This is a genomic window from Sphingobacterium sp. WOUb80 (assembly GCF_050058145.1).
In the GTDB taxonomy this organism is placed as follows: domain Bacteria; phylum Bacteroidota; class Bacteroidia; order Sphingobacteriales; family Sphingobacteriaceae; genus Sphingobacterium.
In genome coordinates this window covers 2,018,505-2,133,847 of record NZ_CP165617.1, presented here as the reverse complement: position 1 = coordinate 2,133,847, position 115,343 = coordinate 2,018,505, and the positions used below count along the sequence as shown (strand labels likewise).

The window sequence follows — 115,343 nt, the reverse complement described above, 5'->3', positions numbered from 1 at the left end:
GTTTTTATTGCAAGACGATATTGCTGTAGGTCGGTCTTTACTTCTTTCCGGCAGGGAGCGCCATAATTAACCCTAATTTATACTATGAAATTGTATCAAGGCGCTTTTCGGACTTTTAACCGTATTTGTCCATTTGGCATAGGTCGCATTTGATCTGTGCAATGACAAGCCTTTTGAACGCGAAAAAATCGCGAAGGGGGAAGCTATGCCTTTATCTGAGCGGCACCTCAAGGTTTGTCATACTTGATAAAACTAAATTATGAACCAAAAATCAAACAACCTGCTGCCCTTTGAGCTAGCATGTTATGAAATATACGACAATGGATACGATCCATTAAATACCATTCGGGAGTTCTGGTCCCAACATACAATAAATGACTGTCAAGAAAACCTTTGGGTACTCTTTGAAAACTATAGAAAGGGTGAGGGGCAACAAGATATTATTGACGTAAAGCAGATGCATGCCTTTTTGATGAAGCTGTGCCGGGTGCTGATCGCTTATTTCCTGGTGCACTTTCGCAAGATCGAAATCGATGCAGTGCCATTTGCCTTTACGCAATCTGCGGAAGTCATTACGGCCGATCTGGAAGCCAAACAAAGGATCCACAGTTTCTTTAATAGAATTGCAGAATAATACTCAATCCATAAGCAGATGATAAAAAGATCAAAATCATTAACTGCCTTATTGGATAAGGTAGTCAATATTCCAGTTATACAGATTACATTTCTTGTAATCGTGTTCTTACTAGTTTCTATGTTTAGTTTATCGGCTCAGACGCCCCGCAAGGACAGCGGGGCCGGTGGGCTCACCAAAATTGATCGGCTATATGTAGGCGATACAATACCTGATGAACTATGGAACGCAATGCTGCCTGTAGCAAATCATCCCGAGGGCAAAGATCATATTCAACTCAAAGAGTATAGAGGCAAAAAGCTTATCTTGATAGATTGCTGGGCCACTACCTGTAAAAGCTGCCTAGAGGGTTTACCAAAGATTCAAAAATTACAACATACCTATTCCGACGTTGCATTTTTACTCGCTACATTAGAGCAGGGTAGAGCTGCCAAGTATCTGAAAGACAATGGGTATACACTCACATCCTTTATCAAAACCAGGGCGACGCTATTTCAATACTTTCCCTATACTTGGATTCCTTATTACATCTGGGTCAGTGAGGGTAAGGTAGTCGCCACGACGCAGGCAACCGAAGTGACCGATGAGAATATTGCCAAACTGCTAAATGAAGGAATTGCGCCCACAAGGATAAGGCAAGATCGTGTGTCTTTCGACTTAAAGGACAATTTTTTGAATGATCCTTTGATCTTTCGTACGCCCCAGTTGCAACGTTCCTTTACGATAACAGGCTACCTACAGGATGTCCTTGCGCAGACAAATTATCAGATCGGTAAGGACGGTAGACCGAGTTTCTTTGGAACAACCAATGCGGGGCCGATAGATATCTATAAATCGGCCATTGCCATCGCCCGGCCTGATTTGCGTAAGGGAAATTGGTTTCTATTAGAGACAAAATGGCGCGATAAGCTCTTAAAAGTAAGTACAGATCAATACTTCGCCGACAGCACAGCGCATCTGTATGCCATACAGTTTTATTCTGCTGCTGCGGATAAAAATGAACTGGCTAAAGATTTACTTCTGGAACTCAATACCTTCTTCGGGCAAAAATATGGTATGGAAGGACGTATTGAACAGCGTAGCCGTAAAGCTTATGTGATTCGAAAAGATGCATCGCCTCAGAACTTGAAAATTCCTAAGAAGTTAATAAATGAACTCCCCATGTATCAATTGGTCGATAGGCTTGATAATCAGAGTGAGCAGACTGCGGTGGGAATACCATGGATCAACAAAACCGACGAATTTAAAAAAACAATAAAAATCCCCGAGGATTGGCCAAATGATCTAACCAGTATCAACGCATTCTTGGTACCGCAAGGGTATAGAGCGACATTGGAAACCTTGTCTATGGATGTATTCGTACTAAGTGATATTGCGAAAGGAGGTCGCCATGAATAGATGGATCGCATTTATCCTTATTATGGTAAGCTATATCAGTTCGTTCGCACAGGGATCGAATGGTTTACACATTCAATTGCTGAGCAAAGCTGATCAAAAACCTATTGCTGGTGCATCTGTAAATTCCATATCGGAGTCTACCATTGTGACAAAGACAGATCGAGATGGAAAAAGCCATATCAATAAGATTACTTACCCCATATCGCTCCGCTTTAGCCACCTCAGCTACGCGCCTAAAACTGTGCAGTTTGACAGACCTGGCGAATATACGGTAGAATTGGAGTCAAACGTACAGGAACTGGAAGAGGCCGTGGTACAGACGGGTTATCAAGCAATTCCAAAAGAACGGGCCACTGGATCATTTTCATTCCTGACAAACAAAGAGCTCAACCGTAGACCTTCGGAAGGATTGGTAGACCGGCTGGAAGGCACCGTCAGTGGCTTAACCATCGATTCGCGATTATCGGGTCGAAATGCACTGATGCTGCGCGGATATGCAACGATCAAGTCCGACAATACGCCTTTAATCATTTTGGATGGTGCTCCATTTGAAGGTGACATTACGGCACTTGATCCGAATGTACTGGAATCCATTACCTTTTTAAAAGATGCAGCAGCGTCTTCTATATGGGGTGCCCGTGCGGGTAATGGCGTATTGGTCATTACGTCCAAATCGGCAAAACTGAACGAGGGCACCAAGGTGAACCTTAGCCTGAACAATACATGGGAAGCCGCTCCGGAGCGCTATTATTCTAAATTTTTGCTCAATAACAACGATTTTATCGGCTTTGAGCAGTACCTCTATGACAATGGCTATTATAACGCACAAAAAGCAAATGCGGGTTACCGGAAGTTTACGCCAGTAGTTGAATTGCTGCTCAAACGGGATAAAGGGCTGCTGAGCGCAGAGGAAGTGGCAAATCAGATCGCAGGACTGGCACAGCAGGATGTCCGAAAGGATCTCGATCGTTATTACTTCGGCACAGGGTATAAACAGCAGTACAATGTTCAGATCAGCAATGGGAATGCAAAGGCGGCAAATTTACTTTCCCTGACTTGGAATAAAGCCAATACTTCGGCTCACAGACAGAAAGACAGCAGAATACTGCTGCAGTTCAATTCGACATTCAAACCTGCGGAATGGCTGGATTTCAATCCGACCTTATCCTGGAATCTGGGCAACCAAAACAACCGACTACTGAATTATGCGGATTACATTTATCCTTATGCCCAGCTTGCAGATGAAAACGGAAATTATCTGCCTGTTATACACGATTACAACGGGATATTTTTGGATGCACAAAAGCAAACGGGGCGATTAAATTGGGACTATAGTCCATTGGACGAAATGGACAAAAGACAGTTTTCCAACGAGCATAATGAGTTTATAGCCGGATTTAATTCCAATATACGGCTAGGATACGGGCTCACAGCACAGCTCTTGTATAACTATCAGAACATAAACGACCTGCAGACCTTCAATTATGACCGCGATAGCTATTATGCGCGCAATATGGTCAATAGCTTTGCCTATGAAAATAATGGTCAGCTGCTATTTCCAATTCTGGAAGGTGCTATACTGGATAAGTCCAGAAACAAAACTCAAGCGCATCTGGGAAGGGCGCAACTAAATTATTCGGCGACCATCGGACTGTCAAACATCAATCTCCTACTGGGAGCGGAAGTTAAACAGACAACTCTGGTAGGGGATAAGTCTACGGTGTATGGATTTGATCCCGAAACATTGACGTATCAGGATATGGACTTCAGTACACGCTTTACACGCTTTCCGACAAGTTCAAAATCCAATATTCCCTCAGGAATTGGCTTTACGGATCGTATCGATCGTTTTGTATCGTATTACTTCAACGGTAGCTATCTATACAGGCAACGATATCTGCTTTCCTTTAGTGCACGTAAGGATGCATCCAATCTTTTTGGTGTCAATACCAACCAACGTGCTGTTCCGCTCTGGTCTTCGGGGCTGGCATGGACGGCTTCAGAGGAGCGCTTTTGGCCAAAGGATTTTATCGTCGACTACCTCAAACTACGGACGACTTTTGGTTATAGCGGAAATGTAAATAAGTCGCTTACACGGTACAGTACGGCTAGATACAGTACATCCTTACTGACGGGTTTGCCTGCTGCACAGATCCAAACCCCACCCAATGAGGATCTACGTTGGGAAAAAGTAAGCACAGTCAATATAAGTTTGGATCTGGCGACTAAAAACCGAGCTGTCAGTGTTTCCTTTGATTATTATCAGAAGAAAGGCCGTGATCTGATCGGGGAGTCTGCCCTTGACCCGACGACTGGCTTCTTTGTCGGTCAGCGCTTTTCCTTTACAGGCAATACGGCCTCACTCAATACCGAAGGGATCGATCTCCGAATAGATGGCCGAAAGAACTTTGCTGCAGTCGAGTGGATGCCAAGCCTACTCTTCAATCGGAACCGAAATAAGGTCATCAAATTTAGTGGTACGGCACCGAGTAGCTTATTGAGCTCATCATTTGCTGTTCCTGTGGAGGGCAAGCCCATGAGTCCATTATATTCAGTCCCCTGGGCGGGTTTAGATCCGGTAGATGGAAGCCCACGTTTTTGGTATAAAGGCGAGATCAGCAAAGATTATACAGCCATCCGGTCCAAGATGACATTTGACGACCTGCAATATCACGGCTCAGCGCTTCCTTTGTATACGGGATCCCTTATAAATCGCCTGAAATACAAATCTTTTGATCTTTCTTTTTCAATGCTTTATGCATTTGGTGGTTACCTCCGTAGACCAACGATTAATTATTCAACATTGGCGACAAATTGGTTTGGCCACGAGGATTATACCAAGCGCTGGATCAAACCTGGCGACGAGCTCGAGACAGATGTTCCAGCTATTCCAAAGGTTGCTGATCTGGACAAATGGAGCATTTTAAACAGCTACTCAAGTGTACTTGTCGAAAAAGCCGATTATATCTTTTTGAAAGATGTACGATTGGGTATTGACCTTCGTACATTGAATAACACATGGCTAAACCGGTCATTTAAAAATGCTTCTTTCTTTGTGTTGGTCAATAATGTCGGGCAGCTTTGGGTGGCCAACAGCGCCAAGATCGATCCGATGACAAATGAGAGTTATTTGGGAAGACCCCGATTGTGGTCTATAGGTATTAACGTAGGATTGTAACTTACAATGAAAAGAATTATAGTACTATTGTTGGTCATCACGCTGGGCGGATGCACCAAAGATTTTCTATCGGTCAAATCGGACAAGAAACTTGTTATACCGAGCACATTGAAGGATTTTAGGGCTTTGATGGACCGAACAGAAACAATGAACGAAGCGCTGCCTCATCTCGCTCATCTTTCTGCCGACGATTATTACTTGAGCAAAGAGGTTTACGACGGTCTTACAAGTTTGATCGAGCGTAATACTTATATCTGGAATAAAGATATCTATGAAGGCTCGCTAGACATTGTGTGGAGCAATTCTTACCAACAGATCTTCTACGCCAATAACGTGCTGGATGGTCTGGAAGTATTAGCTAGCAAGCAGGATGAAGCGTATTATCTAAAAGGAACAGCCTTATACTTTAGAGCTTTTGGTTATTTTAATCTTTCGCAGATTTACTGCGATACGTATACGGTAGGTGCCGAAAATAAGGGGCTTGGGCTACCTTTACGCCTTAAAAGTGACATCAATGAAAAGGCGGGGCGAAGCACGGTTGAACAGACCTATGCACAGATGGAAAAAGACCTAAAGGATGCTATTGAGCTGCTGCCAACAACGGTATCGGTCAAAACCAGACCGAGCAAATATGCCGCACAAGCACTTTTGGCGAGATTATATCTCATCATGGGGAGATATGGAGAATGTTTAGCGTTATGCCAGTCTGTATCGCCAGCTTTTAAATTGATCGACTACACGAAAGTAAATACTTCCATCGCTTATCCGATGGTACAATTTAATGATGAAGTGATTTTTCACAGCATTATGTCTTATGTCTCCCATAAAGATTCAAAAGCCTTGGTCGATACCAACCTTATGCGGGCCTATGCAGACGATGATTTAAGATTGAAGACTTTTTTTGCTTCTAGGGGAGAGAATGCAGCTTTTATCGGTAATTATTCTGGCTCCTTATCCTTGTTTAATGGACTGGCTATTGATGAGGTCTATCTTATGGCGATGGAATGCTTGACGCGATTAAATAAACTCGATGAAGCGAAATCTATGTATCAGACATTTATGGCATCAAGGCTTCGTGATCATCGAATTGTGGTATTAAAAGAAAGTATCACACAAGCTGAGCTGTTAAATATTGTCTTACTTGAAAGGAGGAAAAGCTTGCTCTATCGTGGACTTCGCTTCTCAGATATACGTAGACTGAACCGAAACGAAAAGGCGGAAATAACGATGACGAGAGTGCTTGGAGATAAAATTATACAGATCAAACCTAACTCACCCAATTATATTTTGCCCATCCCAGATAATGTGATTGATCTGTCGGGCATTGCTCAAAATCTCCGCGAGTAGCTTGATCAATAGTTAGAACTTTGCTTTAAATCAAAAGGGTGGCTGTCTCGAATTGAAACAGCCACCCTTTCTTTTTAATAAGCAGTGAATTTACAAGGTTTTGGTACGATAGTCAGTATAACTTGACTCGTGACCCGAAATTACAACACGTTGTCCCAATGAGTTAAATTCAGTATCCTCATCTTTATATCTACGAGCACAATCTGGATTCTCAAGTTTTGGACAATTCGGATCAGGCTGTTCAATTTCCTGTCCCGGCTGACCTCCGGTCATTTCAAACCAGTATTCTTCGCTTGCAGTTTGCTTTTTAATTGTGTTTGCAGACATTAACGATACTGTTGTCAATCCTGCTGCTATGCCTAATCCGAGAATAGGCAATACATTTGTTTTGATGATTTTAAAGATGTTCATAATCTTCGATTTAAAATGTGATATTAAAATTTGTTATTCTGTTTATGTCTTTTGGCAGACGCGCCCTTCTTGCTGACAACCTAGCATCAGCGTTTCCGATGTGTAAGCTGTCATTTTCCCTTATTTTGCCCATGGAAAAGGCTGTCTATATGCTTTGCAAATGATCTATAGCTCAATCGTGGAATAGTATTGGCTATTTTTGTACGATATGGAATACTATATTTATCATGTACAACAGGTCTTAGTCGAATCCAACGTTCTATGATAGAGGACCAAACGCAGATCAATGTGAGGTAAATATTTAATATAAAATGTGATTTCCAGCTAATCTGAACAATCAGTCCACAACTACAAGGTAGCTCGTCGCTCCATACATAAAGCAAAGCTAGCCCCACATAGCTGGTGAAAGCCAGCATCATTAGCGATGATAGCACCAAGCCAATTAATCGCGTCGATTTAATCCCGATCAATACTGCTGCCATGATCTCACTTGTCGGTATCAAATAAGCCAATACGATGGCAAGTGGCCTTGGCAGTGGCTGGCGGAGCATTGCATCCATATTGCCACTGAAATCAGAAAATTTATTGTATGCCACAAAGATCCAAAGGCCCATCATAAATGAGCCATAAAACGTCACAGCAATATCCCGCCAATGCGTCAAGCAAAAATGGACCACGATCTGTGGAAGTCTCAAAATAAATTGAATCATCCATTTTAAAAAGATCGTGATCCTTCGTACGGAATAGTTATAGGGAGCAATATTTCTTGGTGTATTTTGCATTTCCTTACTTACATTGTAAATCAAAGTTCGCCAGTAAAAAGCAGCCGGACTTGGCCGAATCTGGAGTCGGGTATATACAGGTTTATAGATCGTCTTGGGTATACCGCTTAAAAAACTCCTTCGCGGTCATTCCGGTTTTCTTTTTAAAAAAGCGGGCAAAGCTGCTGGGTGATGTGTAGCCGAGTTCATAGGCGATCGCACCGGTATGCATACCGTCCAAGACATATTTCTTGGCGAGATCCAGCATAAATTCTACCTTCAGCTCCTGGGGACTCTGTCCATAATAAAGTTGGATAAGCTGATGCAGATAGTCCATACTGATCCCGAGCTGCCAGGCAATATCTTCCAGTTTAAAATCCTGCCCATGCTCGGTTACTGCCTGCTTAATGGCTGCATGGGCTTCTTTGGCTTTTAACTGGGATTCCGACATCTTTTCATATTCTTCAAAGATCTTTTCCTTCGAGAGCTGGATCAGTTTCTTGATACCCCAGAGGATATTGACCTCACTGTCGAGGTCACCTTGCTTGATTTTTGACGCAATGGTTTTCATCAATGAAATAGTCCTGGTGCCGGCACGGAAATCGATGCTGCACCACGAATTCGGATCTTGTTTTCGATAGGCATGGATCAAGGGGTGAAGAAACTGGAAGGGACGCTCATTGCCATCGCGGAAAATGCTGCCGCGGAAATAAAAGTTAACGAGGGTATACCTTCCGGCAGGAACAAGGATTTCATAATCACTTCTGGTTAAGTAGAAGTAGCGGCCACGATTGCAAGAAATGCTGTAACTGATCCGCTTCTGGACATCCCTGATCTGAATAGCACGATCTTCTGTGAAGAGATAAAAGATATGCAGGTCTGAACGTGTGACTTGTATAGGAATGACAATATCGGCAGGTAGATGCAGATCCAATATATTGATGTAGCCGAGCATGCCATCAAATTGCTGCAGGCAGGCTTGCCCATGTTGGTTTTCGTAATGTTGATAGTCCGCATTGGACATGCTTATTCTTGGCTTGAGCGTATCAGTTCTCGGACTGATCGGCTGGTCAAATACCTGTGCGATATCGATCTGTAGTGCTGTTTTCATAATGGTGTATAGGTCAATAAAATCCCCCCGGTCAGGATTTCGGTATGATCGGGGGAAATGGTTTTTGGATAACGGGGGATCGCTCAGGTGCTAGGTCATTCTGTAGAATATCCCAATAAACAGGGGAGTGAACGCCAGCCGCGCCGCAGTATCCTGCCATTCATCGAGGCCGTGAACCATGAGCTCCTTAAATTCTGGATCATCATCATCACCCTTGTCATCTTTTTGAAATTGAAGTATGTTGCCCTGCATGAGATAATTGCTTATCGCAGTGCCAAGTTGTTTCCGAAACCCATGGGGAAATTCGTAGAGCTGTATTACCTGATGGGGATCGAGGTTAAAATTGTGTTCCATCCAGACTGCAAAATCGTCTTTAAGAAGTTGCATCTCTAGTGCTCGCTCCGCTATTGGCAGAGTGAGAATCATGGCTACTTTTTGAGCCACGCCTGCATTGTCAAATTTCTCTTTCATTTAAATTGTATTTTTGCAAATATTTATTTAAATAGATCAAATTAGCAACCGTCCTGTCCTAACCTCCGGGATTTTGGAGGAAAGTATTCTTTTGAGCGAATGAATTTTGCTTAATATTTGATTTTATTTAGTAAATTGGATCTGTAAACCACTAGAAACCTAAGCCATTTAAGAGAGCTTGACATAGCATATGAAAGTATTAAAACTAACGGTGGAGAGTTTACTCATCTCCATGCTTTTTAATTTAATCGGAAATCACGGTATTTATCTGAATCGATTTTGGACACAGACCTATTGGATGTGGACAGTGGCATTTGCAATTGCGATTGGTGTTGCGGTCGTGTTCACGCAGATGTTTCTTAAAGGCTTTTGGACCTATTGGCAGAAGCGGTACCCTGATCTGATACTCATGAGCAAGGGGAGGGTCATGACCAAGAGTATACCCAAAGGTCAGCTCTGCTGTGCAATTCTTGTTACAACTATATCGATTCTATCGATTTATCTCTTCATTATCTATTGTTTCGCTAATATGCGCAGCGAAGATACGTACAGCTTGTTAAGAAGCTATCTGCTGCATTATATGCCTTTTATTGGTCTAGGCTTTATAGCCTATGTGATCTATGTTTTTCGTAACGGCAAATTATGGTGGCTAACAACTGAAAATGTGATGGCTTTGTTAGGGAAAGAGGTCATGTCGCAGGAAAACACAACAGATAGAGCGGGAACTATAGCACCTCCAAGTGCATTGGATAGGATTATCGTAATCGGATCACTCTATGATGTGCTGTATAACGATTCGCCATTCAATTTAAATACCTTGCAGATGGATGCTGTACGTATGTTTGATGTTCCCTTTTATTTTTCCAAAAAAAGAAAAAAAGAAGTCGTCCTGATCAATGGTATCCGGCTAGAGGCCCATCATTTTGTGCAGGAGCTAGAAAGGTTGGGGCTTGATAAATGGTATTTTCGCATCAATAAAACCTGTAGGGTAAATATGATGCTCGTCCGTCAACCGATATTGCCAAATGCCACTTTTCTGGAGTTCCGAAAGGAAGTGTTTGACAGCCTCAAGTTGAATATGACGGAATTGGAGATCAGCAACCTGCTGCAGATAACCGAATGGATGCGCAAAGAAAAAAAGCTAAAGGATTTTTTGGATAACGTCAATAACCTAGCGCATGAGGGATGGGATAACCTTATTCGGCTCAATTGAATCATCCCATTTTATAAACTTAGATAGACCGAGCGCAGTAGACAACAGGTCTGCTGCTGAGCTGGATTTCGGCGGTTAGTCGAGCTAACCTTACCCGTTTATGTTTTTTGTAAAAGGATCTCCTGATCAACAGGAGATCACGCCTCGTTTTGTGTCCAATGCGACAGCTATTCACCTAAAAATCCACTATTCTTTTCAATTAAAACCAAGCGTCGAATATACACCCTTAGAGGCCAAGCTGGACCGTATCCTCGACCTGCTGCAGGAACAGCAGTATATGGAGCTCCACAAGCTGACCGGTACGATGACCATCCACGAAGTCGCCTATTTTTTGAGCAAAAGTGTGCGTACCATCGAGCGCCGTATCGCCAAAGGCCTGCTCAAGGCCACCTACAAAGAGGGCAATGCGGATCTCTTTCTCAAAAAAGATGTGGTGCAGCTGTATGTGACTGAATATAAAAAATGGCCGCGGCAAATGCCTTAAATCCCTATACTGTTCGTACCTGCTTCGTATTGCCTTCGGGGCTGCATGTAAAGGCAGCCACTGTTAATCCGTTGCTGAACAGTATTTCCCTGTTCGGAGACTGGTGAAGGTCTGTTCAGCATCTGTACAAGATCTATTGCTGATCCGAAGCAGGTACGGAGCTGGTCCGAAGCAAAGGCACGAGACTGCTGCTCGAGTGCGTAGTTTTTGAAGTATAAGACGAGTGCTTACCTGGAATATGCCGGACTGCACTACTGATTTTGTGTCTGCTTTTGTCCGGTCTCCGACAGCCCGCCGACAAAAGCCGGGCTGCCGACGACGAGTCTCCGCCAACCTGTTTTACGCTATTGACAAGGGGCTGTGTGATGTGGTATGTTTGTCGAAGTAAAGCGCTACATACCGGTATAAATGAAAGCTTTATGGGTTTTAACTTTTAAATAAAGAACAACATGGCAACAATCAACAATGGTGTAATCGGAAGAGCAAGTGGTAAAGTGGGCGCAGTGATAGCTTCGTCCTGGAAATCTATCAACTACCTCAAAGGATTGCCCAAAAAGCGGACGAAAGGGATGTCCGAAGAACAGCTGATCCAACAGGACCGTTTTCTGAAAATCTCCAAATTTCTGATGCCGATCACGCCGATCCTGCAGGTTGGGTTTGGGCTCTCCAGAACCGAAAAGATGACGCCCACAAATGTGGCACTGCAGCTCAACATCGCACAGGCGGTAAGTGGTACTTATCCAAACTTTAGCTTGGATTACAGCAAGATCGAAATCAGTACGGGCTCTTACCTCAACGGCGGCGGCATGGAGGCTGCTGTGGATAATGGAATTCTTTCTATCTACTGGGATACCATCCTCAACAGCCTGTACAAGACCAAGGCCGATGATCAGGTTATTATCTTGGTCTATTCGCCTGAAAAGGATGAATTTATGACGGCACCTACACCGCCCACCCGTGCCGCCGGTACGATAGACATCCAGATCCCGGCCCACCTGCTCGGTGGCAAGGGGCATGTCTGGATCTTCTTTACAGACCGCAAGGCCGAAAAGGTATCCAAAAGTACGTATTTGGGCGAATTTGACCTGGCTTAGCCGCTGAAGGATTAATTGAACGGGAGGAGCATGTGGCTCCTCCTGATTTTTGAAAACAAAACGATAAGACATGCTGGTGATTTCTGAGTTTAAAAAGCAGGTTACAGATCCGACACGTAGGGAGGCTGCGCAGGAACGCTTTCGACTGGCACGCCGGTTTTTGAATCCGCTGTACCCGCTCATCCGCAAAGGTTTCGCGCATAGCAAGTGCACGGTGCAGGCGGCTTTTGGCCGCGCCATGTCGCATACGCTGACGAACGTGATACAGGGGGAATATCCGGATTTTGAGGTAGTGCCCGCCCTCGCAAAAATCAGCAATGGCATGCTGTCTCCGCTCGCGGTGAATACCTGTGTACGCGGGTCCAATACGATACAGCTAAGCTGGGATGTAACCGAATCCAACATCAAAGATTATAACCAATGGGATGACCAGGTCATTCTCTGTGCTTACGATATTATTGGCGAGCAGGCAGCGATCAATGAACAACAGGTGCTGCGGAAGGATCTCCAGATGACTATCGATCTGCCATCCATCCTGCATGATCGGCCAGTGCACCTGTACCTTTTCCTACATGATCGTGATGAAAACCTGTATTCCAGAAGTCAGTACCTCGGTCTTTTCTAATGAATCGCTAGCGTATGAAATCAACGATAAAAGTACTTCGCACAAAACAGGGCAAGCATAGCACGTTGTCCGAGATCTACCTGAACAATCAGTTTGTCTGCTACGGCCTGGAGAATATTCCGCGCCCCGTGAAAATAAGGGGTGAGACCGCCATACCTACCGGGCATTACCCGCTGGGTTTTAACCGCGATGGGGCAATGAATGGCCGTTATTATGACGACTATCCAGCGATGCACCGGGGTATGCTTGAAATAGTTGATGTTCAGAATTTTAGCTATGTCTACTTCCATAAAGGAAACAGTTACAAAGAGACTGCTGGCTGCATCCTGGTAGGCGCGCAATATGTGCTGGAAGATGGCGATTATCGCCTGCTAGCCTCGGGCGTCGCCTACAAAAAGTTCTACCCGCTTGTGGTCGAACTGATGGCCCAGGGGCTCGTCGAAGTACAAGTCGAGTGAACGAGTTTGCTGTCCTAAAATTGATCATCCATAAAAAAGTAATCATGAAAAAGATCTTCAATAAAATAGGACAGGTGCTGCAGCTTTTGCTGGCGGCACCTGTCAAACTACCGGGCAAGGTGGGCAATGTAATAAAATACCTGGCCTTGGGACTTGGCATCGTCGAAACGGTATTGGATGAGGCTAAGCCGCGGCCGGAGGTAGATGATAAGGATCCTTCGGCCGGCGCCACGGAGAACAGTCCTGTTAGAAATGCAACCGAAAATACCGTAGAAAGGAGCGAGATGGATGAAAGTGAATGATTTCCGCGTTTCGGCCATCGGTGGTACCATCTGTTCGATTTGGGCGAGTATTTCGCTGGGGGATGTGCTGCAGACCGCCCTGACGGCGGCATTGGGTACTCTGGTCAGTTTCGCGACAAGTAGGCTACTGGCGAAACTAGGTAAACGGAAAAGATAAATTTGAATAAAACGGCGCGCAGTATCGTGCGCCGTTTTACACGATATGCGTCAACTGATTGGAGTCATTCCTGTTGGTAGACCATGTTTTTATGGAGACAATGTTCTTCCCAAGACATTGTTATAAGCCGACTATGGCCGTTCTGGGGAATAATACGTTTTGATGTCGGCAGATAAAAATGGTTTTTATTTCCACTTTTAAGGGTATCGCGAAGATCGGGGATCTTTTTGAGGCTGCGCTGCAAGGCGGAAAAAAATGCTTTTGCGGATTTGTCCGCTTGCTTCATGATCTGACGCAAGTGGATAATTTCCCTTGTCCGCTCAGTTTCATAGCCCCCACTTCCTGCAATGGTATATTCGGCTACAGGCGAATCATAGAAGATACCTGAATCTACGACAATTTCCTGATCTGAAAAAGGATAGGTGGACAGGTAAAATCCATGATAATCTGCTGATGTAAAGCTTTCCAAAAACGCCGACTGATTTTCCTTGCTATATTTTACATAATTGCGCTTGCTTGAATGGCGGTTGATCTTCTCAACATAAGCATGCGCTTGATGTTTTTCCATCGTTGCCTCGCAATACTGAAAAAACAGCTCCGCAGGTATAGCAATCCAAAAGTATTGACTCATTTTCTTTCTTGTGTTTATGTAATTACCATCCTGTCCATTAGCTAAGTAAATATACTAAAAGAAATGTTGATAGGATTGAGCTTTTTTGCAAAGTATAATTGAGCTTTTTTACCAAGTTGAATAAAAAGGCTACAGCTAAATTTGTATTATAAATAGAAACAAAATGAAAACAGTCAATAAGATTTACAGCAACGGGGAATTTGTAAGCCCGCATGGTACGGAAATTTATAATCTCATCAATCCGGCTAATAACCAAAAGATCGGTGAACTCACTTTAGCGGATGCAATAGACACTAAAAACGCCATTGCTGCAGCTAAGGTTGCTTTCCGGACCTTTTCAAAATCCACCGTTTCGGAACGTATCGGTTATTTAACAAAACTGAAAACGGCAATTGAGAAGAGAAAACAGGATTTTATAGATTCGATGATCGAAGAGTATGGCGGAACGCATCAATTTGTCACCATGAGCAACGCGCATACCGGAGCCTGGTTTGACAGTATGATCGAAGTGCTCAACAGTTTTGAATTTGAACGAACAATTAACGCGGCATTGGTGCGATTGCAGCCTGTCGGTGTTGTGGCTATTATTACACCTTGGAATGCCAGTAACAGTTCAGTAGCCAGTAAAGTGGCTACCGCAATCGCCGCAGGATGTACCGTAGTAGTCAAACCCAGTGAAATGAGTGCTCTGCAGACGCAAGTGCTGATGGAAGCTTTTCACGATGCGGGTTTACCAAATGGTGTTATCAATGTGGTAACCGGTCTCGGAAATGTAGTGGGCACGGAATTAACCGAGAATCCCGGAATTGCCAAAATTTCATTTACAGGTTCTACAGCCGTAGGAAAATCCATCGCTAAACAAGCGGTAGATACCATGAAACGCATCACGCTCGAACTGGGCGGAAAATCGCCCAATATTATACTGGATGATGCAGACCTCGAGAAAGCAATTCCGATGGCCGTATACGGCGCTTATATGAACAGCGGTCAGGCCTGTATAGCGCCGACAAGGCTCCTGGTGCCACAGGATAAGCTCGATCAGGTAAATGTCCTAGCAAAGGCCACTGCGGAAAGTATGGTTGTCGGTCTGCCACAAAATGCAGATACCAACATCGGACCGATGGTGAGCGTGAAGCAGTTTGATCGCGTACAGCAGTATATTAAAATGGGTATAGAGGAAGGGGCAACCTTGTTGACCGGTGGATTGGGAAAACCTGAAGGTCTGGAAGAGGGCAATTTTGTGAAAGCCACCATTTTTACAAATGTCAGCAATGCGATGACCATTGCGCGGGAAGAAATTTTTGGTCCCGTTCTGAGTATAATACCTTATCCAACTGAAGCGGAAGCCATAGAAATAGCCAATGATACGCCTTATGGACTAGCAGCATACATCTCATCGGCGGATAGCGAAAGGGCAAAACGTGTGGCCGCAGAAATCGATGCCGGACGGATCTGTATCAATGGATTCAGTCACGACCCCATGGTTCCGTTTGGCGGATTCAAGCAGTCGGGCATCGGACGGGAATATGGCGTATATGGTTTGCAACCTTACCTTGAAATCAAAGCCGTACTAAGCTAATTTTTTATACATTTGACAAAGCGTTGTCGTACGAACGGCGCTTTGTCTTGATTGATAGTCTTATGATAGAAAATTCGGATATTGTCTATTCCTGTTACCACCAGGTGAGCAGAAAAGGGGAAAATTTTGTGGCTCAGCATACGATTTCTTATCAGCTATCGGGAAGTTTTATGTTGTCCGACAATAAAGACAAGCATATTGCGCATCCGGGCGATTTTCATCTCATCAGAAAGAACCAGCTGGTGAAATTTGCAAAAATTCCACCACCAAACGGCGCCTGCGAAAGTCTGAATATCTATTTGAGTGACGAAACGCTAAAGAATTTTGCGCATGAGTATCAGCTGAGATCCGAACACTCAACCGTAACGGAAGCGCTGGTTAAAATTGATGTCAATGCGGTTCTCGAAAATTTTATCGCGTCGCTGAAGGCCCTTCTCCAAAGCAATTTGAATAATAAATCACTCACCGATCTGAAAATTAAGGAACTTTTGTTGATCCTCCTTCAGACGAAACCGGAGCTCAAAAATATCCTGTTTGATTTTTCTGAACCGCATAAAATAGACCTGGAAGCCTTTATGAACCAAAACTACAGGTATAACGTCAATTTAGAGCGTTTTGCTCGGCTCACAGGGAGAAGCCTAGCCACGTTTAAGCGCGATTTTGAAAAGGTTTTTCAAACCTCGCCGTACCAATGGATACTGAAAAAAAGGCTGGACGAAGCACATTATCTCCTAAAAGAAGAGAAGCGCGCTGCTTCGGACATCTTTGTTGATCTGGGCTTTGAAGATCTGTCGCATTTTTCCCATGTTTTTAAAAAACAGTTTGGCTACAGCCCCAAAAATCTAGCTAAAATTTAAAGGGCTAAGCGGCGTTCTGAACTTCTTTCTTTATTGATATACCCCTTAAATTGGCTCCGTCGCTTGGTTTAATTTTGAAATACTCGATTAAGGATAGCAGTGATAAGCCAGCAATTAACTGTAGTGCCAAGCTAAAATCCCGCATGTGGTAAACGCTGTCCCGATAATAGCTGCTTGCCAGGTGCAGGGTTACCGCTCCCAGGGCGAATTTTGTCACATGATACATGGAATTTAGCGGGAATCCCATAAATCCACCAATGGATGTGGTCGAAATAAATAAACCACTTTTCTGTGCTCTAAAATGGGGAATAAAGGGTTGTGTGACCCGCAATACCCCCAATAGATTGGTGTTGATTTGGCACGATTATTTGTTGTAATTCGTTATAAAAAAGTATGAAATGGGAAGCTCATTGGTGCCCCATTCATATACTTTTTAGGGTATTCGTATTGGCGTAATTGCTGTATTTTAAAAATTTTAGAAGGTCTATATTTATGCAAGGCACAATTGACGGGATAAGCGGGGAACCACATCGTTCACAGGTGTTCCGTTTAACTTACAAAGGACAGGATTATCAGCTGGTGTTGCTGAAAAAGTCTTTATCAAAGCTCGATACGGAATTACCAATTTTGCTTGATGGAATTGAGCAAAAACTAGTAAAAAAAGGCGAATGCTGGTTTTTTGAAAACAGGCATTCGGATCAGCACTTTGCGACAGAGATTTGGCGCAACCTATCCCTTCGATATCGCCTGTAAGGCTAAAATTTAATCAAACCTGAATCTACCCTCGATTTGGTTAGAAAGTTCCTCGATTCGACTACAATTGAACAGCTGTAGATGTTGAAATTTGTCTTGTTATAATTAAAATAAATAGACATGAAGACAAATGAAACAAAAGTTGCTCTTGTTACTGGTGCCAATACAGGTGTAGGCTTTCAGATTGCCAAAGCCCTTGCTGAAAATGGATATGAAGTTTTTGTCGGATCACGCAATTTACAGAAAGGGGAAGATGCCGCCAGGCAGATAGGCGGTCAAACGCAGGCTATTCAGCTCGATATCACCGACAATAATTCAATCCGCAATGCGGTACGTAAAATTGAAGATGCGTTTGGGTACTTGACATTGTTGGTCAATAATGCCGCCATTTCAAACGCAGGGATTCCCGGCCGTACCATGTGGGAAATTCTGGGTGCCCAGAAGGCAAGCAGCACATCCATAGCAGAGATGCGCCAGGTTTGGGAAACCAATGTCTTTGGCACCCTTGCCATCACACAGGCATTGTTGCCCTTGCTGCGCAATGCTAAAGCATCCAGGATCGTCACAGTCTCCAGTTCACTGGGTTCACTGACCCTGAATGCTGATCCCGAAAATGCCTTCCGGAGCGGATTTGACGCTGTTTACGGGGCCTCCAAGACAGCTTTGAATGGTGTTTTTCTATCGCTGGCAAATGAACTGGAAGGTACCCATGTTAAGGTAAATCTGGTAAGTCCGGGCTTTACGGCTACAGCGCTGAATAATTTTGAAGGTACAGATACGGTAGAAGAGGGGTCACGTGAGCCAATACGCGTTGCGCTGGCCGAAGATATACCCAATGGGAGTTTTACGGGACCGGCTACCTATCGTACAGCACAGGGCAGTCAAGTTCCCTGGTAGTATCACGCACAGGAAGACCTGTAACTTCATCGGTTACAGGTTTTTTTATAAATTTAATGTATGAAAAAGAAAGAGGATAAGTTAAGGCGTTTTATATCTATAGCAGAGAGCCATGAAGCTTTTGGACTGCCAAAACCGCAGCATCCGCTGATCAGTCTGGTTCATTTCAATCAGGAGAATCCGTTCAATAAGGATATGGCTCCGATATACGATGTGCTCAGTTTCTACAAAATAACGTTTATAACAAAGAACAGCGGAAAACTCAAGTACGGCCGGGGCTACTATGACTTTAATGATGGCAGCATGCTTTTCTTTGCACCCAACCAGCTGGTCGGCAGCACCGAGTATAATCGGGATACCTATGCTTACCTGCTGCTGATTCATCCTGACTTTTTCCTGGGTTCCCCCTTAGCGCAAAAAATGAAGAAGTACGGCTATTTTTCCTATTCGGTCAACGAAGCATTGCATTTATCGGATCAGGAAAGAGAGACGATGATCGCGATCCTGACGATCATGAAAAATGAACTGGACAACCGGATAGACGAATTTAGCCAAGAAGTCATTCTTTCCCAGATTGAGTTAATGCTGAGCTATGTCAACCGGTTTTACAAACGGCAGTTCATTACCCGAAAAAATGTAAACAATGATATTTTGCAGCGGGCAGAAGCGCTGCTCGATGAGTACCTGGACAATCATCATCCAGCTGTTCATGGTGTACCTACGGTGCATTTTCTGTCCGAACAGCTGCATCTTTCGGCGGGTTATCTAAGTGATATGCTGCGCACGCTTATTGGTCAGAATACCCAACAGTATATTCACCATAAACTCATTGAAAAAGCAAAGGATAAATTAGCGTCGACACAGCTCACTGTCAACGAAATCGCTTACGAACTGGGTTTTGAGCATGCGCAAAGTTTCAGCAAACTGTTCAAGAAGAAAACCACCCAGACACCGCTTGAATTTAGGGCGATGTTCAATTGAAAACAGGCGATCGAAAGGCCATAAGACAGCCTTTCAGCGTATTATTTGAAGAAATCGTCCCGTATCAGTTTATATGTTTACGGAAATTATATTTTACACAATATAAATTCTGCCTACCTTTATTAGTATAAAAGCAACAGGTTCTGTTCTGGAAGATCGACAGGGGCCAAACATTTTATCCGGATAAAGTGTTTAAAATTGCGCAAAGCACTAACATATGACAACAGAAATCCAAAACAAAATAAAAGCGGTATTCGAAAAACAAAAGGAATTTTTCGGTACGCAGGCAACCAAGGATATTGCATTCCGTAAAGAACAATTGCAAAATTTCCGCAAAGTGTATGCAAGTTATACCGATGCGATCTGTGAAGCGGTGTATATCGATCTTGGAAAAAGTAGGGCAGAGGCGGAATATGTCGAAGTTCAGATTGTGCTCAGTGAACTGGATGATATGATCGAAAATATGGAAGAATGGGTAAAACCGACCTTCGTCGAATCCAAACCGCATCCTTCTGGAGCCGAAGTCATCAGTAAATACATTTATGAGCCTTATGGGGTAAATTACATCATCGGTCCCTTCAATTATCCGGTGCAGCTGACCTTCAGTCCGCTGATCGGTGCGCTGATGGCGGGAAACACCGCGATCATCAAACCTTCTGAAAATACACCGCATGTGGCACAGGTCATTGAAGATATTATTACCGAAGCCTTTGACGAAAAATATGTAGCTGTTTTTCAGGGCGCTATTGAAGAAAATACCTATCTATTGAGCCTTGCTTTCGATTACATTTTCTTTACGGGAAGCCCGAATGTGGGGAAAATTGTCATGAAGGCCGCTGCGGAGCAGCTGATTCCGCTCACCTTGGAACTGGGTGGTAAATCCCCGACGATTGTGCACCAAGATGCCGACCTGGAGAAAGCCGTTCAGCGCGTTGCTGCCGGCAAATGGATCAATTGTGGTCAGACCTGTGTGGCTCCAGATTATGTCTATGTACATGAGTCTGTAAAAACGGAATTTATCGGTCAGTTTAAATCGTACCTTAAAGCGACTTACAACGACGAATCTTTAGGGAAGATCGGCAAGATCGTAAGTCAGCATCAGATCAAGAATCTAGCTGGATACCTGGATGTGGCTCCCGAAAAAGTGATTTATGGAGGCAGATATGATCTGGAAACACGGCATTTTGAAGCAACCCTGATGGACGATGTCAACTGGAATGACGCGGTCATGCAGCAGGAAATTTTTGGTCCGATCCTGCCTATTTTGACCTACAGCACCATCGATGAGGTACTGAAGGAGATCAATAGCAGACCCAAACCATTGGCACTTTATGTATTTTCTGAAAACCAGCAGTTTGCCGACAATGTGATCGCGAGGACCACCAGCGGCGATGCGGAGATTAACAGTACATTGATCCACGTTGGCTCACATTATCTTCCGTTTGGTGGCGTAGGAACTTCGGGAATGGGAAAATACCATGGTAAATTCAGCCTTGAAAATTTTAGCCATCAGCGCTCGATCCTACAGGTGAAATAACGAGTATTCACGAAAGCTCCCCAATTGGGACTGCCGCAATGTTCCGGTCCCGGTTTGCTGCCCTTTAAATCTGTGGGTGATGACAGCCAACTGTTTGATTTTTGTAATCTATTGTTTCTATTTCGTTACTGTCACGGTTGATTGAAGTGCTAATTTTGTCTTATAAATAAATCAAATATGAAGACAGATAAAGTATGGTTTATAACAGGGGCATCCAAAGGAATGGGGCTAGCACTGGTCAAAAAACTCATCGAAAAGGACTATAGCGTAGCGGCGACTATGAATTAATCTTCAGCGGATTGTAAATACCATGCACTAAATATCGAACAATAGGCGAATAGAACGGACAAAATTGTAATTTACATCCGGATGAGATCTCCATATTTAGATCTTAACAGTTTTGAAATAACGGCTTAAAAACAATCATGATGAAAAAATATTCTTGTATACTACTGCTTTTTGTTGCTGCAGTGGGTAGCCTGCGTGCCCAGACGGTGACAGCCAAATTGGTTCCGCTCCGTTTGGCGGCAAGCTTCGAACGCGTAAAAGAGTCCCTTCCGAATATGGCCGGCCAGTTTGTGGACAGCAAAATGAAAATCACGGCCCTGGAAAGCACAGATTCCACGGCCAGCTTTGAAATCGAGGAACAGGGAATAAGTATTGAAACAGTTGTGGACAACGAAAAAGAGTATAATAAACTGGTCGCGGCAGCAGCAAAAGATGTTTCAAAGCCAAGTATTCATCTGCTGTATACCTATACGTTAAAGAACAAAAAATTGAAGGTGCCGCCGCCGAGAAAAATCTTTTTCGCTCCGGAGTATGGGGTACTCTGGACCTTGATCGTAAAAAAAGTAGCTGAAAAGGAAACCGAAATTGTCCTGCACTACAAATCGCTATCGCCGGCATTCGCCGAGAAAATCGAAAGCGAATTTGAAAGCGATACTTATTACAGCCACAAAATCGTAAAAATCGATGTCAATGATAAGCGTATGCATCACCTGATCAACGAGGTTTTGATCAATCAGATGCATGTCGACAGGGACTATCCGGCGCCATCATATCCCGCGCGAAATTAATCCTTCGCCGTCGATTTGCTCGCGAGCAGGTCAAATGGGAGAATATGCCACGCCTGCTAAAGATTGTTTAAGCTCATCCTTCTTCTAAATTCAAGGGGTGAGAGTTCCGTTTTCTTTTTGAATAGCCGATTGAGTGACTGCGGCTGTTCAAAACCGAGCTGGTAGGCAATCTCCGCAACGGAAAGTTCGGACCTGGACAGCAGATCCTTTGCCTTTTCAATGAGTTTATGCTGGATATGGTTCTGTGCGCTCTCTCCGGTCTGCGAACGTAATAAATCGCTTAAATAGTTTTTCGACATGTTGAGCCGCTCGGCAAAATAGCCCACCTGGGGTAAACCGCTACGCCCGGTTTCATCGTTGAGGTACTCATCCAGCAGCTGTTCGAAGCGACTGACCAGGGGTACATTGTGCACTTTACGGGTAATAAACTGCCGGTTGTAAAACCGCTGCGAATAGACCAGCAGCAGGTCGATAAAACTGACAATGGCATCCTGGCTATAGCTGTCAATCGGACTGTCATATTCGCTCAAAATCCCTTTTCCGATATTTCGGATCTGCTCTTTTTCCCGGTCGGACAGAAAAAGTGCTTCGTTGACTTCATAGTCGAAAAAACTATAGCTGCCGATTTTGTTGGCCAGATCGTAGGTGCGGATAAAGTCGGGATGAAAAACAAGGGAATATCCGACTTCGGCAGAGGCAGTCGTGGGGTCAACGCTGATGGTCTGCCCCGGTTTAAAGAAGGTCATCAGGCCTTCCCTAAAATCGTATTGATGGGGTCCATACCGCAATACGCATTGCGCATCTTCTTTGACAGAAATGCAGTATAGGTTGAGCTGAAAGGTGGTCTCGACCGATGGATGCGTAGGTTTGTTCTGTGAGAAATCGGTGATGCTAAAAAGCGGATGCCGGGGTTTGGGCAGCTGCAGCGCTTCATGATAGTCGGTGATGCTATTGACCCTGATCAGTACTGATTCTTTCTTTGACATGCTTATATTGCCTGTTAATTGATAAACGAATTTAAGTAAAATGCCATGCGCTTTCTGCAACCATGGCATTTATATTTTTTTAGGACTGCAAGGGCATGCTGACATCTCGCGATCCAGTATCCAGGCCAACGGGCAGAATCGCTTCAATGCGTTGCAGTTCTTGGTCGGTCAGGAGGATGTCGGTTGCGGCGATATTCTGCTCCACATAGCGCACTCTTTTTGTGCCCGGTATCGGCACGATTCCCTTCTGGATGAGCCAGGCCAGAGCCAGCTGGGACGAGGTGACGCCTTTTTCTCTGCCGATTTGTTCGAGCTCGCGGACCAGATCGAGGTTTTTATAAAACTGCTCACCCTGAAACCGGGGGATCAGTCTGCGGAAATCATCTTCGGGGATATCGTCCGGCGATTTGATCTCACCGGTAATAAATCCGCGGCCCAGAGGGGAGTAGGCCACGAGGCCGATACCCAGCTCTTGAGTCAGATCGTATACACCATTGGTCTCCACTTCGCGTCCGAATAGGGAGATTTCATTCTGTACAGCGCTGATCGGGAAGGTTGCATGTGCTTTTTGGATCTGTTCGGCACTGACTTCTGAAATGCCTAGATACCTGACCTTGCCCGCTGTAACCAGTTCGCCCATGGCACCGACAGTTTCCTCAATCGGTACATTCGGATCGGGGCGGTGCATATAATAGAGGTCAATTACATCGGTATCGAGGTTTTTTAGCGAACGCTCGACAGACTTCCGGATATAATCCGGACGGCCGTTGATGCGCCAGGTCACCTGTTCGTTATCATCAATCTCAAAGCCGAATTTGCTGGCCAGGATAAATTGATCGCGTTGGCCGCGTATAGCTTTGGAAATCAATCTTTCGTTTGCAAATGGACCATAAAGATCGGCTGTATCCAAAAAGTTGCCGCCCAGTTCCAGTGACCGAAGGATGGTAGCGATGGATTCCTGCTCGTCGGCCTTGCCGTAGATATCGCCTGTGGATGCAAAACTGCTCATCCCCATGCAGCCTAAGCCGATCATCGGAATTTCGAGTCCCTGCTTGCCTAATTTTCTTGTTTTCATCTGCTTCTCATTTTTGTTACCCAAATTTACAGCGTAGGACCGGCCGCAGGCTTATCCCAATTACAGAATGTTGTAACTGAATTACAGATCTTAACAGGTTGTTTCCGTTTAATACCAGATGACCGGAGGCAGTTTATTCCAATTGCCACGAAATAGCAATTCGGTTAAGCGACTCTGAATTTTTCTTTATAAGCATCTTCGAGGTACTGTCCCAAGGTTCTTGTCCTTTCTGTATCAATGGTACTGATGTACCGATGAAACATCTGCTCGGTACTGTGACCTGTGGCTTCCATCAATAGCGGTGTGGGGATTTTACCGTAAAAATTTGAGGCAAAGCTTCTTCTTCCGATGTGGCTTGTAATCGCTTCCCATTTTTGGACAAACATTTCTATAGCGCGGAAGCCCTTTCTTTTGCGGACTTTGACCAGGCTATTGATACCGGCAAGTTCCGCCACTTCTTTGATCTGCAGATTATACTTCTGTGCGGTAAGCTTCTGCGGAAATACATTTAAATTTCCGGATAGGATGGTGAGTGGAACCGGATGCAGGGGCAGCAGGATTTCCTTTTGCGTTTTCTGCTGGACGAATGAGATACAGGGTTTTCCCTTGATTATTTCCAGGTTCTTGATATCGAAATTCATGAAATCAGAAATACGCTGTCCGGTGTAGCAGCTGATGATCAGCCAGTCGCGCGCTGCTTTTAGGCTTGGGGGAACATCCATTTCCTTGAGTTTGACCAGTTCATCCTCATTGAGGGTGACAAAAAGATTGACTTTCTTTTCCTTGGGAAGTTCAAGTTCATAGACGTAGGTTCTCATGCCTCGTTTTTCCAGAAAATTGAGTACCGTCCTGACAAAATGTATTGTCCGGCCGATCGTACTTTTATTATATTCTTCTATTCCGCCAAATTCGAGAAACTCTTTGACAAAGGCTGCATTGACTTCATGTAGCAGAAGGTGTTTTTGGCGATGTCCTTCAAAACGCTCGAGCAGATGGAGAAATACCCGGTACCGTTTGGAAGTCGGTTCGGAAATAAGGTGGGCACGGCTCCGGATATAGGCCTCTACATAGTCTAAAAGGCAATTGCTGGGGCGGCAGTTCTTTGTGCCATCACAATTTTCTCTGATGATCTTACGGAGTCTGGCATGCGAAATTTTGATTTTTTTTGCGGTGATAGTGCGCAGATATTCAGCGATGCTGATTTTGAGCTTATCGAGCTTGATGTTTAAATTTTTATTTTTTTTGAGGTAGATATTATGGGGACGTTGTTTTTCAAAATCCCATAATTCGGCAGCAATTTTAAGGGGAGTATTGATTACATGTTCCGTCTGAAAATCATCAAGGATCGTAAGGGATATTGTTGAAAAAGGAGAGGAGTATAGCAGCGTAAATTTAAAGTTTATCATTGGACGTAATTCTAGTTTTCTGAAAATAAATATATAAGTTTTTCAGAGAAGTCCAATTCAGACTACAGTCCCGATATTCAAATGTAACTATTTTACTTCACAAAAAATAATCTAATAAATATTATTAAAAACTACACCTTAATAGCCAGTCTTTTCATGATAAATTCTGTCTGAGCAGATAATTTGATTTTTTTATTCTTTATAAATCAGTCGATTGTAAAAAAGTAATGGTCTGAATTGGACTACAGTTCATCGTAACTAACGCATATTTTTCAAACTTAAACGCAGTCGAAAATGAACGATCAATTAAAGGATAAACAGAATTATATACCACCTGCAATCCATGTGACCATAGTGGAAATGGAAGATGCTTTCGGGGCTAAACAGGTGGCCTGTCGGGAGGGGACTGAACAGGACTATCTGGCTTTGGATATTTTGCAGAAGGGAGAAGATGCAAACTGAGATTGGACGGAAAATAAAAATAGCATTTGTGGACGATTGTCTGTTGCAGCGAACGCTTATGAAAATAGCGGTCGTCAACCATGAAGCATTTGATCTATGTTTCAATTGCAGCAATGGACTGGCGCTGCTGAAAGAACTTGAACGTACCGCTGATCTACCCGACGTATGCCTTGCAGATCTTCACATGCCTTTTATGAATGGGCATGAGGCGGCGCTTCATATCAGCGATAAATATCCATCGATCAAATTATTTGGTTATACGACGACAGATAATATCCTGGAACTCGAACGGTTTAAGGCCAACGGTGCACTTTTTATTTTCGATAAAACCAATCCGCGAATGACATTGGAAGAGATTAAATTTTGGTTTAATGACGACATCTGATCTTCATTAAGCAGGTGATAGATACACAGTATAGCGCATTGATGAACAGTAAGGCGATAGAATTTGAAATTATACAGTTAAAGGAATGGCAGCAGCAGCGCTTTCCCGGCTGGTATAGCGGTCAGGATCTTTTCCATATTCTGGTACCCTTTGATGCTATCGAGATCTGCCTGGAGCATGATTCTTTTAGCATCGAAGGCAACACGCTGATTTTTATTGGTCCGGCAAAAGATTTTACAGTAAGGCAATCCGCTACGACCGACGGATATTTGATCAGGTTTACTTCGCGGTTTTACGAAAGGTCTGCCCCAGATCGGACATTGATAAATTCGGGACTTTTTTTTGACAGTGAAAGATTTATAAGGGTCGTTAAAAACAGAATAAAACAGGAAGAGATGAGGATGCAGATCATGGAAAATATCCGGGGGTATCCGTCAGGGAATGCAGCTGTAGCTTCACTGCTTGTACATCACTTTATCGAATCACTCCTTTTACAGGGGATATGGGACATAGATTTTGATCAGGAACTGACCAGCGGTAAAGACAGTACGTTTCAGGGCATGGCTAACCATTTTTCTATACTGGTACACAAACATTGTAAGAAAAACTGCAACGTAAAATTCTATGCAGACAAATTGAATATCACACCAAGGAAGCTAACCATGCTATGTACTGAAGTCTGGAACAAAACGGCTAAAAATGCAATTATCGATATCGTTGTGAAAGAGTCACTGCGTTATATTGAACATACGGATCTTTCGATTTCCCAGATCTCCTATGAGATGGGGTTTTCAGAGGAATCCAATTTTCGTCATTTTATCAAAAAACATTCCGGCTCCAATCCGATTCAGTACCGCGAAAAAATGCGCAGAGCCATACAGTGATAAACACATGAAATACCTTTTTTGGGGGGAAAAGCAAGCAAAAAAAACTGGAACGAATCCCTTCGCTCTAGAGTCCATTAGTATTATCTTGAATAACAACTCGCAAAAAAGTTGTTATCCAAAAGTAAGGAGTTAAGCAGTGTGAAAGTAGGTGAAAAAAGGCAATAAACGTGTAAAAAACAACAGCTACATTTTTGAAAAACAGTTGGCTAAAAGAGCCAAGATTGGAAACGTAAAGAAACTTGGGTACTTAAAAAATTTGATTATGGAAAAATTTCAGGAACAGCGACAGGAAGATGATGCAGACAGTGGGCGTAAAATCAGTGAAGCTACCTTACAAGATGCGGAGATAAGACGGTTGCGGGAGAAACTCAAATCGCTCCTGGTCGGATTCGCTGCGCATAAGCTGGTCGGAGGTGAGCTTCGGCCATGTTTTACGGATCAAAAGATTCAGGAAGAATATGATCACACGGTTCTGCTGATCGAAGAGAGGCATGAGGAGATAAAAAGGTTGTTTGGGCGGTAAAAACAGGAAGAAAGAATAGAAAGCATAGGTCAGGTTTTCGCTTTGGGGGCTGTTGCCGCTGCGCGAACAGCTCCGCCCGGTGTTGGTCCAGGGAGCCGACGTGACGTTGTCCAATAGACTGACCGGTCTGCTGAACTGTGTCCTGCGGGCCGATGAGGTCAACAGACGGGGCGAAAGGCAGATCATCGACAGTAAGCTCGGGCTGACTTTTTTATTTTCTTTTAATTTCCGAAAATAGTCGATCAACATCTTTTTTAGCGAATAGGCCAGTTCCCTCCGCCATTGTTGTCGCTGAGCCACATGCAATTCCCATCTGAAGGACATGTTCGAGATCGCCTTGTTGCGCTAAGACAGACACCATGCCGGCGACCATACTGTCACCAGCTCCCACAGTACTACGTACTTTTACGACTGGGGAAGGTAGCTGGATTTTTTCTGTTTTTGAATACAATATAGCGCCCTGTGCACCTAGCGAGACCACGATTAGCGTAGCTTTCCCCTCCGAAATTAGCTGCTGGGCGGCTATATCCAGATCGGAATGCTCCAATTCCTCTTTTCCCACAAGAGCTGCGAGCTCGCCGGCATTCGGCTTGATTAAATAGACACCTTCCTCCAATGCAAGGCGAAGTGCATCCCCAGAGGTGTCAATAATTATTTTACTGCCCTTCGTTTTGTACGTATTGATCAGTGATCGTGTAAACTCAGGCGGCATACCAGCCGGCATACTACCGCTGATAACGACAAAATCCGGAACAGAGGTGAGTTCCTCAATTGAAGTCCTAATTCCCTCCAGTTCGTTGGATTCAACTTGTTCGCCTGGAAACCCGAATCGATATTGCTGATTGGTTGAGCTGTCAACCACGATAAAGTTTTCGCGGGTCTCGCCATTCACCCGAATAGGATCAATAGCAATATCTTCCAGTTTCAATAAGCTTTCGAGTAAACTGCCTGTCTTTCCCCCGGATGTAAAAAGGGCAGTTGAATCCAGACCAAGTCTTTTCAGGGCACGAGATACGTTAATTCCTCCGCCACCAGGCTGGTATATAGGCTTTTCACAGCGTAATTTCTTTTCAGGAACGATATGTTGTACGCTCGTACTCTTGTCTACGGATGGATTCAGGGTTATTGTTAAAATAGATTTTGCCATTTGTTTACGCTATATGTGGTATTTCTTCTGCCAGAATTTCATTTACGGCCTTATCATAGTATACACAGCTCATCTTGTCAAGAAAAACAGTCCATTTTTCGATACCACATGTTGCACACATCGCTATAAAAGTCGGATAATCTGTTTTGCCCTGCTGATGCTCTTTTAAACCTTTTTTGAACTGTTCTGCATCAACAGGTTCACCGATGGCCAATGGCTCATGACTAGCTGGAGAGCTGGCTTTGTAGTCATTAGGTCCATAATAATCGCTGTGGCCATCCGCAACAAAAACGTCGTAAGATGTTACGCCCAATTTTTTGATGTCCTGAATATAGGCTGGAAAGTCCGCACCTGATTTTACTTTGCTATGTGCAGTTTTAATTTGTGCTACTGTAAACATTTTACCTTGATTTATACGGGTTAGACCCTTTATTAAATTACAAACTCTCCCGTCAAAGGGTTAAGTAAATATACTAAAGAATCTCTTTGGCTCCCTTATAATCTAACAGAAATACTACCGCTAGAAGCTATGCTGTTCACTAAAATAGAATCACTGCATCTGCATAAGCTTTTAAAATCTTTTTGAATTCTTCGGGTTACTGGCCAAGCTGGGTAAACGGAAAAGATGAGTTGAACAAAAAGGCGCACGAAACCGTGCGCCTTATTTCGGTATTATTGTCCTGCTCCGATGACGACGGGCCACAAAGGATTCTGGACGAGTAGCCGTTCTCGTAACAACAAAATTTAAACAATCGATTGCATAACTATTGTTCTTTTACTTCAGGATTTAATCTCTTATATTCCCCAATCCTATTTTCAATATTCATGGATAACATCGAACACCTAAATAAGGAACATGCCTTTAAAATTGTATTTGATCAATTCAAAAACGCTGTATTTGGTTATGCTTTTCGCTTTTTTAGGTCCAGAGAACTCTCCGAGGAGCTGGTACAGGATGTTTTTATGAAACTGTGGGTTAATTGGGATTCGCTGGATGCCACTAAAAATATCAAACCTTATCTATTTACCATTGCAAAAAATACCATTTACAATAAACTAAAATCTTTCGTCGTAGAACAGACTTATTTAAACGATGTTTTTTATAACTATTCTATGGAAAGCAATGCGGTCGAGGAACTTGTTCAATACAGAGAATTGAAAGGTATCTACGATATGGCAGTGGAAAAATTACCCGCGCAGCGACAACGGATATTTAAGCTGAGCCGGGAGGAAAATATGAGCCATGATGAAATTGCCCAGGAGCTGAATATTTCCAGGAATACCGTAAAAGATCAAATGGTCAAATCCCTTAAGTTTATTCGTCAATATCTTGAAACGAATGCCGAGTTAACGAGCTTGTTGATGGTATTTTATCATTATATGCAAAAAAAATAAAATATCGGATCGTCCTTCCACAGGACTTAGTTGTATTAGCTCTATATAACGGAGTTTAATATGATGACCAACCAAGAAGTAACCGAACTTTATATAAAATTTATTAATGGGCAATGTACCCAAGATGAAATCGACTTATTGTTGTCTATTCTCAAGGATGGGCAATATAAAGACGCTTTTCCTGATTATGACCTAATAGAACCCTTTATTTCTTCGGAAGACCGTTTGACAGCAGACGCTTCGAATCGAATTTTTGCTGCTGTTACAGCGAAAGAGACGCCACATCAAGCAGTGATCTATTCGCGGTTTGTACGTAAAAAATGGTGGGCAGCGGCAGCTTCCCTAATCATCTTATGCGGAAGCTATTATCTCTATACGACTCATCAAACAACGAATAGTGTTAAAACAGTCTATAACGCATCGGAAGAAAAGAAAGTCTATCAACTGTCCGACGGAACACAGGTTACGCTAGATAAAGGCGCTGAACTGGAAGTTTCACATCAGTTTGGAAAAAGTCCGGTCAGGGAAGTCTGGATCAAAGGCGACGGATATTTCAATGTTGCACATAATGAAAAAATGCCTTTTATCGTACATACCCCGACAGGAATGGATGTTAAAGTATTGGGCACAGAATTCAATGTGAGCGCCTGGGATGACAAAGCTTTTGTTGTGCTCAACAAAGGGAGTGTTGAAGTAAATGCTGAAAATCAGTACGTACGTTTAATCCCTGGGGAAAAAGCCCTTTTTAGGACTGCGGAACATCAGATTGAAAAGGTTGCGGTCGATACGGTCTTTTATAACGCTTGGAAAAACAATCTATTTGCATTCAGTAATGAAACGTTGAAAGAAGTTGCCCGAAAAATAGGTAGAAATTATTCTTGCGCAATTGAAATCTCCGACAATCAATTATCCTCTCTTACATTCACCGGATATATACCCAAGAATGATCTGGAGTTAGCCCTCCAAACCCTAAGAAAATCCCTGAATTGCACCGTGGATTTTATTGACGGCAGATATATAATTAAACCAAACCAATTAACTAATTATTATGAGTAAAGTCCTGAATGGATTTGCCAGACCTGCATTGGTCTTTGCAGCACTGGCAATGTCTTCTTCCACCCTGGTGTGGGGAAGTCCGTGGCGCGAGGGTATCGCGATGCAACGTCTTGAATCTTCCAAATCTGTGATCCAGCTGCTCAGCAGGATTGAGAAAAAATTTAATGTTAAATTTAGCTATAGCCCAGACCTGATTCGGGATATTTCAACAAGCAGGATCGACACACCAAAGTCAAAAGAGGAGATTATCCAATTTTTGCAGCAGCAGATGCCTGATTATTCAATTACTAAATTGACAAACCAACTGTATTCCATTGCACCGAAGGAAAATAGTTCCTGGAACGGGAATCCTGTTGCAGGAACGACGGGTATAATTGGACAGCAACAAAATGTTAGGGGATATGTAAGAGATGACAAGGGTGTAGCGATTAGTGGCGCAAATGTTTCGGTGGTCGGTAAGTCATCCAATACAAAGACGGCTGAGGACGGCAGTTTTGTCCTGGAAAAAGTCTCGGTTGGAGACCGGCTGATGTTTACTTCGGTGGGATATGACCGAAAAGAAATCATGCTGGAAAACCTCGGTGAGCTTAACATGGTGCTTTCTTCTTCCAATGTTGGTCTGGATGAAGTGGTGGTGGTTGGTTATGGCAATCAAAAGAAGAGAAATGTCACGGGGTCTATTTCCAGTGTTTCTGGAAAGGACCTGAACACTTTTCCAACTTCAAATATTACCAATGCGCTGGCAGGTCGTGTAAATGGTGTGTTTGCGAGTCAACGAAGTGGGGGACCTGGTTCGGGTTCAGATATTGTCATCCGTGGCAAAAGTACGACCAATGGTACGGCTCCATTGTACGTTATCGATGGTATTCCAAGAACACTCAATGACTTCCAGGCGCTGAGCACAGAGGAGATCGAAACGATTTCCATCCTGAAAGATGCGACTTCGGCCGCAGTTTATGGGGCAAGGGCAGCAAATGGTGTTGTACTGGTCACCACCAAACGCGGAAGTATACAGGCTCCGGTAATCACCTATTCATCATTTGTGGGTAAAGATACCTATACAAAGGTTCCCAAAAGAATGACTGCCTATGAGCATGCCATTTATAGAAATAGGGTTGCTACATTTAAAAACCTACCACTCACGGATCCAAGTTACTATACGGACGATGAAATCCAATATTTTAAAGATAACAAAACCAATTATGACTGGTTTGAAGGTGCATGGCATGATCCGGTTTACACGAAACATGATCTCAGTGTCAATGGCGGAAGTGAAAATATCCGTTATTTTTCTTCCATTGGCTATTATTACCAGGATGGAGCTTTCAATAACCTGAATTATAACCGCTATAATCTTCGGTCCAACGTAGATGCTAAAATTTCGGAACGTCTGAGCGTCTCCCTCAATCTGGACGCCTCGCTTCAGGGGAGATCCCGGCCTTACTGGCCTTATGACGGCGGTGATGATGACCGGATGTATGATCTTTACCGCGGCCTACTCAATAAACCTTCTATGATGCCCTGGAAGATCGGTGACAACTATGTTCGTGCTTATCAGCAATGGAACCCTATTGCGCTGATAGACAATGCAGGGTTCAGTAAATGGAACCGGAATACGTTTAATGGGCTTTTACGGATGGACTATAAGATACCGGGTATTGAAGGGCTGAAAGCAAATGCGACCATGAATTACCGGAAGTATTATGATTACAATAAAACAATACGAAAAAAATATGATGTTGCTGAGTTTGAGATGACCGGTGGACATAGTCATATCATGACCGAAAATGTGATCAAAACGTTACAGCTGGGAGACTGGGAAAATAGCGCTTTTGCCTCCTTTAACCAGAATAATTCCTACACATTGAATTTATCCCTTAATTACGACCGTGTATTTGGGAAACATGCGGTGACTGGGTTATTTTTATACGAACAGAGTGAGGGAAATACAGCATATCTGTATGGTTATCGCAACAAAATGCTCTCCACTTCCATTGAACAGCTTTTTATCGGAGATGCTGCTGCGGAAAACAAAGATGCGACAGGAAGTGAAACCGAGACAGGAAGATTGGGCTATGTAGGGCGTTTCACTTATGGTTTCGATAACAGGTATTTAGTCGAAGCAAATTTTAGGTATGATGCTTCATTAAAATTTGCGCCTGAGGGACGCTGGGGTTTTTTCCCTTCTGTGGCGGTCGGTTGGGTGATGTCTGAAGAACCTTTTATAAAAGACAGGTGGAGTTTTGTTGACAATCTGAAGCTTCGCGTTTCTCATGGACTTCTCGGAAACGATGGTGGGGACAATGTTGCCGAATATGGTTATCTAAATCGTTATTCGGTTACTTCCGGGGCTGTTTTTGGTTCCGCTACATCGGGTATAACACCCGGAGCGCTGCCCAATTATGATATCACGTGGGAGAAAACCCGAATTTCTAATGCCGGTGTGGACTTTAGTTTTCTAAAAGGTGGACTGAGCGGCTCCTTGGAGTATTTCCAAAAGCATACCTACGATATCCTCGGATCAAGAATAGCTTCCACTCCCAATACTTTTGGGGCGACATTGCCGCGTGAGAACTATGGTGTTGTGGACAACTACGGTATAGAATTTTCATTGCGTCATGATAGACAGCTAAATAAGGATTTTAGCTATTTTATTGGTGGGAATTTCAGTTTTGCGCGTAATAAAGTCAAAGAATGGGATGTTGCTGCCGGTGCTTTCGATTATCAGCAACGGGTTGGCAGACCGATCGATTTCCTTACAGGATATCAGGCAGATGGGATAGCCCGGACCACTGACGACTTGAGCGGCTTGCCTAAGTATACAGGTTTTGCCTATAGTCTAGGTGATGTTATTTTAAAAGACCAAAATGGTGACGGTGATATTACCAGTGCTGACATGGTGGTCTTAAGCAAGAAAAGTATGAATCCCGAAATTATCTATGGCTTTACGTTGGGTGGTAAATGGAAAGGTATTGATTTTAACGCATTTTTCCAGGGTGTTGCCAATCGTGAAATCATGTTCCCCAACCGGGGAGATCTATGGGATGAGCAGGCTGTGCTCAGTATGTTCAATGATACATGGTCCCCGGAAACACCTAATGCCAGATATCCACGGGTGGCGGGTATTGCAGCGAGTAGCATCGGAGCCAGCAGAGCAGCGTCTTCGTTTTGGTTGATGAACGGGAATTATATGCGTCTGAAAAATCTTGAAATCGGTTACACCTTAAGTGATGCTTTTGCAAAACGTCTTGGAATAGGGGGATTGAGAGTGTATGTTTCTGGAACCAATCTTCTGACATTTGACAGTGTCAAGGTCGCAGACCCGGAAGCGATTACAGGTAATTATGGTGTTTATCAATATCCGATTATGAAAAGTATTACCGGAGGTCTATCATTCAAATTTTAATCCAACCCATCAATTAATCTTTTTGAGCAATGAAAAAAAATACCGCAATATATAGCCTTTTAGCTATTGGATTGATAACTTTTAGTTCATGTAGCAAGGTACTTGATAAAAATGATCTATCAGCGATCAGTGAACCTGTGGTCTGGTCGGATCCAAAATTGGCAACCGCATTTGTAAATAATATCTACATGACGGTTCCCGGCTGGGATGTTACCCTTGCAGATGCTTCGGATGAGGCCTCCAGGTCGAATAGCTGGATAGATGGAACAACCACCATCGATAATGGTGGACCGGGATACTGGCCTTATGCTGCTATCCGGAACATGAATGTCTTTCTAAAGGAAATTGATGGAACGCAGAGCACAATCGCAGAGGATACCCGTAAGGTGTTACGGGGGCAGGTGAGGTTTATCAGAGCATACACTTATTTCGAAATGGTCAAGCGTTATGGTGGCGTGCCCTTAATTGTCAGTCCGCAGGAACGTACAGAGGATTTATTGGTAGAAAGGAACAGTACCAAAGACTGTTTTGATTTTATTGTCAATGAACTGAATCAGGCAGCAGATGAACTTCCTGCCAAATATACGGCTGCTGAAGACCTGGGACGGATCACAAAAGGCGCTGCTTTGGCGATGAAAGGACGTGTGCTCCTTTTTCGGGCAAGCCCGCAATTCAATCCGAACAACACAACATCGATTTGGGAAACAGCTTACACCGCGAATAAGGAGGCTTTGGCATTTCTAGATGGAAATGGCTATGGTTTAGTTGATAAATATAGCAATGCCAGTTTATTTCTGGCGGAGATGAACAAGGAGGTCGTATTTGCAATTCGATACCTGCAGCCAGGTCGCACGCAAAGTAGGGACGCCGCCGTTCGCCCCATCGATTTTACGGCAAATGCCACCGGAGGCTGTCATCCGATCCAGAAGCTGGTGGATGCATTTCCGCTCAAAAGTGGAAAAAAAGTACAGTGGAACAGCTCCGTTTTCAATGGTGATGCCACGCTGAGTTGGCAAAATCGGGATGATCGTTTTTATACTACTGTTGTCTATAATGGTGCCAGCTATTTAAGTACCACCATGGCGCTTTATGATAATGCACAGAACGGCTATGCCTACGGAAAACAAAACGGATCCCTTACAGGCTATTATTCACGCAAGGCTATTGATGAATCTCTTGATATAACAAACTCACAGATTTCAGGCACTGATTTTATTGAAATGCGTTATGCCGAAGTACTCATGAATATGGCTGAGGCTGCTCTGGAGACTGGTCGGTCGGCGGAGGCTTTTGATGTTCTTAAAATGATTCGTAAACGGGCAGGTATCACGGAGACTACTTTGGGTGATCCGGAACTGGCAGGTAAAGTCTACGGATTGGATCCGGCAATGGGCCAGGCAGAAATGCGTCAAGCAATAAGAGATGAACGTTATATCGAATTTGCATTTGAACAGAAACGCCTTTGGGATCTTAGACGATGGAAATTAATGGATCAGATCATGGTCGGTCAGCAAAAACGCTTCGCGCTGGTATTGCACCAACAGGCAGGATCTCCGGGGGGATATACTTATACCTTGACTGAACGTGATTTTTCTCCGATGATTTATAACCAGAATATGTACTTCTTACCATTATCTACCGCGACTATTCAAGGCAATGCCAAACTGAAACAGACCAAGGGCTGGGGCGATGGTACTTTTGATCCTTTGGCTGGAATGTAATATTTAAATGATGATAAAAATTTTTCAATACTGTAGCTTGATTTTGCTTTACATGGGGGCACTCGCATCAGTGGGTGCTCAACCCAAGGACCTTAAAGCAATAGAAGCCCTTGTGCGCCGTGTGGTGCCAAATCATGCAGAACAATTTAAGCTATCCATTCAGCCAGGCGGCAGCGGCAGGGATCATTTTGAAATCGCCGGATCGAATGATGGCCTGATCCAGCTTAGCGGTAACAATCAGATCGCCATTGCTTCGGCCTTAAATTGGTACCTAAAATATTTTTGCCATGTGCAAATGGGCTGGAACGGAAGTCAGATGCATCTACCAGCAAAGCTTCCCATACCAGACCGTACCGTAACGAAAGAGGTTGAGCCCCAGTGGCGGGTATATATGAACTATTGTACGTTCAATTATTCTGCATCCTGGTGGAATTGGGAACGGTGGGAAAAAGAGATCGATTTTATGGCCATGAACGGCATCAATATGCCGCTTTCGGTAGTCGGCCTGGAAGGTGTATGGTACAATGCGTTGCTACGTGTAGGCTATTCGGATCATGAAGCCAGAGCGTTTTTGGTGGGGCCGGCTTATTCGGCCTGGCAATGGATGACGAATATTGAGTCAGCAAATGGACCATTGCCGAAAAGTTGGATAGATAACCATATTATTCTTGGAAAAAAGATCATGCAGCGCGAACTGGAATTAGGGATGCAACCTATTCAACAGGGATTTTCAGGTTTTGTGCCGCGTAGTTTTGTCGAACGTTATCCCAAGGCAAAAATCGCTTATGGTAAGGATTGGTGCAGCTTCAAAGCAACGGCACAATTGGATCCATTGGATCCGCTGTTTGATGAATTCGGGAAGATATTTTTGGAAGAACAGGATAAGTTATTTGGTAGTCATGGATATTATGCCGCAGATCCTTTTCACGAGGGTACACCGCCAAGTGAAGATCGGGCTTATCTGCATGCGGTTGGACAGGCCATACAAAAGCTTGTTTCGACTTATGATACCAAAGGTCACACGGTTATGCAGGCCTGGTCATTGCGAAGGGATATTGTGGAAGCAATACCAAAAGATAGATTGCTCATTCTCGATTTGAATGGAAGCAAATATAAAGACAAAGCATTGGATGGCTTTTGGGGTTATAATTTTGTTGTTGGAAATTTACATAATTTCGGCGGTCGTATTAATTTGCATGGCGATGCCCGCCTGCTTGCCTCCAATCAATTTGGGCAAGCAAGTTCAAAATATCCAAATGCTATTGGTTCCGGACTTTTTATGGAAGCCATCGGACAGAATCCACTTTTTTACGATCTCGCATTTGAGATGCCTTTTCATCGGGAGGCAATTGATGCAGATGATTGGGTCAAGAGTTATCTGTTCAGAAGGTACAATACCCAAAATACCAACATTTCAGCAGTCGGAGCGATGTTGCTGGCAGGACCTTATAGGCCCGGTACCAATGGCGTGGAGAATAGTTCAATTATTGCAGCCAGACCCGCTTTAAATGTGAAAAAGTCAGGCCCAAATGCAGGTTTTAAAATTCCTTATGCAGCTGACACACTTGCTATGGCCTGGAAACTTTTGCTTGATGCTTCATACGAATTGCAAGGTTCGGACGGCTATCGCTTTGATGTGATGGATATCGGACGGCAAGTCTTGTCCAATTTGGGACAAGAAATGCATAAACATGCCGCTGAGGCCTTTATTAAGGGTGATAAGAAAGGTTTTAAATTGCATAGCCAACGGTTTCTTACCTTACTTAAGGACGTTGATAAGCTTTTGGGAACACGGAGCGACTTTAACTTTAATACCTGGATAAAAGACGCACAGTCACAGGCAACCAATGCGGAGGAAAAGAAGCTTTATACGTTTAATGCTTCCCAGCTTGTAACCTGGTGGGGCGGCGATAAAGAACCTTCCATCTTTGACTATGCTTGGCGTGAATGGAATGGCCTGATTGGCGATTATTATTACGAACGTTGGAGCAGGTTTTATGCGATGCTTGAGCGGAAGCTAAATACCGGTGAATCCTATTCCGAAGAAGGCCTGAAGCAGGTGTATGGACGAGAGTCTTTACGTGCGAATACCTTCTATACAGATCTTGCAAATTGGGAGGAAAACTGGATTAAATCACCGAAAAGCCCCAAAAAAGTGAATGTAGGTCGAGAAATTAAGGTAGCAAAGCATATCTTAGCACAATATGAACCTTTATTGAAGGAATACTACTAAGCCGAATACAAATTTATGTCTATACAGAACCAATACTTTTCAAACTTTATCATACACATGAAATTTAAGTTATTTTTAGCCGCATTCGCATGGATGGTGTCTAATCCTGTTTTAGCACAGTACAAAGCGCCTGGACAGCAAGACTGGATAATGAATGGCACTGGTCAGCATTTGTCTCGTATTGACATCAAAGACCAGGACATTATATTGCAAAATGGTCTCGTACGCCGTTCTTTTAGAATAAAACCCAATTCATATTGTTATGATTTTACCAATTTGGTTACTGGTCAGCAACTTGTGCGCGCAGTGCAGCCCGAGGCTCAGTTGCAGCTTAACGGAAAGTGGTATAATGTTGGTGGAGCATATGGACAAAAAGAGCGTGCATACCTGAGACCTGAATGGATGGCCGGATTCACGGCAAGTGCTGAGGATTTTCACTATTCGAAATATGAAGTCCGCGAATTGGACCCGCTGTTGCCCTGGAATGGCGATAAATGGTGGGCTACACATAAAGCGCCCGGCAAAGGAAAGGAATTGATCTTTACCTATGTTGCTCCGGAAATAGCATCATTGGGCGGCATAGCGGTAAAAGTTCATTATGCGATTTACGATGGATTGCCCCTGATCAGTAAGTGGTTGACCGTTCAGAATAATAGCGGGGAGACCGTTCAGATCAATCAGGTCATCCATGAAAAATTGGCGCTAGTTGAGGAAGAAAGTGCAGTAGTAGGATCTATTGAAGATATGCAAAAACAACATGGTATCTATGTCGAAAGTAATTTTGCCTTCAATAATGCGATGCGTTATCATTTAAGCGATCAATCTTTACACTGGAAGGCCGATTCTACATACACTTCGCAGGTTAATTATAATTATACGACACCTGCGATTCTGGAAGTCTATCCAAATGTCGGGGTGGGGATCAGATTGCAACCGGGCGGTAATTTTAATTCCATTCGATCTTGGGAGCTGTTGATGGATAGCTATGACCGGGAACGCAGGGGGCTAGCTATACGAAAGATGTATCGTACCATTGCACCATGGACGACAGCAAACCCCATATTTATGCACCTTGTCAGCAAAACAGATGAGCAAGTTTACACGGCTATCGATCAATGTGCCGCTACGGGATATGAAGCACTTATTCTGAGTTTTGGGAGCCATGTAAATATGGAGGACACTACGGCGTCAAATCTTGCCGGATTAAAAAAATTAGCTGATTATGCTCATCGAAAGAATGTCAAAATTGGAGCTTACTCTTTGTTCAGCTCACGAAAAATCAGTGAGACCGATGATATTATTAATCCTGCAACTGGAAAAACAGGTGGTACGATTTTCAATAATGCACCCTGTTTTGGCTCGAATTGGGGAATTGGCTATGCGAAACGAATAAAGACCTTTTTCGAAAAAACGGGGTTTGATATCTGGGAAAACGATGGGCCTTTTCCCGGTGATCAATGTGCTTCGACAAGTCATCCAGGGCACCATGGGCTCGAAGATAGCCAATGGGTCCAATTTAATATGCAAAAGGAACTATACCATTGGTTAAATGCACGTGGTGTATACATCAATTCCCCCGATTGGTATTTCTTGGATGGCGCCAATAAGACTGGATTGGGATATCGGGAAGTGAATTTCTCACTTCCACGTGAGAACCAGCGTATACTCAACCGACAAAATATCTTCGATGCACTCTGGGAGCAAAATCCAGCAATGGGATGGGGCTTTGTACCGTTGACAGCTTATCAGGGTGGTGGAAAAGATGCGGTTTTGGAACCCTTACATGAACACATCGAAGATTATAAGCAATTGATGATGCAGTATTATGGAGCGGGTATTCAGGCCTGCTACCGCGGTCCCCGCCTTTATGATACCGAAGAGACCAAGCAGACTGTTATTGATGTGATCCAGTGGTATAAAAAATATCGTGGGATACTGAATGCAGACCTGATACATTTGCGCCGTGCAGATGGAAGGGACTGGGACGGCTTTCTACATGTCAACGCTCCGGAAAGCGGTATCAAGGGATTGGCAATGCTGTTTAATCCTTTAAAAACGCCGATAACCAGAACGATAGAAATTCCACTGTATTATACCGGAATTACCAAACAGGCTAAAATAACATTTGGGGATAAAACAGTAAAGACTGTGACCTTAGATCGATTCTTTAAATCGAAATTGACCGTTACGATACCTGCAGAAAGTTATGTCTGGTTTACTGTCGAATAGTCTGTTGAACTGAAATAAAATAACTGTATGAAAACGAGTGTAGTATATGTATTCATGGTGTGGGTTGCGTTGGGATTAGCTTCTCCACTGATGGCGCAAGACTGGCTGATTGATGGCAGTCCATTTAAGACGGTGGTCAAAACGGAGAAAAATAAGCTCGTTCTTGAAAATGGTTTGTTGCGACGTGTTTTTCTAATTGGAGATGGTCTGGCGACGGTTGCATTGGATAACCTGATGACGGGGGAGAGCGAGCTGCGGGCAGTTCGCCCCGAAGCCTCGCTCACCATTTCAGGTAAAGAGTACACGATCGGTGGAATGCAGGGACAGCCGGTGAATAATTACCTGGAGGAGCGTTTTCTGACTAAAATGTCTTTTGACAAAAGTTCCTTTAGGCTTAAAGATTATCGCATCGAAGAGACACAGGCGAGATTCCCGTGGAAGCCTAATAATGCATGGATTTCCAATAAAGAACCTTGGCCCGCACCGGGAAAAAGGCTTGTTTTTACCTTTTCATCGGTAACAGAGGCCGATCCGGCAATCCAGCATCTGGAGGTAAAAATCTTCATCGAACTCTATGACGGAGCGCCCATTATTTCTAAATGGATGGAGGTCATCAATCGGGGTAATCAGGAAGTGAAAATTGATGCGTTTAAATCGGAGCTATTAGCTTTGGTCGAAACTGCCCCGAAAGTACATTATGGGGAGCCACACGAAATCCGGATGATGGCACTTGAACCCGGTCATTTTACAAAAGATTTTCGGAAGGCACCCGTACAGACAGATGCCCCTAGAGATTATATCGATCGTTTTACCCAGCTGTTTGTGGTGACAGATTATGCCATGGGTGGCGATATGGAAGCCATGAAAGATAATCCGGCGGTACGCTGGGTATTTGACCATCCTGAATACGAATGGACGGGAATACGCTACTATGGGCAGTATAAGCCCGCCCGCCTTGAGGTATCGCCATTAATCGGCCCTGGTTATAGACTCACAGCTGGTCAAAAATTTGAGTCATGCCGTGCATTTGAGCTCTTGCGGGATGCGACCGATCAAGAACGTAGAGGACTGGCCGAACGAAAGTTTTGGCGGATGATGGCTCCCTGGACCCAGGAAAATCCCATATTTATGCACGTGCGTAGTTCTGAGCCGTCTGCTGTAAAACAAGCGATCGATCAGGCAGCCAAGGTTGGTTTTGAAATGGTGATTATGACCTTTGGAAGCGGTTTTAAGATTGAAGACAAGAGCATTGCATACCTAGATACGATGAGGCAGCTCAGTGCATATGCGAAGGAAAAAGGGATAGCCATTGGAGGTTATTCGCTATTGGCGAGCCGCGGGGCAAAAGCGGATGTGGCCGCCATTAGTCAGAAAACAGGTAAACCTGCGAAAACGCGTGAAGAAGGTAGCCGTTTTGGTCTCTCCCCATGCCTGGCGACGGATTGGGGGAAAGATTATTTTGCGACCTTACAGCATTTCTTTGACTATACCGGAATGAATGTTTTTGAAAATGACGGTTCTTATCCAGGAGATCCCTGTGCTTCAACTACGCATTCAGGCCATCATGATTACGATGACTCCCAATGGAAGCAATGGGAAATTATCCGTGATTATTACCAATGGTGCCGTGCTCAGGGAATCTATCTGAATGTTCCAGACTGGTATTTCCTGTCGGGATCCAATAAAACCCCTATGGGCTATGTGGAAACGAACTGGTCTTTACCGCGTGCGCAACAGGAAATTATTGAACGTCAAAATATTTACGACGGTACCTGGCAGAAGACACCGAGTATGGGATTTATGTTCGTTCCGCTGACACAATATCATGGTGGTGGTGAGGCAGCGACAATTGAACCATTGCACGAGCATTTGGATCACTACGAGACCAGGTTACGTAATTTATTTGGTGCGGGAGTTCAGGCCTGTTACCGCGGGCCAAGACTGTATGATACCGATGATACGGAAAAGCTTGTACATAAATGGGTAGATTTTTATAAGACCTATAGGGCTATTTTAGACGCAGATATCATCCATCTCAGGAGACCAGATGGGAGAGACTGGGACGGATTTCTACACGTTTCACCGAAACTGAAAAATAAAGGGTTTTTATCACTTTATAATCCCTTGGCAGTGCCGATCAGTAGAGAAATTAAAGTTCCTCTTTATTATACTGGACTTACGGATCAGGTTTTGGTCGTAGAGGGGGGTAAATCTGGTAAAAAGTATAAGCTGGAAAGGGATTATACGATTAAGTTGAAGGTGACAATTCCTGCAAACGGCTATATGTGGTATTTATTCCAGTAGCATATTGACCTACAGTAGCTTACTTGATGTATTTGCTATAGGACGATATGGAAACGTTTTCAGATAGCCGGGAGGTACCCCAATCTTAAAATTATGGGGTAGAAGAAAACGATACTTTTGCACAAATAAATAAGGCGCACCAGAAAGTGCGCCTTATGTCGTTATTATTGTCCTGCTCCGATGACGACGGGCCACAAAGGATTCTGGACGAGTAGCCGTCCCTTACTTTTGTTGATCTCGTCCTGTGGTACAGGATACCAGTAATATTCCTTTACCCAGCGGCGGTTTTCCAATGTTGTGCGTTTGAAAAATGAATCTTGGTCGCCCAAAGGTTTTACTGTTGTGGTATTTTGGCCGTAGGTTTGTTGTACATTATCAAAACCATTCATATTCATTCCGCTCATGCGGGTCATGTCGCCGTCCACGCCACCTTTGTCAGGTTGGTTTGCACTTGAAGGGTCACAGATCATCCAGCGGCGCATATCAAACCAACGTTGACCTTCACCTAATAATTCGACATGTCGTTCTTGAACAATGGCTTTAAATTGGGCAGCTTTATTGCCGATAATACCTGTTTTAGTACCGCCGGCATCCATCTCTGCATAACCGGGTATACCTGCGCGCTGCCTCACCTTGTCTATGTACTCGATAATTTTAGGGTCATTTGGGTTAATTTCATTGAGTACTTCGGCATAATATAGGTAGAAATCAGCTAAGCGAAACAAAATCGATGGTCTTGCCCATGCTGTATAGACTGTAAAAGGAGTCCCAGGTGCACCGGCTACGTTAATAGAACTGATTCCTTGGGCAATACGTCTATTTTTAAATTTGTAAAGTAAATAACCTGCCCGTGGCCAATTTTCACCACCTGCAATACCTGATGGTTTCCCGCGACCATACCACTGATAATAGATGCCATTTGGATTGTTATGTTCGTTGGTATGTATATGCCAGCTTTTTCCATTATAACCTACAGCAGCATAAAATCGCGGTTCACGATTCGCATACATATTAAAAATATTTTGGTCTGCATGATTATTGACATGCGTCGGATTATTGACCGTCGTGAATCCATTTTCTTTATAGTCCGATCCAGCATCATAGATCGTCTTTCCATTGCTCATAAAAAATGCATCCACAGATTCCTGAGAAATACCAATATTGGCAAAATTAGTCGGACTGGCATAAAGATCAACGGGGTTGGAGCGACGCTCCTGGTTATTAGGGTTGCTGTAGTCGTTGTAGCCTGTAGCCCAAATTATTTCGTCATTGTATTTCTGAAATACTTGGTAAACGGATTCATGAGGATTTATTTCCTGTACACCGGGGCTGGCAGGGTCGGCTGGATAATATTCCACATGTAACTTGTGTCCAAGACCATGTGCATAATCCAGAAACTCTTCCAAACGCTGCTTTGCCGTTTGTATCTTTTGAGGATTATAATCGGGAAACAACCGCGTACCGTCGGTATTGACAATCCCTAGACTTTCGGCAAATCCACCATTAAAAAGCTTGGAAGAGGCGTATACCCAAAGTTTAGCGCGTAGTGCACGCGCACCGACAAGGGTTGGACGAACCATGCTGCCGGTATCATATAGGTTTGCGCCGGTATTGCTCTTGATTGTCGCCGGGAGATTTGCCGAATTAATTACTTCACCCAACAAACCGTCAATGTAATTGATAACATCATCCATAGGCGCACGGGCGTAGTCAAGATTTTGATCCTCTGGATCGGCCAGTTCGGTTATCAGTGGTACGGGACCATAAAGCTCCAATAATGTAAAATAGGAATAAGCGATCAGAAAGCGAGCTTCGTCCTTCATTCGATCTACTTCAGCTTGTGGCAATGCATTGTTACCGGAACCCTCGATTGCATGGGCACGCTGTATAAAGATCAATGCTTGGCGGATTTGCATGTATTGTGTGGCCCAGCGATGATAACCGGCATTACCAGCCGTATAGCCGGATACCATTAGATTACGGGCAAAGTTGGCAACAATCTCACCTGAGATGGCCGACCAGGGATTGCTCATTTTGTCAGCGGAGGATGCATTTTTCGAATACTCGATGATACAGTTAAAAATATTGCCATGCCAACGTTTTGTGTAGGCTGCATTTTCGAATACTTGATCGATTGTTAAGTTGTCCGCAAGTTCGGAAGAAACATCCAGGTATTTTTTACAGGATACGGATAGGGTAGTTGTCGCTATCGCTAGACAAATAAGAGCCTTATTAAATATTTTCATAACAGTAGACAAATTAAAAAGTAACGTTTAAACCGAAAGTCCAAGTCGAGCTGAGCGGATAACGTGAACCTGAACGCTCAGTCACTTCAGGATCCCAAAATTTTACATGATCCCAGGTGTGTAGATTCTCGCCTTGTACATAGAATCGGACCGTATTTAAATGCAGTTTTTTTACAAAATCTGATTTCACGGTGTATCCTATTTCTATGTTTTTAAGGCGTAGATATGCTCCATCACGGTACCACCAGGTGCTATTCCGCATATTGTTACCGTTATTGGCGGTACTCAATCGTGGGAATAAGACATTTTGGTTGTATGGATCAGAAAATGTCCATCTGTCCATGGCCTCTTCTCGTAATGCGGCATCACTGATGGAACGAGCAAACGGGTAGAAGTTTTCAACCTTGCCAAGCAGATTTGTAGAAAAATTGCCGGCTCCCTGAAAAAATACACCCACATTCAATCCATGCCATTCAGCATTAAGCCCAAAACCATAGACGATGCCCGGGGTGATGTTTGAGGAAAAAATACTGTTGTAGGTTTGATCATAGTTGTCTATCAGACCGTCACCATTCAAATCTTTGTAACGGATATCGCCGGGAGCCACAGCAAAGCCTGGGTTAGCGAGGCCCGATTTAAGTTGATAAGTTTGTGCACCATTGGCAGGATTTACCGTAATATCGAAGTCATCCGGGGTATATAAGCCGTCTGCAATATAGATATAAGGTTTTCCTATACTTTGACCGGTATATGCCTGATAGGCATAGGATGGCGGGATTTCATCATATTCGGTCACCTTATTGACCGTATAGGTATAGTTTAGGCGTGCACTCAAAGTGACTTCATTGATCTTTTGTGTACCGGTAATGTTCATGTCCAAACCACGATTGTTTGTCCGCCCAAAATTCTGCATGGGAGCAACCTGCAAACCTGCGGATGTAGGCAGCGTCCGGCGGCGCATGAGGATATCAAAACGTTGATTGTAGAAAAAATCAATCGTCGCATCTATCCGGTTTTTAAATAAGCCGATATCAATTCCAGCGTTAAATTTGTTTTCCTCTTCCCATTTTAATGCCGGAGTAGCGTAATCGCTTTCCACGACGCCTGAGCCTGGACTTCCCGAACCTTGGCCGTCGCCAGCTCCCGAACCGCCTGTCCAAGAAAAATTATAACCTGGAGCACCTTCATTCAGTTTTTCACGATAAGGGAAACGGGAAAGATCATTGGCTAAAACGTCATTTCCGGTCTTCCCGTAAGACGCGCGAAATTTTAATTTACTGACAATCTGTTCCAGCGGTTCCCAAAATTTTTCATGGCTGACCCACCAAGCGCCCCCAATAGAAGGGAACAGTCCCCAGCGATTGCCCATGGCGAAGTTTTCACTTCCCGTCATTCCCATACTGGCTTCTAGTAGATAACGGCCATCATAGCCATAGGTTGCCCGAGCTACAATAGATTGCTTGCGATACGGCAACATTTCTAGACCATTACCTCGGTTTTGATATTGTTTTTCCTTTTGATTATAGAGGACTAACCCGGAAACGTCGTGCTTACCAAAATTGTGTTTGTAATCTAAGGCTGTTTCCAGGTAGATATTCCGTTCACCCGAACTACCGGCGGCCGCAGGATTGGACAATGCCGCTCCACCGCGGATCTGCCTAAAGATGAGATTTCCTTCGGCATCTCTGGCATTTGCGTAGTAGGACTTAGCTTCCTTGGTGCGGTTGGTACGCCCCTGTGATAGGTTGTCAAAACCAACAGCTCCACGCCATGACAAACCTTGCGTAATGACATCCAAAGCCTGTGTTAGGTTGATTTTAGATTGTAACGTCACTTCTTGATTGCGGCTATACCCCATATTGTTCAACAAATTGTATGGGTTGGCTCGCTCTGCAGTTCCAACAGAACCGGCTGAGTAAACAGGGTGTTCAGCAAAAGTTCCGTCGGAATACACCATCGGGAACATATAACGTGGTGCTAAAGTAATGATACTCCACAGATTATCTGCTGTCTGAATCGGTGCGTTCTGTTTGACAAAGAAGCCGGCAAGATCGACGGACATTTTTGTGGTCGAGGTCAGATCCATATCGATATTGGACCGCAGATTGAAGCGTTCATATTTCAGATTGGCATTGTAATTTTCAACCGTTTGCGAATTATACAGACCATTTTCAGTGTAGTACGCTCCGGAAGTAAAAAAGCGAACGCGATCACCGCCACCACGAAAATTGATTGTATAACGGGATACATCGGTGTTTGGTTTTAAAAGATCCAACCAATTCGTATTTGGATACAAATCTGGGTCTGCACCAGTGAGGTATTTCTCCAGTGTAATATCATCATAGGTCGGTAGCCATCCCGTTTGGGGATTGCCTTTCTCATTCCAGGTAGCTTCGTTGTATAAACTTAGCGTTCGGTATGAATCCAATGAACTTGGCAAGCGCAGCGGTTTACGAATCGCATGCTGCAAATCGGTCGAAATAACGGTTTTTTGCGGCATACCACGTTTTGTTGTAATCAAGACCACACCATTTGCCCCTTCGGCTCCATATACTGCTGTAGCGGAGGCATCCTTAAGTACAGAAAATGTCTCGATGTCTTCTACAGGGATATTACTCATATCGGATTTACTGCGGGGTACCCCATCAATAATGATCAAGGGGCTGGTACCACCAGCGAAAGAGCTCACGCCACGGATCCAAAAGTTGGAATCATCATATCCAGGCTCTCCCGAAGGTTGAATGGCTACAATTCCGGGAACTTGTCCTGCAATTGAATTGGACAGAGAGCGTCCAGTGACAGCAAGATCCTTGGCCGTGATGGTGCTGATAGATGCTACTAAACTCTCTTTTTTCTGTTTACCATAGCCGACCACCACAACTTCATCTAAATTGGACGCACTTTCAGTTAGACGGATATTTACAGTAGTTTCATCGGGTTTTAACACATGTTCTTCCGTGACATAGCCTACGTAGGTAAATACTAACGTATTTCCGGGTGAGGCTTGTAATGTATATTGTCCAGATCCATTGGTATTTGTTTTGGTGACCTGATCTTTGATGGAAACCGTTACACCTGAAACAGGGTTTCCTTTGCTATCGGTGATTAGGCCCGATACTTTTGCCTGCTGGGCAAATAAACCAAAAGGTGCGCATAGCAGGGAAAGAGATAGTAGATTCCGGTGCATAAAACGGCTACTATCTGTGAATATTGTTTTTTCGCTTATCTTCATAATTTTGTGATCTACATTATTCTAAAGTGATGGTTACTGCGGCTGGAGATACCTTCGTGTCTAAGGTGAAGACATATGTCCGGTTGGCTCCCAGTGAGCGGTTACTCCCGGTCGAGATTATGGGTGCTCCTTTGCTCAGATTGCCACTAGAAGTTTTTAACTCAAAACGTGCCGAACCACCTGCAGATGTGGGCTGTCCAGGACTTCCATACAATGTCTGTACTAAATTGAGTGCAAAGTAATTGTCTAATGACCGGCTGTTTTGATAGAAGGCAATACCAGCTGTACTTCCAGAGACATTGCTCAAGAATAAGGTTTGATTGGCTATCAATTTGATTTGATAAATACCGTTGCCGAGTGGGGCCATGGCCACATTTTTTTCGGGGTTCCATAGGGAGGGATTTGCTGCCATAGATGGAATACCGAAACGTTCTTTGAGTGCGGAGCCATCTGAATCACCGATACCACCATTGACCCACACGCCACCTGTTTTACTGACTGGATCAAAATTGGCCAGCGCGTTGCCCTCCATCGGTTCGATCTTAAAGTATTTCAACGCTTGATCGGCTGTTATGCGATACTTACCATCAATAGCCCGGAATTTATACGTGCCGTCTCCATTGCTTGAAAGAAAACTTGGATTGATCCACCAGTTGGCAATATCGACTATGCCATCCAATCCAATTGGTTGATTTTGTTTAAATTCTGCTTCGATGACAGCGATGTTATTCGCAAAATTCGGAAATTCAATACCGCCAAAGGAGGGTTTGAGGAAGGGAGCAGCTTCGAAACTACGGGTGTCGAAGGAAACAGTAAATGTACTGCCTGGCGCCCGGACGATTTGAAATGGGATAGAATCCTTGTTGGTGGCATATGCGCTAATACTTGCACCTCCAAATAAAAAGCTATTTCCATTTTTTCCGTAGGCGGGAGCCTCAATCAAGGCGTTGAGTTTTGTATTGGGAAAGGCCTCCGTAACGGCATATTCGTAGGGTTCTCCGACTACGGGCTCCATCTTGTAGTCGCCATAAGCTGTCTTGAGGGTCAAATAGGGGAATTTAGGGCGTGTTACCTGGATGGGAACAATGACAGTCGTGTAGTTAAAATTTTTGTTTTTAACCATAAGCTGTATTTCAGCTGGACCATCAGCGATATCTTTGATAAAGGGTACCAGCAGTTTATTCGAATAGATACCCGCTTTATTGGCCGGAACAATACTTTCGGCAATCTGCTGGTCGTTTTGAAAGAAAGTCGCCTTGATGGTATTTATCGGATATTCACCATTAATTGTAATATCCACAGGTATACTGTCGCCCATATAAGCAACTTCGGCCGTTTGGTATGAAGTAATACTTGGAGTGTCAATTTGGACTTCCTCTTTACAGGCGTAAATTCCTGAAGATACTCCTAGTAGCAGGAAAAGTTTTGTTTTTCTTCTCATGACATGCGTTAATCAATTGGTTGTTTTTATTTGTTTTTTTAATAGGTCTGTTGGCAAGTTGGTACAACAAACTTTGCCAGAATGCGATGGTTCTTTAAATCATATTAGATGCTGTAAATTGAGTTTAAAATTGGCTATGTAAATTTCCTCCAGTGCGGTATTGCCGACCGTGGATATTTTGCAACGGTTATGATACAAATCTAATGGACTGTATTATGATATTTTCGTCTATAAAGGAAAAGTGAGATTTCTCCAAAGAAAGGTATGTTGTAATGTTTTGCTTTTTAGGTTTTTACCTGTTTTCTGTCTCAGACAAAAAGTGGTTGTCGATGAGGTTTATGCGCCTAAAAATTTAGAAAACCGCCTGATTCGATGAAGATATTTCTCTCCTTGTTAAGCGGATTGAGAGTCATTGGTATTTACTTTTTTTTAAATAAAGTTTTCTATAAGTTGTTTATGTTGAGTTTTTTATGGTCTTATGTTTGGTTCTTTTTTCTCATTTTTTTTTGATCTAGTATGTTGAAGTAGACCGAAACTATAAATTTGTTCTTCATGGATTGACTGAGACTACGTCAATCGACAATTTCAATTTTAAACCTCGATAAAATAAAAAATGAAACAACGCAATTGCCGTTTACTGTTCGTATTGATTTCGTCCTCAATTTGTTGCTTTGCACAGGCCGCACCCAGACTCTCCAAAGGCCAAGTTGAGATTTATGTGACAACACAGGATAAAAAACAGGATTTAAGAAAAATACAGATAAATAAAACTGTCAGAGAGGCTGTCTCGAGCACAATTACGTTAGATCCTCAAATCCGCTTTCAAAAAATGGAAGGCTTCGGTGCTGCTGTGACAGGATCCACTTGTTATAACTTAATGCGGATGCAAAAGAAAGATCGCGCACGTTTTTTACGCGAAACTTTCGATCCCATTAAGGGCTTTGGTCATAGTTATATCCGTATTTCGATTGGATGTTCAGATTTTTCATTAAGCGAATATACCTGTTGTGACGAAGAAGGCTTAGTGCATTTTGCTTTACAGGATGAAGAATTGAATTATGTCTTACCTGTGTTGAAAGAAATTATAGCCATCAATCCGGAAATTAAAATTCTGGGATCACCTTGGACAAGCCCACGGTGGATGAAAGTGAATAATCTTGTCGATATGTTGCCCTTTAATTCTTGGACGAGTGGCCATTTAAATCCACGTTATTATACCGCGTATGCACAATATTTCGTCAAATGGATAAGGGCCTTTGAGGAAAATGGTGTAAAAATATATGCTATAACACCTCAAAATGAGCCTTTAAACCGGAAAAATTCGGCATCACTATTTATGGGCTGGAAAGAACAGCGGGATTTTGTGAAGAGCTTAGGTGCTGAAATTTTATCTGCTGGCCTTACGACAAAAATTTATGCGTTTGATCATAACTACAATTATGATAATATGAAAGAACAGCAAGAATATCCCTTACATATCTACGCCGACAGCCTCGCTTCAAGTTATGTTGCTGGAGCAGCTTACCATAACTATGGTGGTAAACGTGACGAATTGCTTCGTATACATGCTGCTCGACCAGACAAAGATCTATTGTTTACAGAAACTTCCATTGGTACCTGGAATAAAGGCCACGATTTTGGCATTCGTCTTTTCGAAGATATGGAGGAAGTGGGTTTGGGAACCGTAAATAATTGGTGCAGCGGGGTAATGGTCTGGAATTTAATGTTAGATTCGGATCGTGGTCCTTGGCGGGAAGGTGGATGTAAAACCTGTTACGGAGCCGTGGATATTGATACTAAAAATTATCGGTCAATCACTAGGAATTCACACTATTATGTCATCAGCCATCTAGCTGCGGTTGTAAAACCGGGCGCTGTACGGATTGCGACGAAGTCTACCGGCGGCGATGATCTGATACAGGCTGGATTTCAAAATCCAGATGGCTCAATGGCCCTGGTGTTGTTGAATAAATCAGCTATACAACAATCCATTACGATTGCTGATAAGCAAGCACAATTTTCTTATACCATTCCCCCTAAATCCGTTGTTTCGTATCGATGGAATTAGTAGTTGTCATAAAAAACGGATCAGTATGAAAATAAAAATATATATGACGCTCGTGTCTCTAGTTGTCATGACGATGGGAGCATCTGCACAATGGTTGTGGAATATAAAAAGAATGACTTTAATCAGGGATAGCTTGCACGCATCTAGTTATCAACCTGCTTATAACAACCTGTTGGAACAAGCAGCGGAGGTAATGGGGCATAATAGTTATTCCGTTATACTAAAGGAAGCTATTGCGCCGAGCGGTGATAAGCACGATTATGTAAGTTTAAGCCGTTACTGGTGGCCCAATCCAACAACGGCAAATCACTTACCTTATGTAAACAGGGATGGACAGTCCAATCCCGAACTCAGTAAGTACGACCGTGATGTATTGGGCAGTATGTGCGCTGACGTGAATACACTTTGTCTTGCCTTTTTCTATAGCAAAGAAGAGAAATATGCAGAAAGAGCTGTACAGCTTTTGAGGACATGGTTTCTGAACGCTGAAACACGAATGAATCCCAATCTGAACTATGCGCAGTTTATTCCGGGCAGAGATGATTCTAAAGGGCGCCCCGAAGGACTGATTGATAGCTATTCTTTTGTGGAAATGCTAAGTAGCCTGCGTCTGTTAAAAGATTCTCCGAGCTATACGGCAGATGATGAGGTACGCCTGAAACAATGGTTTAGCGATTTCGCTAGTTGGATGCACCAGAGCAAACAAGGATATCAAGAAAGGACCGCGAAAAATAATCATGCAACAGCATACGATGCGCAATTAATAACCTACCTCTTATTTTCAGGTGACGAGCAGGCAGCTCGAAAAATAATTGCAGATTTTCCTCAGAAAAGAATTTTTGCACAGATTGAGCCCGACGGCAGGCAGCCAAATGAATTATGGCGCACCTTATCCTATCATTATTCGCAATACAATCTGACGCATATGTTGGATGTATGTGCCACAGCGCAAACATTGAATATTAATTTGCTTGGTGAAAAGTCTGCAGATGGTCGTTCAATTTTAAAAGGCATAGATTACTTGACCGGCTTTTTGGGTAAAAGTGTGAAAAGCTGGCCTTACAAGCAGATCAGTGGCTGGGAAGCGAAGCAGCAGGATATATGTCGAGATCTGATCCGAGTTTTAGTTCTCGATCCCAGCCAAAAAAGCTATCTGTCGTTGTATAAACGTTATGCTCAGGAAGATAAGACCGAGCGGTGGCGACTCCTTTATGGGGTAGAAGAGTTGATGAAATACTAAATAATCCTAAATAAAAAATGAACAAATTGAAAAACAAAGTATTGCTCGGTCTCCTGTTCGGGGTACTTCTTATGGGATGTAAAGAGGGGAATGGTGGAAGCGGATTTGTACCAGAAACGGCCATTAGGAAACCTACTCCTCCAACAGTGATAAAAGATGGCCCTTTTGCGCATCCTGGTGTGTTAAACAGCGCCGCGGCGTTGGATCTTATCGCACAGCAGGTGGATCGTAACGATCCCACGCGGACGGCTGCATTTAAAAAAGTTACGGATTTTATTGCTTCAAAAAGCTATCCGAATTCGTTTTATGCTATAGTCGCTGTAGGGTCTAATGGGCACACCAGTCCGTCAAAAAGCCAGATACGCTCGGATTCCGAACTAGCCTATGCCTATGCACTCAAGTTCGCTAAAACGGCGGATCTAGCCGATGCAAATAAATGCATAGGTATTTTGAATGGTTGGGCTTCAACATTTAAAAAATACGAGATTATTGATGCAACAGATAATGTCAATCAGCCTGCCCTGGAGACTTCTTGGACAACGCCTACTTTTGTGGCAGCAGCAGAAATTATCCGCTATTATAAACCGAAAGGTGTTTCGGCCAATTGGTCGGCGACAGATATTAAACAATTTAGTGATTATCTCAGTTTAGTGAAAACCTATATCGACAAAATACCAAATTATAAAAACAATTGGAATGTTTCTGCAGGTTATGCGCTTATGACCATTGGGATATTCCAAAATAATACGAGTGTCTACGCGAATGGAATAGCAACATTGAAAACCGTTATGCCTTTGGTTATAAGCACCGATGGTACGATGCCTGAGCTATGCGACCGACAAGATTGTGTCCACTATCAATATTCCCTCACAGGCCTGACTTATGCAGCGGAAATAGCTTCTATGCAAGAAGATAATTCACTCTATTCGGCCTTACAAAACAGGATATCTGCAGGATACGATTTTACTCGGAAAGCCTATAACCGCACAACAAGCTGTGTCGTATGTAGCGCAAGCAGCCCAATGTTTCCGGGTATTGAAGTCGCGTTAAAACACTATGGCACTGGAAATATGCAATCACTGCGGGATCAGCAGGCTCCTTTCGGTATTCCTAATGACAATACTTTTCTTGGATTTACGAGCTACACACATTTTAAAATATAAGTACGGCAAAACACTTGTTTTTTGTTAAAATTGTTATATTTAGTTCCTCAAACCTGCCTGTGTATGACACATGGTCTTGTGATGTAAGTAACCAATTTTTATGAAAACAAACCTATTGATCGTTATATTTTGGATAGTGAACGCTGTTGCTTGTTATGGACAAAGTGAGGTGGACTCTTTATTGCATCTTCTAGACGGGAGGATTAGGGACAATGCACTGTTTTTGCGCCAGAAAGAGCAAAGGATACAAGGGTTAAAAATTCAACGTAATGCGCTAATACGGACCTCTGATAAAGGCTACAATTTTAATTTTGCACTTTTTAATGAGTATAAAAACTATGTATCTGATTCTGCTATACATTATCTCAATATAAACCGAAGAATTGCAGAAGAATTAAAGGACAAAAACAAATGGAATGAATCTACAATTGCGTTAGGAAACCTTTTTGTCGGGCTGGGTATGTACATGGAAGCTTCGGAGCTATTGAAAGCTGTTAAGGCAAATGAATTGAATGATGATCTTAGTGTACCTTATGCAATTGCTTACAGAGAACTTTACCTTGGAATGGGAAAGTACACGCAACATACAGAGGCGAGAAGTACTTATTGGGCGCAAGCTAATCGTTTTAATGATACCGTGCGCGATCTTACACCAGAGGCGTCGGAAGAGCATTTGCGCATTGTAGAGAAAAAGTTTAGACTGAAAAAGCAATACCTCGATGCACTGAAGATCAATGATCGCCGCCTGCAGCTTACATCACCTGACAAACCTGGTTATGCGCTGGTCACATTCCATCGTTCATTGATCTATAGGGAATTGGGGGACATCGCAAATGAAAAGAAATATCTGGCGCTGTCGACCCTGTCGGATATACAGCTTGCGATCAGAGATAATGCATCTATATCCGTTTTAGCCAATTTGTTAATGCAGGAGGGGGATATCAATAGGGCCTATCAGTATATCTGTTTCTCCCTAGAAAATATCAAGGCCTATAATACCAGGATCCGGAGCTCGGAAATCCTCAATATTCAGACGATCATCGACAGTGAATATCAACGTAAAAATGAGCAGAAAAGCGAGCAGCTAAAGGGACTGCTTCTACTGGTTTCTGTTTTGTCGGTATTGCTGATCATCTCTGTGCTTTATGTATATAAGCAACTGAAGAAAGGACGGGCATCAGCGCGCAAATTAGCTGCTGCAAATGCAGATCTCGCTACTTTTAATAGCAAACTGCATGATATGAATACGGAGTTGGCCAGTCGCAACTTAGAAGTAGCAGAGGCCAATCATATTAAGGAAGAGTATATTGCTTATTTTTTGAATGAATGTTCCATTTATATATCAAAGTTGGATAATTATCGAAAAATGGTCAATAAAAAAATGCAGGAGCGGCAATATGAAGAACTTGCCCGGATAACGCGGGATAACTCATTGACGGATGAGGAACTGAAAGAATTGTTTGCAAATTTTGATAAGATGTTTATCAATCTCTTTCCGGATTTTGTGGATCAGGTGAATGCGCTGTTGTCCGATGAAGAACAGATTGTTCTCAAAAGGGGGGAAGTGCTGAATACGGAATTGCGCATTTTTGCACTGATTCGTCTGGGAATTGTAGACAGTTTGAAGATTGCCAACTTTTTTGGCTATTCCATCAATACGATCTATAATTATCGAACGAAAATGAAAAATAGATCCCGTGTAGCCCGGGAAGATTTCGAAGTTAAAGTAAAGAAAATAGGTGCCTTTATGTGAAGTGCAGTCTATATCTTTAGGTGAAATGTAGTCTATAATCGATTAAAAATGAACTATAAACAGATTTTATACCTCGTGCTGTTTCTGCTGCTGGCAAAGACTTCGCAGGGCCAGTTTATAACGACTGAACCTACTGGTTGGGACCGTTTTCCGCCGGAGGTCCAAAAGCCCGGATTTGGTCTCCACAAGAGTTTGCGTGTGCAGATGGACGATTCCGCTGAGCTCGAGGATGTTTTACTTTTTACGGCTGACAATGGTCATTATCCCTATTTTGATATTTTCAAGTGTTACTACGTGATCATCGGTTATTACTCGAAAGAAATTAAACACGTCAGCGACATAACGGTTTCTGATCAGCGGGAGCTGCTGCTGGAGGATAGGAATAACGATGGAAAATATGAATTATACCGGCGTTATATGAAGGATGGGCAGTTTTCTGTGGACAAAAATGGAAATAATTTAAAAACGAAATGGCAATTTGATCGCGTAGAATGGAAATAATAATGAAATACTTCAGTCGAATAGCGATGCTCTTGACCCTGTTGTCATTGGCTTGCACCTCACTATGGGCACAGCAGAAACACAAAGCCCTTATTGTAACGGGACAGGATGGCGCCCATTGGTGGAAAGGGAGCACAGATGCAATAGAAAAGATACTCGAGCAGAGCGGCCTTTTTGAGGTCGATGTTGCGGTAAGTCCGCCCTTCGGTCAGGATATTGCTACCTTTCGGCCTGCCTTTGGCAACTATAATCTCGTGATTGCCAATTATGGGGGCACCACCTGGAGTAAAGCGGCGCAAAAGGATTTTGAAGAATATATGGCCAATGGAGGTGCTTTAGTCGTTATTCATTCGGCAATCGTCCCCATGGCGGATTGGCCAGAATATAATAAGATGACCGCATTGGGCGCCTGGGATGGAAGGGATGAGTCCGTGGGTCCCTATGTTTACTTTAAGAATGACCGGATCGTATACGATTATAGCCCCGGACCGGCAGGGCACCATGGCTTGCAGCATCCATTTGATGTGACGCACAAGGCCGTGGAGCATCCTATTTTGAAAGGACTGCCAACGGTTTGGAGTCATTTTAAAGATGAACTTTACACCTACCTCCGCGGGCCGGCACAGCATATGGAAATTTTGGCAACAACCGTTGATGATACACGTCCGCAGGGAATCGGACGCGAAGAACCGATCATGTGGACGGTTAATTATGGAAAGGGCAGGGTGTTTGTGACCGTGATGGGACATGTCGGCAATGATCCTGAACTGCGTTATTCCATGGAATGTACCGGTTTTCAGGTCATTTTACTGCGGGGCTGCGAATGGGCCGTGACCGGAAAGGTAACACAAGCTGTTCCAAAAGATTTTCCAAGCAAGGGCGTTCAAACGTTTAGAAAAGAATTTAAGGCACCCTTTCATGCGAAATAGGCTAATGAATACGATTTTATCATCATCGATCGGTTTGCTGTTTGTGCTGTGCTCGGGCAAGGCGATGGGGCAGACAGCAAAACTTACCGCAGATGGGAAACTGAATGATGCGATCTGGAATACGGGTATCTTACATCGTCCATTGCCCTTAGATACAACAGGATCACTGGAAAATCTTGGCTGGAAAAAAAAGGTCTTACTACGGCATCAGCCCAAAGGAATCACTGATTTCGTCAACTGGAGGCAGGAGGGCGTGGGTAAAATTTCTTTGACGAGGAAGCCGGGTGAACCCAGCTCCGGCCAGGTAAAACTACAGGTGCCTACGGTCCGCAAAGACTGGGCCCCGGGAGCGCCCACAGATGGCGATTATGCAAACTATGGCGGTGCCTCGGCCGTATTTGAGGTTGGCGGAGAAAATTGGGAAAAATACAACCGCATTATTTTCCGAATCTATCCCGATTGTGAGGGTGGTCGCAACCTGCATTTAAATTTGCATTATTACAATGATGGTAAACAGAAGATTCCAGATGAATATTTTAGGGAAGGCACGCATGAAATAAATTTGGTCAATAGAACCTGGAATACCTGTTTTTTAGAAATCGGCGATTTGCCTCGGGATCGTATTACGCGTATTGCTTTCGGCGTTCCAGGCTTTGGTAAAGACCGTGTTACCGGCGACTCCTTAAATTTTTATATCGATGGCATCGAACTGCAGCAGGTGGAAAACCCCGAACGGATGCTGGGCTGGGAACCTGCAGCGGGACGCATTATTTATTCATCCACAGGATACGATCGTTTAGGCGAAAAAACAGCTCTTTTAAAGCGTAGTGAGCAGGGGAATGCTTCGTTTCAGATTGTTCGGGTTTCCGACAATCAAGTGGTGTATGCGGGAAAAAAGAAAAAGGTTCATACGTCTATCGGCGAATTTGATGTGCTGGACTTTAGTGATCTCACAACGGCCGGGCAGTATAAAATTAGGGTGACGGATCTTGAGAGCTTGCCTTTTACCGTCGGTGATAACATCTGGCAGAATTCGGTATGGCGGGTACTTAATTTTATCTTTTGTGAACGTTGTGGACACCCGGTGTCGGAAAAGCATGGCTCCTGTCATGCCGATATCGGAGCCAGTTTTGAGGGACTTAGACTCGCCTATAATGGCGGCTGGCATGATGCAGGTGATCTTTCACAACAGAGCCTGCAGACAGGGGATGTCGTATTCTCGCTATTGGAAATGGCCAATAAGGTGAAAAATGATAATCAGGCACTTTATTTACGGCTTATGGAAGAGGCCGAATGGGGCATAGATTTTATATTGAAAACCCGCTTAGGGAAGGGGTATAGGGCGAGTAGTGCCGGCATTGTCATCTGGACAGATGGTCTGATCGGAAATAAGGATGACATGAAGGCGCGTGTACATGACAGTCCTTTTGATAATTTCTTGTTTGCGGCCTACGAGGCCTATGCGGCCATGAGTATAACCCAGGATCCGGCTTTAAGTGAGAAACTTAAAAAAACGGCCATGGAGGATTTTGATTTTGCAGTGGCCAAATGGCGGGAGAAAGGTTATGATCATTTTCCGATATTTTGGGAGCATAGCTATGCGACATCCGAAAGTCAATTTATGGCGACAGCATCCTGGGCGGCGAGTCAACTGTATAAATTGACAGGGCAGGATAGATATGCACAGCATGCAGCCGATTTCATGGACGAGGTATTGTTGGCACAGCGCAAAGAACCTCTAGGAGATGCCGATGGTCTCAAAGGATTTTTCTATCGGGATAAAACGCAAAAGGTGGTCGTTCACGCGAATCATCAATCGCGGGAGCAGGTGTATGCTCAGGCATTGGTCACGCTAGCAGAAGGACAACCTCATCATCCTAATCAATCGCGCTGGCAGCAAGCATTGCATGCCTATGGCGATTATCTACTCCAGATGATGAAGTATACCGCTCCTTATGGCATGGTGCCCGCGGGCGTTTATCGTATCGATGAGGATCAAGACTCGCTCAGCTTTCAGCGACAGCATCTTTTTGCCGGTAAAAAAGCAAAAGAGGATTATGTAGACCAGCTTAAGCAAGGTGTTAAATTGGACGAAGCGTATTATTTAAAACGTTTTCCAGTCTGGTTTTCCTTTCGGGGCAATGCGGCAATTCATTTGAGCCAGGGTAAGGCAGCAGCCCTATTGGGCAAATATTTAAAAAATGATAAGCTGTTGCAGATCGGCAGAGAACAGCTCTATTGGACGGTCGGTAAGAACCCTTTTGGCCAATCATTGATTTACGGCGAAGGAGCCAATTTTGCGCAACAATACTGTCCGCTTCCGGGGGAGATGGTTGGTGAGATGCCTGTCGGTATACAAACCCGATACAACGAAGACGTTCCCTATTGGCCGCAGGCCAATAATGCAACCTACAAAGAAGTCTGGATGACCACCGCTGGAAAATGGCTTTCGCTAACAGCGGAATATCAACCAGAAGAGCTAAATAGATGATATTATGATAAAACAAGATCTAAACCGAAGGATTTCGACCTTCCTATACCGAAATATTGTCGCGCTGTGGCTATTGGCAATCGGAACAATCCCCTGTTTAAATGCACAGACTAAACAGGTATTTGATGTATTGGTGCTTACTGAAAGGGGCGGACAACATGCGTCTTTTACTGACGCAGGATTAGCATGGCTGAAGGAGACCGGTGAAAAAGAAGGCTTTCGTCTGACAGAAATCAATACTACTGAAAAGATGACAAAAGAATATCTGGTCAAGTTTAAGGTCATTATACAGCTGGACTATCCGCCTTATATGTGGACGAAGGAGGCAGAAAATGCATTTATAGATTATATAACGCATGGCAAAGGTGGATGGGTAGGATTTCATCATGCCGGACTGCTGGGGGAATTTGACGGTTACAAGATGTGGGATTGGTTTTCCAATTTTATGGGCGGTATACGATTCAAAAACTATATCGCTAAAACGGCATCCGCTACGGTCTATGTAGAAGATTCAACACATCCCGTTATGAAAGGCGTAAATCAGCATTTCCTAATACCAAATGATGAGTTTTACACCTTTGACAAAAGCCCGCGTCCGAATGTTAAGGTATTGGCTCATGTCGATGAGCGTAGTTATCAGCCCGTTTCTGATATCAAAATGGGCGATCATCCGGTTATTTGGAGCAATACAGCTGTGAAAGCGAGAAATGTATATTTTCTGATCGGTCACAGTGGATCGCTATTTGCCTCCAACGATTTTAAAACGATGTTCACCAATGCTATTTTGTGGGCTGCAGATGGTAAGTAGTAGAGTTAGATGTCCCGTACGAGTACCACCGTAGTTTGGCCGCAGCCCGAAAAGTGTATCCCAAATATAGGTATAGGGGCTTAAGCGGCCTTCTGAAGTTCTTTTTGTGACGGCAGGCCCCTTAAATTTCTTCCGTCGCTCGGATTAATTTTGAAATATTCGATCAAGGATAGCAAGGACAAGGCAGCAATTAACTGTAGCGCCAGACTAAAATCCCGCATCTGATAAACGGTATCCTGATAGTAACTGCTTGCCAGGTGAAGTGTCACCGCGCCTAGGGCGATCCCCATACCAAGCGCCATTTGTTGTGCCGTATTATACAGCGTATTCGCATTGCTCATCTGCTCATTGGGTATGTCTGCATAGGCCAGGGTGTTAAGGCTTGTAAATTGAAGCGACCGTGTAAGTCCGGAGAAAAAGAACACAATTGCTATAAGCCAGATCGGTGTCTGCAAGGAAAGCAGGGAAAGGCCGGCCGTAAAAAATGTTAAGATAATACCATTCCCGATTAAGACTTTACGGAAGTCAAATCTTCGTGTTATCCATATGGCTACAGGCTTCATGCTCATACTGCCCAGCATGTTAGCCATATAGAGGAGGCCTGCATGAAATGGGCTCAGTCCAAAACCCAGCTGTAACATAAGTGGCAGGATAAATGGAGCAACATTGATCACCATACGGGTAATCGATCCGGAATATACTGTAACCCGGAACGTCTTTATTTTGAGGATACTATAATCGATCAATGGATACCTGATACGTCGGGAGTGCCACACCGCAATAGCCATCAGCGCAAAGCTTGCCACGATGGTAACAAGTGGTTTGGTATAATCTCCTTTGGCTGCGCCGATCATTTCTGTCCCCAGCATAATGCCCGCGAGACCTATACCGCTGATAAAAAAACCGACAATATCAAGTGGACGGATATTTTCAGATTCCATTGCTGGAATAAATTTATTCACTGCCCACAGCGCAAATACGCCAAACGGTATATTGATAAAGAAAATCCAGTGCCAGCTAAAATAGGTTGTAAAAAATCCCCCCAGCACAGGTCCGATAATAGGACCTAACAATCCAGCCCAGGCAATATAACCGATCGCATCTACCAGATCTTTCTTTGCAGTATGTTTTAGCACAATGAGACGGCCGACCGGCACCATAAGTGCTCCGGCTGTGCCCTGGCAGATACGCGCTATCACGAAGGCTGTTAAGTTGGTACTCAGCCCACAGGCGATCGACGAAAGTATAAATCCGATAATTGCCGTATTGAAAACTTTTTTTGCACCGTAGCGGTCGGCAATCCAGCCGCTGATTGGAATAAATACAGCTAGCATGACGGTGTACGAAGTAATGCCCGCACTGAGGTGTACCACATTGCTCTCAAAATCATGTGCCATTTTGGGTAAGGCCGTGGATATCGCTGTGGTGTCGAGCATCTCCATAAACAGGGTGCCACCAACAATGAGCGATATGAGGCGTGATTCTTTCTTCATTTTGCTCTTCTTCAATCCCGAACGGGATACATTTGCGACAAAAGTAAACCTATCTAAAAAAAGAAAAGTCATTTAAAGGCAATTAAATGACCAACATGCCCGCGTATCTGTCTTCCGAAAAGCCCAAGAAAAGAACTTATAATATTGACGATATTTAGACTACTGAGCGGGAAGCCACACCTTAAATGTGGTTCCGCCTGCTGAATTGTTCTCCACAGCGATATGTCCATGATGCAGTTCTACAATTTCACGGCAGAGATAAAGGCCTATGCCAAATCCAGAGATTGTTCCGACCCTATCTTTTCCTGCCCTGTAAAATCGTTCGAATATCTGATCTCGGTCTTCCGCAGCAATTCCCATCCCTTGGTCGCTGACGAAAATTTCTATATCCTGATTTGCCGTGGCCAAATAGCCAAATGTAATTTGGGTTCCTAATGGGGAATATTTAGCTGCATTTTCTACCAGGTTTTGGATTACCTGTGCAATCTTATTCAGGTCAGCATTAATGGAGCAGCCATTACACGTTCCTGATCCTGTTCTACGATGGAAGAAATAGCGGCAGACAAATCCAATTGATCTTCATCGGCCAAACCGAACCATAACTTTAATAGCGCATTTCCGGAGAAAAGGTTCACCTCAGGCTCATAATAGAATGTCGCAAGCTCTCTGGCACGAATAGCCTGCCTGCTAAATGACCTAAAAGAGCGCGCTGAAAAGAGGATAATAAAGGCGCACGAGAGCGTGCGCCTTACAGTTTATGAGTGCAGTTGTAACAAGCTGCTTTGGCGAAAGCGCTTAACTTCTGATTTCCCTCCGCATGAAAATGTAATAAGACCAGGCAAAACAGATCATCATGGCTGCGCTGAGTCCACTGACCTGTGGCCAGACCATCAGAAAACTTTCCCGAAAGGAGAGTGGCGAAGGGATGGCACCGACCATCTGTTCCATGGAAATAGGACCAAGGCTGCGTACAGAGGGCATCAATAGGGTAGTCGTGGCATCGGTATAGAGCTGGCTCGGTGATAACCGGAGCAGATTTAAGATCAGCTCATTATAGCCGATGTATTCCTGCTCTGAAATATAATTGGGATTGGGCAAAAAGGGGCGTATTGCTAGATTGACCAGGATAGGAAAGAATACCGTAAAAAACAACCAGACGCCGATGGCGGTAAGTGCTGAGGTGGCCGGCTGGCGAAAGCGGATCGACAACAGGATAGAAAGGCTCAGCCAGAAGGCAACATAGAGCACACTGATCAAGGTAAAACCGAAGATACGCAGCAACTCCTGGGGTTCTATCCGAACACCGGTACCCAGGAGACCGCCGCCTATCATCAGCATGACCAGCGCAACAAATAATGTACCTACCACGGCCAGTGGCGCCAGAAATTTGGCGAACAGCAGATTGTCGCGGTAAATTGGTTGCGCCAGCAAACGGGTGAGTGTTCCGTTGTTATATTCTGCATTGACGGCGTCAAAACCCAGGGCTATGCCCAATAGTGGCGCCAGAAAGTTCAGAAAAACATGAAATGGCGGAATGGAATTGTCCGTTATGGTCAGTAGCTTAAGATAGAGAAAAGACTGATCGGGATCGCGCATATTGCTGACAGCGTCTTTGAGTCCCATGGATGAAACATAGAGGGATGCGCCGAAGGTTAGTACGATAAGCAGGATCAGTATAATAAAACGCCAGCTGCGGATATGTGCCGCAATTTCTTTGCGGACCAAAACCTGCATCGGAAAGGATGGCCGTTTATTGGTATCTTTTGAAGAAACCCTTAGATTTTTCATAGGCATTATCTATAGTTATGCTGTTCTCAAAATAGGTATTATAAATATCGTCGAGCTGGTAGTCGTTGCGGCTCACGGAAACAATATCCGCGCCATTGTTTACCAGCATGCGTACTGCCATTGCAGTCGTATCGTTGTCTGTCTTTAATTCGATCGTAAGTCCGTTCACGGTAAGATCACGGAGTCCGGGCAGGGGCTTTAATGCTTCTTCAAACCGTTTGGTATCGCCCTGGGCATGGTCAAGGGTAATAACGGTACTGATGCCTTTCTGCTGCTGCAGGTTATGGGCAAGGCTTTCGAGCGATCCTTCGACCAGTAACTTTCCGCCGACAAAAATACCGACCCGATCGCATACACGCTGCACCTGGTGGAGGTGGTGTGAAGAAAGCAGTACAGTAAGGTTATGTTCCTTGCTGAGCTGCTTGATGAGTTCGAGGAATTCGTCAACACCCTTGGGATCAATGCCCAGCGTAGGTTCGTCGAGGATAGCAACCTCAGGAGCCTTGATCAGCACTTCGGCCAAGCCTAAACGTTGTTTCATACCACGGGAAAATGCGCCGGTTTTTTTATGCATTTCCTTCTCGAGCCCCACGACATATAACATGTCTTTTGCGGATGCTTGCGCATCGGATTCCGAAAGGCCATTTAATCTGGCAATGAAGCATAGATTTTCCAGCGCTGTCATATCCGGGTAGAAACCTACATTGTCGGGCAGGTAGCCAACTTTTCGTTTCACTGCGATCGGATTGCGCGTGGCATTGTAGCCACAGACATAGGCAGTGCCGGCCGTGGGTTCGGTCAAGCCTAGCATCATCAGGATGCTGGTTGTCTTTCCGGCTCCATTGGGGCCGAGCAGGCCAAAGATCTCTCCGGGATAAATATGCAGGTCCAACTGGTCTACGGCGGTTACTTTGCCATAGCTTTTTGTCAGGCCTGTCAATTGAATGATAGGGTCCTTCATGATGATCATCTTTTTGTAAAGCCCCTATCTGCGGCCGTATTTGCGGATGAGAAAATACACCAAACCAATGGCCAATACGATGACAAGCATGCCGATCCAACCAGAAAGCAAAGATGTCTTCACGATCATACGGAATGAAATGTCGGCGTTGCTATTGGATGACTTAATCTCAAATTTGGAAGCATAGTCACCGGCAATAGTTTTGTCGGGAACTTTTAGGTTGACTTTGACGTCAATAGATTTACCTGCTTCGAGCTGTTTGATGTTCGACGGATCGAAGCTTGCCTCCCATCGGCTGGGTAATTGGGACGTCAGTTCCAAGGCATTGAGTGGCAGGGTGCCCGTGTTTTTGACTTTAAGCAGAATTTCCTTGGTACTACCTGATACGACTTCGTCGCTCAGCCGTCCGCTGGGGGTGGTCAACTCAAGGGCATAGGAGCCTTTGACTACAGCTTCGAGCTCAAGTTTTAAGGTATCGGTTGGGGATATAGCCCGTATTGGAATTTTATATTTATCCGGCTTGGCCGTGATCGGACAGCTGATTTCAATGCCGATTTCCTGGGCTTTATTGGGCTGCATCTGCAGGGAAGTCACCTGCGAGCCTTCTACGCGGTAGCTAATCTGCCATCCATCAGGCAGCTGGGCATTCAGGTTGTAATTAACCAATTGAGCGAATCCGTTGGTCAAGGTCGTTGTATAACGAAAGGGTTCGTTGCTAGGTGCTTCAATATTGATCAACCTCGCTTCGAAACCGGATTTGATGGGCTTCAAGGATTGCCCCGATAGATAGAAACTGTTAGCCAGCACAATAAGTGCGATAAGAAATGGCCTGAAAGAAAAACGTCGGTCTGTTTTTGTAATTAGTAATTCTGTTAACATGATCCAATAACTAAAATTTATATTTAAATAGAATATTAGCTTTTAAAAAATGTCGGTTTGGGCAGCAGGTGCCTTTTTGAAAAACCGTGCCCAAATTAAAAATCAATTTGATAAAAATCAAGGCTTAGAGAAAAATGATTGTAAAAAAAATGTGTTTAAATGGTCTATAGGCAGATAGCTTGTGTTGTATGCTGAAGTGCACTTCCCTCAGTCAAAGTTTACTGAGCGGAAGGTCTTCTTGATGATAATCTTGGTATTCTCGGCCAATTCATCCAGTGTACAGTGGATGGATCGTAATTGTGTCCTCTGAATTGCAGCGTCGCTTAGAAGAAGATTGATGCGAAGACGTCTGCTGTCTGAGGCTTCAAGTTCACCGCGCAGTTCATCAAACAGTTCATGAATAATCTTTTCGCAGCTTTTTTGGTCAAAACTGGCGATAGTGATGTATTGTCCGTGGCTGTACATCTGTAATTCAATATAGTAATTCGAGGTTTTCATAATCTTAGCGTTAAAGACTGAAAAAATAGATTAGCCTCCACGGGAGGCTAACCATTAAATTTGCTATTTGGATCTTTAGGATATTTCGATCATCCGCGGTTCTTTCTGTTTGGCTTCTTCTTTTTTGGGTATGGTCAATCGGAGCATACCATTTTCGTAGCGCGCCTGAATATTGTCCTGATCGACAACCTCTTTCTGAAGTTCAAAACTACGCTGGAAAGATTGGTAGCTAAACTCCCGACGTGTATAGTTGTCTCTATGTTCCTCGTTTTCTTCTTGCTTAACCGAAGATATGGTCAAGAGATTGCCGTCTAATGTCACCTTGAAATCGTCTTTGGCCATGCCCGGGGCAGCGACCTCCACTTCGAAGCTGTCTGCGTTTTCCTTGATGTTGACCGCAGGAACGGTGGTACTTGTTGATGAGTAATTTTTGTTGTCCCAGTTTAAAAGCTCACGGTTAAAATTATCAAACATGGGCGAAAAAAGTGAAAAATTGTTCCAGTTTCTTTTTGCAAGTTTCATAGTAACCTCCTTTTAATGAAGTATAACAATAATTTAAATCTATCAGCCGGCCGACTGTATTAAGGCCTGTACAAAAAAAATACCGAGCTCAAAAAACTGAAATTTTTGCAGCAAAACTGTCAAATTTTACCTGATAAATTGACAGAAATTTCATTATCGCTTCTTCTCTAGATGGATCCTACAAGTTTGAGCCTGTACCGACAAACCGCTAATTGAAATTTTTTCAAACGATGTTCAGCTCAATCTTGTCCTTATAATAATCCATTTGATGGATAACTTAGTTAGAAAAGACCGGGCTTTTCAGAGGTTTCTGGTCTTTTCTTTTTGCTGGAAGCTATGGACTTTGATGGCCCATAAAAGCCATAGGGAAGAGACAAAGGAAATGAAGCGGCCTTCCATCCAATAGATTGATTATTTTGACATGGCCTCCAGCACCTATAAATGCGACCTAAATGCAGTCCAGAAGCTCCGAAACTCGTTGTATTTACATTACTGAATTTTACAGACTGGGACATTTGGATTTTTACTCGGGAAATTAAAGGTCATTTTGCCATCCTTGATTTCCTAAACTATTTTAGGCTGCCCGCTGTTCTCAGAATAATTGAACATACATGTTATAAGCAAGATTGAAAACAAAAAGAAAATCATATGAATGGATTCAATAAAGATATGCTGAGCGGACTGATCGGTGCGCTTGTACTCAATGTAGTTCATGGCATCGCCAAAAGGTTTGATAATGAAGCGCCTGAAGTCGATAAGGTAGGCGCGGAGGCAATGCAAAAAACAGTGCGTTTTGCCGGATTTAAACCGCTAAAAGGCAACGGGTTGGTGGCAGCAACTTTTGGCGCAGACGTAGCTTCCAATGCCATGTTATATACCCTCATCGGCTACGGCGGTCAGAAAAATCTGCTGCTCAAAGGAGCAGTGCTCGGAACAGTGGTAGGCCTGGCGACATTGACCATCCCTGAGCAGGCAGGTCTGGACGCTACGCCTATAAAAAAGACCGACCGCACCAAGTTGATGACCGTGGCCTGGTATGTGATCGGAGGTTTAGCCGCAGGGATGGCCATGAAAGCATTTGGGAAGCGCAGGTTTCTTTAAATGTAACACACAATTCGCACTAAAATTTAATGTATACTGTTTTGTCAGTTAAACGATTGTCTGAACGCTAAAGGTGAAACATTGGTTTTTTTCTTAAACAGTTTGTTGAACGATTGTGGATGTTCAAAACCGAGTTTATAGGCAATTTCAGCCACGGAAAGGCTTGTTGCCGTGAGTTGTTCCTTGGCTTCTTCAATTAACTTATCATGAATGTGCTGTTGCGTGTTTTTACCGGTAACTGAACGTAGCAAATCGCTTAAATAGCGCGCTGATACATGGAGGTTTTCAGCTAAATACTCTACGGTTGGAAGCCCTTGTTTTAATGTTTCTTCGTTGCCGAAATACGCATCCAGCAATTTTTCCAATTGGGTGAGGAGCGTATGGTTAACAGCTTTGCGGGTAATGAATTGACGCTCATAGAAACGATTGCTGTATTGCAATAGCATTTCAATTTGCGACAAAATAATACCTTGGGTATGTTTGTCGATATGCTGATATTCTCTTTCGATTTTAAGAAAAATTTCTATAATGTCTTTTTCTTCGCGTTCGGAGAGATGTAATGCTTCGTTAAGAGCATAGGAAAAGAAATTGTAGTTTTTTATCTCGGTGGCGAGTGGGTGTGTATACAAAAAATCAGGGTGAAATAGGAGCATGTAACCTTTTCCGCATTCGGTATTCATCTTTCTGATTTCAGCAATCGTCAACGATTGAATCTGCTTGGGCGCAATGAAATTCATTGTTCCTTTGTCGAAATCATAATACTGTTGTCCGTACTTTAATGTTGCAGTAACGTCTTTTTTAAGCGAAATACTATAGAAATTCACGCAGAACTGCGCCCAGATGTCGCTTTCATCGGGCTTTATTCCAGCTACATCTATGACACTGACGAGCGGATGTAAAGGGGCCGGCAAGGACAATTGCCGATGAAATTCGGATATGGAGTTGATCGTATGCATCCTGTTTTTGTTGTACAAATTTACAAAAAACAACTGCCTCGCAAGGCAGTTGCTGAATTAAAAGATTAGGCCTCAAATTGTTTTGCGATTTCTTGCCTGAATGCTTCTTTTCCGATTTCCAATCGTCTTTCATAGAGTGCATGCGCATCTTCACCTGCCAGATAACGTACTTGATCTTTATTGTCCGTGGCAGCTTCATACACCACATGCGCAATTTGCTCGGCCGTAGATGCATTTTGCATCATCAGACCCATTTGTTCGAAAAGTTTGTCTTCTATGTCCTGATAGTCGGAAGATTGGTTGATATCCAAAGAGCGACCTGCGAAATCTGTAGCTATTCCTCCCGGAGCAACTGTTTTGATGGCTATTCCAAATTTTTTCAATTCAAAGGACATACTTTCGCTCCAGCCCTCCAAGGCGAATTTTGTCGCATGATACATGGAATTTAGCGGGAATCCCATAAATCCACCAATGGATGTAGTCGAAATAAATAAACCACTTTTCTGTGCTCTAAAATGGGGAATAAAGGCTTGTGTGACCCGCAATACCCCCAACAGATTGGTATTGATTTGGCGAAGTATTTTTTCGTGGCTCAACGTTTCAAACGCCCCCATTAGCCCATAACCTGCATTATTGAAAACGACATCAATTTTGCTTAAAGAGATGGCTTTTGCTACAGTGTCTTTAATTTGAGCAGGATCGGTTACATCCAGTTTTAATAGCGTGATGTTATCGATTCCGGTAAGTTCGGTTTCGTTTTCGGGATTTCGCATGGTTGCGATCACATTCCAACCCACTTGTTGGAATAGTTTGGCAGTTGCTTTTCCCAAACCGGAAGAAGCTCCTGTAATGAAAATTGTCTTTTGCATGGTATTTTTGTTTGATTCCATACCACAAATGTCTACAGAAGACATCGGGTACCTGTTGCCAAATTGAGCTTGGTTGTAGCCAAAATGACGAAATCAAAATGGAGGGAAAAATTCATCGACAGTGGAGCGGAAAATTCATCAATTTTGGCACGATTATTTGTTGATATTCGTTATAAAAATAATGCAATGTTACGCTGATCTTTGCTCGATTTTATACTTTTGGCGTATTCGTATTGGCGTAATTGCTGTATTTTAAAAATTTTAGAAGATCTATATTTATGCAAGGCACAATTGACGGGATAAGCGGGGAACCACATCGTTCACAGGTGTTCCGTTTAACTTACAAAGGACAGGATTATCAGCTGGTGTTGTTAAAAAAATCTTTATCAAAGCTCGATACCGAGCTGCCAATTCTGATAGATGGAATTGATCAAAAATTAGTAAAACGAGGAAACAGTTGGTTTTTTGAAAATATGGATTCGGATCATCACTTTGCAACAGAAATTTGGCGCAACTTTTCACTTCGGTATAGACTTTAACGGAAAAATTACATCATCGGGCCTTTCAGCGCCTTTTTGCCGGGAGGCCATGAAAGCGATCGCAAAGATAAATGAATCGTGTACACTGAAATTTTCGATATTTGTACATGGCTTTATTTATCACACTGGATAACGTTTATCAGTTGTATCCTATTGATCCCTCAAAAAAGACCGATGGCATCGTTGTATTCCATCAATTGGCCGGAGCAAGTAATGGATATACCGAACATAGCCGTTTATTTGACGGATTGCTACTTGGTTTCATGCTAAAAGGATCGATGAAAATGCAGATCCATTTTCTGGAGTACCAAATAAATGCCGGTGATATAGCGGTTTTACCACCGCAGCTATTAATGGATACAAAGTACCTGAGTGACGACGCCGAAATCGTAACCATTGCGATCTCCCTCGATTTTATGTCGGCATTTCCAATGCTGCGTGAATTTGTCATGAACGATCAGCTGCGCTGGCAACCTGTCGTTAGGCTACAAGAGGACGAAAGTGGCTTACAAAATGAACTGATAACTTTGATAAAGGGATTTTACCATAAAAAGCCTAGCCCGAATAAAGCTGAAATGCTTCGACATTTGGTCATGGTAATGATCAATATGATCGCCGAATTATATACAGAGCTACCTAGTTCCAAGAGTTTGTCAAAAAGCCGTACACACGAAATTATCGATGACTTCTATCAGTTGGTTTTAAAACATGCCAAGGAACAAAGAAACGTTAATTTTTATGCAGAGAAACTTCATTTAACACCCCAGTATCTTTCCACCTTCCTGAAAGAAAAAACGGGTAGATCGGTATCGCAATGGATTGATCATCTGTTGATATTGGAAGCCAAGACCCTGCTTAAATCGACCAATCTGTCCATCAAGGAAATCAGCCATGAATTAAATTTTGGAGAGACTAGCATCTTCTGTCGGTATTTTAAAAGAATAAGCGGGGTATCTCCAACATCCTATCGGAATCAACAGACCATAACCAAGCTTCCATAGGTAATCGACCAATTACCTTAAAAATTGCACGTAAAACCCATGAAGCTGTCAATGCCTACTTTTGTGGTGCTGTCTATTTTTGTGGCATGAAAAATACAGCGAAAAAAGCAGCAGTTGGTTTTATATTTATCACCTTGCTAATTGATATTACAGGCTGGGGAATTATACTTCCCGTTGTACCTAAACTTGTCGCGGAACTTATCCATGGTGATATGACCGAAGCCGCGACATATGGTGGTTGGTTGGGGTTTGCCTATGCGTGCACACAGTTTATCTGCGCACCGTTGGTCGGTAATCTTAGTGACAGGTACGGAAGACGTCCGATCCTATTAATTTCGCTCCTGGGATTTGGATTAGATTATCTGCTACTTGCATTGGCACCATCTATTGGTTGGCTATTTGTTGGACGTATCCTTGCGGGCCTAACTGGGGCCAGTATTTCAACAGCAAGTTCTTATATTGCCGATGTGTCTACGGATGAAACCCGGACGAAGAATTTTGGACTGATAGGTGCGGCATTTGGTTTGGGATTTATTATAGGTCCGGTAATGGGAGGGGTATTGGGGCACTATGGAGCCCGGATTCCTTTTTATGTTGCATCGGTTCTATGCTTATTGAACTTCCTCTATGGTTATTTTATTCTTCCAGAGAGTTTGGATAGAACCAAAAGGCGGCCGTTTGAGTGGAAGCGTGCAAACCCGATTGGATCGCTGAAATTGCTGGCAAAGCATCCCGAAATTTCAAGTTTGGCGGTCGCATTAATTCTGGTCTATATCGGACTCCACGCTGTACAGAGTAACTGGCATTTCTTTACCATGTATAAATTTGATTGGTCAGAAAGGACCGTAGGACTGTCTTTGGGAATACTGGGGCTTTTGCTTGGGTTGGTTCAGGGTGTTTTAATCAGATGGACGGCGCCCAAATTAGGGGAGCAGAAAAGCATCTATTATGGCCTGATTTTTTATGCGCTGGGTTTATTGCTGTTTTCCTTTGCCGGTGAGGGCTGGATGATGCTACTATTTCTAATTCCTTATTCATTGGGCGGTATCTGTGGACCCTCACTTCAATCGATGATCAGCAAAAGTATCCCTGCGAATCAACAAGGTGAGCTTCAAGGAGCATTAACGAGTCTGGTAAGCGCAACTTCGATTGTCGGGCCACCGATGATGACCAATCTTTTTTACTACTTTACACATGATAAAGCGCCATTTCAGTTTTCAGGGGCCCCGTTTTTGCTGGCTTCTATCTTGATGATGCTAAGCGCTGTTATTATCTATAGCACCTCAAAAAAAGCAAAGCTTCAACTAAAGGACAATAAAGGAATGTAAAACCGAAGATTAGATAAGAATGGACAGACTCCTCCGTTTACTTGCAGCTCCAGTAATAATCCATGAATAAAAAACCTGAAGGAGATACAGAAGACAATTTTTTGATCTGACTTGGCTCTAAGGTGTAAGATATTTCTGTAGTGTTATAGCTCTTGATCCTATTTTTACTTCGCTTGCCAAAAAATCCTTGTTCGTAAAGCACTGTTTCCGTTCTTGGATCTAAATAATGGACGCCATAAATCATTGAATAAGGTATATATTCATTTGTATAATCGTATTCAAAACTATCCGTCAACAATGTGTTGGGCTTACCATCCTCATCGTAATCCTGTTGACTAACAAGATTACCATCTTTATAGGAGAAAATACTGTACGAGCCCCATCGACTTGTAATTTTAATTAGCTTTCCTTCGGAATCATATTCGAATTTCCTTCCCTGGCTGTCGGAAATAATCAGATTTCTCTTATCCAGCGTATAGGTATCTTCATGGCTCAATTCATCTTTATTTTTATAGGAAACATTGGCTACTATAGAACTCGTATGATAGCTATAGGTGGACTCAATTTCCAGCGGCATTTTCTGAATGCTATCATACCTGATATAAGCAACGGTGCTTATTTTTCCTTGGGCATCATAGCTGAAATTGAATATGGTATAAACCTCAGGCATTGATTTCTTGATGGAGACTATTTTACATTTTTCATCACGAATGCCAGTGCCATCGATTTTTTTTGAACAACCGTTAATAGCCAGCCCGATAACAGACAGAATAAATAACCTCTTCATTTCTATTAAAATTATTTTTTCAGTTGTACCGTCACTGGTTTAGCTAGAAGATCTGCCGAGACTTTTGTCCCGTTTAAAAATAACTCGGAGTATCCAAGGCTTCCCTTTTGTCTTTGTACCTTAATCTTTATGGAAACTTCTTCGTAGCCTTTTACTTTTAATAAGGTTTCCGCATAATCATTATGCTTAGCGTCCAGGTTTGCAAACAGACGCAGTACCTTATGCTGTTGACTATCTATAATTTCCATGTTCTTCGGCAAATCTAGGTTTCCATGATTTTGAAGTACTTTATCACCTGAACTTGTGACGTAATAGAGATCCAGATCGGCTATTGTTAGTTTTGAACTTAGGACATTTTCATCATTTTCACCTACCAAATTTAGCTGTACTTCACTATATAAGTTTGCATCGAGGGGCTCGCTTTTCTTACAGGCAAGGAAAGAAAGCAAAGTTGCTACTATTAATAATAATTTGTTCATATTGATTTTATTTTAAGCGGAATAAACCATTTGTGATACGGTCTTGTAAATTAAATATTAATTTACAAGTTTCCTAGGTTAAGATATCGAAAATATTTATCGGCCGATATAAATATGGTGAATTTTTTTGTCAAATGGTATCCAGTTGGTTTAATGTTTAATATGATCTGTAGTACGTTAGAGGAAATCATCGAAATTACGAGTTTTAAACTGATAATAATTGTAGATATCTCTTTAAAAATAAAATTAATAACTCTTTGTTATTTTAAATGTAATCTAAAAAAATGTATTTTTATTTTGGAGACCAATTAGTGCGCTTTAACGAATTTTGATTGAACCCAAATGAATTTTTTGAGATACTTAACTCTTTTAATTATTATATACAATACCGAATCACTAAAGGGACAGGTATTAGAGTCGTTAAAAGCAGACGTGGATCAAAGCGTGGGAGATATCAAACCGGACAGGGGTATTGACTTGCCTTTATTGAAGGTTTGTTATGAGAATAATATTCCTCAATACTATAGTGTAGATGGGGGATATCATGGTGGGCGAAGAGAAATATTAAGATTGGCAAAGCGTAAATTATTTCTACCAAGCCTCTCCGGCCCAGCTGCTAAAGATGGATTTATCACAGTAAGATTCGTAGTAAACTGTGATGGAAAATCTGGCAGATTCAGGGTATTGCAAGTCGATAACAATTATAGGACAGCTCAATTTGGCAAAGCTCATGTTTCTGCCATTCTGGACTTTACAAAGAGTTTAAAAGACTGGAAAATCGGCAAAATACATCAGAAACCAACTGATTATTATCAATATTTAACCTTTGTTATTCGGAATGGAAAAACTACGGATATACTTCCTTAGCATATTTATATTCTTATCTTGTCATCGAAATAATGCGACAGGGTCTAAGCAACTTGGAGTGAAAGCTGATACCCTGTCTAATTGTGCCAAGGCTGAAATGCTCTTCGAGGAAAAGGGCAATCAAGGAACGTACCAGTCACAATTCTATCTTGATAGTGCAATAAGATTATGCCCAAACTTAGCAAAGGCCTGGAGGGAAAAAGGCGTTCCTTTTTTGAAACGTGGTGATTACGCAACATGGTTGAATTGTCTAAATCGAGCGATCGAAATATCGCCGGCCGATTTCTTGGATATTAGGGCTTGGTCTAAAGCTAAATTTTTGCATGACTATAAAGGGGCACTTGAGGATTTTAAAAATTTTGACCTGTTACGCCCTGACAACCCGAAGGTTATTGGAGATTACAATATCTATACATGGATGGCTCTTTGTGAAATTGGTCTTGATCACTATGAACTCGCATTGGACTATGCAAATAGAAGTATAGCAATTTCAAGTAAAGAACATGGAGAAGAATGGGTAGGAATGTATGATTTCCTATATCGCGGGAACATCAAGTTGGTATTAAAGGATTATAAGGGGGCGCTAGAGGATTTTGACAAGCAGCTTCGAAATTCAGACAAATTAGCTGAGGGATATTACTATAAGGGACTGGCTTTTCTGGGACAGAAGAGAAAAAAAGATGCAAAGAAGTCTTTTGAAAAGTCTGTTTATTATTTCGTCAATGGCTACACAATGTTAGATCCCTATGTTGAAATGCCTTTTAAAGTATATATAAATGATGCAAAAATCGAGCTTGCAAAACTGCAGTTGATGGATTAATTTCATCCATACTGCTTATAGATCAAATTTCGTTTTTTCAGCATGCTGTTTCCAGCTATCCATGCTCTTGTGCTGACCTCTAGCAAAAAAGAAGAGAAGAAAAGATAGCCGTTGAGAATCTTATGGGTAAATTGATTGTGGCAAATGTAGACTATTTGCCTAAGCGTAAGAGGACAGAAAGTACTTGATTCAATAGTACTCTTTGCCTAAAACAAAAAAACGCTTTTTGATTTCTCAAAAGGCGTTTTTGTCTTGGCGGAAGAAGCGAGATTCGAATGTCCTATTTAGGTTCACGATTATATTCTTCGTCTGTTACCTGTTTATACCACAGTGTTTCTCCTTTTTCCCTGCCCGTAATTGCAACCTGTACAAAAGCAGAATCAGCACTTGCTCCATGCCAATGAGGGACGTCAATTGGGCATTTGACAACTTCACCTTTGCGAACGATGACTTTGTCTTTGCCTTCTTCCTGGTAATAACCAACTCCGTCCAAAGCCAGGATAATCTGTCCGGCAGGATGAGAATGCCATTTGGTCCGAGCACCCGGTTCGAAGGTTACACTGCCGACTGCATTCTGGTTGAGGCTATCTGCTGTTACCAGGTTATTTAAATATACTGTTCCGGTAAAGTTGTCGTTTGTAATCTTCTGGCCTTTTTCAAAAACTGGCTCATGTGTTTTCTCCTGCACTGTATTTTGCTGCTCTTGTTGGCTACAGGAGAGTCCCAATATGCCTGTTATAAATAATATCGCTGTGTTTTTTAAATTCATAGTTCTTAAATTTTGGATATTTCCGCCAATATCCCGTCCAAGACTTTTTGCGCATTTAAACTTTCTTTTTCGCCTACTGTCGATCCAATAACACTTATAAACTGCACTAGTTTTTCCGCGGATAAACCAATATGTAAACAAATGGTCAGATGGGATTTCAGCATCGGCTCCACACCGCCTATACTGGCCAGTACGGATACTGTTACAAGTTCTCTTTCTGCATGTGAGAGCACATCCCGTTCAAAAATATCGGCAAATAGATGTTCTTTTAGAAATACTTCAATAGTCGGGGCAAAAGCTGCATAACCAGTTTTGGGATCTCCTTCCGGTACGCCCGTGAGCTGTTCTAATATCGCTTTTCCACGATCGTATTTTGTCTGGTCGTTTCGAATAGGGGATGCATCTGCGCCTGTCCTGTCATTTATGCCTTTAGCTTTTCTCTCCTCGAGCACTGCCATCAGGGTCTGCAAGCCTCGTATGCTTCGTGGAAAACCAGCGTAGGCATAAAGATGTATGATTCCCTCTTTAATCTGATTGATTGTCAATCCATCATCAAGCCCATTGTTAAGCACATCTTTCAGTCCTGCGAGGTCACCTTTGGCAGCTGTCGCAGCGATACGGACTAAACTCTTTTCTTTGTTATTTAAGGGATCTTTCTCCGTATACTGGCCAGCATACAGCATGGAAGATAGGATCAAGCATAGGCCGAGCAATAATTTTCTCATGATAAGTATATTTTGCTTGTTATTGAAGATTTTGGTGATAGAAATCAACCAGTTTATTTACCGCTTTTGCAACGTATTCTTTTTTCCAATACGTTTCTATATGTGTTGCGCCATCTATCAAAAAGAGCTCTTTGTTTTTAGCGTTCTTTGCTTTAGGAAAAGCCTCATCCGTCATGTATTTGGTATCTGCTTTGCTTCCGGCCATCATCAATAAAGGCTGGTCGATCAATTCGATTCCATCTGTCGCATCCCATGTCATCAGGTCCATCAGGCTGCTGGTGGTATATAAAAACGTTGAATTTGGATGGGCATGGGTTCTGTAATAGTACTCAAACCCTTCACGATAGAGGTCAGTAGGAGTTTTGGCTATTTCTTGGTCCGTTATGCTCGCAATACCTGAATATCTGATCGCTCCACCTGCTGCTTCCTGCGCCCGGGCATCTGATGCTTGTTTAAGGCGTTGCTCAACGGTGCTTAGCTGTGAATTCTGAAATCCATGACGTCTCACTTCACCTGAATTGAACATGCTTAATGTCGCAACAGCTTTTAAACGTTTATCGGACTGTGCGGCCTTGAGTGTATACCCACCGCCGCCGCAGATCCCTAGGGCACCGAGACGGGCAGGGTCGACACCTGCATAGTTTGCTATATAATCTGCCATTCCATGGATATCCTCTGTTCTGAACTGTGGTTTGTCCGTATGTCTGGGCACTCCGCCGCTGGCTCCCTGATAAGAAGCGTCGGCAGCCATGGTTATGTAACCCGACTCAGCAAGTCGCTGTGCGTACAAACCCGCAGTTTGCTCCTTGATTCCACCATTGGGATGGGCTACGATAATAGCCGGATATTTTTTCGAAGCGTCATAATTTGCGGGGGTATAAACATTCGCAGCGATGTCTATTCCATTCAGTTTATAGGTCACAGGATGTATATTTACTTTTCCTTTTACATTCTCCGTAATAGCATCCCTGTAGACAAGTCCAAATGGATTTTTTATTTTGTCCTGTGCTTCGGAGGTAATGCCTGTTGCCATAAATATGGCGACGATGAAATATTTGATCTGTTGCATTTCTTAATAATTTTAAATCTCTTTTTATTTTCCGACTCGGTTCTGTAAATCTGCGGGATAACGGGCTCCCTGAATCGTTATCTGGGAAGCCGCATCTTCGATTTGCTGAATATCTGTAGGCGTTAATTTCAAGGCCACAGCACCGATATTCTCTTCCAGACGGTGCAGTTTGGTAGTTCCCGGAATAGGGGCTATCCAAGGTTTCTGAGCTAGTAACCAAGCTAGAGCAACCTGTGCTGGAGTAGCTTCCTTTCGCAGGGCAATAGATTTTACAAGCTCCACTAAGTTCTGATTGGCTTTTCTGTTTTCCGCTGAAAATCGGGGCACAATATTTCTGAAATCAGACGGATCAAATTGTGTTTTCTCGTCAATTGCACCCGTTAAAAATCCTTTGCCCAGTGGGCTGAACGGAACAAATCCAATGCCCAGCTCTACAAGCAGCGGTAAGATATCTTTTTCGGGTTCACGGTAAAACAGCGAATATTCACTCTGCAATGCTGCCAGGGGGCGCTCAGCATGCGCACGGCGTATTGTCTCAGTTCCCGCTTCTGACAGTCCCCAATGTTTCACTTTTCCTTCCTTGATAAGATCCTTCACTGTACCGGCAACCTCCTCAATAGCAATTTTTGGATCGGTTCGGTGCTGATAAAGGAGGTCGATCCGATCTGTACGAAGCCTTTTTAATGATCCCTCAACTGCGATCCTGATTCTCGCAGGACTACTATCAAGGCCTTTTTTTGAATCTCCGTTTTCAAAACCAAATTTGGTTGCAATCACGATATGATCTCTGAATGGCTCCAACGCTTCTCCGAGCAAGGTTTCGTTTGTAAAGGGGCCATAACATTCAGCCGTATCAAAGAAAGTAATTCCCGATTCAAAAGCCGAGCGGATCAACTGAATAGCATCTGTATGCACAGCCGCTGGACCATAACCAAAACTCAAGCCCATACAGCCCAATCCAAGCGCAGACACTTCAAGTCCGCTATTTCCTAATTTTCTCTTTTCCATGTGTATATTGTTTTTAATATGTAATACGTTTAAGCCTATATTTAGGCCGGTTTATATTATACCATCCATTACAAACAAAGTTCGGTGTTGCATTCCAGGGTTTAGGTATATGGATTACGGATAGTTCTACCAATCTTACTGATATAATAAATTGTTGAATTTCAGTTTTGTAAATTTGTTTAATAACATTTAAACAAATGGAAGAGATCATCAATTTTAAGAGTATTACGGAATACAATAATTTCAATAACAATGAGACTTTGCATCCATTAATCAGTGTGGTTGATTTGAGCAAGGCAAGTCCTCGTAAACTCTCCAAACTCAGGTATGAGTTCTATACGGTGTTTTTTAAGGAAATAAAATGCGGTGATCTAAGGTATGGCCTTAAGAACTATGACTATGAAGAGGGAACATTGATATTTTTGGCTCCCGGTCAGGTGATAGGCGAGAATGGTACTGATTTCTATCAGCCCCAGGGAACAGCCTTAGTATTTCATCCAGAGTTATTGTACGGCACTTCTTTAGCAAAGGAGATTATCAATTATACCTTCTTTTCCTATTCTGCCAGTGAGGCGCTGCATCTTTCTGAGCAGGAAAGAAAGATTATTATGGATTGTCTGAACAAGGTTAAACATGAGCTTGCACACAGTATCGACAAGCATACGAAAAAGCTTATCGTTTCTAACATCGAACTCTTTCTGGATTATTGCCAGCGCTTTTACGACAGGCAGTTTATTACACGGGAAAATGTCAATAAAGGAGTTTTAGAAAAATTTGATGAGCTATTAAATGCGTATTTCCAGTCAGACCAACCGGAACAGAACGGCCTGCCTACCGTAGCGTACTTTGCTGAACAGCTATTTTTATCACCCAATTATTTTGGTGATCTTGTGAAGAAAGAAACAGGGAAAACTGCACAGGAATATATTCAGAACAAGTTAATAGAGATTGCTAAAGAAAGGATATTTGATACCAATAGAACAATTAATGAAATCGCATTTGAATTGGGATTTAAATATCCACAGCATTTTAGCCGGTTATTTAAAAATAGGGTAGGGTATACGCCCAATGAATACAGAAATGCTAGTTTAAATTAATAAGAATATTGGTCGCATTAAAATGAATGCTCGGATTTGCTGGATTTGCTCAATTTTTGTATCATTGGGGAGATCATAACCAATGCAGCAGCTTAAGTCTTTTTTATACGTATATCTCAGCATTTTTCTTCTCCTTTTCGTAGGTCAATCTTCGGCTTGGAGCCAGGTCAATACCTATGCGTTTAAAACCTTGACTTCTGACCAAGGTTTGGTCCATAATCACGTCAATTGTGCCTTTAGAGATAAGAACAATTATCTGTGGTTTGGTACCGAGTCTGGCTTGAGCCGTTTTGATGGGGTACAATTCACCAATTTCCGATATGCCGCCAGTAAGCGCACAGGCCTGAGTGGAAATGTGATTTCAGCAATCTTTGAGGGGCCGGAAGGCAATGTATGGATCCGTACCAGCAACGGGATGAATGTGTATGATCAGCGTTCAGGCATTATCTTGCAGCACCTTGATTCCATACTGACTAGCTTAAAGTTGCCCGTCAAAGACGTACACACAATAAGGCGGCTGGAAGGGCAGATCTTTGCACTATTGTATAGCGATCGTTCGCTGATTTTGTACGATAGCCAAACCAAAACATACCGTACTGTCCCGCAGTTGACCAAAAACAATCGCATTGCTGATGTGATAGCCGGGCAAGGGCAAACGATCTGGGTAATCTACGAAAATGGCCTGCTGGGCTACATCGATACAAAGTCACTGCAAAGTATCAAAACCTGCTTATTGCCGGTCAGCAATAAACTTGTAAATTATAATCTATTTGCCGATCAGGAGGGCGTCTTATGGATTTTCTCAAAGGATATTCCCATTGGTGTATACTGGCTTGACCCAAAAGATGGCGTAATTCGGCATATTCAAAAAGAACTGTCCAATCCCTTTGTAGGCAATATCGTGCAAGACGATAAAGGAGATCTCTGGTTAGGTACAGATCATGGTGGTATCAATGTCTACAATAAGAGAACGAACAGTATCGAAATCATTGGCAATGATAAATATGACTTACGGAGTCTGCCTTACAATAGTATAACCTGTTTATATCGGGATAAGTCAGGTATCATATGGACGGGAACCTATAAAGGCGGTATCAGTTATTATCATCCTAACCTGTTGTTATTCTCCTTAATCAGGAACTATCCAGGGCTTCCCAAATCACTTCCCTTTGACGATGTCAATAAGTTTGTAGAGGACCGCAAGGGTAATCTCTGGATCGGGACAAATGGTGGGGGACTGCTCTATTATGATAGCCGTCAGAAAACCTTTACACAATACCTGCATGATCCGCAGGATCCCAATAGTTTGAGCTCCAACGTGATCGTTTCCCTACTGCTGGATGCGGAAGACAGGCTGTGGATCGGAACTTATCGGGGTGGTATGTGTCGATTTGATGGCAAAAGTTTTAAGGTTTTCCACCGTGACTCGGCTCCCGGAAAATTGAACGACGATAGTGTATGGGAGATCTATGAAGATAGTCAGCATCGGTTTTGGATAGGAACGCTGAGCACCGGCCTGTACCTGTTTGATAAAAAAACAGAACAGTTTTCGAAAACATATACAAGACAGGGCAAAACTATCAACAGCAGTTATATCTCTGTCTTATTTGAGGATTCAAAAAAGCGGCTCTGGATTGGCACAGCTACGGGCTTGGCATTGTTGGCTCCCGACGACAAAATCAGTTATGTCAATACATCCAGTTCACCCATGAAACTGATGAATGATCTGATTTATGATATTAAAGAGGATAAAACTGGTCGGATTTGGGTAGCGACACAAGAGGGATTGCATGTAATCGACGGTGCGAAAATAAGCTATCTCACACAACAAGATGGGCTCAGCGACGATGCGATTTTGGCACTCTTGGTAGATAATCAAGGGGCTATTTGGGCTTCAACAAACAAAGGCCTGTCGGCGATTGTCGGCAAGGGGCAGGCAGAGAAGTTTATCATCCGCAATTTTACGCAGGAACTGGGTCTTCAGGGGAACGTATTCAATGAAAACGCCGCTTTAAAAATGCGGGACGGAAGACTTGTCTTTGGCGGGCCAAAAGGGTTTAATTTTATTGACCCTACAAAAATTAGCCACGAAAGTGAACTGATCCTGCCGCTTTTGTCCAATCTCTATTTATTCAACAAGCGGGTAGCTGTAGGTGAGGAATTTTCGGGCCGGGTCATTTACGATCAAGCCCTCAATAATCTCAGGGAACTGAGCCTTCCGTACAATCTAAATGCTATTTCGTTAGAGTTCTCTACCTTTGACTACCTGCAACAGCATAATGGACTCTACCAATATCAGCTTGCTGGTCTGAGTGATGAATGGTTTGATTTTGAACCGGGAACCATGCGTGCCAATTTCACCAATCTAGACACCCGCAGCTACAGCTTATATATCCGGCATGCCATCGATTCGAATAGCTGGTCTGAGGGTGTGCTGCTCCTGAGAATAGATATACAACCGCCTTTTTGGCGTTCTACCTGGGCCTTTCTTTTCTATACCTGTCTGATTTTGGTCGTCCTGTGGGCTTATTTTTACTTGACAAAACTGCGTGTCAAGACGCGCAATCAACTTTATCTCGCCCAAGAACAGGCTACACAGGCGAGAGAACTAGATGCATTGAAAACACGTTTCTTTACCAATATAAGTCATGAATTCAGGACTCCGATTAGCTTGATTCTAACCCCAACACAGCAGTTGTTGGATGAAGAGCAGCATCCAGAAAAAAAAGCTGACCTAAACTTGATCAGGAAAAATGCGGACCGCCTGCTTAAATTGGTCAATCAGCTACTGGACTTTAGAAAATTGGAGAAAAGTGAACTGGAACTGAACGAAGAGTATGGGGACCTCATGGGATTTATCCGTGAACAGCTCGATGCCTTTGTCGGAATGGCTCAAAGCAATCAGATCTCCCTGCAGGTTAATATCGCTCCAGACGCATATCCGTCTTGGTTTGACAAAAACAAACTGGAAAGCATTATTTTCAATCTGATGTCGAATGCGATCAAATTTAGCCCAGTATCCGGTATTGTGGCATTCCATGCCGAAGTAACCGAACAAGAAGCAGGAAAGGCCTTGCGCATTGAGGTTCAAAATCAGGGCACAGCGATTCCCGAAAATCTACAATCCCGCGTTTTTGAACGCTACATGCAGCTGGATGTGCCAAATGGAAAACTGAATCAGGGTACGGGTATCGGACTTTCTATTGTCAAAGACTATGTTGAATTCTTGGGTGGAAATATCAGGCTGAGCAGCAATGCGCGGTGGACGACATTTGCTATTCAGCTGCCCTTAAATAAGGCCGCAGCGAACCCCGATCCCGTTGAAGACAGCAAGCAGGATAAACCCGCAATTCTATTGGTCGAAGATGATATTGATTTCCTTCGCTACCTGGAGCGAATGCTTAGATCAGCTTACGTAATCCGCTCTGCGCAAAGTATCAATGAAGCAAAATTGATCCTGAGCAAGCAGCAAGTTGATCTGGTCATTACTGATCTCAGCCTGCCCGGAGAGAGCGGATTGGATTTTTGTCGCTATATAAAAGCCCAGGCCAAGCTGGTCCATATCCCTGTACTGATTGTGACTGCGGTAGTCAATCAGAAAATCGAACTGGAGGCTTTACAGGCCGGTGCTACAGATTATATCAACAAGCCTTTTAATATCAGCCTGCTGCGTTCGAAATTAGCGCAGATACTCAATCAGCAGCAGACGCTGGTAAAACGGTATAAAAAGCAGATCAATGTCAATCTAGCCCAGCCCGATATTGCATCTGCTGATGAACAGTTTATCCGTGCGCTGGTAAAGGAAATTGAACAGGATCTCAGTGATTCTTCGCTTTCTGTCGAGCATCTTGCCAAAAGAATGAATATCACCCGCGTAGGACTTTATAAAAAGGTGCTTGCCATCACGGGTTATTCACCGATGGAATACATCCGGCATATCCGGCTCAAACGTGCCATGCATTTAGTTCAGAATTCGAAATTATCGATGGCTGAAATTGCTTATGAAGTGGGATTTGGAAATCCGAAACAATTCAGCAAATATTTTAAATCTGCATTTGGAAACTTGCCGTCTTTTTACAGAAAAAGCTTGTAGGTCAGTCGTTTGATAGCTGTTCTGCCTGCAAATATTCCCGTATATGTTAACAAAATAACCCCCAAAAGTTAACAAAACATACCCCTTATACAACCGGTTGCATTCTATATTTGATTCGTTCTTTCAATAGGAAAGGACGCGTAATAACCAAGGGAATACAATAACCAATAAATCTTATTTAAATGCGCAACTTAACGTATGCTTTAAGTGGTTTGCTGCTCTTCACAATGGCGCAGCAGGGTTTTAGCCAAACCAATAAAGCTCATTATGAAAAAACGTCTACCGGGATTAAGGTCAGCTTCAAAAATTCGGAAACCTCCATTGATCAGGATGTCTATTTGGATGTCGTGACCGATAAGATCGTGCGTGTCACTGCTGTTCCTACAGGGGCCGCTTTACCGAGCCAAACAAGTTTAGTCATCGTCGATTCACTGCGTCGACAAGTGAAATCTTTAGCGGTAAGCTCGACCGACTCCACCGTCAATTTAAAAACAGCCAATATGCAGGCTGTCGTTTCTTTGGAGAGTGGCAAAGTAGCGTTTTATGATCTGAAGGGGCAATCCATCCTTAAAGAAGCAAAGCGAAATTCAAGTTCTTTCTTAGCCAATAGTTATCAGGGAGATGCGTTTTATCACCTTAACCAAGACTTTATTGTCAATGCTGAGGAAGGGATCTATGGACTTGGCCAACATCAGAACGCGGTGATGAACTATAACCGCGGAAAACAGGTTTCGCTGCTGCAGTATAATACAGAAATCGGAATACCCTTTTTGCTGTCCACCAACAACTATGGTATCTTATGGCACAATTACTCCATTACAAAGGCAGGCGACGTGAGGCCATTATTGCCCTTAAATGCTTTTAAGTTGCTGTCCAAGGAAGGTGAACCAGGTTGGCTCACAGCAACCTATGTAAATCGAAGTAAAGCCGACGAGATCTATTTATCCCGGCCAGAATCGATCATCGATTATGGCTATCTAACGGATCAGCACAAGTTTCCAAAGGGTGTAAATCTGGCCGAAAGCAAAGTCATCTATGAAGGAAGTTTCTCCTCGCCCTACACGGGCAGGCATGTGCTGCATTTTAAATATTCGGGTTATATGAAAGTCTGGATTGATGGTGAGCAGGTCGCCGACCGCTGGCGGCAGTCCTGGAATGCAGGTACCTTTGAAATAGAAAGAGACCTGCAGAACGATAAGACGCATCAGATTCGCATGGAATGGATACCGGATGGGGGTGAGTCTTATTTTACCTTTAACTGGCAGAGTCCCATCCCAGAAGCGCGTAAAAACTTATTTTCCTTTAATTCGGAAGCCGGCGATGCCATTGATTATTACTTTGTTCAGGGTGCATCAATGGATGAGGTTATTGCAGGTTATCGCCACTTGTCCGGTAAGGCACCGATTATGCCGCTTTGGAGCTTTGGGTTTTGGCAGAGCAGGGAACGCTACAAAACGCAAGCGGAAATTGAAGAGGTGGCGACCGAATTTCGCAAGCGTAAGATCCCGATCGACAATATTGTGCAGGATTGGTCTTACTGGTCTGAAAACGACTGGGGGAGCCAGAAATTTGATGGAAAGCGTTTTCCAGATCCTCAGGCCATGGTGAAGAAGCTGCATGATCAGCACTTTAAGATCATGATTTCGGCCTGGCCCAAAATCAATGAAGAATCTTCCGTATACCAAGAATTTAAAGCGAACAAATGGATCTATCTACGCAATATCTATGATGGTCGTAAAGATTGGATTGGAAAGGGTTATACCTCAACTTTTTATGACCCTTTCAACAAAGAAGCACGCGATGGGTTCTGGAAATTGTTGGACAATAACCTTTTTAAAATCGGGATCGATGCCTGGTGGATGGATGCCAGCGAACCCGATATTCACTCCAATATTGATCTGGATGAACGAAAGTCGGTTTTTCAGCCGAGTATAGGATCATCGGTGCGCTATTATAATGCGTTCCCTTTACAAAATGCGAAGGGCATCTACGAGGGACAGCGTGAAACAGATCCCAATAAACGGGTATTTATTCTGACACGCTCCTTTTTTGCAGGCCAACAGCGCTATGCCGCGGCGGCCTGGAGTGGCGATATTGCTTCGAGATGGCATGATATGAAAGATCAGATTGCAGGGGGCATCAATTTCTCGATGTCCGGTATTCCGTACTGGACAATGGATGCCGGTGGTTTTTTGGTTGAAAATAGATTTCACAAACCTAATGCGGTGGACTTGGAGGAGTGGCGCGAGCTGAATAGCCGCTGGTACCAATACGGGGCATTCTTGCCTTTGTTCAGGGCGCATGGACAATATCCCTACCGCGAGCCGTACAATATCGCTCCGGCAGATCATCCAGCCTATAAAAGCATGACCTATGCGATCGGCCTAAGGTATAAATTACTCGCCTACAACTACAGTCTTGCCGCAAAGACTTTTTTTGAAGACTATACGATGATACGTGGCCTTGCCATGGATTTTCCACAAGACAAAGATGGATTCGATAGCAACGACCAATACCTCTGGGGGCCATCTTTACTGATCAATCCAGTTACAGAAAAAGGGGCGACCTCACGCAAGATACATTTTCCGAAAGGAACCAGCTGGTATGATCTATACAATGGCAAGATGATAGCAGGTGGGCAGGATCTGCTTGTTGCGGCACCCTACGAACGTATCCCTGTCTATGTCAGAGCCGGATCTATATTACCTATTGGACCCGTTATGCAGTATACGACGGAGAAAAAGGCGGATGTGCTGGATCTTTATATTTATGCAGGGGCAAACGGTCAGTTTTCACTCTATGAAGACGAAGGCTGCAACTATAATTATGAAAAAGGAAGGTACAGCCGTATTGATTTCAGCTACGACAATTCGACGCAGACACTTTCTTTAGCTAACCGTCGGGGAGATTTCGAGGGCATGTTGACCAAAAGAAAGTTCAATATCATTTTTGTCAGCGATAGCAACGTCGTCGGACTGGATGTTTCATCAAAAAAATCAACAGCAGTAACCTATACAGGGAAAGCCGTACAGATCAAATTAAAATAATAGAAAACCAATTTATAAATCAAGACATATGATAAGCAAACAATTGTTGAGCAGGGGCGTGGCCGTCGTGGTCATGACCAGCGTGACCTCTTTGGTCTGGGCACAATCCTTCACAGGATCGGTTGTTTCGGCTGATTCGGGCTTGCCAATCGGGGGAGCGACTATCAAAGTAAAGAATCAGAAGATTTCAGCAAGTAGTGATGAATCGGGCAAGTTTTCACTGACGGCGAGCGCGGGAACTGTATTGACCATTACTTACGTGGGCTACAAAACGGAGGAAGTTAAAATTACCGGTCCTAATATGGTAATCCGCCTGCAACCACAAGCTTCCGATCTCGAAGAAGTGGTGGTCATTGGCTACGGTGTACAAAAGAAAAAATTGAATACAGGAGCCAATTTGAAGGTGGAGGGTGAAGAACTGCAGAAACGCAACCAGTTGAACCCGCTGCAGTCGCTTCAGGGGCAAGCACCCGGAGTATCCATTACATCAACTTCGGGTCAACCGGGAGCAGACATGAAAGTTGTCGTCCGCGGATTGGGGACAATCGGCAATTCGGGTCCGCTATACGTTATTGATGGCGTTCCGGGAGGGGATATTTCGGTCTTGAATGCGGCCGATATTCAATCTATCGACGTACTTAAAGACGCTGCTTCGGCTGCCATTTATGGTTCGCAGGCTGCAAATGGGGTTATCTTGGTTACCACCAAAATGGGCGCAGCGGGTAAAAATGTGCTGTCGTTTGATGGCTATACGGGTATTCAGAACGTTTCGCGTAAAGCGAAATTGCTGAATGCAGATCAGTACAAGCTGATCATGAATGAGCAATCACTGAATTCGGGAGCCGCGGTGATTGATTTTAACAGCATGGACGGTTTGGCCAATACCAATTGGATGGATTACATGTTCAAGGATAATGCAAAAACAGACAATTACAATGTTGGCCTGACCGGTGGCAATGAAAAATCCACCTACGCTTTATCGATGAACTACATTGGTCAGGAAGGAATTGTGGGTGGTAAAGACGTTTCTAACTACGAGCGTTATGGTTTCCGAACCAACTCGGAACATAAACTCTTTGATAACTTTGTGAAAATAGGGCAGCACCTCAACTTTAACTACATTAAAAATCGAGGCATCAGTGTTGGCAATCAGTACAGCAATACGCTGCGTGGTGCTTTTGCCACGTCGCCCTTGTCACCGGTGTATTCGGACAATGGCTTGTACGGAAGTCCTTTCAATGATACCTCCAATTCACCTTGGTACAATGGGGACAGCAATCCATATGGGGTGATGATGACCAATTCGAACAACGCCAATGATGGTCAAAAATTACTGGCGGATGTATTTGCGGAAATCGAACCGATCAAAGGCTTGAAGGTCCGGTCATTGCTGGGGTTCAACTATTATGCTTCGGAATACAGAAGTTATACACCCTTATACCGGTTCTCTATCTATACCTACAACCAAGATCATACAACGACCTCACAGAACATGAGTAAGGGGCATACTCTGACCTGGACAAATACAGCTTCCTATGACTTTGATATCCATACGGATCATCGTTTTTCGGCCATGATCGGTATGGAATCGCTGCGTTATCAGGGAACTTACCTTTCGGGGTCCAACTGGAATCTGCTTTCGCAGTTCAACGATTTTGCTCATGCCTATCTGGACAATACCACAGGCCAGGCACACCTGGATGAAAAAGGTAATGTAGTCGAAACGCGTACGGTGTCGGGAAAACCAGAGAACATCACCCGCAGGGTCTCGTATTTTGGTAGGCTAGGCTACAACTACAAGGAAAAGTACCTGTTGAATGCTACATTGCGTGCAGATGGATCTTCCAAATTTTCACGCAGCAACCGCTGGGGATATTTCCCTTCGGTATCGGCAGGCTGGGTAATTTCATCGGAAGAGTTTTTTAAAGAGCATTTAGCGGCTGTAAACTTCTTTAAACTCCGTGCTTCATGGGGGCAAGTGGGTAACCAGGATATCGCTGATTTTCAATATGCGGCACCCATTAGTACCTCAACAGGAATTACATCGTCCAATCCCGGAGCACATTATGTCTTTGGAACGAGCAACAATAATATCGCTGGGGCTTATCCGAGCCGCCTGTCCAATCCGAATCTGACCTGGGAAACTTCTGAACAGACCAATATTGGATTTGATGCCAAATTTGCAAACAGCCGTTTGGATGTCGTTGCTGATTTTTATGTCAAAAAGACGAAGAACTGGCTGGTTACTGCGCCTGTTTTGGCGACAACCGGAACGTTGCCTCCTTTTATCAATGGCGGTGACGTAAAGAATACAGGTGTGGAGCTGGGGCTAAACTGGGCTGATAAGATTAATGAAGTGAAATATCGTGTTGGGGTAAATGGTGCCTATAACAAAAATAAGGTGGGACAGATACCAACTGAAGATGGTATTATCCACGGACAGACAGCCATGTTGTACGATAACTCGGAAGAATTTTATCGCGCCGCAAACGGTCTACCCATTGGCTACTTCTGGGGGTATAAGACGGATGGTCTATTTCAAAACCAAGCCGAGATCGATGCCTGGAAAACAGCTGGGAAGGGTATCCTTCAGGCCGATGTAAAACCGGGCGATGTGAAATATGTAGACCAGAATAGCGATGGCATTATCAATGCCTCGGATAAAACAAATCTGGGTGTGGGGATGCCTAATTTCACCTATGGATTTAATATTGGACTGGATTATAAAGGATTTGATTTCTCGGTGAATGCTTACGGTTCCCTCGGAAACAAAATTGTGCAGTCTTACCGCAATCATGCGAATAAACAAGCAAACTATACCACACGAATATTGGATCGATGGACCGGAGAAGGGACTTCCAGTACGATCCCTCGTGTGACGGAAACCAATGTAAATTGGCAGTTTTCAGACCTTTACATTCAGGATGGAGACTTTCTTCGAATCAGCAATGTGACCTTAGGTTATGATCTATCGAAGCTAATCAAATGGAAGTACGCCAATCAGATCCGCTTCTACGTACAAGGGCAAAATCTGTTCACGTTCACCAAATATGATGGGATGGATCCTGAGATAGGTTATGGAACCGATGGTTGGGTATCGGGTATCGACCTTGGCTACTATCCGAGACCAAGGACTGTATTATTTGGCCTAAATGTTAAATTCTAAACACAAGAAATCATGAAAAAAACGAGCTATATCTATCATTCCATGTTATTTGGGTCCTTAATCTTAGGATCATGTTCATCTAGTTTTTTGGATGTCGAACCGATGACAAGCGTTTTGGAAAGCAATTTTTATAAAACGGTAGCCGATGCTGACATGGCTTTGGTCGGTTGTTATGATGGTTATCAACGGACAACCTCCAATGGGAGCCAGTCATTCTATCTAACAGCTGAGGTGGCCGCCGACAATTGTTTTGGTGGAACAGGTACAACAGACGGTCGCTCATTTCAGGCAATAGACCGCTTTGATATTGCGCAATCGCAATCGGACAATAATATTTTTGATGGTACCTGGTCAGATTACTATGCAGGAATTTTTCGCTGTAATACGCTATTGGGAAAATTAGACGGTACTGATTTTTCGGGCAATACAACGGCGCGGGCACGTATTGAAGGGGAAACGAAATTCCTACGGGCCACCATGTACTTTGATCTTGTCCGTCTATTTGAAAACATACCTTTGCTAACGAGCCCGACCAATGAGAATACCCCGCAGTCGGATCCCAAAGCGATTTATCAGCTGATTGTTTCGGATCTTAAATTTGCGGCTTCCAATATCCCAGCCACAGCTTACCCCAAGTCAGCTGCGGCAACCAATGATGGTCGGGCAACTCCATTTGCAGCTAAAGCGCTATTAGCCCGTGTTTATCTATTTTATTCTGGCTATTATGGAAGCGAAGATATCGGCGTCTCCAAAGCCGAAGCGCTGGCTGGACTGGAGGAGGTCATTAGCAGTGGCCAGTTTGCGCTGGTGGCTGATTTCAAGAATCTGTGGCCGGCTGCGAGTTATATCCCGAATGTAAGCAACAATACACTAGATATCTCCAAATATGCTGGTAAGGGAAATGCTGAAGTGGTGTTTGCACAGAAATTCAACAATACATCGAATTACAACGGTTATGTTGATGGCAACCGTTGGGTAGTCTTTCTTGGCTTACGTGGTAAAAATTGGTCGCCTTATGGCCAGGGATGGGGGGCGTGTACAGTAAGCAAAAAATTCTTCAATGAGTTTGACAATACGGATACGCGTAAGACTGCTTCAATTATTGATATCGATGGCGAGAAGATCACGGGATTTGATCTGAAAGATCAGCGCGAGTATACAGGTTATACCATAAAAAAATACGCCCCCACGGCATTGCCGGATGGTACCACTAATACAGGCGGAGATAAGGATATGCAACTGTCCCAAGATCAGGATTACTTTGTCATCCGCTACGCTGATGTCTTGCTGATGGCGGCAGAACTCGGTTCGGCAAATGCACAGAAATACTTTGACGAGGTACGGAAAAGAGCGTATAAGACCAATTTTGTGTCGTTAGCAGCCTCAAAAAACAATATTCTGAAGGAAAGAAAATTTGAATTTGCGTTTGAAGGTATTCGCTATTGGGATGTATTGCGGCAGGGGCTAAATAATGCGGCCGCTACACTGGAAACAACGGAAGATGTGCTTAGCGGTTCGGTACCGGAGAAGGTTACTGTGACTAAAGAGCGTTTTCTGACAACGAAAGGATTTATGCAGATTCCAAACAAGCAGATTACTCTATCCAATGGCGTACTGAAACAAAATGCCGGCTGGAATTAGACACAAGAGCAGCAGCACTTGCTATCCATTGAATTATAACTAGACAAAAATGAAAAAGATATTCACATATGCCATCTGCTTCTTTGTAGCGATGGTACTCTTTGGAGCCTGTTCTCCAGAGAATTATACACTGGGGGACATCGATGTTACATCGGCACAGTTGGAGAAGGGAAAAGCTTTTACCATTGAACATGACGCCAATAATCCCAATATAGTGTATTTGACCAGCTTGATGGATGCCAAATACACCGCATTATGGGAGCATCCGCAGGGACGGAGCCAGGAAAAAAAGGTGACCTTGAAAATGCCTTTCCCTGGTGAGTACACGGTCAAATTTGGTGTCGAGACCCGTGGTGGAATTGTCTATGGTGAGCCTGTGACATTTAAAATCGATCAGATGTATGCTGATTTTATTAGCGACGAAACCTGGACCTTATTGTCAGGCGGAGCAGGGGAAGAGAAAACCTGGTACCTCGATCTAGACGCTGACGGTACCTCCCGTTACTTTAAAGGTCCGCTTTATTTTTACGGCACCGGTGACTGGTGGGGAAGCATCAACAAAACCGCTGCGCCTTTAAACAGCGATAGCTGGAGCTGGGAACCCGATTGGAAAGACAATAGCTGGCTTATGCCTGCAGGCGATTATGGGAGTATGACCTTTGACCTGAAAGGTGGTGCAAACATTAACGTGAATCACGCCATGTTGGGCAAAGTCCAGAAAGGGACTTTTAATATCGATACCGAAAAGAAAACCATTCGCATGACGGGGGCTTCGCCTTTACATGGAAAACCACAAGATGGGATCGTCGTTGACTGGGGCGACGTCCGTATTATGTCGTTGACCGAGAATACCATGCAATTAGCAGTATTGCGAGATCCCGTGCTTTCGAACGATGGAGCGGCCATGCTGACCTTTAATTTTATCAGCAAGGCCTACAAGGAGAGTTTGACTGAAGATTCACCGGCTGCCAAAAAGACCCCATAAATGTATGCCGAAGCAACTATTTGATACAGGGTATAGCCGAATAATAGGTATACTGTTCTTGCTATTGGTGACCGCGAGCTCCTTAAGTGGGCAATCCAGGAAGGTTATTGATTTTAATGGAGGCTGGTGGTTTAAACTGGACAGAAACCAGCAATACAGCGATGGGCGAAAAGGAGAAGGCTGGCGACAGCTCGATCTGCCGCATGACTGGAGCATCGAAATGCCATTTAGAGAAAACAGCCCCGCAGGGAGTGGGGCTGCTTACCTCGATGGTGGCGTAGGCTGGTATCAAAAAACGTTTAAGCTGGCGAAGGCCGAGCGGGGGCAGCGGATATTTGTCGCATTTGAAGGTGTATACGAAAACAGCGAAGTCTGGATCAATGGGCATTTCTTAGGGAAAAGACCCAATGGTTATATCGGATTCGAATATGAGCTGTCACATGATCTATACTGGGATGGTAGGGACAATCTGCTGTCCGTCAAAGTAAATAACAAGAATCAACCCAACTCGCGTTTCTATTCCGGTTCGGGGATCTATCGGGATGTTAAATTAATCAGCCGAAATCCAATCAGCATAGGCACCAGCAGTATCTTCATTAAAACTAGGCAGCTCACCGACAAACGTGCAGCAGTAGACCTGTCGCTGGCAATTGAGCAGAGCCGTAAAGAGTCAAAAAAGATGACGCTGCTGACAGAGGTCCTTTCCGCTCAAGGTGCTGTTGTCGCAAGCAAACGTACTACTTTGAACGCTGTCAAAGCAGGTTTACATCCCATCGCACAGCAGATCGTTATCGAAAATCCCGTCTTATGGGATATTGAAAGTCCCTATCAATATACAGCAAAAATGCAGCTCATTGTGGATGGTCAGGTGCTGGATGAACAGCATACCAAATTTGGCTTACGCAATTTTAGCTTCGATCAGCAGCAGGGCTTTATACTGAATGGAAGACAGCTTAAAATCCGGGGGGTCTGTTTACATAGTGATCTCGGCGCACTAGGCATGGCATTTAATCGGTCTGCAGCATTACGTCAGCTCCGCATGATGAAAGCAATGGGGGTGAATGGGATACGGACATCACACAATCCTGCGGCCCCAGCGTTTTTGGATCTCTGCGACAGCCTGGGTTTTGTCGTGATGAGCGAAACATTCGATGTCTGGAAAGGCCATAAAAATCCCTATGACTATCATTTATACTGGGATCAATGGTACAAGCGGGACTTTGTTGACCATGTCAAAAGGGACCGGAATCATCCGTCGCTGTTTATCTGGTGCCTGGGTAATGAAGCGCAGGAGCAATGGCATTCCAAAGCTGATGGTACAGCCATTCCGATCGCGCTGGCAGCAATCGTCGATAGTCTAGATGGCACACGTCCGACCACCATTGCTAATAATGAGCTTTCCAAAGCCAATCCCGTACTGATGAGTGACGCGGTGGATTTAGTTGGCTATAACTACAATCATAAAAAATGGGCAAGCTTCCCACAGGATCGTCCCGGAAAGAAATTTATCGTAACCGAAAGCACCTCGGCATTGGAAAGCCGTGGGAAATATGATTTGGTTCCTTATGATTCTAGTCGCATGTGGCCCGAAAGATGGGATATTCCTTTTGATGGGGGCAACAAGGACAGGAGCATATCGGCTTACGACAATGTATTCACGCCTTGGGGATCAAACCATCAGACGAGCTTGCGGTTAATGGAAAAATACAGCCATATTGCAGGTATGTATGTGTGGACGGGTTTTGATTATCTCGGCGAGCCCACGCCATACACTTGGCCGGCGCGAAGTTCGTACTTTGGCATTGTGGATCTAGCCGGATTTCCGAAGGATGTCTACTATCTGTATCAAAGTGTATGGACAGAAAAACCGGTCTTGCATGTATTGCCTCATTGGAATTGGAAGCAGGGTGACCAGGTAGACGTCGTGGTCTATTTTAATCAAGCTGACCGGGTGGAGCTTTATCTGAACGGTAGAAAAATAGGAGAACAGTCCAAAGACCCAGACCGGTACGACCTTGTATTTAGAGGCGTGCAATTTGAACCTGGGAAGATTGAGGCAATTTCGTATCAGGGAACGGAGAAGGTGCTGAGTAAAACAATCCATACGGCATCGAAAGCGCACCGCATACAATTGTCATCAGAAAATGCCACTTTCGATACAGCAAACAGAGAACTTTGCTTTGTACATGCTTCTGTGGTGGACGAGTTTGGTACAATCGTCCCGGATGCCGCTGATAGAATCGAATTTGAGGTGGAGGGAAATGGTGCTAAAATTGTGGCGACAGACAATGGCAATACGACGGATCTGACCAGTTTTCAATCGGCGTCGCGTCACGCATTTCACGGCAAAGCATTGGTGATCGTCAAAAGTGAAAATAAAGGGTCAATTGTCGTTAGAGCAAATAGTAAGGGACTTATTTCAGGAAAAGTGCAAATTAATGCGAAGTAGGGAGTCTGGTACTGCTTTCCTCCGAAAACAAAAAAATACTGTCTGATTTCTCAGACAGTATTTTTTCTTCTATTATCTCGAAAATTGGTTCTGTTCTAGGACTATATTGAACGATCGTATTCAATTTAATTGTTAGCCACATTTACTTGTTTTAGCTGATATTTAAGCTTTTCTCCAGAACTCGGTCTTATTGCATCATTAGTGATCAGTGTTCCTTGTTTATCGACGATTGCATAAATAGGTATGCCTCTAAATTGCTTTTTGCTGTCGAATAAAAATAGGTTTTCTAAATCCGTTGCAAATTGATTCGGTTTTCCGTCCGGTGCCTGATATGTTACAAAATATCCTGTGGCGTTCTCGGTTTTTAGTACTTCTAGAGCTTTATCCGTCTCTCCAAAATTGTCGATACTAATATAGAGTTTGACTATATCTTCGTTCGTAAAAAACTCATCAAGTCCTTTAGAACTTTTCAGTTCCTGAATACACGGTTTGCACCACGAAGCCATAAAATCAATATAAATAACCTTCCCTTTAAATTGCTTAATCAAATCATTAAACGATAAGGGATGTTTTAAAATGGTGAGCACATCTTTAGGTTTCGATAAATCTGTCTGTCCATGTAGCTTTCCTAGAATTAACAGGAAGAAAAATAAGGAAGTTAAATATTTTTTCATTGATTATCTTTTGTACATAAAAGTAACCAACAAATGCAGCGTTTTTAGATTCGTTTAAGTTAAAAGTAGTTAAAATTGTATTCTATATTCTAATATCACGGGTATAGTTCAAATTGATACACTTTTGTTCCATAATTGACTTGAAAAAGGGAAGAGTGCTGAGAATTGATCATTGGCGACCGTTGGCAGAATAATAAAACCGAGTCAAATGATTGTATATATTAGAGAACTTTCCAATGTTTATAGAAAATAACGAAACAGGATACTAAATCCACGACGGACTTAGATCAGTTGGATTTTAACAAAAATGATCGTATCACCACTACGTGATTTCGAGGCCAGTCATTCTCTTAATTTTTGAGTAATGGTATCATTGAATATAAATAAAGTACTTATAGTAATATCTGTATTGACTATTTTGACCACTTTGGGATGTGTTTCTGAAGTTCGGAAAAAACCGTCAACTTTTAAAACCTTACAAAAGGTTCCTGAAAGTGGAACCTATTTTAGAAATTCGGATACTTCGTCTTTATTTGCTGTCATTCAGGGTATGAATTCAATTCATCTTTATAAGATAGATTTTAGGGACAGTGTCTATATAGGTAAATTCTTTGGCGAAAAAAGTAATGACTCCATTTTTATGGATTGGAGGGATTATCAGAAATATCCTTATAATTCGAAAATAGGTTATATTGGAGGACAACCTTATCCAATGTGGACTATTGCTAGAAAAAATAAGGAAAATCCCAAAAATGATATTAAAGGATATTTTTTAATAGATGAAATGGTAAACGATCCGCTATTGGGACAAAAACTTGAGCGAATTTCCAATGAAACTTTTTCAAGGGTTTTGCTTTCCTACTTAGAAAAGACAATATTTAACTTTAGAAAAAATATTATGATTTTTGATTCTAAAAATCTAAATGGTCGGAAATATGACTGTAATATAAATATTGATCATAGAGATTTAAATTACCAATTTGACAATCCCTATGGAACAATTAATTTGTTTTATAATCTTACAATTTCTACAAATGGCGAAATAGTAGAGTCCGGTATTGATCATTTGAAAAATGCGAATCAAAAAATTGAGCTAATAAAAGAAGTTGCACATAATTTAATTGGTAAAAAAGCACAAATTTATACAATATTAAATCTTCCCGTTTCCACATGCATCCCATGTGCAGTGACGATACGATTTACTGTACCCGCTGTTAAATAGCTGGTTGTTGAAGCTCTTCTAGTATTTTCCAGCATTGGTATAGTCCTCTGGGAAGATGGAAGCAACCTTTCCATTTTCCACCTTTTAAAGAAAGGAGGGGCTCACCTGTGCGTTTGAGGTATCCATACCAATCGGGATATTCAGGGTCCTTAAAATGTGCCCATGAACCGCACGTGAAAGCCATGCTGGATACTGGTCGATCTGATTGTAAAGCGTGGAAAATAGCCATACCTGCTGTTTTTGGTGCTACCTTAGGCAATGAACAAAAAAAAAGCTTTCTGATTTCTCAAAAAGCTTTTTTGTCTTGGCGGAAGAGGCGGGATTCGAACCCGCGGTACCGTTTCCAGTACGACAGTTTAGCAAACTGTTCCTTTCGGCCACTCAGGCACCCTTCCTCGTTTTGACATTGCAAACATAAGGCAATTATTTGATTCTGCAAAGTCTAAATAATAAAAAAAATGCAAAAAAAATGTAACGTTGCAATAAGCGTTTGAAATTCAATTTGTTGTTTGACAATTAAAATTACATTGTTTTTTTGCTCAAATCATAATCTACCCGTACATGGTAGATACTTTTGAGCATAGCCTTAAAAATAACCGCAGATTCGGTGATATCTTTGAGTGTAATATTACTATTGTTGAACTGGCCGCGCATCAATTTGTGCTCAATAATTTTGTCGACAAGATTATTGATAGACTCCTCTGAAGGTTCTTTCAGTGCACGGGACGCTGCCTCAACCGAGTCGGCCATCATGAGCACCGCTGTTTCCTTGGAAAAAGGAATAGGACCGGGGTAGGTAAATAAAGACTCGTCAACCAGTTTATCGGGATTGTTCTTGACAAAAACGTTATAAAAATAGTCAACACGCGTCGTTCCATGGTGTGTGCGGATGAAATCAAGGATAACATCTGGCAGCTGATGTTTTTTGGCAATATCGACCCCTTTGATGACATGTGATATAATAATCTGCGCACTCTGTTCCGGAGAAAGCTCGTCATGCGGATTTTTTTCTGTCCGCTGGTTCTCGATGAAAAATTGAGGGTTTGTCAATTTTCCAATATCGTGGTACAGGGCTCCGGCACGGACCAACAGTGGATTCCCACCAATTTTGTAGATAGCGGCTTCCGCTAGATTAGCTACCTGTAGGGAGTGCTGAAATGTTCCCGGCGCTTTAAAAGAAAGTTCTCGCAATAACTTGGAGTTACTATTGGTAAGCTCCATGAGCGTTAGATCTGATACAATACCAAATAACTTTTCGAATGCATAGATCATCGGATAAGCCAATAGGGTAATCATCACGCTTACGAAAAAGGGAAGGAGGTCAGACCAGTAAATGGTGTCTATCGATCCGTTTCTCGTGACGACCAAGCCAATGTAAGCAATCCAATAGGTGCCGAGGATAATGGCCGAGGAAATAAACAGTTGTTCCCGTTTGACCAATGTTTTAATGCTATAGATCGCAACTATCCCCGCCATAAATTGTAAAAAGACAAACTCAAAACTATTCGGTACAAAGAGACCTGCTAGCAATACCATCAACAGGTGGATATTGAGCGCCACCCGTGTATCAAATAAAATCCGGATTATAATGGGGACAGCACAAAATGGGATGTAATAGAGATTGGGTATCTTGATTTTGATAGCCCAAGACAGGACTGCGAGCATACCAATGATCACAATCATGATAATGACTAGCAACCTATTGTTGAAATAGATGTCCTTACGGAAAAGAAAAAGGAACACCATCAAAATAGAAAGGGCAAGCGAGATAATCAGAAATTGCCCCAGAGTCACATAGTTTTGATTTCCACTGATCTTGCCTTCGTCTTCATATACCTTACGGAGCGACTCCAGTTTCTGGTAAGTCTCATTGGATATGATTTTCTCTTTTTCGGCGATTAGTTCTCCTTTTTGGACCACACCGCGCGTAGCCGATATGTTTGCAATGGCATTTTGCTCTAAAGCTTCAGTTTGCTGATCGTTGTAGATGTAGTTAATGGTAATGTAATTTTTTAAGGTTTCCTCCAGCCAGCTCTTTTGTTTTATCTTGGTCAATTTGGGCATAATCTCATCCATATAACCATAGGAGCTTTCAATGGTGTAACAGTCGGCTGTGTTTTTTTGGCTGGCAACTTTATCCTGGATGAGTGTGAAGTTGTAATGCTTGGACGCTGGTGATTTGTCATTGCTGCGGTTCTGGAACCGGTTGTTCAGCGACAGGATGCCTTTGCCATAGAGGTGGCTTAAGATGGCATTGCCGGCATTTCTATAATCCGCTATATTTTCATGTGTTGTATCCAGTTTACTGCTTTGCCATTTTTCGGCGAGGTCGGTATTGAATTGATCAATCTGCTCTTTGCTCGTTGTTGTATTGGCATTGTAAATCGGTTGAATCGTGTTTAAGATACTTTTCTTATCCGCATTTAATTCCTCCTGCGTTTTTAGGATGGCAAAATTATAGGGTGATATCAGATTCTCATGATTCCATACTTTTCCTTTTTGGAATTCATAGCGAAAACGAGGCTGTTTGGGAAGGAATATACAGATCAGAATGATGGTGATAAGTATTAATCCAATTTTTCGGATAAGGTTCTCCGTTGTGTTTAATTCTCTTTTGTATTTTATTTTTAGTCTTCCCACTGCGAGCTATATTTTTGATATAATGTTAATATACAAATGTAGTTATAATTTATTTTCTGCAGCTTCTGCCAATTGTCGTTTGTAGGTATTAAATCGGGTAAATGCTGTGATGAACAGAAAATACTTGTTATCTTTGCAAAAAAAATACAACATGTCAACAAAATCACATCTAATTGCACCATCCGTTCTTGCGGCAGACTTTGCGAAATTATACGATGATATTATCATGGTAAACAATAGTGAGGCAGATTGGTTTCATATTGATATTATGGACGGTGTTTTCGTTCCCAATATCTCTTTTGGATTCCCAGTTATGCAGGCTATTGCAAAACATGCTACTAAACCTTTGGATGTACATTTGATGATTGTTGATCCAGACCGTTATCTGCAGGTATGTAAAGACTCTGGTGCGGAGATTATTACTGTGCATTATGAGGCCTGTACACATTTGCATCGTACACTGGCTGCGATTAAGGAATTGGGCTGTAAAGCTGGTGTTGCCTTGAATCCACATACGCCAGTAGCACTTTTGAAAGATGTTCTGGCGGATTTAGACTTGGTCTGTATCATGTCTGTTAATCCGGGATTCGGTGGTCAGAAATTTATTCCGAATACTTACGCCAAAGTGCAGGAACTAAGAGCCATGGCACAGGGTGTGAATGATGGTCTGTTGATTGAAATCGATGGGGGAGTAACGACTGCGAATGCAGCACAGTTATTGAAAGCCGGAGCAGATGTGCTGGTGGCAGGTTCATTTGTCTTCAACGCGACAGATCCGCTAGAAACTGTGAAAGCATTAAAAGACATTGATATAACTGTAGAAAGTATATAAGACGAAAAGGTGATTTAATAATATAAATCACCTTTTTTTATGACAGAAATAGAGGCAGCATAGCGGATTTCAAAAAAAGATGGCAGGATTGCATAAGTGCTGTTTAGAACAATTCCAAATTGATTTAAATAAATGGAATGCATGCGTTTAAAGCTGGATTTTCACTATTTTTGTAATTAGTCATGCAAGTTGATTTACGACAAATAGATCAGCTTCAAAACATAAAGTGGAAGGGCTAATTTGTGATTTGTCAGGGAGACCCGATAGATGGTGCATTAGCTTAATTATATAACAGACATGGTGGTTTAGAAAGACAATGTGTTTCTATGCTGCCCATAAAATAGAAAGATAGATATCTATGAGTATTTACAACGATTACGTACAAGAGGTTGTAGAACGAGAAGGCCAAGGATTACATCCTAAGCCTATTGACGGAGCAGAATTACTAAGTGAAGTAATTGCTCAGATTAAAGATTTAAACAATGAAAATAGAGCTGAATCTTTAAGATTGTTTATTTACAACACGTTGCCGGGTACTACGCCTGCAGCGGGTGTTAAAGCACAATTCCTGAAGGAAATTGTTCTGGGTGAATCAGTTGTTGCTGAAATTACACCTGATTTCGCTTTTGAATTGTTGTCACATATGAAGGGTGGTCCTTCAATCAAGGTTTTATTGGACCTGGCTTTGGGTACAGACCTAGCTATTGCAAAACAGGCGGCTGAGGTTCTTAAAACACAAGTTTTCTTATATGACGCGGATACCGCTCGTTTGAAAGAAGCTTTTGAACAAGGCAATGAGGTTGCAAAAGATATTTTAGAAAGCTACGCAAAAGCAGAGTTTTTCACAAAACTGCCTGAGGTTGCTGAGGAAATTCAGGTGATTACTTTTATCGCTGGTGAAGGTGATATCTCGACAGATTTATTGTCGCCAGGTAACCAGGCTCACTCGCGTTCAGATCGTGAATTACATGGAAAATGTATGATCACACCTGAAGCACAGCAACAGATCGTTGAGTTACAGGCGCAACACCCTGGTAAAAGTGTCATGTTAATTGCTGAGAAAGGTACAATGGGGGTAGGCTCATCTCGTATGTCAGGTGTAAACAACGTAGCACTTTGGACAGGTAAACAAGCGAGTCCTTATGTTCCATTTGTCAATATTGCACCTATTGTGGGTGGTACGAATGGTATCTCACCAATTTTCTTGACTACAGTAGATGTAACCGGAGGTATCGGTATAGATCTTAAAAACTGGGTGAAGAAAGTGGATGAAAATGGTAACGTAATCCGTAATGAGAAAAATGAGCCGATTCTTGAAGAAGCTTATTCTGTCGCTACAGGTACTGTTTTAACGATCAACACAAAGACTAAAAAGTTATATAATGGTGGGCAGGAGCTAATCGATATATCGAAAGCTTTGACTCCTCAAAAAATGGAATTTATTAAAGCAGGTGGTTCTTATGCTATTGTCTTTGGTAAAAAAATCCAAACTTTTGCAGCGGAAACTTTAGGTATTCAAGCGCCTGCGGTATTTGCTCCTTCAAAAGAAATTACAATTGAAGGTCAAGGTCTAACTGCGGTGGAGAAAATCTTCAATAAAAATGCAGTTGGTGTAACACCAGGTAAGGTGTTACATGCTGGTTCTGACGTTCGTGTTAAGGTGAATATTGTTGGGTCGCAAGATACAACAGGTTTGATGACTGCGCAGGAGTTAGAAGCAATGGCTGCTACGGTAATTTCACCTACAGTAGATGGCGCTTATCAATCAGGTTGTCATACAGCATCGGTATGGGATAAAAAAGCACAAGCGAATATTCCAAAACTGATGAAATTTATGAATGACTTTGGATTGATCACAGCACGTGACCCTCAAGGTGTATATCATTCAATGACAGACGTTATTCATAAGGTATTAAATGATATTACCATTGATGAGTGGGCGATCATCATCGGAGGTGATTCACATACCCGTATGTCTAAAGGTGTGGCTTTTGGTGCTGACTCTGGTACGGTGGCGCTAGCTTTAGCGACAGGTGAAGCTTCTATGCCAATCCCAGAATCGGTAAAAGTTACATTTAAAGGCAGTATGAAAGAACACATGGATTTCCGTGATGTGGTTCATGCTACACAAGCACAGATGCTGCAGCAATTTGCTGGCGAGAACGTTTTCCAAGGCAGAATTATTGAAGTTCATATCGGAACGCTTTTAGCCGATCAGGCATTTACTTTTACTGACTGGACTGCAGAAATGAAAGCGAAAGCTTCTATTTGTATTTCGCAGGATAATACGTTGATCGAATCATTGGAGATCGCTAAAAACCGTATTCAGATTATGATCGATAAAGGCATGGAAAACAAAAACAATGTTTTACAGGGCTTAATTGACAAGGCGAATAAACGTATTGAGGAAATTAAATCTGGTGCTAAGCCTGCTTTAACTCCAGATACCAATGCGAAATATTATGCAGAAGTTGTTATTGATCTGGATATCATCGAAGAACCGATGATTGCTGACCCAGATGTGAGTAATGCGGACGTTTCCAAACGTTATACACACGATACGATACGCGACCTTTCTTACTACGGTGGAAACAAAAAGGTAGACTTAGGTTTCGTCGGTTCTTGTATGGTTCACAAAGACGATTTGAAGATCGTGTCGAAGATGTTGAAAAACATTGAACAGCAAAAAGGTGTCGTTACATTTGAAGCTCCTTTGGTTGTTGCAGCGCCAACTTACAATATAATTGACGAGTTGAAAGCGGAAGGCGATTGGGAATTCTTACAAAAATACTCTGGATTTGAATTTAGTGATGCTTTACCAAAAAGTACAGCACGTACTGAATACGAGAATATTATGTACTTGGAACGCCCTGGTTGTAACCTTTGTATGGGTAACCAGGAAAAAGCAGCTAAAGGTGACACGGTAATGGCTACTTCAACCCGTTTATTCCAAGGACGTGTTGTTGAAGACAGAGATGGTAAAAAAGGAGAGTCTTTATTAGCATCAACTCCAGTTGTTGTTCTTTCAGCGATCTTGGGCCGTATTCCGAATATCGAAGAATATAAAGCTGCTGTGGAAGGCATTAACTTAACAAAGTTTGCGCCTATTCCAACAAAATAATGAGTGATTAGGGTTTAGTAACTTAATTAAACAACATAAATTAGAGAGATATGGCTTTTGATATAGATATGATTAAAAAGGTCTATAGCCAATATGACGAGCGCATTACTGCGGCTCGTCAAGTGGTTAACAAACCTTTGACTTTATCTGAGAAAATTTTGTATGCCCACCTTTGGGAAGGCAATGCTAGTGAAGATTACAAACGTGGCGTTTCTTACGTCGACTTTGCTCCAGATCGCGTTGCTATGCAGGATGCAACTGCACAGATGGCATTATTGCAATTTATGCAAGCTGGGCGTCCAAAGGTAGCAGTTCCTTCTACTGTACACTGTGATCACTTGATTCAGGCGAAAGAAGGAGCAGACAAAGATTTAGCACGAGCTAAAAACGAAAGCTCTGAAGTATTTAACTTTTTGAGTTCTGTGTCCAATAAGTATGGTATCGGTTTCTGGAAACCCGGAGCAGGTATTATTCACCAGGTTGTTTTGGAAAACTATGCTTTTCCAGGCGGTATGATGATCGGAACAGACTCGCATACGGTGAACGCCGGTGGTTTAGGTATGGTTGCGATCGGTGTGGGTGGTGCTGATGCTTGTGATGTCATGGCGGGTTTGCCTTGGGAGCTTAAATTTCCTAAGCTGATCGGTGTAAAATTGACGGGTAAGCTCAGCGGATGGGCTGCAGCAAAAGATGTGATCTTGAAAGTTGCAGGTATCTTGACTGTAAAAGGCGGGACAGGTGCTATCGTTGAGTATTTTGGCGAAGGTGCGGAGTCTTTATCTTGTACAGGAAAAGGAACAATCTGTAACATGGGCGCTGAAATTGGCGCAACAACCTCAACTTTCGGTTATGACGAATCGATGGAACGTTATTTACGTGCTACCGGTCGTGCCGAAGTGGCGGATGCGGCAAATGTGATTAAAGAACACCTGACAGCGGATGCGGAAGTTTATGCTAACCCTGAGCAGTATTTCGATCAGTTAATAGAAATCAATCTATCTGAGCTGGAACCTTCTCTAAATGGTCCTTTTACGCCAGATTTGTATACACCAGTTTCACGCATGCGCGAAGAAGCTGAAAAGAATGGCTGGCCTTTGCAAGTGGAGTGGGGATTGATCGGCTCGTGTACAAACTCTTCTTATGAAGATTTATCCCGTGCGGCCTCTATTGCAAGACAGGCTGTGGATAAAGGATTGATCACAAAAGCTGAATTTGGGATTAATCCAGGGTCAGAACAAGTACGTTTTACGGCTGATCGTGATGGTTTGCTGAAAACTTTTGAAGACCTCAATGCGACGATTTTTACGAACGCATGTGGTCCTTGTATCGGTATGTGGGATCGTGTAGGAGCCGATAAACAAGAGAAAAATACAATCGTTCATTCATTCAACCGTAACTTTGCGAAACGTGCTGATGGTAACCCGAATACATATGCATTTGTTGCATCGCCAGAATTGGTTGCTGCGATTGCGATTTCTGGTAATTTGGGCTTTAATCCTGTAACAGATACGTTAACCAATAATAAAGGTGAGCAAGTGAAGCTGGATCCACCTGTGGGTGACGAATTGCCAACAAAGGGATTTGCGGTAGATGATCCAGGGTACCAGGCACCAGCGGCTGACGGTAGTTCCGTCGTGGTTGATGTGGCACCAACATCAGACCGTCTTCAATTGTTGGAGCCCTTTACTCCTTGGGAAGGTACGGATTTAAAAGGTTTGAAATTATTGATTAAAGCGAAAGGTAAATGTACTACTGACCATATTTCTATGGCTGGTCCTTGGTTGAAATACCGTGGTCACTTGGATAATATTTCAAACAACATGTTGATCGGTGCAGTGAATTTCTTCAATGAGAAAACGGATAACGTTAAAAACCAATTGACAGGTGAGTATGGTCCTGTTCCTGCAACACAACGGGATTATAAAGCACACGGTATTGGCTCAATTGTCGTCGGTGATGAAAATTATGGTGAAGGTTCTTCCCGTGAGCACGCTGCAATGGAGCCTCGTCATTTGGGAGTCCGTGCTGTTTTGGTTAAGTCTTTTGCCCGTATTCACGAAACAAACCTGAAAAAACAAGGGATGTTGGGATTGACGTTTGCGAACAAAGACGATTATAACAAGATTCTGGAGAATGATACCATTGATATTATCGGTTTGACAGAATTTGCTCCAGGTAAACCACTGACACTTGTGTTACATCATGCTGATGGTACATCGGAGGAGATTTTGGCGAACCATACGTACAATGCACAACAAATTGAGTGGTTCAAGGCCGGTGGAGCTTTGAATATCATCCGCAAAAATCAAGGATAATAACTCTTTAGAAATAAAATAAAAAGCTGCTTTCTTGGAAGGCAGCTTTTTTTATTTCCCAAGGGGAATGACATTTCTGTGATCTTCGTCATATTTTACCAATTTCCACTGATTTTATTTGCTTATAAAATAGAATGCCGGTACTTTTGCCCAACGTTTTTAGCACCGATATGAGAAAAATATTTTTAACAATTGGAGCACTTGCATTAAGTGTTTCTGCCTTATTTGCCCAAGAAAGTCCTGAGATAGGAAAAAGCATTTTCAAACCGAAAAATTTGAGAACAGAAAGTAACAAGGGCAAATTCTTCTTCTTTTGGGGGTACAACTTCTCTTCTTACGCGAAATCAGATATTCATTTTACGGGTCCCAATTATGACTTTATACTGCACGATGTAAAAGCGGGTGACAGGCCAACTAAATTTGGATCAACTTATTTTGATCCAAGCCGGTTGACTATTCCACAATTTAATCTGCACTTTGGTTATTATATCAAAGATAATTATTCAATTTCATTGGGATGGGATCATATGAAATATGTGGTCGATATTCCGCAGCAGGTGAAAATTTCCGGTTTTATAGGTGAAGAGATTTCTAATCCTGGTATCCCGACGGGAAACCGCGCCGGTCAATATAACGGTGAATTGATTACTGTAGACTCTGCCATGCTGACATTTGAGCATACAGATGGTTATAACTTTGCCTCAGTAGGTCTGGAGCGTTATGATGACATCATCAATAATCGCAAAGGTCAACAGGTGCTGACAATGGAATCTGGTGTGGATGTAGGTCTATTGATTCCTCGTTCCGACGTACATCTTTTTGGCGAAGGAGCCAACCACTTTTGGAACATTGCGGGTTATGGTGCTTCGGCAAAAGTAGGTTTGCACTACCGTTTTTATAAAGGACTCTATCTTCAGGGGAACTTCAAAACGGGCTGGACTGATTTAACAAACATTCGTACAACTGGAAGAAGAGGGGTAGATAAAGCATCTCAACAGATCTGGTTTTTTGAGAATTATTGGGCTTTGGGCTTTAGATTCTAAACATATACATGAAACAAAAAAGGCTACTTTCAAAGTAGCCTTTTTTGTTTGTCCTTTTTTATATCCTATTTGATCTCCTTTGATCAGACAAGCTAAATCTCGCTCAGTTTGAAAATGTCCTTTACCCGGATACCTTTTTCAGTACGTTGAAGTGTACAGCATTCATGTATGGGATCGTGTTCGAAAAATAAGATGTATTCATTATCGACGATCTCATTCCAATAGCTGTTGCGTTCCTCCATGGTCACGAGAGGTCTGACATCATAACCCATAACATAGGGAATGGGAATATGTCCCACCGAAGGCAATAGATCCGCCATATAGAGGATTGTTTTGCCTTTATACTGTATCTGTGGCAACATCATCGCTTCTGTATGGCCGTGTGCATAACGGATAGCGATATTGTTTCCAAAAGGATTCTGATGATCTTCGACAAATTTCAATTGCCCGCTCTCTTGTATCGGTAAAATGTTCTCTTTTAAGAAAGAAGCTTTTTCGCGCGGGTTAGGATCGGTCGCCCAAGACCAATGGTCACTATTGCTCCAAAAATGTGCATTTTTAAAGGCCGGAACTAGTTGCTCACCTTCGCGGACAATAGCGCCGCCACAATGGTCAAAGTGTAGGTGTGTAAGGATGACATCGGTGATATCGCTTCTGTCAAATCCAATATTTTTTAATGATTTATCCAGCGTTGCATCCCCGTGAAGATAATAATAGCTGAAGAATTTTTCATTTTGTTTGTCTCCAAGTCCTGTATCGACCAGCATTAATCGGTTACTGTCCTCGATGAGGAGCAGACGGTTTCCCCAGGTACACATATTGTTTGAGTCGGCCGGGTTTGTTTTGTTCCAGATACTCTTTGGAACAACGCCAAACATTGCACCGCCATCGAGTTTAAAAAATCCCGTTTCTATAGCATGTAATTTCATTCGCAGATTATGTGTCTTTTAATGGTTATATAGCATATCCAATTTATTTTAAGCACAAGCAATTATTTGTCAGATAGCATGAAAGCCACCCTGTGCTCTTTCGTGTTTGTGCTACAATTGTAGCTATTTCATCTCTTTATCTTTACTCATGTTAGTCCGTCTGCCTGGACATTGCTGCCACTTTCAACGATCAATGGTCGATGGACGTTACACGGTCTGTTTTTTACCTTATTAATATTTGTAAAGGTTGGAACAATTTACGAAAAATATGTGATATTTTTTGATAAGTATAAATTGATGTGCTAAAAAAATATGCTAAAAAGTTTAATTTTTTTTATCTCTATAAGTTATTGTTAATGAGTGTTTTGTTTTTGTGTTTTTTGTACAATAAGCTTGATTTTTAGATAATTAAGTTTTGTTTTTAGCGAAAAATGCCTTTAAATTTGGGCACATTTTAAAACAAACAAAAAATATGAAAAAGGGTAACATTGGAAACGCGCCTGATTTGAAATATTTAAAAATTGATAGTACAAAAAATGTATTTTATCAATTGCCTGTTTCTGAATTGGTCGAACATGCCTTAGCAAATCACGAAGGTCGACTTTCTGATACGGGAGCACTCGCTGCTGATACGGGAAAATTTACTGGAAGATCGCCAAAAGATCGGTTTCTGGTCGAAGATTCTTTAACAAAAGATAGCGTTTGGTGGGGAGAAATCAATCAACGGATGTCTCCAGCCAATTTTGAAGCACTATTTTCGAAAGTAGCGACTCACTTAAGTGATAAAATCATCTATGTAAGAGATTGCGCAGCAGGGGCTGATCCAGCTTATCAAATAGATTTACGGGTTGTTACGGAAACAGCTTATCAAAGTATATTTGCCAATAACCTGTTTCTGCGGCCGGAACCAAATTTGGATGCTCAGCCTGCTTGGTCGATTTTAGCTGCCCCGACGCTTCTTATCGAAGAGCCGCATCAATACGGCATTATCAACGAAAATTTTGTCGCGATTGATTTTACAAAAAGGATAGTACTGATTGCAGGGACCGGTTATACAGGAGAGATTAAAAAGAGCATTTTTTCAATATTGAACTTTATTTTGCCATTCCAGCATAATGTGCTTTCGATGCACTGCTCGGCGAATACTTCGAAGGAAGGGGAGACAGCTTTGTTTTTTGGACTTTCGGGTACAGGTAAAACCACCTTGTCAGCTGATAGAAATAGAAAGTTGATCGGTGATGACGAACATGGATGGAGCGAAAGGGGAATATTCAATTTCGAAGGTGGCTGCTATGCCAAATGTGTAGGTTTGTCGGAGGACAAAGAGCCTGAGATTTTTCACGCAATTCGTTTTGGGTCTCTGCTTGAAAATGTTGTTTTGGATGAATTTGATCGACCTGATTACAACGATATCAGTAAGACGGAAAATACCCGCGTATCCTATCCAATAGATTTCATGGAAAATGCCGAAATGAGCGGAATTGGCCGTGAACCCGAAAATATTTTTTTCCTTACGGCAGATGCTTTTGGGGTACTTCCTCCCATTTCATTGTTGACAATCGATCAGGCGGTATATCATTTTGTCAGTGGTTATACAGCAAAGGTCGCGGGTACCGAGGTAGGAGTAAAGGAGCCTACAGCAGCATTTTCAACTTGTTTTGGACAGGCATTTTTGCCGCTTCATCCGGCAAAGTATGCTGCCTTGTTGCGTTCAAAACTAGAGCAAAATCGCAACATCAAAGTTTGGTTAGTGAACACGGGCTGGATCGCTGGTCCTTATGGAATAGGCAGACGTATTAAACTAAATTATACGCGATCGCTAATTCGAGCAGCAATGGATGGCTCACTGCTGGAATCTCAGTTCAAGAGGCATGATATTTTTGGACTGGAGTATCCTACGAGCTGTGGCGAGCATGTTCCTGCACAAATTTTAGATGCGCGCGGCTTATGGAACAATGACGAGGCTTATGACATGCAGGCAAAACGCCTGGCGAAGCTGTTTATTTCGAATTTTGAAAAATTCAATAATGAGATGCCACCCTCAGTGCACGCAGCAGGACCTAAAATAGAAACTACGGTTCTGGTGTCCTAATTCGTTCTGACATTATAACAAACAGGAGGAAATACTTTTTCTCCTGTTTGTTATAATTGTACCTTTCCTAATCGACAGACCTTTAATCGTGTTTTGTGACGAAAGAATCTATTTTTTCCTGCTCACTTCCAACGAGTGCATTGATAATCAGTTTGAAGGATGCTAGGCGAGCTTTTTTCTTGTTATCTTTCGTAATCTCTAGCCAAGGCGATTTTTTTGTGCTTGTCTTTTTAAATAAATCGTCAATATAGCCTGTATAGACATCCCATTTCTCCTGCGCCTGCTGATCGAGGACGCCAATTTTCCATTGTTTTAGGATATCCTCTTTTCGCTCTTTTAACCTTTCGGCTTGCTCTTCTTTGCTGATGTTGAGGAATAATTTGATGAGGATGATGCCATCGTCGATTAACTGCTTCTCAAATTCAGGGACCTGGTTCATAAACAGCTCATGCTGTTCCTTGGAGCAAAATCCAAACACAGGCTCAACAACAGCTCTGTTATACCAGCTACGGTCAAAAATCACAATTTCCCCAGCATTGGGGAGCTGTTTAATATATCGTTGAAAATACCATTGTCCAGCTTCCTCTTCGGTTGGCTTAGGCAATGCAACAACGCGTAGCCTTTTAGGATTTAGGTATTGGGTTATACGGCCTATTGTACCACCTTTACCCGCAGCGTCCCTACCTTCAAAAATAATAAGAACGCGTTTTCCTTTTTCAATGATTTCATATTGAAGCTTTAAGAGCTTGACCTGTAGCTCGTAAAGCTCCTTTTCATAATCGTAAACATCATTGAATTTTTTTATCTCCAGAATGCCATGTTGTTCCAGATAGTTTAAAACATCTTTGTTTTCGTGGATCTTCTGAAGTTCATTTAAATCGTATTCTGCCATATGATATTTATTTATACGTTCGTTTACCTAAAGTTACTTATTGAATTGTTAAAAAATGTCAAATTTCACATAAATCCGCTCGGACTGTGTAATAATAAGCGCTTGGCGTACGTTTAATATTCAAAATAGCTAAGAGGCTATTTGCATAAATTAGACTTTTCATAAATTTAGGTTAATAATTGGTTAGGTTAGCTCGGAGTTCCCCACTTCGAGCTTTTTTGTGTGGATAGGATGAGGGATCTCTGACAAGAGCACGAAAAATGACGGGTTCTGGCTCCGTTGAAATAGAGCGGATCATGAATTTTTTCTAAACGTTAAAAAATGTTAAATGGACGCTATTGTTATAATTAATTCAAAAAAGTGGCGTTTTCATTACAAATACTTTTCATAAAATAGGTTAATATATGGCTAACGAAAGCTCAGAGTTCCCCACTCTGGGCTTTTTATTTTTCAGCTTCCTTTTTCGACTTGCAGGCTATTTTTTCGACTTGAGTCAATGTTTAGCTTTTTGATTCGCCGCATATTTGCACTCGAAATATATTTAATGTGTGTGCTAGCCACAAAAAAAGTTGCACGGCAGATGCGTGGTACAGCACTTGGCGCTTATGTTGCATTTGTGGATTTGTCTCTAGGAATGGCAGGACCATTCTGTATAAATAAGACGGACTGGATGTAAATCCAGTCCGTCTTATTTATTGTGTATTTTGTTGCGCACTAAGCAACTTCTCTTAGATCTACTGCAACTACACGGGATACACCTTGTTCAACCATGGTTACTCCATAGATGATGTCTGTACTTGCTATCGTTTTTTTATTGTGTGAAACCACGATAAATTGTGAATTCTTGGAAAAATCCCGGATAATATTATTGAATTTATCAATATTGGTATCATCCAAAGGTGCATCCACCTCATCGAATATACAAAATGGTGCGGGTTTGGAAAGATAAAGTGAGAATAACAAGGCTGTTGAAGTCAGGGTCTTTTCACCGCCCGAAAGCTGATTGATAGACAGCGGTCTTTTCCCTTTCGGCCTTGCAATAATGTCGATATCTGAATCCAACGGATTGCTCGGGTCTGTGAGTACCAGGTCACAGCTGTCTTCTTCGTTAAATAGCGAACGGAATACCTTGACGAAGTTGTTCCTTACGGCGTCGAATGTAAACATGAACTGAACTTGAGCGGTATCGTCAATTTCTTTTATAGTTGCCATCAATGAGCCTTTTGCTTCGATTAAATCAGCTTTCTCTTTGTTAATGAAATCATAGCGTTCGTTCATCTCGTCGAATGCCTCTTTTGCCATCAGATTGATCGTTCCAAATTCATCAAGCTGTTTCTTGAGTTTGCTACATTTGGTTGCCAATGTCGCCTGATCCTCTGTGATCTCAGGCACATCTTCACGGTCAATCAGGTCTTTCAATTCGATGTTGAATTCAACAGAAAGACGTTCTTTTAAAGCATTGAGGTCGATCTGAAGGCCTGTTTTTTTATCTTTGATCTCTGAAACAAGAAAGTCACTCTGTTCTTTTGAACGACGCTGCTGTGTCAGAGCATCTTCGAGGTTATTGATTTTCTGCTTATCTGCATAGTAGCCGTCTTCCAATTCTTTGAGACCATCTTCCAGGGCAATTTTCTGCTCATACATAGCAATAAGATCCTGATCTTCTTCATCTTCAAATGGAATGGTTGTTCTTAAGGCTTCTTGCACCTCAACTAACTCTGCACTGTTTCGCTCAACACGAATTTCGTGGTCGTCTTTCTGCGTCTCCCTAAATTCGAGATCTTTTGTGATATTGGAAACTTTGTTTAGCTGTTGGTGGTAAGCGATATTCTCTTGATTGTATGCGGTCGATTTTTCGTTAAGTACTTCAGATATTTCATGGAATTGGTCCTGTAAAGTCGATAATTCGGCAATACTTTGTTCTTTTTCCAGGCGCAGCTCCTGAAGCTGTGGCTCGGCAATCCTTAAATCCGATTCTATACCTTCAATTTTCTCCTGAATATCTTTTTTACGCGCTTGTGAGTTATTGATGAACGCTTGATATTGCTCTTGCTTTGTTTTGACTGTAATTAATTCATTATTCAGTCTATTGAGCTGAAAACGAAGCTCATCGATTAACTCTTTCTGTGAATTGCCGCGTAGTACATCAAGGCGAGCGGTTTCGGCCGTTATTTTATCTTCAAGTTTTGCAATTTCCTGATTTAAGGTTTTGATCTCTTGAGATAGCACTTCCAGGTTCTTCGCTCTTCCAATACGTTTGCCCTCAAATAATCCCACAGAACCACCAGAAAGACCCAAATGATGTTTCGAGTAACGTCCATTTTTTTGCAGAATTACCTGTCCTATGACAGGTAGCTTATCATCCAGATCCTTTTCAGTTTCATGTTTTAGGATGAAGACCTGTTGGAGCAGCATCGTACATAAAGCCTTGTACTTTTCGTCTACGGTAATCACATCCAACGCAGACATCAAATTGTCATTTGGAGCAGGGGTAGCACTTGGCGAATGTTCTATGGCATCTAAAACAAAGAAATTAGCTCTTCCTTTTGCGGCATCGCTCAATAACTGAATCGCTTGAACAGCATCTTGTTGTGTTTCGACAACATAATGGTTCATAATAGGCTCTAGATAGTTCTCAATAGCCACGCGGTAATCTTCCTGACAAAAAAGGACATCGGATAGGAGCGGAGGCTGCTTTTTCCATCCTGCATTTTTCTTGAGGAACCGAATGGAATCGGGGAAACCTTCTAAATTATCAACAAGAGATTTCGTGAGGTTGTATTCGTTTTGTTTGGCATCGACCAGACGAAGATCTTTGGCAAGCTGGGCCTTAAATTCCTCTAGGTTTGCTTGGCACTGACTAATCTGTCCTTGGAGCTCTTCTTCCAGCTGATTTGCTGAATCGTATTGCAGCTGCTGTGCTTCCACACGACCCTCCAATTCTATAACAGCGGAATTGAACTGCTGCAATTCGGTTTCTTTTGCTTCTGTATCAACACTATTGCGAACAGATTCTTGCAGGAGGGCTTCTTTCTGAATGGTGAATACGGCAAGATCTTTTTCTAATTTGTAGATTTTTGCCTGTAATTCAGCATTGCTCTTATTAAAAATATCGAGCTTTCCCTTTGCAGATTGTTGCTGTCCTCTCAATTCGTCGACTTCGGATTTATCCGATTCAAGATTCGATTTTAACGAATCGAGTTTATTTTGCTCATCAAACAATTCCTCATTCAGTCGTTTGATGGTGTAGAGGACGTGATTAAGCTGTTGTTTATCGCTGTTGATATCGAGGTTCAGCCGGTTTTCTTTATCTTGAAGATTTTTGACTTTTTCGTTTTTGATCTTCTTTTCCGATTCATAACCTCGGATTTTATTGACAAATTCTTGTGTTGTTTTTTGCTGTACCGAAAGGTTTTTTTCCTGTTCCAAATTTGTCTGGCGGAGTGTTTGGAGTTCAGTTTCCGCGTTCAGGATATTTTGCTGTGCATTGACGGCATCTTTCTGAACCTTGGATTCTTGTGTCTGAAGTCTTTCTAATTCGGTCGAGAAATCTGCAATTTTATAATAAGCCAGATCTATACTGCTCTGGCGGTATTCTGCTTTA

General features: G+C 42.8%; 92 protein-coding genes and 1 tRNA gene (1 of these 93 only partly in view). 56 read left to right on the top strand and 37 right to left on the bottom strand.

Annotated elements, in window-relative coordinates; translation table 11 throughout:
• The first annotated feature begins 259 nt into the window (after positions 1 to 259).
• From AB1Z56_RS08780 to AB1Z56_RS08765, 4 genes are read left to right on the top strand one after another with little or no spacing between them, the layout of a single operon-like run.
• Positions 260 to 634: a hypothetical protein gene (locus AB1Z56_RS08780; RefSeq protein WP_426791758.1), complete on the top strand. Its 375-nt coding sequence runs from the start codon at positions 260 to 262 to the stop codon at positions 632 to 634.
• An 18-nt stretch (positions 635 to 652) separates the two neighbouring features.
• Positions 653 to 2,032, top strand: a complete 1,380-nt coding sequence (locus tag AB1Z56_RS08775; RefSeq protein ID WP_426791757.1) for a TlpA family protein disulfide reductase — start codon at positions 653 to 655, stop codon at positions 2,030 to 2,032.
• Positions 2,025 to 5,210 (top strand): SusC/RagA family TonB-linked outer membrane protein, encoded by a 3,186-nt coding sequence (locus AB1Z56_RS08770; protein ID WP_426791756.1) that lies wholly within the window; start codon positions 2,025 to 2,027, stop codon positions 5,208 to 5,210. The genes AB1Z56_RS08775 and AB1Z56_RS08770 overlap by 8 nt, the downstream gene beginning before the upstream one ends.
• Positions 5,211 to 5,216: 6 nt before the next feature.
• Positions 5,217 to 6,557 carry a RagB/SusD family nutrient uptake outer membrane protein gene (locus AB1Z56_RS08765; RefSeq protein WP_426791755.1) on the top strand — a complete coding sequence of 447 codons (1,341 nt, stop codon included), beginning with the start codon at positions 5,217 to 5,219 and terminating at the stop codon, positions 6,555 to 6,557.
• A 90-nt stretch (positions 6,558 to 6,647) separates the two neighbouring features.
• On the opposite strand, the gene AB1Z56_RS08760 is transcribed toward AB1Z56_RS08765, so the two are convergent.
• The 4 genes from AB1Z56_RS08760 to AB1Z56_RS08745 form a co-directional block, all read right to left on the bottom strand.
• Positions 6,648 to 6,968, bottom strand: a complete 321-nt coding sequence (locus tag AB1Z56_RS08760; RefSeq protein ID WP_182981869.1) for a hypothetical protein — start codon at positions 6,966 to 6,968, stop codon at positions 6,648 to 6,650.
• A 110-nt stretch (positions 6,969 to 7,078) separates the two neighbouring features.
• Complete coding sequence (locus AB1Z56_RS08755; protein ID WP_426791754.1) at positions 7,079 to 7,750, bottom strand: MauE/DoxX family redox-associated membrane protein; 672 nt, start codon at positions 7,748 to 7,750, stop codon at positions 7,079 to 7,081.
• A gap of 82 nt (positions 7,751 to 7,832) precedes the next feature.
• Complete coding sequence (locus tag AB1Z56_RS08750) at positions 7,833 to 8,840, bottom strand: helix-turn-helix domain-containing protein (protein ID WP_426791753.1); 1,008 nt, start codon at positions 8,838 to 8,840, stop codon at positions 7,833 to 7,835.
• A gap of 90 nt (positions 8,841 to 8,930) precedes the next feature.
• Positions 8,931 to 9,311 carry a hypothetical protein gene (locus AB1Z56_RS08745; RefSeq protein ID WP_426791752.1) on the bottom strand — a complete coding sequence of 127 codons (381 nt, stop codon included), beginning with the start codon at positions 9,309 to 9,311 and terminating at the stop codon, positions 8,931 to 8,933.
• Positions 9,312 to 9,501: 190 nt separating this feature from the next.
• Between AB1Z56_RS08745 and AB1Z56_RS08740 the strand changes: the two genes are divergently transcribed.
• The 6 genes from AB1Z56_RS08740 to AB1Z56_RS08715 all read left to right on the top strand — a co-directional run bounded on the left by AB1Z56_RS08740 (position 9,502) and on the right by AB1Z56_RS08715 (position 13,487).
• On the top strand, positions 9,502 to 10,524 hold the full coding sequence (locus tag AB1Z56_RS08740; RefSeq protein WP_426791751.1) for a hypothetical protein: 1,023 nt from the start codon (positions 9,502 to 9,504) through the stop codon (positions 10,522 to 10,524).
• 100 nt (positions 10,525 to 10,624) lie between these two features.
• Positions 10,625 to 11,008: a hypothetical protein gene (locus AB1Z56_RS08735; RefSeq protein ID WP_426791750.1), complete on the top strand. Its 384-nt coding sequence runs from the start codon at positions 10,625 to 10,627 to the stop codon at positions 11,006 to 11,008.
• 449 nt (positions 11,009 to 11,457) lie between these two features.
• Complete coding sequence (locus AB1Z56_RS08730; protein WP_426791749.1) at positions 11,458 to 12,102, top strand: DUF6266 family protein; 645 nt, start codon at positions 11,458 to 11,460, stop codon at positions 12,100 to 12,102.
• Positions 12,103 to 12,172: 70 nt separating this feature from the next.
• Positions 12,173 to 12,727 carry a DUF6266 family protein gene (locus AB1Z56_RS08725; protein ID WP_426791748.1) on the top strand — a complete coding sequence of 185 codons (555 nt, stop codon included), beginning with the start codon at positions 12,173 to 12,175 and terminating at the stop codon, positions 12,725 to 12,727.
• Positions 12,728 to 12,741: 14 nt separating this feature from the next.
• Positions 12,742 to 13,185 carry a DUF5675 family protein gene (locus tag AB1Z56_RS08720; RefSeq protein WP_426791747.1) on the top strand — a complete coding sequence of 148 codons (444 nt, stop codon included), beginning with the start codon at positions 12,742 to 12,744 and terminating at the stop codon, positions 13,183 to 13,185.
• A 44-nt stretch (positions 13,186 to 13,229) separates the two neighbouring features.
• On the top strand, positions 13,230 to 13,487 hold the full coding sequence (locus AB1Z56_RS08715) for a hypothetical protein (protein ID WP_426791746.1): 258 nt from the start codon (positions 13,230 to 13,232) through the stop codon (positions 13,485 to 13,487).
• A gap of 221 nt (positions 13,488 to 13,708) precedes the next feature.
• Here the strand turns inward: AB1Z56_RS08715 and AB1Z56_RS08710 are convergent, their stop codons facing one another.
• Positions 13,709 to 14,275, bottom strand: coding sequence for a hypothetical protein (locus AB1Z56_RS08710; RefSeq protein ID WP_426791745.1), 567 nt, complete (start codon positions 14,273 to 14,275; stop codon positions 13,709 to 13,711).
• Between the two features lie 163 nt (positions 14,276 to 14,438).
• Between AB1Z56_RS08710 and AB1Z56_RS08705 the strand changes: the two genes are divergently transcribed.
• Positions 14,439 to 15,854: an aldehyde dehydrogenase family protein gene (locus AB1Z56_RS08705; RefSeq protein WP_426791744.1), complete on the top strand. Its 1,416-nt coding sequence runs from the start codon at positions 14,439 to 14,441 to the stop codon at positions 15,852 to 15,854.
• 62 nt (positions 15,855 to 15,916) lie between these two features.
• Positions 15,917 to 16,711, top strand: coding sequence for a helix-turn-helix domain-containing protein (locus tag AB1Z56_RS08700; protein ID WP_426791743.1), 795 nt, complete (start codon positions 15,917 to 15,919; stop codon positions 16,709 to 16,711).
• A 4-nt stretch (positions 16,712 to 16,715) separates the two neighbouring features.
• Here AB1Z56_RS08700 and AB1Z56_RS08695 read toward each other — a convergent pair whose 3' ends face one another.
• Positions 16,716 to 17,066 carry an SDR family NAD(P)-dependent oxidoreductase gene (locus AB1Z56_RS08695; RefSeq protein WP_426792386.1) on the bottom strand — a complete coding sequence of 117 codons (351 nt, stop codon included), beginning with the start codon at positions 17,064 to 17,066 and terminating at the stop codon, positions 16,716 to 16,718.
• A gap of 137 nt (positions 17,067 to 17,203) precedes the next feature.
• Between AB1Z56_RS08695 and AB1Z56_RS08690 the strand changes: the two genes are divergently transcribed.
• The 5 genes from AB1Z56_RS08690 to AB1Z56_RS08670 all read left to right on the top strand — a co-directional run bounded on the left by AB1Z56_RS08690 (position 17,204) and on the right by AB1Z56_RS08670 (position 21,955).
• Positions 17,204 to 17,464, top strand: a complete 261-nt coding sequence (locus AB1Z56_RS08690) for a hypothetical protein (protein WP_426791742.1) — start codon at positions 17,204 to 17,206, stop codon at positions 17,462 to 17,464.
• Positions 17,465 to 17,584: 120 nt separating this feature from the next.
• Positions 17,585 to 18,361, top strand: a complete 777-nt coding sequence (locus AB1Z56_RS08685; protein WP_426791741.1) for an SDR family NAD(P)-dependent oxidoreductase — start codon at positions 17,585 to 17,587, stop codon at positions 18,359 to 18,361.
• 60 nt (positions 18,362 to 18,421) lie between these two features.
• Positions 18,422 to 19,342 (top strand): helix-turn-helix domain-containing protein, encoded by a 921-nt coding sequence (locus AB1Z56_RS08680; RefSeq protein ID WP_426791740.1) that lies wholly within the window; start codon positions 18,422 to 18,424, stop codon positions 19,340 to 19,342.
• Between the two features lie 217 nt (positions 19,343 to 19,559).
• Positions 19,560 to 20,879, top strand: a complete 1,320-nt coding sequence (mdlD, locus tag AB1Z56_RS08675) for an NAD(P)-dependent benzaldehyde dehydrogenase MdlD (protein WP_426791739.1) — start codon at positions 19,560 to 19,562, stop codon at positions 20,877 to 20,879.
• 425 nt (positions 20,880 to 21,304) lie between these two features.
• Positions 21,305 to 21,955 (top strand): transcriptional regulator, encoded by a 651-nt coding sequence (locus AB1Z56_RS08670; RefSeq protein ID WP_426791738.1) that lies wholly within the window; start codon positions 21,305 to 21,307, stop codon positions 21,953 to 21,955.
• 56 nt (positions 21,956 to 22,011) lie between these two features.
• Here AB1Z56_RS08670 and AB1Z56_RS08665 read toward each other — a convergent pair whose 3' ends face one another.
• The 3 genes from AB1Z56_RS08665 to AB1Z56_RS08655 all read right to left on the bottom strand — a co-directional run bounded on the left by AB1Z56_RS08665 (position 22,012) and on the right by AB1Z56_RS08655 (position 25,422).
• Entirely contained in the window at positions 22,012 to 23,010 is a 999-nt protein-coding gene (locus AB1Z56_RS08665; protein ID WP_426791737.1) for a helix-turn-helix domain-containing protein, read from the bottom strand.
• A gap of 10 nt (positions 23,011 to 23,020) precedes the next feature.
• Positions 23,021 to 24,016, bottom strand: a complete 996-nt coding sequence (locus tag AB1Z56_RS08660) for an aldo/keto reductase (protein WP_426791736.1) — start codon at positions 24,014 to 24,016, stop codon at positions 23,021 to 23,023.
• Between the two features lie 164 nt (positions 24,017 to 24,180).
• On the bottom strand, positions 24,181 to 25,422 hold the full coding sequence (locus AB1Z56_RS08655; RefSeq protein WP_426791735.1) for a tyrosine-type recombinase/integrase: 1,242 nt from the start codon (positions 25,420 to 25,422) through the stop codon (positions 24,181 to 24,183).
• A 294-nt stretch (positions 25,423 to 25,716) separates the two neighbouring features.
• Between AB1Z56_RS08655 and AB1Z56_RS08650 the strand changes: the two genes are divergently transcribed.
• The 4 genes from AB1Z56_RS08650 (at position 25,717) to AB1Z56_RS08635 (ending at position 27,679) form a co-directional block, all read left to right on the top strand.
• Positions 25,717 to 25,884: a hypothetical protein gene (locus AB1Z56_RS08650; protein WP_426791734.1), complete on the top strand. Its 168-nt coding sequence runs from the start codon at positions 25,717 to 25,719 to the stop codon at positions 25,882 to 25,884.
• Complete coding sequence (locus AB1Z56_RS08645; protein ID WP_426791733.1) at positions 25,874 to 26,269, top strand: response regulator transcription factor; 396 nt, start codon at positions 25,874 to 25,876, stop codon at positions 26,267 to 26,269. Before AB1Z56_RS08650 ends, AB1Z56_RS08645 begins: the two co-directional genes overlap by 11 nt.
• A 14-nt stretch (positions 26,270 to 26,283) precedes the next feature.
• Positions 26,284 to 27,153 (top strand): helix-turn-helix domain-containing protein, encoded by an 870-nt coding sequence (locus AB1Z56_RS08640; protein WP_426791732.1) that lies wholly within the window; start codon positions 26,284 to 26,286, stop codon positions 27,151 to 27,153.
• A 265-nt stretch (positions 27,154 to 27,418) separates the two neighbouring features.
• Positions 27,419 to 27,679 carry a hypothetical protein gene (locus AB1Z56_RS08635; RefSeq protein WP_426791731.1) on the top strand — a complete coding sequence of 87 codons (261 nt, stop codon included), beginning with the start codon at positions 27,419 to 27,421 and terminating at the stop codon, positions 27,677 to 27,679.
• A gap of 211 nt (positions 27,680 to 27,890) precedes the next feature.
• Here the strand turns inward: AB1Z56_RS08635 and AB1Z56_RS08630 are convergent, their stop codons facing one another.
• The gene (locus AB1Z56_RS08630) at positions 27,891 to 28,826 is read right to left on the bottom strand and encodes a 1-phosphofructokinase family hexose kinase (RefSeq protein ID WP_426791730.1); all 936 of its coding nucleotides are present in this window, start codon (positions 28,824 to 28,826) and stop codon (positions 27,891 to 27,893) included.
• A 4-nt stretch (positions 28,827 to 28,830) separates the two neighbouring features.
• The gene (locus AB1Z56_RS08625) at positions 28,831 to 29,226 is read right to left on the bottom strand and encodes a DUF1398 domain-containing protein (protein ID WP_426791729.1); all 396 of its coding nucleotides are present in this window, start codon (positions 29,224 to 29,226) and stop codon (positions 28,831 to 28,833) included.
• Positions 29,227 to 29,651: 425 nt separating this feature from the next.
• Here AB1Z56_RS08625 and AB1Z56_RS08620 point away from each other — a divergent pair, with 425 nt between their 5' ends.
• Genes AB1Z56_RS08620 through AB1Z56_RS08590 form a run of 7 tightly spaced genes read left to right on the top strand, consistent with a single transcriptional unit; the run spans position 29,652 to position 43,170 of the window.
• Positions 29,652 to 30,221, top strand: coding sequence for an RNA polymerase sigma-70 factor (locus tag AB1Z56_RS08620; protein WP_426791728.1), 570 nt, complete (start codon positions 29,652 to 29,654; stop codon positions 30,219 to 30,221).
• Between the two features lie 60 nt (positions 30,222 to 30,281).
• Positions 30,282 to 31,277 (top strand): FecR family protein, encoded by a 996-nt coding sequence (locus AB1Z56_RS08615; protein ID WP_426791727.1) that lies wholly within the window; start codon positions 30,282 to 30,284, stop codon positions 31,275 to 31,277.
• Positions 31,270 to 34,683 carry a SusC/RagA family TonB-linked outer membrane protein gene (locus AB1Z56_RS08610; RefSeq protein ID WP_426791726.1) on the top strand — a complete coding sequence of 1,138 codons (3,414 nt, stop codon included), beginning with the start codon at positions 31,270 to 31,272 and terminating at the stop codon, positions 34,681 to 34,683. The genes AB1Z56_RS08615 and AB1Z56_RS08610 overlap by 8 nt, the downstream gene beginning before the upstream one ends.
• A gap of 29 nt (positions 34,684 to 34,712) precedes the next feature.
• Positions 34,713 to 36,404 carry a RagB/SusD family nutrient uptake outer membrane protein gene (locus tag AB1Z56_RS08605; protein WP_426791725.1) on the top strand — a complete coding sequence of 564 codons (1,692 nt, stop codon included), beginning with the start codon at positions 34,713 to 34,715 and terminating at the stop codon, positions 36,402 to 36,404.
• A 7-nt stretch (positions 36,405 to 36,411) separates the two neighbouring features.
• On the top strand, positions 36,412 to 38,637 hold the full coding sequence (locus tag AB1Z56_RS08600) for an alpha-N-acetylglucosaminidase (RefSeq protein WP_426791724.1): 2,226 nt from the start codon (positions 36,412 to 36,414) through the stop codon (positions 38,635 to 38,637).
• Positions 38,638 to 38,694: 57 nt separating this feature from the next.
• Positions 38,695 to 40,866 carry an alpha-galactosidase gene (locus tag AB1Z56_RS08595; RefSeq protein ID WP_426791723.1) on the top strand — a complete coding sequence of 724 codons (2,172 nt, stop codon included), beginning with the start codon at positions 38,695 to 38,697 and terminating at the stop codon, positions 40,864 to 40,866.
• Between the two features lie 27 nt (positions 40,867 to 40,893).
• Complete coding sequence (locus tag AB1Z56_RS08590) at positions 40,894 to 43,170, top strand: hypothetical protein (protein WP_426791722.1); 2,277 nt, start codon at positions 40,894 to 40,896, stop codon at positions 43,168 to 43,170.
• Between the two features lie 164 nt (positions 43,171 to 43,334).
• On the opposite strand, the gene AB1Z56_RS08585 is transcribed toward AB1Z56_RS08590, so the two are convergent.
• From AB1Z56_RS08585 to AB1Z56_RS08575, 3 genes are read right to left on the bottom strand one after another with little or no spacing between them, the layout of a single operon-like run.
• The gene (locus AB1Z56_RS08585) at positions 43,335 to 45,416 is read right to left on the bottom strand and encodes a RagB/SusD family nutrient uptake outer membrane protein (protein WP_426791721.1); all 2,082 of its coding nucleotides are present in this window, start codon (positions 45,414 to 45,416) and stop codon (positions 43,335 to 43,337) included.
• A gap of 13 nt (positions 45,417 to 45,429) precedes the next feature.
• Complete coding sequence (locus tag AB1Z56_RS08580) at positions 45,430 to 48,648, bottom strand: SusC/RagA family TonB-linked outer membrane protein (RefSeq protein WP_426791720.1); 3,219 nt, start codon at positions 48,646 to 48,648, stop codon at positions 45,430 to 45,432.
• A gap of 16 nt (positions 48,649 to 48,664) precedes the next feature.
• On the bottom strand, positions 48,665 to 50,089 hold the full coding sequence (locus AB1Z56_RS08575; protein WP_426791719.1) for a DUF5125 domain-containing protein: 1,425 nt from the start codon (positions 50,087 to 50,089) through the stop codon (positions 48,665 to 48,667).
• A gap of 613 nt (positions 50,090 to 50,702) precedes the next feature.
• On the opposite strand from AB1Z56_RS08575, the gene AB1Z56_RS08570 reads away from it, so the two are divergent.
• From AB1Z56_RS08570 to AB1Z56_RS08535, 8 genes are all read left to right on the top strand, one after another.
• The gene (locus AB1Z56_RS08570) at positions 50,703 to 52,157 is read left to right on the top strand and encodes a glycoside hydrolase family 30 protein (protein WP_426791718.1); all 1,455 of its coding nucleotides are present in this window, start codon (positions 50,703 to 50,705) and stop codon (positions 52,155 to 52,157) included.
• A 25-nt stretch (positions 52,158 to 52,182) separates the two neighbouring features.
• Entirely contained in the window at positions 52,183 to 53,397 is a 1,215-nt protein-coding gene (locus AB1Z56_RS08565) for an alginate lyase family protein (protein ID WP_426791717.1), read from the top strand.
• A gap of 17 nt (positions 53,398 to 53,414) precedes the next feature.
• Positions 53,415 to 54,560, top strand: a complete 1,146-nt coding sequence (locus AB1Z56_RS08560; RefSeq protein ID WP_426791716.1) for an alginate lyase family protein — start codon at positions 53,415 to 53,417, stop codon at positions 54,558 to 54,560.
• Positions 54,561 to 54,660: 100 nt separating this feature from the next.
• Positions 54,661 to 56,313 carry a DUF6377 domain-containing protein gene (locus tag AB1Z56_RS08555; RefSeq protein ID WP_426791715.1) on the top strand — a complete coding sequence of 551 codons (1,653 nt, stop codon included), beginning with the start codon at positions 54,661 to 54,663 and terminating at the stop codon, positions 56,311 to 56,313.
• Positions 56,314 to 56,361: 48 nt separating this feature from the next.
• Positions 56,362 to 56,814, top strand: coding sequence for a hypothetical protein (locus tag AB1Z56_RS08550; RefSeq protein WP_426791714.1), 453 nt, complete (start codon positions 56,362 to 56,364; stop codon positions 56,812 to 56,814).
• Between the two features lie 2 nt (positions 56,815 to 56,816).
• Entirely contained in the window at positions 56,817 to 57,743 is a 927-nt protein-coding gene (locus AB1Z56_RS08545) for a ThuA domain-containing protein (protein WP_426791713.1), read from the top strand.
• Positions 57,744 to 57,747: 4 nt separating this feature from the next.
• Entirely contained in the window at positions 57,748 to 60,234 is a 2,487-nt protein-coding gene (locus AB1Z56_RS08540; protein WP_426791712.1) for a glycoside hydrolase family 9 protein, read from the top strand.
• A gap of 4 nt (positions 60,235 to 60,238) precedes the next feature.
• A complete protein-coding gene (locus AB1Z56_RS08535; RefSeq protein ID WP_426791711.1) occupies positions 60,239 to 61,042 on the top strand; it encodes a ThuA domain-containing protein in 804 nt (267 codons plus the stop codon).
• A gap of 80 nt (positions 61,043 to 61,122) precedes the next feature.
• Here AB1Z56_RS08535 and AB1Z56_RS08530 read toward each other — a convergent pair whose 3' ends face one another.
• From AB1Z56_RS08530 to AB1Z56_RS08495, 8 genes are all read right to left on the bottom strand, one after another.
• The gene (locus AB1Z56_RS08530; protein WP_426791710.1) at positions 61,123 to 62,607 is read right to left on the bottom strand and encodes a DHA2 family efflux MFS transporter permease subunit; all 1,485 of its coding nucleotides are present in this window, start codon (positions 62,605 to 62,607) and stop codon (positions 61,123 to 61,125) included.
• 87 nt (positions 62,608 to 62,694) lie between these two features.
• A complete protein-coding gene (locus tag AB1Z56_RS08525) occupies positions 62,695 to 63,000 on the bottom strand; it encodes a sensor histidine kinase (RefSeq protein WP_426792385.1) in 306 nt (101 codons plus the stop codon).
• A 26-nt stretch (positions 63,001 to 63,026) separates the two neighbouring features.
• The gene (locus AB1Z56_RS08520) at positions 63,027 to 63,170 is read right to left on the bottom strand and encodes a hypothetical protein (protein WP_426791709.1); all 144 of its coding nucleotides are present in this window, start codon (positions 63,168 to 63,170) and stop codon (positions 63,027 to 63,029) included.
• A 160-nt stretch (positions 63,171 to 63,330) separates the two neighbouring features.
• Positions 63,331 to 64,323 (bottom strand): ABC transporter permease, encoded by a 993-nt coding sequence (locus AB1Z56_RS08515; protein ID WP_426791708.1) that lies wholly within the window; start codon positions 64,321 to 64,323, stop codon positions 63,331 to 63,333.
• Positions 64,286 to 65,293 (bottom strand): ABC transporter ATP-binding protein, encoded by a 1,008-nt coding sequence (locus tag AB1Z56_RS08510; protein WP_426791707.1) that lies wholly within the window; start codon positions 65,291 to 65,293, stop codon positions 64,286 to 64,288. Before AB1Z56_RS08510 ends, AB1Z56_RS08515 begins: the two co-directional genes overlap by 38 nt.
• Positions 65,294 to 65,308: 15 nt before the next feature.
• Complete coding sequence (locus AB1Z56_RS08505) at positions 65,309 to 66,163, bottom strand: NEW3 domain-containing protein (RefSeq protein ID WP_426791706.1); 855 nt, start codon at positions 66,161 to 66,163, stop codon at positions 65,309 to 65,311.
• Between the two features lie 207 nt (positions 66,164 to 66,370).
• The gene (locus AB1Z56_RS08500; protein WP_313265467.1) at positions 66,371 to 66,661 is read right to left on the bottom strand and encodes a hypothetical protein; all 291 of its coding nucleotides are present in this window, start codon (positions 66,659 to 66,661) and stop codon (positions 66,371 to 66,373) included.
• A gap of 75 nt (positions 66,662 to 66,736) precedes the next feature.
• Positions 66,737 to 67,183: an Hsp20/alpha crystallin family protein gene (locus tag AB1Z56_RS08495; protein ID WP_426791705.1), complete on the bottom strand. Its 447-nt coding sequence runs from the start codon at positions 67,181 to 67,183 to the stop codon at positions 66,737 to 66,739.
• A 774-nt stretch (positions 67,184 to 67,957) separates the two neighbouring features.
• On the opposite strand from AB1Z56_RS08495, the gene AB1Z56_RS08490 reads away from it, so the two are divergent.
• Positions 67,958 to 68,284 carry a hypothetical protein gene (locus AB1Z56_RS08490; protein WP_426791704.1) on the top strand — a complete coding sequence of 109 codons (327 nt, stop codon included), beginning with the start codon at positions 67,958 to 67,960 and terminating at the stop codon, positions 68,282 to 68,284.
• Positions 68,285 to 68,328: 44 nt separating this feature from the next.
• On the opposite strand, the gene AB1Z56_RS08485 is transcribed toward AB1Z56_RS08490, so the two are convergent.
• Both AB1Z56_RS08485 and AB1Z56_RS08480 read right to left on the bottom strand, forming a co-directional pair.
• Positions 68,329 to 69,240 (bottom strand): helix-turn-helix domain-containing protein, encoded by a 912-nt coding sequence (locus AB1Z56_RS08485; protein ID WP_426791703.1) that lies wholly within the window; start codon positions 69,238 to 69,240, stop codon positions 68,329 to 68,331.
• A 65-nt stretch (positions 69,241 to 69,305) separates the two neighbouring features.
• The gene (locus AB1Z56_RS08480) at positions 69,306 to 70,109 is read right to left on the bottom strand and encodes an SDR family oxidoreductase (RefSeq protein ID WP_426791702.1); all 804 of its coding nucleotides are present in this window, start codon (positions 70,107 to 70,109) and stop codon (positions 69,306 to 69,308) included.
• A gap of 278 nt (positions 70,110 to 70,387) precedes the next feature.
• Between AB1Z56_RS08480 and AB1Z56_RS08475 the strand changes: the two genes are divergently transcribed.
• From AB1Z56_RS08475 to AB1Z56_RS08465, 3 genes are all read left to right on the top strand, one after another.
• Complete coding sequence (locus AB1Z56_RS08475; RefSeq protein WP_309360324.1) at positions 70,388 to 70,648, top strand: hypothetical protein; 261 nt, start codon at positions 70,388 to 70,390, stop codon at positions 70,646 to 70,648.
• A gap of 107 nt (positions 70,649 to 70,755) precedes the next feature.
• Positions 70,756 to 71,649, top strand: a complete 894-nt coding sequence (locus AB1Z56_RS08470) for a helix-turn-helix domain-containing protein (RefSeq protein WP_426791701.1) — start codon at positions 70,756 to 70,758, stop codon at positions 71,647 to 71,649.
• 86 nt (positions 71,650 to 71,735) lie between these two features.
• Positions 71,736 to 72,977, top strand: a complete 1,242-nt coding sequence (locus tag AB1Z56_RS08465) for a TCR/Tet family MFS transporter (protein WP_426791700.1) — start codon at positions 71,736 to 71,738, stop codon at positions 72,975 to 72,977.
• 37 nt (positions 72,978 to 73,014) lie between these two features.
• On the opposite strand, the gene AB1Z56_RS08460 is transcribed toward AB1Z56_RS08465, so the two are convergent.
• Positions 73,015 to 73,764 (bottom strand): DUF4595 domain-containing protein, encoded by a 750-nt coding sequence (locus AB1Z56_RS08460; RefSeq protein ID WP_426791699.1) that lies wholly within the window; start codon positions 73,762 to 73,764, stop codon positions 73,015 to 73,017.
• Between the two features lie 11 nt (positions 73,765 to 73,775).
• Positions 73,776 to 74,243 (bottom strand): hypothetical protein, encoded by a 468-nt coding sequence (locus AB1Z56_RS08455; RefSeq protein WP_426791698.1) that lies wholly within the window; start codon positions 74,241 to 74,243, stop codon positions 73,776 to 73,778.
• Positions 74,244 to 74,585: 342 nt separating this feature from the next.
• On the opposite strand from AB1Z56_RS08455, the gene AB1Z56_RS08450 reads away from it, so the two are divergent.
• Together AB1Z56_RS08450 and AB1Z56_RS08445 are read left to right on the top strand one after the other, a co-directional pair.
• Complete coding sequence (locus AB1Z56_RS08450) at positions 74,586 to 75,110, top strand: hypothetical protein (RefSeq protein WP_426791697.1); 525 nt, start codon at positions 74,586 to 74,588, stop codon at positions 75,108 to 75,110.
• A gap of 58 nt (positions 75,111 to 75,168) precedes the next feature.
• Positions 75,169 to 75,930, top strand: coding sequence for a tetratricopeptide repeat protein (locus tag AB1Z56_RS08445; RefSeq protein ID WP_426791696.1), 762 nt, complete (start codon positions 75,169 to 75,171; stop codon positions 75,928 to 75,930).
• 280 nt (positions 75,931 to 76,210) lie between these two features.
• Here AB1Z56_RS08445 and AB1Z56_RS08440 read toward each other — a convergent pair whose 3' ends face one another.
• From AB1Z56_RS08440 to AB1Z56_RS08425, 4 genes are read right to left on the bottom strand one after another with little or no spacing between them, the layout of a single operon-like run.
• Positions 76,211 to 76,699, bottom strand: coding sequence for a cupin domain-containing protein (locus tag AB1Z56_RS08440; RefSeq protein ID WP_426791695.1), 489 nt, complete (start codon positions 76,697 to 76,699; stop codon positions 76,211 to 76,213).
• A gap of 5 nt (positions 76,700 to 76,704) precedes the next feature.
• The gene (locus tag AB1Z56_RS08435; protein ID WP_426791694.1) at positions 76,705 to 77,424 is read right to left on the bottom strand and encodes a carboxymuconolactone decarboxylase family protein; all 720 of its coding nucleotides are present in this window, start codon (positions 77,422 to 77,424) and stop codon (positions 76,705 to 76,707) included.
• Between the two features lie 19 nt (positions 77,425 to 77,443).
• Positions 77,444 to 78,493 carry an alpha/beta hydrolase gene (locus AB1Z56_RS08430; protein ID WP_426791693.1) on the bottom strand — a complete coding sequence of 350 codons (1,050 nt, stop codon included), beginning with the start codon at positions 78,491 to 78,493 and terminating at the stop codon, positions 77,444 to 77,446.
• A 24-nt stretch (positions 78,494 to 78,517) separates the two neighbouring features.
• Positions 78,518 to 79,501 (bottom strand): aldo/keto reductase, encoded by a 984-nt coding sequence (locus AB1Z56_RS08425; protein ID WP_426791692.1) that lies wholly within the window; start codon positions 79,499 to 79,501, stop codon positions 78,518 to 78,520.
• Positions 79,502 to 79,698: 197 nt separating this feature from the next.
• Here AB1Z56_RS08425 and AB1Z56_RS08420 point away from each other — a divergent pair, with 197 nt between their 5' ends.
• From AB1Z56_RS08420 to AB1Z56_RS08390, 7 genes are all read left to right on the top strand, one after another.
• Positions 79,699 to 80,598 (top strand): helix-turn-helix domain-containing protein, encoded by a 900-nt coding sequence (locus tag AB1Z56_RS08420; protein ID WP_426791691.1) that lies wholly within the window; start codon positions 79,699 to 79,701, stop codon positions 80,596 to 80,598.
• 82 nt (positions 80,599 to 80,680) lie between these two features.
• Positions 80,681 to 84,691: a two-component regulator propeller domain-containing protein gene (locus AB1Z56_RS08415; protein ID WP_426791690.1), complete on the top strand. Its 4,011-nt coding sequence runs from the start codon at positions 80,681 to 80,683 to the stop codon at positions 84,689 to 84,691.
• Between the two features lie 182 nt (positions 84,692 to 84,873).
• Positions 84,874 to 87,738, top strand: a complete 2,865-nt coding sequence (locus tag AB1Z56_RS08410; RefSeq protein WP_426791689.1) for a TIM-barrel domain-containing protein — start codon at positions 84,874 to 84,876, stop codon at positions 87,736 to 87,738.
• Positions 87,739 to 87,766: 28 nt separating this feature from the next.
• Complete coding sequence (locus tag AB1Z56_RS08405; protein WP_426791688.1) at positions 87,767 to 90,904, top strand: SusC/RagA family TonB-linked outer membrane protein; 3,138 nt, start codon at positions 87,767 to 87,769, stop codon at positions 90,902 to 90,904.
• A gap of 12 nt (positions 90,905 to 90,916) precedes the next feature.
• Positions 90,917 to 92,545: a RagB/SusD family nutrient uptake outer membrane protein gene (locus AB1Z56_RS08400; RefSeq protein WP_309360344.1), complete on the top strand. Its 1,629-nt coding sequence runs from the start codon at positions 90,917 to 90,919 to the stop codon at positions 92,543 to 92,545.
• Between the two features lie 49 nt (positions 92,546 to 92,594).
• Positions 92,595 to 93,530, top strand: a complete 936-nt coding sequence (locus AB1Z56_RS08395) for a hypothetical protein (protein ID WP_313265514.1) — start codon at positions 92,595 to 92,597, stop codon at positions 93,528 to 93,530.
• 4 nt (positions 93,531 to 93,534) lie between these two features.
• Positions 93,535 to 95,979, top strand: coding sequence for a glycoside hydrolase family 2 TIM barrel-domain containing protein (locus AB1Z56_RS08390; RefSeq protein WP_426791687.1), 2,445 nt, complete (start codon positions 93,535 to 93,537; stop codon positions 95,977 to 95,979).
• A gap of 125 nt (positions 95,980 to 96,104) precedes the next feature.
• On the opposite strand, the gene AB1Z56_RS08385 is transcribed toward AB1Z56_RS08390, so the two are convergent.
• Complete coding sequence (locus AB1Z56_RS08385) at positions 96,105 to 96,653, bottom strand: TlpA family protein disulfide reductase (RefSeq protein ID WP_426791686.1); 549 nt, start codon at positions 96,651 to 96,653, stop codon at positions 96,105 to 96,107.
• 364 nt (positions 96,654 to 97,017) lie between these two features.
• Here AB1Z56_RS08385 and AB1Z56_RS08380 point away from each other — a divergent pair, with 364 nt between their 5' ends.
• Positions 97,018 to 97,875 (top strand): hypothetical protein, encoded by an 858-nt coding sequence (locus AB1Z56_RS08380; protein ID WP_426791685.1) that lies wholly within the window; start codon positions 97,018 to 97,020, stop codon positions 97,873 to 97,875.
• Here the strand turns inward: AB1Z56_RS08380 and AB1Z56_RS08375 are convergent.
• The 3 genes from AB1Z56_RS08375 to AB1Z56_RS08365 all read right to left on the bottom strand — a co-directional run bounded on the left by AB1Z56_RS08375 (position 97,868) and on the right by AB1Z56_RS08365 (position 100,515).
• Positions 97,868 to 98,104 carry an AGE family epimerase/isomerase gene (locus tag AB1Z56_RS08375; RefSeq protein WP_426791684.1) on the bottom strand — a complete coding sequence of 79 codons (237 nt, stop codon included), beginning with the start codon at positions 98,102 to 98,104 and terminating at the stop codon, positions 97,868 to 97,870. The two genes, AB1Z56_RS08380 and AB1Z56_RS08375, sit on opposite strands and share 8 nt — an antisense overlap.
• 76 nt (positions 98,105 to 98,180) lie before the next feature.
• Positions 98,181 to 98,270, bottom strand: a tRNA-Ser gene (locus AB1Z56_RS08370).
• A gap of 127 nt (positions 98,271 to 98,397) precedes the next feature.
• Complete coding sequence (locus AB1Z56_RS08365) at positions 98,398 to 100,515, bottom strand: HD family phosphohydrolase (protein ID WP_426791683.1); 2,118 nt, start codon at positions 100,513 to 100,515, stop codon at positions 98,398 to 98,400.
• Positions 100,516 to 100,666: 151 nt separating this feature from the next.
• Here AB1Z56_RS08365 and rpe point away from each other — a divergent pair, with 151 nt between their 5' ends.
• The 4 genes from rpe (at position 100,667) to AB1Z56_RS08345 (ending at position 107,826) form a co-directional block, all read left to right on the top strand.
• Entirely contained in the window at positions 100,667 to 101,347 is a 681-nt protein-coding gene (rpe, locus tag AB1Z56_RS08360) for a ribulose-phosphate 3-epimerase (RefSeq protein WP_293908132.1), read from the top strand.
• Positions 101,348 to 101,705: 358 nt separating this feature from the next.
• The gene (locus tag AB1Z56_RS08355) at positions 101,706 to 104,468 is read left to right on the top strand and encodes a bifunctional aconitate hydratase 2/2-methylisocitrate dehydratase (protein ID WP_426791682.1); all 2,763 of its coding nucleotides are present in this window, start codon (positions 101,706 to 101,708) and stop codon (positions 104,466 to 104,468) included.
• A 50-nt stretch (positions 104,469 to 104,518) separates the two neighbouring features.
• A complete protein-coding gene (locus AB1Z56_RS08350) occupies positions 104,519 to 106,783 on the top strand; it encodes an aconitate hydratase (protein ID WP_426791681.1) in 2,265 nt (754 codons plus the stop codon).
• 170 nt (positions 106,784 to 106,953) lie between these two features.
• Positions 106,954 to 107,826 carry a hypothetical protein gene (locus tag AB1Z56_RS08345; protein ID WP_313265529.1) on the top strand — a complete coding sequence of 291 codons (873 nt, stop codon included), beginning with the start codon at positions 106,954 to 106,956 and terminating at the stop codon, positions 107,824 to 107,826.
• 92 nt (positions 107,827 to 107,918) lie between these two features.
• On the opposite strand, the gene AB1Z56_RS08340 is transcribed toward AB1Z56_RS08345, so the two are convergent.
• The gene (locus AB1Z56_RS08340; RefSeq protein WP_426791680.1) at positions 107,919 to 108,755 is read right to left on the bottom strand and encodes an MBL fold metallo-hydrolase; all 837 of its coding nucleotides are present in this window, start codon (positions 108,753 to 108,755) and stop codon (positions 107,919 to 107,921) included.
• A 472-nt stretch (positions 108,756 to 109,227) separates the two neighbouring features.
• On the opposite strand from AB1Z56_RS08340, the gene pckA reads away from it, so the two are divergent.
• The gene (pckA, locus tag AB1Z56_RS08335) at positions 109,228 to 110,847 is read left to right on the top strand and encodes a phosphoenolpyruvate carboxykinase (ATP) (RefSeq protein ID WP_313265532.1); all 1,620 of its coding nucleotides are present in this window, start codon (positions 109,228 to 109,230) and stop codon (positions 110,845 to 110,847) included.
• 82 nt (positions 110,848 to 110,929) lie between these two features.
• Here pckA and ppk2 read toward each other — a convergent pair whose 3' ends face one another.
• Entirely contained in the window at positions 110,930 to 111,739 is an 810-nt protein-coding gene (gene ppk2 / locus AB1Z56_RS08330) for a polyphosphate kinase 2 (protein ID WP_426791679.1), read from the bottom strand.
• Between the two features lie 550 nt (positions 111,740 to 112,289).
• On the opposite strand from ppk2, the gene AB1Z56_RS08325 reads away from it, so the two are divergent.
• On the top strand, positions 112,290 to 112,415 hold the full coding sequence (locus tag AB1Z56_RS08325; RefSeq protein ID WP_426791678.1) for a hypothetical protein: 126 nt from the start codon (positions 112,290 to 112,292) through the stop codon (positions 112,413 to 112,415).
• A 38-nt stretch (positions 112,416 to 112,453) separates the two neighbouring features.
• On the opposite strand, the gene smc is transcribed toward AB1Z56_RS08325, so the two are convergent.
• Positions 112,454 to 115,343, bottom strand: the 3' portion of a protein-coding gene (smc, locus tag AB1Z56_RS08320) for a chromosome segregation protein SMC (RefSeq protein ID WP_426791677.1). It continues 653 nt past the right edge of the window; the window shows 2,890 of its 3,543 coding nt (coding positions 654-3,543); its start codon lies off the right edge, out of view — the gene reads right to left on this strand; its stop codon occupies positions 112,454 to 112,456.

Excerpts from the sequence above, each read along its gene's own strand:
- AB1Z56_RS08485 (WP_426791703.1), bottom strand. The coding sequence starts at position 69,240 with ATGCATACGATCAACTCCATATCCGAATTTCATCGGCAATTGTCCTTG.
- AB1Z56_RS08535 (WP_426791711.1), top strand. The coding sequence starts at position 60,239 with ATGATAAAACAAGATCTAAACCGAAGGATTTCGACCTTCCTATACCGA.
- AB1Z56_RS08710 (WP_426791745.1), bottom strand. The coding sequence starts at position 14,275 with ATGAGTCAATACTTTTGGATTGCTATACCTGCGGAGCTGTTTTTTCAG.
- AB1Z56_RS08660 (WP_426791736.1), bottom strand. The coding sequence starts at position 24,016 with ATGAAAACAAGAAAATTAGGCAAGCAGGGACTCGAAATTCCGATGATC.
- AB1Z56_RS08615 (WP_426791727.1), top strand. The coding sequence starts at position 30,282 with ATGATGACCAACCAAGAAGTAACCGAACTTTATATAAAATTTATTAAT.
- AB1Z56_RS08555 (WP_426791715.1), top strand. The coding sequence starts at position 54,661 with ATGAAAACAAACCTATTGATCGTTATATTTTGGATAGTGAACGCTGTT.
- AB1Z56_RS08760 (WP_182981869.1), bottom strand. The coding sequence starts at position 6,968 with ATGAACATCTTTAAAATCATCAAAACAAATGTATTGCCTATTCTCGGA.
- AB1Z56_RS08765 (WP_426791755.1), top strand. The coding sequence starts at position 5,217 with ATGAAAAGAATTATAGTACTATTGTTGGTCATCACGCTGGGCGGATGC.
- AB1Z56_RS08440 (WP_426791695.1), bottom strand. The coding sequence starts at position 76,699 with ATGAATTTAAAAAACACAGCGATATTATTTATAACAGGCATATTGGGA.
- AB1Z56_RS08590 (WP_426791722.1), top strand. The coding sequence starts at position 40,894 with ATGAAAACGAGTGTAGTATATGTATTCATGGTGTGGGTTGCGTTGGGA.
- AB1Z56_RS08400 (WP_309360344.1), top strand. The coding sequence starts at position 90,917 with ATGAAAAAAACGAGCTATATCTATCATTCCATGTTATTTGGGTCCTTA.
- AB1Z56_RS08405 (WP_426791688.1), top strand. The coding sequence starts at position 87,767 with ATGATAAGCAAACAATTGTTGAGCAGGGGCGTGGCCGTCGTGGTCATG.
- AB1Z56_RS08460 (WP_426791699.1), bottom strand. The coding sequence starts at position 73,764 with ATGAAGAGGTTATTTATTCTGTCTGTTATCGGGCTGGCTATTAACGGT.
- AB1Z56_RS08585 (WP_426791721.1), bottom strand. The coding sequence starts at position 45,416 with ATGAAAATATTTAATAAGGCTCTTATTTGTCTAGCGATAGCGACAACT.
- AB1Z56_RS08410 (WP_426791689.1), top strand. The coding sequence starts at position 84,874 with ATGCGCAACTTAACGTATGCTTTAAGTGGTTTGCTGCTCTTCACAATG.
- mdlD (WP_426791739.1), top strand. The coding sequence starts at position 19,560 with ATGACAACAGAAATCCAAAACAAAATAAAAGCGGTATTCGAAAAACAA.
- AB1Z56_RS08375 (WP_426791684.1), bottom strand. The coding sequence starts at position 98,104 with ATGGCTATTTTCCACGCTTTACAATCAGATCGACCAGTATCCAGCATG.
- AB1Z56_RS08725 (WP_426791748.1), top strand. The coding sequence starts at position 12,173 with ATGCTGGTGATTTCTGAGTTTAAAAAGCAGGTTACAGATCCGACACGT.
- AB1Z56_RS08495 (WP_426791705.1), bottom strand. The coding sequence starts at position 67,183 with ATGAAACTTGCAAAAAGAAACTGGAACAATTTTTCACTTTTTTCGCCC.
- AB1Z56_RS08340 (WP_426791680.1), bottom strand. The coding sequence starts at position 108,755 with ATGAAATTACATGCTATAGAAACGGGATTTTTTAAACTCGATGGCGGT.
- AB1Z56_RS08665 (WP_426791737.1), bottom strand. The coding sequence starts at position 23,010 with ATGCCATGGTTGCAGAAAGCGCATGGCATTTTACTTAAATTCGTTTAT.
- AB1Z56_RS08390 (WP_426791687.1), top strand. The coding sequence starts at position 93,535 with ATGCCGAAGCAACTATTTGATACAGGGTATAGCCGAATAATAGGTATA.
- AB1Z56_RS08490 (WP_426791704.1), top strand. The coding sequence starts at position 67,958 with ATGCAAAAAACAGTGCGTTTTGCCGGATTTAAACCGCTAAAAGGCAAC.
- AB1Z56_RS08700 (WP_426791743.1), top strand. The coding sequence starts at position 15,917 with ATGATAGAAAATTCGGATATTGTCTATTCCTGTTACCACCAGGTGAGC.
- AB1Z56_RS08560 (WP_426791716.1), top strand. The coding sequence starts at position 53,415 with ATGAACAAATTGAAAAACAAAGTATTGCTCGGTCTCCTGTTCGGGGTA.
- AB1Z56_RS08570 (WP_426791718.1), top strand. The coding sequence starts at position 50,703 with ATGAAACAACGCAATTGCCGTTTACTGTTCGTATTGATTTCGTCCTCA.
- AB1Z56_RS08650 (WP_426791734.1), top strand. The coding sequence starts at position 25,717 with ATGAACGATCAATTAAAGGATAAACAGAATTATATACCACCTGCAATC.
- AB1Z56_RS08630 (WP_426791730.1), bottom strand. The coding sequence starts at position 28,826 with ATGGCAAAATCTATTTTAACAATAACCCTGAATCCATCCGTAGACAAG.
- AB1Z56_RS08575 (WP_426791719.1), bottom strand. The coding sequence starts at position 50,089 with ATGAGAAGAAAAACAAAACTTTTCCTGCTACTAGGAGTATCTTCAGGA.
- AB1Z56_RS08480 (WP_426791702.1), bottom strand. The coding sequence starts at position 70,109 with ATGCAAAAGACAATTTTCATTACAGGAGCTTCTTCCGGTTTGGGAAAA.
- AB1Z56_RS08740 (WP_426791751.1), top strand. The coding sequence starts at position 9,502 with ATGAAAGTATTAAAACTAACGGTGGAGAGTTTACTCATCTCCATGCTT.
- AB1Z56_RS08620 (WP_426791728.1), top strand. The coding sequence starts at position 29,652 with ATGGATAACATCGAACACCTAAATAAGGAACATGCCTTTAAAATTGTA.
- AB1Z56_RS08735 (WP_426791750.1), top strand. The coding sequence starts at position 10,625 with ATGTTTTTTGTAAAAGGATCTCCTGATCAACAGGAGATCACGCCTCGT.
- AB1Z56_RS08690 (WP_426791742.1), top strand. The coding sequence starts at position 17,204 with ATGCAAGGCACAATTGACGGGATAAGCGGGGAACCACATCGTTCACAG.
- AB1Z56_RS08600 (WP_426791724.1), top strand. The coding sequence starts at position 36,412 with ATGATGATAAAAATTTTTCAATACTGTAGCTTGATTTTGCTTTACATG.
- AB1Z56_RS08745 (WP_426791752.1), bottom strand. The coding sequence starts at position 9,311 with ATGAAAGAGAAATTTGACAATGCAGGCGTGGCTCAAAAAGTAGCCATG.
- AB1Z56_RS08420 (WP_426791691.1), top strand. The coding sequence starts at position 79,699 with ATGGAAGAGATCATCAATTTTAAGAGTATTACGGAATACAATAATTTC.
- AB1Z56_RS08545 (WP_426791713.1), top strand. The coding sequence starts at position 56,817 with ATGAAATACTTCAGTCGAATAGCGATGCTCTTGACCCTGTTGTCATTG.
- ppk2 (WP_426791679.1), bottom strand. The coding sequence starts at position 111,739 with ATGGCAGAATACGATTTAAATGAACTTCAGAAGATCCACGAAAACAAA.
- AB1Z56_RS08680 (WP_426791740.1), top strand. The coding sequence starts at position 18,422 with ATGAAAAAGAAAGAGGATAAGTTAAGGCGTTTTATATCTATAGCAGAG.
- AB1Z56_RS08395 (WP_313265514.1), top strand. The coding sequence starts at position 92,595 with ATGAAAAAGATATTCACATATGCCATCTGCTTCTTTGTAGCGATGGTA.
- AB1Z56_RS08655 (WP_426791735.1), bottom strand. The coding sequence starts at position 25,422 with ATGATAAACTTTAAATTTACGCTGCTATACTCCTCTCCTTTTTCAACA.
- AB1Z56_RS08465 (WP_426791700.1), top strand. The coding sequence starts at position 71,736 with ATGAAAAATACAGCGAAAAAAGCAGCAGTTGGTTTTATATTTATCACC.
- AB1Z56_RS08385 (WP_426791686.1), bottom strand. The coding sequence starts at position 96,653 with ATGAAAAAATATTTAACTTCCTTATTTTTCTTCCTGTTAATTCTAGGA.
- AB1Z56_RS08550 (WP_426791714.1), top strand. The coding sequence starts at position 56,362 with ATGAACTATAAACAGATTTTATACCTCGTGCTGTTTCTGCTGCTGGCA.
- AB1Z56_RS08565 (WP_426791717.1), top strand. The coding sequence starts at position 52,183 with ATGAAAATAAAAATATATATGACGCTCGTGTCTCTAGTTGTCATGACG.
- AB1Z56_RS08610 (WP_426791726.1), top strand. The coding sequence starts at position 31,270 with ATGAGTAAAGTCCTGAATGGATTTGCCAGACCTGCATTGGTCTTTGCA.
- AB1Z56_RS08530 (WP_426791710.1), bottom strand. The coding sequence starts at position 62,607 with ATGACTTTTCTTTTTTTAGATAGGTTTACTTTTGTCGCAAATGTATCC.
- AB1Z56_RS08685 (WP_426791741.1), top strand. The coding sequence starts at position 17,585 with ATGAAGACAAATGAAACAAAAGTTGCTCTTGTTACTGGTGCCAATACA.
- AB1Z56_RS08345 (WP_313265529.1), top strand. The coding sequence starts at position 106,954 with ATGAGAAAAATATTTTTAACAATTGGAGCACTTGCATTAAGTGTTTCT.
- AB1Z56_RS08670 (WP_426791738.1), top strand. The coding sequence starts at position 21,305 with ATGATGAAAAAATATTCTTGTATACTACTGCTTTTTGTTGCTGCAGTG.
- AB1Z56_RS08470 (WP_426791701.1), top strand. The coding sequence starts at position 70,756 with ATGGCTTTATTTATCACACTGGATAACGTTTATCAGTTGTATCCTATT.
- AB1Z56_RS08510 (WP_426791707.1), bottom strand. The coding sequence starts at position 65,293 with ATGATCATCATGAAGGACCCTATCATTCAATTGACAGGCCTGACAAAA.
- AB1Z56_RS08605 (WP_426791725.1), top strand. The coding sequence starts at position 34,713 with ATGAAAAAAAATACCGCAATATATAGCCTTTTAGCTATTGGATTGATA.
- AB1Z56_RS08750 (WP_426791753.1), bottom strand. The coding sequence starts at position 8,840 with ATGAAAACAGCACTACAGATCGATATCGCACAGGTATTTGACCAGCCG.
- AB1Z56_RS08770 (WP_426791756.1), top strand. The coding sequence starts at position 2,025 with ATGAATAGATGGATCGCATTTATCCTTATTATGGTAAGCTATATCAGT.
- AB1Z56_RS08755 (WP_426791754.1), bottom strand. The coding sequence starts at position 7,750 with ATGCAAAATACACCAAGAAATATTGCTCCCTATAACTATTCCGTACGA.
- AB1Z56_RS08705 (WP_426791744.1), top strand. The coding sequence starts at position 14,439 with ATGAAAACAGTCAATAAGATTTACAGCAACGGGGAATTTGTAAGCCCG.
- AB1Z56_RS08730 (WP_426791749.1), top strand. The coding sequence starts at position 11,458 with ATGGCAACAATCAACAATGGTGTAATCGGAAGAGCAAGTGGTAAAGTG.
- AB1Z56_RS08515 (WP_426791708.1), bottom strand. The coding sequence starts at position 64,323 with ATGAAAAATCTAAGGGTTTCTTCAAAAGATACCAATAAACGGCCATCC.
- AB1Z56_RS08450 (WP_426791697.1), top strand. The coding sequence starts at position 74,586 with ATGAATTTTTTGAGATACTTAACTCTTTTAATTATTATATACAATACC.
- AB1Z56_RS08720 (WP_426791747.1), top strand. The coding sequence starts at position 12,742 with ATGAAATCAACGATAAAAGTACTTCGCACAAAACAGGGCAAGCATAGC.
- AB1Z56_RS08540 (WP_426791712.1), top strand. The coding sequence starts at position 57,748 with ATGAATACGATTTTATCATCATCGATCGGTTTGCTGTTTGTGCTGTGC.
- AB1Z56_RS08775 (WP_426791757.1), top strand. The coding sequence starts at position 653 with ATGATAAAAAGATCAAAATCATTAACTGCCTTATTGGATAAGGTAGTC.
- AB1Z56_RS08350 (WP_426791681.1), top strand. The coding sequence starts at position 104,519 with ATGGCTTTTGATATAGATATGATTAAAAAGGTCTATAGCCAATATGAC.
- AB1Z56_RS08780 (WP_426791758.1), top strand. The coding sequence starts at position 260 with ATGAACCAAAAATCAAACAACCTGCTGCCCTTTGAGCTAGCATGTTAT.
- AB1Z56_RS08425 (WP_426791692.1), bottom strand. The coding sequence starts at position 79,501 with ATGGAAAAGAGAAAATTAGGAAATAGCGGACTTGAAGTGTCTGCGCTT.
- AB1Z56_RS08430 (WP_426791693.1), bottom strand. The coding sequence starts at position 78,493 with ATGCAACAGATCAAATATTTCATCGTCGCCATATTTATGGCAACAGGC.
- AB1Z56_RS08645 (WP_426791733.1), top strand. The coding sequence starts at position 25,874 with ATGCAAACTGAGATTGGACGGAAAATAAAAATAGCATTTGTGGACGAT.
- AB1Z56_RS08580 (WP_426791720.1), bottom strand. The coding sequence starts at position 48,648 with ATGAAGATAAGCGAAAAAACAATATTCACAGATAGTAGCCGTTTTATG.
- pckA (WP_313265532.1), top strand. The coding sequence starts at position 109,228 with ATGAAAAAGGGTAACATTGGAAACGCGCCTGATTTGAAATATTTAAAA.
- AB1Z56_RS08355 (WP_426791682.1), top strand. The coding sequence starts at position 101,706 with ATGAGTATTTACAACGATTACGTACAAGAGGTTGTAGAACGAGAAGGC.
- AB1Z56_RS08380 (WP_426791685.1), top strand. The coding sequence starts at position 97,018 with ATGGTATCATTGAATATAAATAAAGTACTTATAGTAATATCTGTATTG.
- AB1Z56_RS08635 (WP_426791731.1), top strand. The coding sequence starts at position 27,419 with ATGGAAAAATTTCAGGAACAGCGACAGGAAGATGATGCAGACAGTGGG.
- AB1Z56_RS08595 (WP_426791723.1), top strand. The coding sequence starts at position 38,695 with ATGAAATTTAAGTTATTTTTAGCCGCATTCGCATGGATGGTGTCTAAT.
- AB1Z56_RS08475 (WP_309360324.1), top strand. The coding sequence starts at position 70,388 with ATGCAAGGCACAATTGACGGGATAAGCGGGGAACCACATCGTTCACAG.
- AB1Z56_RS08625 (WP_426791729.1), bottom strand. The coding sequence starts at position 29,226 with ATGTTTACAGTAGCACAAATTAAAACTGCACATAGCAAAGTAAAATCA.
- AB1Z56_RS08505 (WP_426791706.1), bottom strand. The coding sequence starts at position 66,163 with ATGTTAACAGAATTACTAATTACAAAAACAGACCGACGTTTTTCTTTC.
- AB1Z56_RS08500 (WP_313265467.1), bottom strand. The coding sequence starts at position 66,661 with ATGAAAACCTCGAATTACTATATTGAATTACAGATGTACAGCCACGGA.
- AB1Z56_RS08715 (WP_426791746.1), top strand. The coding sequence starts at position 13,230 with ATGAAAAAGATCTTCAATAAAATAGGACAGGTGCTGCAGCTTTTGCTG.
- AB1Z56_RS08415 (WP_426791690.1), top strand. The coding sequence starts at position 80,681 with ATGCAGCAGCTTAAGTCTTTTTTATACGTATATCTCAGCATTTTTCTT.
- AB1Z56_RS08435 (WP_426791694.1), bottom strand. The coding sequence starts at position 77,424 with ATGAGAAAATTATTGCTCGGCCTATGCTTGATCCTATCTTCCATGCTG.
- AB1Z56_RS08455 (WP_426791698.1), bottom strand. The coding sequence starts at position 74,243 with ATGAACAAATTATTATTAATAGTAGCAACTTTGCTTTCTTTCCTTGCC.
- rpe (WP_293908132.1), top strand. The coding sequence starts at position 100,667 with ATGTCAACAAAATCACATCTAATTGCACCATCCGTTCTTGCGGCAGAC.